Source organism: Colwellia sp. SU-HH01217 (assembly GCF_057543495.1).
Window position 1 is genome coordinate 1 of record NZ_BAAJLX010000012.1, and the last position, 115,343, is coordinate 115,343.

The following is a 115,343-nucleotide window of genomic DNA, read 5'->3' on the forward strand; positions in this document are numbered from 1 at the left end:
ACTCTTATAAAGAGGAGTTAACTGTTCTAAACGTTCGTTTGGGTTGCCCCTTGGAACTGGATGCGCATTCTAGACAGTTTTGATTTTTCGTCAACCCTTTTTTGTCATTAATTTGAAATAATTGTTTAAGCGTTCGAAATTAGTACAAAGTGAGCGTTAATTGAACTAAACAACCAAAAAAGACGATTTAAACTCGCCTTTTTTAATTTAATGCAACTTACAGCTACATACACAGGCCGCCATCTATTTCTATTACACGACCTGTAAAGAATTCATTTTCTAAAATATATTGAACAGTATGGGCAATTTCGTCAGCTTCACCTAAACGGCCAACAGGTTTCATTTTTTCTAAGCGATCTCGCATTTCTGGTTTCATCGCATCAGTCATTGCTGTGCGAATAACACCAGGAGCAATCGCGCCAACTCGAATTCCATGACGTCCCAGCTCTCTAGCCCAAGTAACTGTCATAGCTACTACACCTGCCTTTGATGCCGCATAATTCGTTTGCCCCATATTTCCACCTCTAGCAATAGAGGACATGTTAATAATGACACCTTTACGATTCTGATTAATCATATGCACCGCAGCTTCTCGACCACAAAGAAAAACTCCCGTCAAATTAACATCGATAACACTTTGAAATTGTGACAAAGGCATTTTTTTACTCACTACGCCATCTATAGCTTTCACCAACATACCATCACGTAAAATACCAGCATTATTAATTAAACCATCTAAACCATTAAAATCTTTATTAATTTGGTTAAATGTTTGTTCAACCTCTTCTTCATTAGTCACATTCGCTAAATAGTATTTAGCCGTAGAGCCTGCATGTTCAACTAATGCAACTGTTTCATTCAATTGCTCTTCATTTAAATCAATCAAAGCGAGCTTCGCACCATTTTTGGCAAGAGCAATAGCCATTGCCCGACCTAGTCCTTGACCACCACCTGTGATTACAATTGTTTTATCTTGTATATTCATAACAGTTCTACTTATTTATTCTGATTAAAAAGTGTAAAGATACTGGAAAAATCTTTTGTGCCATTACCTGATGCTGCATGCATAGCGTACAAGCTTCTAGCTAGTGCGCCCATAGGCGTAGATGATTGACTACTAACTGCTGTATCCATTGCTAATCCTAAATCTTTTGCCATTAAATCGACCATAAACCCACCTTGGTAATTATTTGAGGAAGGTACATTTTCCATTACCTCAGGACAAGGGTTATAAACATCTAAAGTCCAATTACTGCCTGAGCTTTTGCTCATTATATTTGATAGTACTGCTGGATCTAATCCGTTACTCATCCCTAATTGTAACGCTTCAGAGGTACCAATCATTAATACCGATAACAACATGTTGTTACATACCTTTGCCACTTGCCCGGCACCATGATGTCCTGCATGGAAAATATTTTTTCCCATGTTATCAAGTACAACTTTAGCGTTAGTAAAATCGACATCACTTCCACCTACCATAAAACTCAATGTACCAGCTGTTGCGCCACCAACGCCTCCAGAAACAGGCGCATCAATAAAATTAATCCCAGCAGTTAATAACGCTTGCCCAACTTTAATTGATGTTGCTGAATCTATAGTAGATGAATCAATTACTAACGCACCTTTATTAATATGATTAATTAAACCATTTTCGCCAAGATAAACTGACTCTACATGTTTCCCTGCTGGTAACATTGAAATTACAAATTCAGCGTCTTTAACGCAGTTACTTGCAAGTGACTGTGTTGTTGCGCCCTGAGCAACAACTTGCTCAACAGCTTGAGCGGATAAATCAAATACACACACTTGATGACCCGCTTTAACTAAATTGATGGCCATTGGGCCACCCATATTTCCTAATCCGATAAAGGCAACTTTTGCCATAGTACTCTCCAAATGAATAAACGGTGATGATGAATGCTGTTATAGACTTAATTCAAGCAGTGGATGTTCACTTTCCTGCCATTTTGATTCAAAAAACCAGTCAATAACCTTTGTTTCAACATCTGCAACTGATTGATACTTCCATTGAGGTGAATAGTCTTTATCGATCAATAAGGCTCTTACCCCTTCAACAAATTCACCATATTGCCCTGCTTTGACTGAAAGGCTCAGTTCGAGTTTAAAGCAATCAGCTAAACTCAATGTTTTGCCTTGTTGTAACTGACGGTAAACTATATGACCACTTAATGCGCTACCGTGTTTTAAAGATTTTTGTGCCTTATTAAACCATTTATCATCAACATCAACCGTCACAATAGCTTTTACTATATCGTTGATGTTATCGAAATTAGTCACCTTATCAATGAGCGACTTCTGCGCTCTGATATAAGAGACAGGTAAGCTCGCATTTGATCGCACTTCCAAATCTTTCATCACAGTAGATAACTTGTCGTGATTAAGGGCAATAGTATCTCCCCAATTTATGGCTTTAAGTGAATCGATTAACATACATTTTTTATCATTTAAAATGAAGAAGTCAGCAAGTCCAGTGTACTTAGCATCTGAAGCATTAATAGAAGCACCAGTTAACCCTAAAAATAAACCACAATTATCAGGCATCCGATTTAAAAACCACGTTCCTCCAACATCAGGGTAAAGGCCAATACTTATTTCCGGCATTGCTATTCGAGAGGTTTCTGTGACAACTCTATGGCTTGCGCCAACCATCATGCCTAGGCCTCCTCCCATTACTATTCCATTACCCCAGACAATAAAAGGTTTATTGAATGTATGAATGAGGAAATCTAGTTTGTATTCTTTCGTGAAATACTCTTCTATGGCAGGAGCAAATTCACCAACATTATTTTGCATTTCATTATATAAATGAACAATATCACCACCTGCACAAAAAGCTTTATCGCCTGCCCCTTGCAATATAACTACTGAAATTTCACTATCTTTATGCCATTCGAGTAATTTAGGGTATAAAGCATCAACCATTTCGCCACTTAGAGCGTTTAATGAACGCTCTGAATTTAATGTGGCAATACCCATTTTCTTTGTGTTGTCACACATTATTTCTTCAAAAATAACGACATTTGACATGATAATTCCTCTAATTCTTTTGTATTTACGAAGTTGTTTATAACTGGCGACAAAAACAGTTACTTATTCGACCAAACAGGTTGTCGTTTTTCTAAAAATGCCTGCACACCTTCACGTTGATCTTGTGTATCAAACAAATCGACAAAAGCTTGTCTCTCAAAAGGTAGTGCATCAGCAATAGGCATGCTTCTATTTTTTTGAATTAACTCCTTACAAGTTGCAACTGCAACAGGGCTTTGTTTAGCCACTTTACTTGCTAGCAGTACGCCTAACTCTTTCCCTTTGCCCCTTGCTACAACCTCTTCCACTAAACCAATTTTAAGTGCGAGTTCGCTATCAATTCGCTCACCACATAAAATCATTCGTTTCGTCCAGCCCTCTCCTACTAATAGTGCTAAGTTCTGGGTTCCGCCGGCACAAGGTAATAAACCAACACTTGTTTCAGGAAGTGCCATAACAGCATGCTCTTCGGCAATTCGAATATCACATGCAAGTGCCACTTCAAGTCCGCCTCCCATTGAGTATCCATTTATTGCTGCAATTGAAACTCCTCTATAGTTAGATAATGTTTCAAAGGCCTGACCGAAAATATTAGCCATATCAGTAGCTACTTTTTTATCTCCACTTGAAAAGACGTTTAAATCGGCTCCCGCAGAGAAAAACTTATCGCCACTGCCTGTAAGTACGATTGCATAGATATATTTATCGTCATTGAGTTTGATAACTAAATCGCGCAAGCTACTTAAACTTAAGTGCGTCCATGTATGAGCAGGCGGATTGTTAAAAGTTATTATCGCGGTATGTTCAATGACTTCAACAAGTAAGCCTTGATAATTAGTGTACGCTGACAGTTGAGAATCTTGTGACATGATTTGTTCCTAAAAACTGTGTTAAAACTTTGTCTTACTGATACATTATTTTCATAGTGAACTTATAAAAGTTGACCACTGCCTTCAGTAAGTAATCTTCTGGCAATAATAAGGCGCATAATCTCATTAGTGCCTTCAAGAATTTGATGAACTCGAACATCTCTAAAGTGACGCTCTAATGGGTATTCTTTTATGTAACCATACCCTCCATGGATTTGTAGTGCAGCATCACACACTTGAAACCCAATATCAGTAGCAAAACGTTTTGCCATCGCACAGTAAGCCGTTTTTTCTGGATCATCATTATCTAGTTTAAATGCAGCCAATCTAACAAGTTGACGAGCAGCAACGAGTTCAGTAGCCATATCTGCTAATTTAAATTGCAATCCTTGAAAAGCGGCAATGGGCTTACCAAATTGTTCTCGTTCTTTCATATACTCCATTGCAGTATTCAAGGCTTGTTGTGCAGTACCAATTGAGCAAGTTGCAATATTGATACGTCCTCCGTCTAACCCTTTCATTGCAATCGAAAAACCTTCCCCTTCATTACCTAATAAATTTTCCACTGGCACTTTTACGTTATCGAAAGTAATTTGACGAGTAGGTTGAGCATTCCAGCCTAATTTCTCTTCTGCTTTGCCATAAATTATACCTTCTAGATTTGCTGGGATAACTAACGAAGAAATACCTTTAGCGCCTAACTCACCAGTACGGACCATTACAACAAGTACTTGAGTATCTCCAGCGCCAGAAATAAAAACCTTGGATCCATTAACAAGGTAATGATCGCCTATTTTTTTCGCTGATGTTGTTAATGATGCTGCATCTGAACCAGCTCCTGGTTCGGTTAAGCAGTATGAAGCGAGCTTTTCTCCTGTAACCAAAGAGGGACACCAAGTATCTTTAATCGTTTGCGTGCCCCATGTAGCAATCATCCATGTAGCCATATTATGTATTGTCATCATGGCCGTTGTAGCTGTACAGCCCATAGAGAGTTGCTCAAAAATAATAGAGGAGTCTAGCCGACTCAGCGCTAAACCACCGACATCTTCAGGAGAGTACAATCCACAAAATCCTAATTCACCTGCTTTAGCAATCACGTCTTTTGGAAAAATATGGTCTTGATCCCACTTACTCGCTAAAGGAGAAAACTCAGCATCAGCAAATTGTTTGGCCGTATCAGCAAACATTTGCTGATCTTCAGTTAAATTAAAGTTCACTTAATATCCTTTACAGTTATTACATTACGATAAAATGGCTTATAACATTTCAACAGCTATTGCCGTTGCTTCTCCACCACCAATACATAAAGAAGCCACACCTTTCGATAAGCCTTTGTTTTTAAGTGCATGAATTAAAGTCACCATAATACGTGCACCACTTGCTCCTAACGGGTGACCTAAAGCACAAGCTCCACCATGAATATTAACTTTATTAATATCTAGTGCCATATGCTTAACAGCAAGCATTGTGACCATTGCAAACGCTTCATTTATTTCAAATAAGTCAACATCATCAGCATTCCAGCCTGCTTTATCTAAAACTTTAGTCATTGCACCAACAGGTGCTACTGTAAACTCTGCTGGTGCTTGGGCATGCGTAGCATGACTAACAATTTTACAAAGAGGTGTTAAACCACGCTTTTGTGCTTCAGAAAGCTTCATCATTACCAATGCAGCAGCACCATCAGAGATTGAACTAGAGTTTGCTGCAGTGATCGTACCGTCTTTTTTAAATGCGGCGCGCAAAGTTGGGATTTTTTCAGGACGTGCATTGCCAGGTTGCTCATCAAACTCAACGACTAAATCACCACGACGGCTATTAATAGTTACCGGCGTAACTTCATCGTTAAAAGCCCCTGATTTAATCGCTAAATTAGCACGTTCTAAAGAACGAATAGCGAAAGCATCCATGTCTTCACGTGTGAAACCTGTCTCATCTGCCGTATCTTGAGCAAAACAGCCCATAGATATACCATCATAAGCATTTTCAAGACCGTCTAGCATCATATGATCAATGACTTGACCATGTCCCATACGCATTCCACTTCTTGCCTTTGGTAGAATATAAGGTGCGTTACTCATACTTTCCATCCCACCAGCAACAGCAATATCAATCGTACCGGCAAACAATGCATCATGTGCTTGCATTGCGGCTTTCATACCTGAACCGCACACTTTATTGATAGTAGTACAAACCGTTGATAATGCTAAATCAGCTTCAAGTGCAGCTTGTCTTGCTGGAGCTTGTTTTAATCCCGCAGGTAAAACACAGCCCATAATCACTTCGTCTATGTGATCATTCTCAATTTTTGCTTGATGTACCGCAGCTCGTATCGCTGTTGCACCAAGAGTCGGTGAAGTAACCGCAGATAAAGAGCCCATAAAACCACCCATAGGTGTTCTTACAGCAGAAACAATAACAATAGGGTCTGAAGCAGACATAACATTCTCCAAAAATTAACATACCGTAAATAATATGTTGTACAGATTAACTCAATATGACGTTTACGCCAACGTAAAGCAAAAGAATAAACTAAGATAAAGGGAACTGACTGTAAGTATAATTGTGCACTATGGTGATAGTTTGTTATAGAAAACAGGCTAGGTGTCGTATAGCAGGGTGTTGACTTTAGCTAAACTTAAAATTGCTTACAGCCGAATAATAAGATTGATAGTTCATTAAAAGTCAAACTTTACGTTTACGTAAACTTCATGTATGGTATCGAGCAGTATAATATGTCCTGAGCTACTGATGAAAAAAGTTACCCAAAACACCTTTTCAATTGGCGATCTTGCCAAAGAGTTTGATATTACCACACGAAGCATTCGCTTCTATGAAGATCAAAACTTAATTGCCCCTACGCGCAAAGGGCAAACAAGAATTTATAACCAAAGAGACAGAGTTAGACTAAAGTTAATTCTACGAGGAAAACGATTAGGCTTTTCACTCGCTGAAACTGGTCGATTATTCGAGCTTTATGATGCTGACAAAAGTAGTGCAACGCAATTAGAAACCATAATGAATCTCATTGCACAGAAAAAATCAGATCTCAACCAACAACTTGAAGATATTCAAGCCGTATTAATAGAATTAAACGACTTAGAAAATAATTGTATTAAAACACTTGCTTCTATCGAAGATAAATCTTTGTAAAAACAGCACAGACAAACAAATAATTAATCATTAAAAAACATAAAAAATTTAAAAGACAAAAAGCTGTGATATCGACACAAAATATCGTGCGTTATCCTTGTCTTAGTAGTCTAAAACTCTATAAAGGATACCCCCATGATTTCAACATTTTCTTCATTGAATTTTAATTTAGGTGAAACGGTAGAGATGATCCGTGATCAAGTTAATGCTTTTTCTCGTGATGAAATCGCACCTCGTGCTGCTCAAATAGACATTGATAACGAATTCCCAAATGATTTATGGCGTAAATTTGGTGACATGGGATTACTCGGCATGACTGTTGACGAGCAATACGGTGGCTCTGGCTTAGGTTATATTGAACACATTGTGGCTATGCAAGAAATTAGTCGAGCGTCAGCATCAGTCGGGTTAAGTTACGGCGCAATGTCAAACTTATGTCTAAACCAATTAAACAAAAATGCTTCGCATGAACAAAAACTCAAATACTTACCTAAGCTTTGTACAGGCGAACATATAGGTGCATTAGCCATGAGTGAACCTAACGCGGGCTCTGACGTGGTCAGCATGAAACTATCAGCTAAAAAAGTTGGTGATAAATATATTTTAAATGGCAATAAAATGTGGATAACCAATGGCCCAGATGCCAATGTTTATGTAATTTACGCAAAAACTGACGTTAATGCTGGCTCAAAAGGTATTACCGCGTTTATCGTAGAGCGTGACTTCCCTGGATTTTCTCGCCACCAAAAACTAGACAAGCTAGGCATGAGGGGCTCGAATACCTGCGAACTTGTTTTTCAAGACTGTGAAGTACCAGCAGCTAATGTTTTAGGTGAAGAAGGCAAAGGCGTTCGTGTATTAATGAGCGGTTTAGATTATGAGCGCGTTGTTCTATCTGGCGGCTCTTTGGGCATTATGGATGCCTGTATGGATTTAGTTGTGCCTTATATTCATGATCGCAAACAATTTGGTCAATCGATTGGCGAATTTCAATTAGTTCAAGGTAAAGTTGCCGATATGTACGCACAAATGAACGCTGCTAAGTCATATGCCTATATGGTTGCACAAGCCTGTGATCGCGGAGAAACCACACGAAAAGACTCTGCTGCTGTTATTTTATACGCAGCCGAGCTCGCGACAAAAATGGCGCTTGATACGATTCAACTATTAGGTGGCAACGGCTACATAAATGAATTTCCTGCTGGTCGTTTATTACGTGATGCGAAATTATATGAAATTGGCGCAGGAACATCAGAAATACGCCGTATGCTAATTGGCCGAGAATTGTTTGCTGAATCTAAATAAAGAGAAGCTAAACAATAAAATTTGACGATAAAGTTAAATAATTTTTAACACCTCTTTGCTCCTTCCTCTGCTAGTTTCAGTATTAAGTAGGAGAATTCAAGCAACTAAGGTGTTGAAAATTTATAACTACTCTCTCAATCTATAACGACAGATACAAAGGTAAATACCGTGGCTAAAATCAACTCTAAGATAAATACACGCAGTCAAGACTTTATCGATAACTCAGCGCACATGCAGCATCAGGTTAATGATTTGAAAGAAAAACTTGATCAAATCAAGCTCGGTGGCGGAGAAGGAAGTCGCCAACGTCATTTAGCAAGAGGTAAATTATTACCCAGAGATCGTGTACTAGCTTTACTTGACGCAGGCTCTCCATTTTTAGAGTTATCACAATTTGCCGCTTTTAATGTTTACAAAGACAACGTCCCTTCTGCAGGTGTCATTACTGGCATTGGCCGCGTTGGTGGTCAAGAGTGCGTTATTGTTGCAAATGATGCTACCGTAAAAGGCGGCACTTATTACCCTTTAACAGTTAAAAAACACCTACGCGCGCAAACCATTGCACAGGAAAATAATTTACCTTGCATATACCTTGTTGATTCTGGCGGTGCGAACTTACCTAACCAAGATGAAGTTTTCCCCGATAAAGAACATTTTGGCCGTATATTTTTCAATCAAGCAAATATGTCTGCGCAAAATATTCCTCAAATAGCAGTTGTGATGGGCTCATGTACCGCAGGAGGGGCTTATGTGCCTGCCATGGCTGATGAATCTATTATAGTTAAAGAACAAGGCACTATATTTTTAGCAGGGCCTCCTTTAGTAAAAGCAGCCACAGGAGAAGTCGTCAGTGCCGAAGATTTAGGTGGTGCTGATGTGCACTGTCGTACCTCTGGCGTCACCGATCATTACGCACAAAATGACAATCACGCTTTATCACTTGCTCGAAGCGCAGTTACCAATTTAAATAGAGTAAAACCTGTACAGCTTGACATTAAACCAATTAATGAACCAGCCTATGATAGCAATGAAATTTACGGTGTAATTCCTAAAGATCCGCGCCAGCCTTACGATGTTAGAGAAGTCATTGCGCGCATTGTTGATGGCAGCGAGTTTGATGAATTTAAATCCTTATACGGAACAACACTTGTCTGCGGTTTTGCTCGTATTTATGGCTATCCTGTTGGTATTGTTGCAAATAACGGTGTGCTATTTGGTGAATCTGCGCAAAAAGGTGCACACTTTATTGAGCTCTGTGCACAACGTAAAATTCCTTTGGTTTTCCTACAAAACATCACAGGGTTTATGGTGGGTCAACAATATGAGTCTGGTGGTATTGCCAAACATGGAGCAAAAATGGTTACCGCAGTTGCTACTGCACAAGTGCCAAAGTTCACCGTATTAATTGGCGGTAGTTTTGGCGCTGGTAACTATGGAATGTGTGGCCGAGCTTATGATCCCCGATTTTTATTCATGTGGCCCAATGCTCGAATTTCAGTAATGGGAGGAGAGCAAGCAGCTGGCGTTATGGCACAAGTGACTCGAGACAAAAAAGAGCGAAATGGTGAAACCTGGTCTGAAGCTGATGAATACTCTTTTAAGCAACCAATCATGGATAACTACGAACATCAAGGTCATCCTTATTATGCCTCGGCACGCCTTTGGGATGATGGAATTATTGACCCAAGTGAAACTCGACAAGTGTTGGGTTTATCAATTTCAGCGTCTTTAAATAAATCCATTGAAGATACCAAATTTGGCATTTTTAGAATGTAGGCTCCGTTATGACTATGATTACCAATACAACGAAAAATGAAATGGTGTTATTTGAGGTAAATTCTCAAGGTGTTGCCACTGTTACCTTAAATAATCCAGATAAACATAACGCTTTTGACGATAAAATTATTGAAGCATTAACGGTGATATTTACAGACATCGCCGCTCGTGAAGACATAAAATTAATGGTGCTTGCTTCTAATGGGAAAAGCTTTTCTGCAGGTGCAGATCTCGCGTGGATGAAGCGCATGGCAAATTATTCTTTAGATGATAACTTAAAAGATGCAACGGCTTTAGCAAATATGCTCAAAGCGTTAAACTTTTTGCCTCAACCCACAATAGCTAAAATACAAGGTGCTGCATTTGGTGGAGCCGTCGGTTTAGCCAGTTGCTGTGACATTGTGATCGCCGTAAGTAAAGCTAGCTTTTGTTTAAGTGAAGTAAAGCTTGGCTTAATTCCAGCAACTATAGGACCGTATGTAGTCAATGCTATCGGTTTAAAAGCAGCCAGACGGTATTTTATTACAGCAGAGCGATTTTTTGCAGATAAAGCGCAACAAATAGGATTAGTCGATGAAGTAGTCGCGCTCGAAAAACTTAATGCTGAAGTTGACAAAATGGTCTCAACTTTACTTTTAAATGGTCCTCAAGCAATAAGAGCGGCAAAAAAACTAGCATTAGACGTCGCATTTCAACCTTTTAGCGACACACTTTTACAAGACACCAGCGAACGTATTGCTCACTTACGCGTATCAACTGAAGGTCAAGAAGGCTTAACTGCTTTCTTTGATAAACGCTCACCCGCTTGGCAAATAACCAAGGATAGCTAACATGAATACTAACAACACCACAGGTTTTACTAACACCAGTAAAATGTTCACTAAAATTTTAATCGCAAATCGCGGTGAAATTGCTTGTCGCATAATTAAAACAGCTCAAAAAATGGGTATTTTAACTGTTGCCGTATATTCTGACGCCGATGCTGATTCTTTACATGTTCAAATGGCTGACGAAGCGGTTTATTTAGGTCCATCACCTTCACGTGAAAGCTATCTTCTCGTAGATAAAGTAATCAACGCTGCAAAAATGACAGGAGCCCAAGCAATTCATCCTGGTTATGGTTTTTTATCTGAAAATGCAGATTTTTGCAGGCAATGTAGCCAAGAAAATATTACCTTTATTGGTCCTCCTGTTGGTGCAATTGAAGCGATGGGTTCAAAGTCCGCAGCAAAAAATATTATGGAGGCTGCCAATGTACCTTTAGTTCCTGGCTATCATGGAGATGATCAATCAGAATCTGTTTTGAAAAAAGCTGCGGATGATATGGGTTACCCCGTTTTGCTTAAAGCTACAGCTGGTGGTGGTGGCAAAGGCATGCGTCAAGTGTGGAGCGCTGATGAGTTTTCTGAAGGATTTTCTGCAGCTAAGCGTGAAGCTAATTCATCTTTTGGTGATGATCGTATGTTGGTTGAAAAGTATTTAACGCAACCTCGTCATGTAGAAATCCAAGTGTTTTGTGATAACCATGGACACGCTGTTTATTTATTCGAGCGCGACTGCTCTGTTCAACGTCGCCATCAAAAAGTTATCGAAGAAGCGCCAGCGTTTAGTATGAGTGAAACACTACGCGCTAAAATGGGTGAATCAGCCATTCAGTCTGCACAAGCAATTGGCTACCAAGGTGCTGGTACCGTTGAGTTTTTGCTTGATGTCGACGGTTCATTCTATTTCATGGAGATGAATACTCGTTTGCAAGTCGAACATCCCGTAACAGAAATGATCAGTGGGCAAGATCTTGTTGAATGGCAATTAAGAGTGGCCGCAGGAGAAAATTTACCTAAAACTCAAAACCAGTTAAAAATCAAAGGCCACGCGTTTGAAGCAAGAATATATGCGGAAGATCCAAACAATGACTTTTTACCAGCCACTGGCAACTTAGAGTTTTTACAAACTCCTATAGAAAGTGACAATGTCCGTATCGATACAGGTGTTCGTCAAGGTGATGATGTGAGTGTGTTTTACGATCCCATGATAGCAAAGCTAATCGTTTGGGACGAAAACCGTGAAAAAGCACTTCAACGGTTGGCTAAAGCATTAAGTGAATATCGAATTAACGGTGTTACCACTAATATCGAATTTCTCTACAACCTAGCAACTTGTAAACCTTTTGTTGAAGCTGATATAGATACTGGCTTTATTGAAAAACATAATGATCTAATTTTTCACACAAATGATCCAATATTAACGAATGAACTGCCAATGGCAGCTTTATATTTAATATTATCCCAAGAAAATATAGCCCAAAGTAGCGCCGCTAATAGTAATGACCCCTACTCTCCTTGGAATAGTACCAATGCTTGGCGTTTAAATGATGCACATACTCAGCAGTTAACTCTCTCTTTTAATGACGTTGAATATCATATCGAAGTCGAGCAAAAGCGTCAGGGGGCTAGTACTTACTTTTTAATAACTATTAATAATAGCACTACAGATAATCTCCCCCTTCATTGCCAAGGTAGTTTAAATGGTGATGTATTAACAGCTACTATCGATGGGTATAGAAGCCAAGCTACTATTGCTTATTTCAATAATCATCTGAGCTTGTATTGCAACAGAAATGGACAAAATGGCGTATTTAATTTCACCCAAGTTCTGCCTGATTGCGGCGATAGTTCTGCTGATGATGCACACGGTGGGCTGATTGCACCTATGAACGGTACCATGGTCAGCGTTTTGATTAATGCAGGTGATAAAGTCGAGAAAGATCAACCTTTAGTTATCATGGAAGCAATGAAAATGGAATACACAATTCGTGCACCAGAACACGGAGTAATTGAAGCTGTTTACTTTGCAGAAGGTGAAATGGTTGATGGTGGTGCCGCACTGTTGTCATTCGTTTGTGAGGAAAACCAATAATGACAACACTACAATACTCTCTTCCCACTTCAGTAAAAATTGTTGAGGTAGGTCCTCGAGATGGCTTGCAAAATGAAAAAAAGCCGGTCTCCGCTGAAGATAAAATAGAACTAATTAACCAATTATCAGCTGCTGGGGTGAACTACATTGAAAGTGGTAGCTTTGTTTCCCCTAAATGGGTGCCACAAATGGCAACATCATCAGAAGTCTTTCAAGGAATAAATAAAAAGAGCGGAGTAACATACGCAGCTTTAACACCAAATATGAAAGGTTTTGAAGGGGCATTAGCAGTGAATGCTGATGAAGTTGCTATATTTGGTGCTGCCTCAGAAGCCTTTAGCCAGAAAAATATCAACTGCTCAATTGAAGAAAGCCTGAACCGATTCGAACCTATTATGCAGGCTGCACAAGCGGCAGGCATCCCCGTAAGAGGGTATGTATCTTGTGTGGTTGGTTGTCCATATGATGGCTTTATTGAACCAGAGAAAGTAGCAAAAGTTGCTGAACAGCTTTTCAAAATGGGCTGCTATGAAATATCCCTAGGCGACACTATAGGTGTAGGTACGCCTGCTAGCGTACAAAAGATGTTACAGGCGGTAAGTGCACGTGTGCCGATGGCTAAGTTAGCTGTTCACTTTCATGATACTTATGGTCAAGCGTTAGCAAACATTTACGCCGCTATGCAAATGGGTGTAATGGTGGTCGATAGTGCTATTGCGGGACTTGGCGGCTGCCCTTATGCTAAAGGGGCTTCTGGTAATGTTGCAACAGAAGACGTAGTTTATATGCTTAACGGCTTAGGTATTGAGACCGGAATTAATTTTGACAAGCTGCTCAAAGCAGGTTGGTTTATCAGTGACAAATTAGAAAAATCGCCTGTGTCCAAAGTATCAAATGCTTACCGTGCACAGTGTTAATACACTCTATTGCGCACTTAATGAAAAATTAATGTGGCTAAATTAATAGTAACTAACAAATAGAAAGGAGTTTCAAATGGCAGGTTTTGACAAAGTAGTGTCAAGCTATGAAGAAGCCATGGCAGGATTAACTGACAATATGACAGTTATTGCTGGTGGTTTCGGTCTTTGCGGTATCCCAGAAAACTTAATCAACGAGATAAAAAGAAAAGGTACTAAAGGATTAACTTTGGTATCTAATAACTGTGGTGTTGATGATTTTGGTTTAGGTATTTTATTACCGGATCGCCAAATAAAAAAAATTATCGCTTCTTATGTTGGCGAAAATGCAGAATTCGAACGCCAAATGATGGCAGGAGAGTTAGAAGTTGAATTAACGCCCCAAGGTACATTAGCGGAAAAAATGCGTGCTGGCGGTGCTGGAATTCCTGCTTTTTATACTGCTACGGGTTATGGAACTCCTGTCGCTCAAGGGAAAGAAGAAAGAGAGTTTGACGGTCGACATTATATTTTAGAGCCTTCAATAACAGGTGATTTTGCCATTGTTAAAGCTTGGAAAGCTGACAGATACGGTAATCTTGTTTTTAGAAAAACCGCGCGTAACTTTAACCCATTAGCCGCAACAGCAGGTAAAATTACCGTTGTTGAAGTGGAAGAAATTGTAGAACCTGGTGAGCTAGATCCAGACCAGATACATACCCCTGGTATTTATGTTAATCGCCTTATCTTAGGCTCATTTGAAAAACGAATCGAACAACGTACTGTTCGCCAAGCTTAGGAGATTACCAATGGCTTTAACACGAGAACAAATAGCACAACGTGTTGCTCAAGAACTAGAAGATGGCTTTTATGTTAATTTAGGTATTGGTATTCCAACGCTAGTTGCTAACTACGTACCAGAGAATATAGAAGTCATGCTACAGTCTGAAAATGGTTTATTGGGTATGGGGCAATTCCCTACCGAAGAAGAGATAGATGCCGACTTAATTAATGCTGGTAAGCAAACCGTTACTATGGCTACAGGCGCTTCACTTTTCGACTCTGCAGAGTCTTTTGCCATGATCCGTGGCGGCCACGTAGATTTAACCGTATTAGGCGCTTTTGAAGTAGACATTCAAGGTAATATCGCCTCATACATGATCCCTGGAAAACTAATTAAAGGTATGGGTGGCGCAATGGATTTAGTTGCTGGCGCTGATAATATTATTGTCACTATGACACATGCCTCTAAACATGGTGTATCAAAGTTACTAAATAGCTGCTCATTACCATTAACAGGTAAAGGTTGTATTAAACGTGTATTAACAGATTTAGCCTTTTTAGAAATTAAAGAGGGAAAGTTTCATTTAATCGAACGCGCGCCAGGTGTTTCTGTTGATGAAATTATAAAACTAACCGAAGGTGAGCTAGTAGTGCCCGAAAATGTACCTGAAATGCAATTTTAATTGTAATAAAAATGAACATAAAATTAACAGGCTATTAATATAAAATATTAATTTTTTCGAACACATAAAACGGTATATTGTATAACTTGATTTTTAAACTACTGTTTAACAATGACAAAAAAATCAAAAGTACAAAAAACAACCAATAAAAGTAGCTGTAAAGTTGCAATTTGTAATGAATTTAGCAATACTGAAGGTGACAAAGAAAAGGCAAGACATGCGAAAACATGTTACGCAAAACCACCGGTCTAAGGGTTTTTATTTTTAGCAATAATTATAAAATCTATGACAGCGGAGTCACCTCGTTATTAGGTACATCCTGTGGTTTTTTCTTTTACTAACTAACTTAATTAATTAAAAGGTTAATAAAATGAAAAAATTATTACTAGCTTCTACCATTACTGCTTTATTATTGACGTCTGTTGTATCGACGCCGAAGGCACAAGCTTCAAACATCGCTCAAAGCGTTTGTGAATATGTGGCTGCCGACGACAAAAAACGCATGCGTTCTTTTTTAAAGACGAATAAATTAAAAATTCGTAGTATCTTCTCAGGTATTCAATGTAACGGTAAAAACTTGTTGGAATTTGCTGCTGCAAAAGGTTCTGTTAAAACAGGTACTTTGATGATTGCAAAATTACCAAAGAAAGTTGTTTCAGCGAACTTAGCACTTATTCAAAATGGATCGCAACCATTAATAGACGCAGCTAACGAACGCGTTAGCAGCTGAAAGTTATTTTCAAGTAGGTGTCAATGCTTAGCATCAATGTTTACTAGTTAATAATTCTATGTCGCTTCAAAAAGCCAGCTTTGCTGGCTTTTTTTTTTGAATAATTTTAATTATTTATGATGTTAATAATAAAAAAAATCCATACACTTAACTTATATCACCTAGCAGTACTTGAACATGGCAATAAAAAGAACATATAAAAATAGTAAAAATGCATTACTCCTCACTGGTGGTGGCGCTCGTGCGGCATATCAAGTAGGTGTATTATCAGCTATTGCAACATTTATTCCTCGCAATCACGGCATACCTTTTCCCATAGTCTGCGGGACATCTGCAGGAGCGATTAACTCGACTGCACTGTCATGCTATGCATCTTGTTTTCATCTAGGTGTTAAGAAATTAGAATGGATGTGGAAGTCTTTACATACACATAGTATTTATCATAGCGACCCAATCAGGGTTTTTAATAATATTACCCAAGGTGTTTTGGGTAGCTTTCAAGCAGATTACGCTAACCAATCATCTCGAAGTTTACTCAATAATGCCCCATTAAGAGCTCTACTAAACCAAGTTGTTGACTTTAGCCGTATTGATAAAAACATAGATAATGGTTATTTATCTGCGTTATCAATTACGGCTTCGAATTATTCTACAGGCAATTCTATTAGTTTTTTTCAATCTGAAGATGGTATTCAGCCATGGTTCAGGGCGAAACGCCGTGGCGAGCCATGTCAAATCAATAGTGAGCACTTAATGGCTTCTGCGGCAATTCCATTAGTGTTTCCTTCCATTAAAATAAAAAGCCAGCACTATGGTGATGGTTCAGTACATCAATTATCACCTTTAAGTCCTGCGATACATTTAGGAGCTGAGCGTATTTTAGTGATAGGCGTTGAGCAACCTAAAAATCCCCTCTTTGCCAATGAAAATAACCCTCATCCGCCTAGTACAGCAACCATTGCGGGCCATTTGCTTGACAGTGTTTTTTCAGATACCCTTAAAAGTGATATAGAACGGATGGATAGAGTTAATAGTACTTTATCTCTAATCTCCAAAGAAGCTAGAGATAAAGAGCAAGGTTTAAAGCATATTGACAGTTTGGTACTTAACCCTAGCGCAGACTTTAATCATATTGCGCTCAATCATTATCATGAACTGCCTTTATCTATACGTTTATTATTAAGATCAGTGGGTATCAGCAATGACTCTGAATCAAGTTTGATTAGTTACTTACTTTTTGAAAAGAACTATTGCCGAAAATTAATTAAACTAGGCTATAAAGATGCCCTAGAGAAAGAGACACAAATAAGAGATTTTTTATCTTTATAAAAACTCAGTTTGCGTTACTTTCTTATTTGTCGCCTTCGTTTAAATACCGCTCTGTGCGTTCAACTCTTCTAGGTTTACCTCGTAATATCAACGTATCTTGAGGTTTAAGTATGGTATTTTCATCAGGGTCTTCAATTTCTTGATCTTCTCTTCTAAGGGCAATAATACTCACCCTTCTACGTGCTAAATTCAACGATTGAATAGTGTGTCCAATAACAAAAGCACCATCGGTTAATAATATTGCATGAGCAAACTCTATCCTATCAATGGCCTCTGGTCCCATATCAGTATGTTCACCCTGAAAAAAACCGTGAAGGTGGTTGTAATGGTTTTTTCGCTCTTTTTGTACCCGACGGATAATTCTAGAAATTGGAACGCCTGATAAAGAAAGCACCTGAGAAACAAGCATTAAACTACCCTCCAAACTTTCAGGTACTACTTCATTTGCCCCAGCTTTTTGAAGAAGCGCTAATTGATCATCATTTCGAGTTCTTACCAATATAGGCACCTCAGGAGACAATGAACGTACTTTTTGTATGACTTCTACCGACTGCCTGTCTTCACCAAAAGCGATTACCACTAACTTAGCTGTTGATAAGTGGGCTGCTTGCAGTAATTCAGCTTGCCTTGAAGAGCCAAATAATATGTTCTCTCCTGCATCTCGTGCTTTACAGGTACGCAGCGGATCTATATCAATAGCAACAAACTTAATAGACTCTTGTTTCAAAAATCGGCTGACGGTTTGACCTACACGGCCAAACCCACAAATAATAACGTGATCATTTAAATTATCATTCTCCGGAAGTTGCTGTAAACGTTCTGTATCAAGTTGTTTATTTTGACTTAACCATACCCCCCATTGTCTTGCATTGTTAATAATGTATGGCGTTATAGCCATACTAATAACACCGGCACCCAGCATTAAAGATGCGATATCTAAAGGAAGAATTTCAACTTGTCTTGCTAGCGCGATTAATACAAAACCAAATTCTCCCATTTGACACAACATAAATCCAGCAGCCCAAGCGTCTTTAGACGCCTCACCAGCACGCACAGCAAGTAACCTGATCACAACAACCTTAATTGCCATAAATGAAAGCATAATAGCCAGAATGCTCCAAGGCGATGAAAGTAATACGGCAATATCGAGTTTCATCCCGACAGTAATAAAAAACAATCCAAGTAAAATATCTCGATAAGGCCTTATATCTGCTTCTAATTGATGTTTGTATTGACTTTCACCAAGCATCATCCCCGCAAGGAAGGCTCCTAAAGCCATTGATAAACCAAACCACTGCGTTAATGCTGAAGCAACCAAAGTCACCAACAATGTCGTTAACACAAAAAGCTCGTCAGTTCTAACCTGTGCAATAGTATTAAAGAGACGAGGCAATAACCATTTCCCCGCCAACATCAATACACTAACAACCACAACACCTTTAACTAGCGCCATAACCAACGCTAAAAACATTGAGTTATCACCACTCATTGCTAACATTGGGATGATAATTAAAAATGGGACTACAGCAACATCTTGAAATAACAGTACAGCCACAGATAATTGACCAGACTTACGCTTCATCGCGCCTGACTCACTCAATTGTCTAACAACAATTGCTGTAGATGACAGCGCTAAAATTCCACCAATAACAAATGCACTACTAAAAGTTTGTGCAAATATAAGGGCTAACAGAATAAAAATAACTAACGAAATACCAACCTGCAAACTTCCCACACGCAATACCAAATGGCGCATGGCTACTAATTTAGGTAAAGAAAACTCTAAGCCTAAGGTAAATAATAAAAAAACAATCCCCAACTCTGCAAAGTGATCATAATTCACATGACCTTGAGCCCAATCAAGACCATGCTCCCCTACTAACATTCCTGCGACTAGGTACGCCAAAATTGCTGGTAATTTTAAACGCCTAAAGAGCCATACAATAAAAACGGCGCTAGTTAAAATGGCTAAAATCTCTATATGTCCTGTCACAAAAAATCCTTAATAATAGAGTAGTTGATCTTTTAAGCGTGTTTATGAAGCGGTTTATTGACTATTTATACAAGGCAAAATATCACTCGTAAAGTTCGTATAACCAAAAGAAACATCTGTTTGCCATGCGGCAATTCTTTGCCGTCAAAAAAATAACATCGCATTTTTATTTGATTGTACACATTTTAAGTTAACTTTTACTTAATATTAATCAATGATTTATACTTACCTTAGAACTGCAAATTATTAGGCATAGAAATTGCTTAATACTAACTGTAATAACTAGGTTAGGGGCAGCTATGCAAACGTTAAATATACTCGACAATCACTTTTCAGAATTCAATGCATTAAGAGTAATGGATTCTGTGCATGTTGAAAACACTAAGCATGGATTAGCTTTACTCGAACAACTTCAAACCAGTCTTGAGTTGGAAAAAATACTCAATATGTTTGCAATGGAGGCAGCAAAGTTTGTCGACTTTTCCGGATTATATTTTAAAAATAGTCATCTAAGTCAGTCAATCAGAGGCAGCCGAAAAGCAAAATATGAACGACACTTTGAACTTAAAATTGCAGGAGAGCTTATAGGCATATTAACCTATGCTGTAAATTCTCCTATTAGCCTTACTAATTATAAGATACTAAACGAGTTACACCAGTATTTACTTTACCCTTTGAAAAATGCCATCCAGTACCATCAAGCAATTCAACTTGCTATGCAAGATTCTCTAACGGGTTTAGGTAATCGACGATATTTTGATGAGCAACTAAAACGTGCTATGCATCATGCTAATCGCCATCGTTCTCATGTAGGTTTAATTGTATGCGATTTAAATAAGTTTAAAAGTATAAATGATAATTATGGCCATCAAATTGGCGACCAAGTATTAATACATTTTGCCAATGCATTAAGAATAAGTGTGCGCGACTCCGACAGTATTTTCAGGTTCGGTGGTGACGAATTTAGTATTATTGTCGAGAGTGCGAGTAATCAATCTTTGGCAATTATTGAAAACAGAATCAACCATGCATTAACTCAAGATGCTTTACTAGCTAAATATCAAGTGACCTCTAGTTTGGGTATGACCTTCATGAACAGAGCTGATAGTGAACAAAGTTTCTTCGACCGAGCGGATAAATGTTTATACAAGAACAAACTAAGCTCATCTCAAAACTTAAGTAAAACACTGAGTGTTGTTTAGGATAATTATCGTCATTAAAAAAATATTAATGACTTTATCTAATTTTAATTAAACTCTTTTAAGCTTTGCTTTTGCTCGTTAGGTGTAGCCCCTAATAACAATCGGCAAAACCTAACAGCGTGAGCAAAGCGACCTACACCAACTTTGTCTAGGGCTGCCATTAATAATAATTTATTTAACGAATAAAGTTGGCAATAATGACTAATGGCTTCATCAAGGCTTGGGTAGTTGACTCCGTCGAATTCAAAACTGTTGTCCTCAAAACTGACAACAAGGTCAACACCATGAAAAGCAATAGGCCAACCAATAAAGTTAACTCGTGCTTGAGCTACCTCATACATAAACCATGCACTTTTTTGAAACCCCTCAAAACAACCCCCTTCGAACTCACTGTTTTTGAGTTCTTCTTGAGTCCAATTAACTCCGATTGCTAAATCTTTACGGTATCGTTTGAGTAAACAACGTTTGACAAACTCTTTAACAGCCCAAATTGAGTCTACGTCTGCTTGGCGAGCAAATTGATTGCATTCAGCACAGCTTGGCACTTTCAATCTTGGGTGTGAACATCCTAGAGCTCTGCTATGAAAAGCAAGTAAATTACCCGAATATTCAGGAGGGAACTCAAATTTATTAAATGAAGGCTCACCACAAAACCAACAATGATGCCTATGTTTAAAAGGTATCTCTACCGTATTTAAATCATTCTCTGGCATTAACTATACACTTACACTCATAGTGACGACTAATTCAATATTGTCTTAACGCTTTTTCACAATTTTAGAATTATACCGTTTGGTTGTTGAACTCTTTTTCTTTTTAGCTGAAGCGTTTTCTGACTTCTTCTTAGCAAGCGCTTGATTTTTTTCTTGTGTCGCGCGATAACGGCTTTTCTTTAAAGGTTTCTCAATCTCACCTTGATATTGAGCGGGTAATGGACGATCAATTTCATAACCTGGTGCGACGATACGCTCAAATTTTCGACCAATGAAGGCTTCAATATTTTCCAAAAATTGTTCATCTTTGGGACTAACTAACGAAATAGCAACACCTGATTTTCCTGCACGTCCAGTACGACCAATGCGGTGTACATAATCTTCAGCAAGAAATGGTAAATGAAAATTGACAACATAAGGCAAATCGTCGATATCTAAACCACGCGCTGCTACATCGGTTGCCACTAGCACTCTCACACTAGCATTGCTAAATTTTTCTAGCGCTTGGTTACGTGCGCCTTGAGACTTGTCGCCATGACAAATTGCTGTTTTTATACCATCAAGCTTTAATTCTTTCGCTAACAAGTTAGCACTTTCCTTTGTGCCTGCAAAAACTAAAACTTGCTGCCAATTATTCACACCAATAATTTCAGACAATAATTCTCGCTTACGTGTTTCTGATACCCAATAGACAGACTGCTTTACTTTACCCGATGTTGAGTTTTGTTTAGCAACTTCGATGGTCTTCGGTGTTGTTAATAGTTGTTTCGCTAACGTTTTTACTTTGTTAGAAAAAGTAGCTGAAAACATTAATGTTTGGTGACGTTGTTTAATTACATCAAATATACGCTCTATGTCTTTTAAAAACCCTAGATCTAACATGCGATCTGCTTCATCTAATACAACATATTTAACATGAGAAAGATCGACGTTTCTAAGAGAAACATGCTCTAACAAGCGTCCGGGTGTCGCAACTAATATATCAACACCAGACTTAAGCATCTTCGTTTGAGATGGCATTTTTCCACCACCAAAGACGACCCCAGAGGATAGTGGTAAAAACTGACTATACTCTTCAACATTTTGTGCAACTTGTGAGGCGAGCTCTCTAGTAGGCGTTAAAATAAGTGCCCGAATCGTTCTTTGGGAAGATGAATTATTGTCATTAGCATTTTTTGCTAACAGATCAAGTATCGGTAAGGTAAAGGCTGCTGTTTTTCCCGTTCCTGTTTGTGCGCTGGCTAAGACGTCAACACCTGATTTAATAACAGGAATAGCTTGCTGCTGAATTGGAGTTACACTGTGGTAACCACAAGCTTTAACAGCTCTTAGCAACCCTTCTGAAAACCCCATAGAATCAACACTCATTTATCACCAACATTATTTAAAGAAATTTAAGAACGCAAATTATAACAGCTTTCTATACAGAATTGCGAAGAACAATATTGACCATTACTGAAATAATTAATCACCTTAGGTAATAGTAGATCTTAACGTTAAGCGCAGAATAAAATGTTTAAATAAATTAAGTAGTATTTGTCTTACAATTAAAAATCCCCGTTAATAAACTTACTTAATATTAACGGGGTGAGGGAAAGTTCATTTTATAAATTGACTTAGAGCGTTCAAACCAAAAATAGGAAGGTTAAGTATGTCTTCTTTGCTGATAATAAATAATGTTTATTATTAACAGCGCTGAACTGACATGCTAGATAAACTGACAGACCAGGCTAATTTAATGTTAAACAAACACTCCTCAAGGAGAGAAACTAAACAAAGCTATGGGATAACAGCTATCACCAACAACTTAGATATATTGTATACTTTATATCAAATAAGATGCAAGGATGATGATTTAAAAATATATAACGCTTTCAATAATAAAATGACAAAAACGAATAAGAAGAAGTTAAGGGGGTGAATATTTTTCATAAAAAAACCGAAACTAAGTTTCGGCTTTATATCATTAAAATTCAGTGTAAAAGTGTTAAGTATTTTTAATTAGGCTTGGATAAAGATGTAACAAGCAACCTCTTCCTGCAAAAGTTAATGAGTAAGTGGGCTCATTTATGCCATCAACAATGGCATCGTTTTGCTCTAACAGACCTTTTTCAACTAAAAAATCTAACATCGCAATTGATAATTCACCTAACTTAGCTTTACCAATAATTTCCATCCGTGTAGCAACACCTTTAAAAGAATACATCGCACGAATCACATTAGCTTCACTTTCAGATATTTTAGGAATTGGGCCAGTGTAACTGGGAAACTGGTTTTCAGGAAATTTACCATAAACACTTTTATATGAAGCCTGAATTGCATTTATATCGCTTTCTTTATCACCTGTGACATCAAAAGAGTGAAAAACACCCGCCTCTTTTTTTCGATAATCTACTTTAGCGAGGAAAATCGGAATACCACAACCTTGAGCGACATGGTAAAAGCCTGTTTTCCATTTATTCACCCCTCCGCGCGTTCCTTCAGGCGTGAATAAAAAGAACACTCTTGCTGTTTTTTGACTATTAATGAACGCTTTAATTTGATTAACTTGCCCTAGCCCTTTTGATGAACGGTCAATCGGCATTGCGCCAAGCCACATGATCCACCTTCCCATTAAAGGGAGTCTGCACCAGCTGTCTTTAATAGAGAAATAAATTTTAACATCTTGTAAGATTGCTGCGCCTAGCGCATAAATAAAGTCCCAATTAGATGTATGAGGAGCAGCAATAGCAACCCCTGCGCCTTCTGGTCGAGATTTTGTCACTTCCCAGCCTGCAATTTTAAACCAGATATAAAAAAGGGATTTCAAAAAGTATTTAGTAAAAATACCATCAAATATTGTTTTTTCACGAATGCTGAGTTTTTCAGTATCATTTTTGGCCATAATAAAACTTAATTGCTACAAGGCTAATGTGGTAGGTGCTATGAAAACAATTATAACAGAAACATATTAAGCTAACTACAAAATGCTACTCTCTACAACGTGCTTAATTAAATAGCTCCTAATGACTGTTAGAGCTAAGTTAATTAAGCACGCTATTAATCAAACGTTAAGCGGCAAGTAATATAAACCTGAGTGTTAAAATGATTTTATAATTTGCTCTACCGAATCTTTAGCATCACCAAACAGCATTTGACTATTGTCTTTAAAGAACAATGGATTTTGAACCCCTGCATAGCCCGTACTCATTGATCGTTTAAAAACAATAACATTCTTAGCATGCCATACTTCTAAAACAGGCATACCAGCAATAGGGCTTGAGGGATCTTCAGCCGCTGCTGGATTAACCGTATCATTTGCACCTATAACTAACACTACGTCAGTTTCAGAAAAATCATCGTTAATTTCTTCCATTCCATAAACAATATCGTAAGGAACTTTAGCTTCAGCAAGTAATACGTTCATGTGGCCCGGTAACCTACCTGCTACAGGGTGAATAGCAAAACGAACGTCAATTCCTTTAGCTTTTAGCGCTCGTGTCATTTCATACACAGGGTACTGTGCTTGAGCAACAGCCATCCCATAACCCGGAGTAATAATTACCGACTTAGCCTGAGTTAATAGTTCGGCAACTGATTCAGCTTGCACTTCAACATGCTCGCCGTAATCTTTACCTTCATCAATCACAACATCGGTACCAAAACCACCAGCAATCACACTAATAAAAGAGCGATTCATTGCTTTACACATAATGTAAGAAAGAATAGCGCCTGATGAACCAACTAACGCCCCGGTAATAATTAGTAAATCGTTACTTAACATAAAACCAGCTGCGGCTGCCGCCCAACCTGAATACGAGTTCAACATTGAAACAACAACCGGCATATCGGCGCCACCAATAGAAGCGACTAAATGCCAACCAAAGACCAAAGCAATAATTGTCATTAAAAACAATGGAAAATTAGCGCCACCATTTTGCACAAAAATAATCATTAAAATAAATGAAACCACACCAGCAGCTAAATTCATTTTATGACGGTGTGGCAGCATCAATGCACTAGAGTTAATCACTCCTCTTAATTTAGCAAATGCCACTATTGACCCTGTAAAAGTCACAGCGCCAATGAAAACCCCAATAAAGACTTCACTTAAATGAATACTCATTGCCGTTTGCATATCCGACGTATTCATACCTAAATGCCCTAAATTACTCGCGAAAGCTTGTTGCATTTCAAAATAACTATTGAACCCGACAAGCACCGCAGCCAAGCCAACAAAACTATGTAATATTGCTACTAATTCTGGCATTTGAGTCATTTCAACTTTATTAGCCAGCTTCAAACCAATAACAGCACCTATTGCCATAGCAACAAAAATAACTAATACATTAGAAACGCGAGGATCGGCAAGCGTTGCAAGTAACGCAACAGCCATTCCAATCATGCCATATAAATTTCCGGTTTCTGCTGACTCTTGCTTACTCAATCCTGATAAACTAAAAATAAATAATAGTGCTGCGATAAGGTAGGCCGCAGTTATTAATCCTGATGAAAATTCCATGATATCCCCTACTATCTTCTGAACATTTTTAACATACGACTAGTAACTTTAAAGCCACCAACTATATTGATCGTGGCAATTAATACCGCAATTGCCGACAGTGACTGTATAAGCAAGTTATCTTGTCCAATTTGTAATAATGCTCCTACAATAATGATGCCTGAGATCGCATTAGTTACACTCATCAAAGGAGTATGCAGTGAATGACTAACATTCCACACTACGTTGTAACCAATAATGCAAGCTAAGGTAAACACAGTAAAATGGGTTAAAAAATCAGCAGGGGCAACATTTGCCACCCATGCAAACAATGCTATTCCAGCACCAATTAACAAATGTTTTTTAGTCTGATTTACAGGTTCAGGTTCAGTATTTTCAATTGGCTTCACCATTTCAGCTTTGGGTTGTACAGGGGCTGCACTTACTTGTATTGGCGGTGGTGGGAAGGTTATTTCATTGTCTTTAACCACGGTCATGTTTCGAATAACTTGGTCTTCAAAATCAATAGTAAACGTACCATCTTTGTCTTTACACAAAAGTTTGGCCAAGTTAGCAAGGTTATTCGCGTAAAGCCCTGAAGATTGGTTAGGCAAACGTGAAACCAAGTCAGTATAACCAATCACTTTAACGCCATTAACGTCTGTTATTTTCCCTGCAACCGTTAGTTCACAATTACCTCCTCCAGCGGCGGCTAAGTCGACAATAATTGAGCCTGTTTTCATTGAACGAACCATAGCTTCGGTAATTAACTTAGGTGCTGGTTTACCCGGTATCATTGCAGTGGTTATGATAATGTCAACATCCTTTGCTTGCGCGGCAAACAATGCCATTTCAGCATCAATAAAAGCTTTGCTCATTTCTTTAGCATAACCATCACCAGAGTCTGTTTCAGCTTCCTCTTCGTAATCGAGCTCTAGAAATTCAGCCCCCATACTTTCTATTTGCTCTTTAACCTCTGGACGAGTATCGAAAGCACGGACAATCGCGCCTAAACTTCCCGCTGTACCGATAGCAGCCAATCCAGCAACTCCTGCACCAATAATCATCACCTTCGCTGGCGGCATTTTACCGGCAGCCGTGATTTGCCCAGTTAAAAATCGTCCAAAATGATGAACAGCCTCTATAACGGCTCGGTAACCCGCAATATTTCCCATTGAGCTTAACGCATCGATAGATTGCGAGCGTGTCATTCTTGGCACCATTTCCATGGCAAGAGTAGTTATAGACTTAGCTTTAAGTGCAGATAAAATGTCAGGGTTTTGCGCGGGGGCTATAAAGCTAACTAAAAAACCTCCCTCTTTCATCAGTTCTATTTCATCTAATGTCGGCGGGTTAACTTTGTAAATAATATCGGATTGCCAGCACTTCTTTTTTGTAACGATCTCAGTATTAACCGCACTGAAATCCTCATCTGTAAAACTCGCTTTTACGCCAGCGCTCTTCTGCACTTGCACAGTAAAACCTAATTTTTGTAAAGCAATTATCGAACTTGGAGAGCACGCGACGCGATTTTCTCCTGTAAGAGATTCCTTAGGAATACCAATTATCATAAGACACCTTCAATAAGTCAGAGTTTAATTTTTCTTATAAGATTACGTCTGTGTGCTTTTGAGTTTAATTCACTACAAGATGGAAAATTTTTATGCAAGACTGTGATTTTTAATGAGGCTACCTCACATAAATAATCGGTAACGCAGTAAAATATAACTACAAAAAATAATAGACCTTAATGTTTTAACACTATTTGTGTAAAAATCACACAGACAATTTAATATCTCATAGTGGTTTATATTCTAAAATAGAACAGATTGAATAGTTTCTTATCTAAATAGTCACTATACAAATTTAAGTATTGCTATAGATTACAGCAATACTTAATAGTGGCTGGGCAAAGAAAAACATCTTTAAGTTGAAGAAGGTGAGGGTTTTCGACTAACAGACCATGTTTCAAAAAAAGCAGCACTAATAACCAGTGCACCACCAATGAGTGTTACTAAAGAAGGCTGTTCTGCCAATATAGCAAAGGCAAAGACGCAGCCATACAATGGCTGTAGGCAAGAAATTAAGCCCGCCGTAGTGGCTGAAAGGTTCTTTAAACTCGCGGCAAATAGTGAATGAGGTAATGCTGTAAAAACAACACCTACTAATAAAATAAGCCACCAATCGTTTATAGTTACTTGCATTGGCGGCACCTCAACAAACAAACATAACATTAAACTTGCTACAACTGTTTGATACATCATGGTTTGCCTGCCTGAGTATTGAGCAAAGTGCTTTTTATGAATGATATTCCGTAAAGCAAAAAAACAAGCTGAAACGACACCGGTAACAATGCCAAAAGTCACTTGATTGCCTAAGCTTGCTTCAGGCACTAATAAATAAATCCCTAACACCACCACCATTGCACTAATAATATCTTTTAATCGAGGGCGGGTTCTATTAATTAACGGCTCTAAAAATACCGTTATAACTGGGTAAGTAAAAAAAGCGATCATGCCAATGGTTATACCTGCCATTTGCATGCTAGCAAAGTAAGTTACCCAATGAATACCAACTAAAACACCTAATAAAATGGCGATTTTATAATCTTTTGCATTAGTTAACTTTATTGGTCTTTTAGTTAAAGCTAATAAAGTAAATAAGCACACCCCCGCGATAAATGTACGATAAACGGTAATATCTAAAGCTGATAAACCAATAAGTTTAGCAAATAAAGCTGTTCCACCAAAAAGTAAAACAGCGAAATGTAATTGAAACAAGCTTTGTTGATGAGTTGGCATAAGGAGGTACTTTAAGTTAAACAACTAAATAAAAATTAATCGAGATCATTTAACGGCCAGCTAACAATATAATCTTCAAATTGCTCAATACTAACTTGATCATCTTTCACTATTTTACCGCGGACTGACATACCCGCTTTATGCATTGCCGATTTTTTTCCTTTATGTAATAGCGGATGCCAAGAGGGGATCCCTCTTCCTTCTTGTAATCTACGGTATGTACAACTTGGCGGCATAAAAAAAACAGCATCAAGGTTATCTTGGGTTAATTGTACACAGTCAGGTACCAAAGTCGTTCTTTGTGCATATTTTGTGCATTGGCAACTTTTATCGTTCAATAAAAAACAAGCAATACTGGAATACACAACTTGTTCACCTTCATCAATATAATTGGTAGGAAGCAGTTCTGTTGCTTCATCAGTGCTTTCATCATCAATAAATTTATTTAAGCAGCACTTAGCACACCCATCACACAAAGACTCCCATTCATCGCGAGTCATTTCATTTAATGATTTAGTTTGCCAAAAAGGTTTAATTACGCTGCTATCAGTCATTGGATATCTTATTTATTAATTTAATTGTTTGTTATTAAGGAAAATACATGTTCTTTATTATTGTATCGGCGGAAATTTAATTCGATCAGATAAATGACCGACAGAACTCACAAAATAATAAGAAAGATTCCAATGCATTAAGCTTTTGTAATTGTCGTAAGCAAGATACACACGGCCATTTTCATCATCAGGAAAAATTAATGCCGCTTGAATATCGACATTAGGCAGATTAGTGCCATCACTACGGCGAACTCCTAATGCTTGCCATTGCGCTAACGTTTGCTCTTTGTCACTCCATGCCGCTAACCAATTCTTTCTGCTACCAGTATTTTTGGGTATTGCTAAAGACAGATCAAAACCTTGGGGTAGTTTAACCTGGCGTCCCCAGGTAATTTCATCATTCCAGCCCTCTCTTTTTAAATAATTGGCCATCGAAGAAAACACATCAGCTTGATTTGTCCAAATATCCTTTTTGCCATCACCGTCGCCATCAACCGCATAAGCAAGAAAAGAAGTAGGCATAAACTGATTCTGCCCCATCGCACCGGCCCATGAGCCTTTCATGTTTTCAATGGTTATATGGCCTTCTTGTAAAATAGTTAATGCAGCCCACAATTGCTTTTTAAAAAAAGCTTCTCGCCTTCCTTCATAAGCCATGGTCGACAGTGCAGACACAACATTGTAATTCCCCATAATGCGACCAAAGTTAGTTTCGAGCCCCCATAACGCCACAATAAATCGAGGCTGAACACCATACTTTTCACTAACTTCCAGCAACAACTCTTGATGTTCTTTATACATATCACGCGCTTTTTTAACTTTCCAGTCAGGCACGCGCTTAGGTAAGTAAGTATCTAATGTTTCTACTTTTTCAGGTTGGCTTCTATCAGCTTTAACGGCCCGTTGATGAAATTTAACTTTAGCAAAACTACTCGCAATTAAATCAGGTTCAAAGCCTTTGCTAATCGCTTCTTCTTTAAGAGAAATAATATAGTCATCAAAACTCACCTTTTGACTTTGCTCTGCGCTAACCCAATGGCTTGTTAATGAAATAATAGAGATTAGGACAAGTCCCAATTTAGGTAACTTCAACATACAAACAACGTCCTTATTAAGATAATTTTGATTTTTCTTGTTTCGCCTTCAGCATCGCTTTGTGCTCATCAAGTAGATTCTCTTGAGGCGGAGGCAACTGTAAATAATAACCCTGTTCAAGTAAGCTCGTTTTTACTTTTTCTAAATCAGCAAAGCCGAGCTTAGCTTTTGAGGCTAAATTGAGCACAGTAACTAATATAGGCGTACCAAAAGTACTTTTAAGTGCGTCAGGCACATCTGAAAAGTCGTCACGCACTTTAATAAAAAGATAAGTATCAGCCTTTTTAGGGCTTTTATAAACAGTACACAGCATAATGCAGACCTATGTTTTAAGTTTTATGAATAATGGCTATTATTCATGTCAGAGTTTATTGGTAAAAATGATAGCGCTTAAATTAGTCATTCGTCGCTGCTAACGTTTGAATTTGTTTTCAGCAAATTTTTGTAATTTTTCACCGAAAACGGTTAACCGCCAGCCTTGTAAAACTTCGATATTTTCTGGATTTAAGTCGCTATTATTAAATTTCAAAAAACAGGTTAAAAATTGATTGATTTGTTTCTTAGAAGCCAAGTTCTCAACAGCAAGTCCACACAATTCAGCTTCTTCAAGAACAAAATTCTTCACACTTTTAAAAATTTGCTTATAACCTGGGTATTCATCTAAACGAACAATTTTTTCTGGATAGTGGCTCGGCTCCACCGCATTCGCTTTTTTAAGCACTGTTAGCATCGCCTTACCTTGATGGCGAATATCTAGAACTTCGGCTCCTTCAAGACCTGCCATTACGCCCACATTAACAGGATTCGCTTTGGCGACAGCTATTAAAGTGTGATCTTTAACAACAAATCCTAAAGGTAAGTCTCGTTGTTTTGCCCGCTGATAACGCCAAGTTGCTAGGTATTTCAATGCATTTAACTGCTTAGTATTCAACTTCCAGCTCATTTTAACTTGTTGATATAAATTCCCTTCATCGATTGGAGTGAATTTTTTATCAATCATTAATTGAGTATCTTGCCGAGCGGCTTCAAGCCAGTTCGTTTTGTCGAGAAGCGCTAATATTTTAGGGAAAACTTGAATTAAATACTCAACATCAGCTTCAGCATAACTTAATTGTTTTGCTGTTAATGGACGTTTAGTCCAATCGGTTCTTGATTCTGATTTATCTAATTCAACACCGGTAAAGTGCTGAATCATCGCGGCATAACCCATTGATAAACCATGACCTAAAAACGACATCATAATTTGACTATCAATAAGATTGACAGGCTTACAATTACCCGATGTTAGAAAAACTTCTAAATCTTCTGAGCAAGCATGTAAAACTTTACAGATATTCTCATTAGTGAGTAATTGCCAAAAAGGACTTAAATCATCTACAGCAAGTGGATCTATCAAAGCTAAGTGCTGACCATCACTTACTTGAAGCAAGCCTAGCTTAGGGTACAAGGTACGAGTACGTACAAACTCAGTATCAATAGCGAGCACTTTAGCTTCAGCCAATATTTGACACAGTTCTATTAACGCCTGTTGATCTTGTACATAACTTTTAATCAATGTTATTCCAAAAATTTTATAAAAAAGAAGCAGAGTATCTGTTAAAAAAACTACCTACGTCTGCGTGTTGCTTGTTTATTGCGTTGTTGATGCTTTTTAACCGAACGACGTATACGACGAGCTTTTGCATTATCCATAGCTTTTTCATCGACTTTGACTTTGCTTTTTACTTCTGGCGGCAAATCAACAAGTTTTCGATAGTAATTCACATCTTGCAAATTAAGCTCTGTCCAGCCACCTAATGGGAGTTGACGTTTCATTTCTAAATCGCCGTAACGAACACGTATCAATCGACTTACTTGAACATTTTGGCTTTCCCATAAGCGGCGAACTTCACGATTCCGTCCTTCAGAAAGTACCACATGAAACCAATGATTTCTGCCTTCACCACCACGATAAGTGATTTTTTCAAATTTTGCAGGACCATCTTCAAGCTTCACTCCAGCACGTAAGGTTTGTAACATCGCTTCATTAACTTCACCAAATACACGTACAGCATATTCTCGCTCTACTTTTCGAGAAGGATGCATTAAACGGCTAGCCAATTCACCATCAGTAGTAAATAACAGCATGCCTGAGGTGTTAATATCTAAACGCCCAACGGCAACCCAGCGTTCACTCTCAAGTATTGGTAGGCGATCAAATACGGTTGGCCGACCTTCAGGATCTTTACGTGTACACATTTCACCTTCAGGTTTGTTGTACATTAAAACGCGACAAATCTCTTCGTCTTTCGCTTTTAATGTAACTTGATGACCGTCAACACGAATTTGTTCATTGCCTTCAACGCGATCACCTAAATAGGCAGTTTTACCATCAACGCTAACTCTGCCAGCACTGATCACAGTTTCCATTTCTCTTCGTGATCCTTTACCCGCGCGGGCTAATACTTTCTGTAATTTTTCAGACATTTGTCTAAGCTCTCGTTCGTCAGTAGCTTGGCATTTTATTATTAAATTTTTTATTTACCGTTAATAATAAAATACGACACTGCTGTCTCGGTGGTTTAATTACTCACCAAAATACATTGGTAAGTAATGGTTAAATTATAAGTAAATCAATACATTTGCATTAATTTAAGTGGTTAACTCTTCGCTTGCTGTTAACGCCATTAGCTCAGGTAAATCAGTGAGTGATTCCATAGAAAAATAATCTAAAAAACCATCTGTCGTTGCATAGATAGCAGGCTTTCCAGGAACTTCTTTTTGTCCAACAACCTTTATCCAATCTCGTTCGGTTAAAGTCTTCATAATATGGCTACTCACAGCCACACCACGAATTTGTTCTATTTCGCCACGAGTTATTGGCTGTTTATAAGCAATTAACGATAATGTTTCTAATAACGCACGTGAATATCGCGGTGCTTTTTCTTTAAATAAAGCGGCTAAGTCTTCACTCAGTTGATTAGCAGTTTGAAATCGATAACCTGAGGAAACTTTAACAAGTTCTATTCCTCTGTTTTGATAATCACTTTGTAAAACTTCTATAGCGCTAATTATACGTTTTTTTGTCACTTTGTAATCAGCTAATAATACTTGTTTTATATTTTGTGGCGACAAAGGCTTTTCAGCAACAAAGATTGCCGCTTCAATTAGCTGTTTTAACGAGGATTCTGTAATGGTTTTCATTCAGTGATAACCTTTAGCTTAACATGTAGTTGACCATAAACTTGACTTTGGAAACATTCAATAAGTGACTCTTTAATAAGCTCTAATATGGCTAAAAAAGTTACAACAACTCCCGACTTCCCTTCGTGAACACTAAATAGTTGGCTAAACTCAATAAAAGATTTACCTTTAGTTGTTTGATTTAATTGCGATAAAATCATAGCCATACGTTCTCTTGTAGAAAGCACTTCCTTTTGTATATGGTGGTGCTCAAAGGCAGCATTACGTTTGATAATATCGTTAACAGCACTGACTAGTTCAGATAAATTAACATCAGCTAATAACGTGCGCGGCGTAAAATTTTTAGCAAGAGCCACATCAACAAGATGCGCATCACGCTCTAAGCGAGGCACTTCGTCTAATTGCTGTGCTGCATTTTTAATGACTTCATATTCTTGTAAACGGCGCACTAATTCTGCACGAGGATCTTCTTCTTCATCTTCGACTACTTGTTTGGGTAAAAGTAATCTGGATTTAATTTCAGCTAAAATAGCTGCCATCACTAAATATTCAGCTGCAAGTTCTAATTTTACATCCTTCATTAATTCAACATACTCCATATACTGATCAGTAATTGGAGCAATCGGTAAATCTAAAATATCAAATTTTTGTTTTTTAATTAAATACAATAATAAATCAAGCGGCCCTTCAAATTGCTCTAAGATGATTGCGAGTGCATCAGGTGGAATAAATAAATCTTTAGGTTGTTCAACAAAAGCTTCACCACGAATCATCGCTAATGGAAGCACTTGTTGAATCATATCTCGTGATGACTCGTTTTCAATCACTTTATTGTTCATGTAAAATAGCTTTATTCAAAAGGCGTTGGATCGCCTTCACCTACTCTTATTACATCAACATTCCCTTCTGAAAAATCAATCACTGTGGTTGGCTTTTCTCCTAAATACCCCCCATTGAGTATTAAATCGACACGGTGCTCTAAAATATCTCGAATATGTTCAGGATCAAATTCCGTGGTATCTTCGCCAGGTAAAATTAAACTGGTCGACATTAAAGGCTCTTTTAATTCGGCTAATAATGCTTGTGCGATCAAGTTATCAGGCACTCGGATACCAATGGTTTTCTTTTTAGGGTTGAGTAAACGCTTAGGGACTTCTTTTGAACCTTTAAAAATAAAAGTATAAGCACCTGGGGTGTTATTTTTTAATAGTCGATAAGCAACGTTATCAACTCGGGTATATTCAGATAATTGTGATAAATCACTACATAAAAGCGTAAAGTTATGATTTTTATCAATATCCCTAATTTGGCATATGCGCTCTAATGCTTTTTTATCGCCCATATGACAACCTAAGGCATAACCAGAATCAGTCGGATAAACAACAACAGCTCCTTCATGAATCATAGCAGCAGCTTGTTTCATTAAACGTCCTTGCGGGTTGTCTGGATGTACATAGAAAAATTGACTCATATTTTACCCCTTAAAATAAGGAATGATTACCAATGTAACCAAACAGGTGTTACCTCTTCAGGCATTGTTAAATTTCGGCCTAGATCGCTCCACTTACTTGGGTAGTGAAAATCTGAGCCCATTGAGGCTTTTAAATCATATTCTAAACAAAAGCTTAGCATTAATTTACGTTGTTCGTTGCCCATTTGTGGTAAAACAACCTCTAAAGCGTCACCACTTTCTTCTTTAAAGTGGACTACTAAGCGTCGTAACCATTTTGTTGAAAGTTTATATCGAACCGGATGCGCCATCACCGCACTTCCGCCTGCTGCATGTATTACTTCAACAGCTTGACTAATACTACACCAATTAGGTTTTACATAAGCTCGTTGACCTTTACCTATGTATTTATCAAATGCTTTTTGCATGGTTGAGACATGCCCTTGGCGAAACAGTACTTTAGCAAAGTGTGCCCGTGTAATAGAGCCTTCACCAGCGAGTGCTTTTGCTTGTGAGTAAATATCTTCAAAACCACACTTTTTAAGTTTTTCCCCCATCATTAACGCCCGCTCTTCTCTTGCTTGTTGCTGAGACTGAATTAATGCATTGAGCGCAGGAGCATTCTGATCAATATTTAAACCCACAATGTGAATTTCAAAACCATGCCAAGCGGTTGATATTTCTATACCATTGACTAATTTAAGTGGAATGTTTTGATCTAAAATATAATCATTAGCAATATCAAGTGCTGCTACCGTATCGTGATCTGTAATGGCTAAAATGTCTAACTGAAAATTAACCGCCCTATCTATCAGCTCTTGCGGCAATAAGCCACCGTCTGAGCATTTTGTGTGGCTATGTAAATCTAGTCGAGTTCCCTTAGGTAAATTTGACCAAGTAACTAAATCTTCTGTTGACATCAAGCTCATATTCGGGTCTTCTATAGGGGATTTAAAATTTTCACAACTTATTAAACGTAATTTTACGTTGGTGACAACAATAATGATACAAACAAAACAAACTATTTCATTAATTTGGTGGTGGCATAACTCTACATAAGTGGGTTGTGATGTTTATTTGTAGGTAAAATTTATACAAAAACATATTTTCAAAAGCCCGCTTAATTTAAGCGGGCTTTTTCGTTAATAAAAACTAACTCAAGGTATTGAACAATGACAAAAGTAAAAACATGGTTTATTTGGTGGCTATTACCAAAATATGCAGGATGACGACACTATTATTGATTATATAGACTAAGGTAAACCCATGAGTACAACTACAGAGAATATTCAAAGCCATTTTTCAGTCAATACTTTTACTGAAAATGCCGCTTATCAAAGCGACCCCTTAAACGTTTATCGTTTATTGTGTAAAGATAAAGACCATAACATTTTATTAGAATCTGCTGAGATTGATAAAAAACATTTACTGAAAAGCTTGTTACTAACCGATGCAGCCGTAAAAATTGTCTGTCACGGCAATAAAGTGACTTTCAGCCCATTATCCAAAAACGGGATAACTGCTGTTGCTTATGCCGCACTTAAATTAGCGCCACATGCTGAGCTGAGCTATAGTGAATGTCAATTTACTTCATTTTCTGCGCAAGCACTGACCGCTTCATTTCCACAAGTTGCCCAAGAATTAGATGAAAAGTCCCGTTTAATGGCAGTTAATCCTTTTGAAAGCCTTCGACTTTTTAATCAACTAGCGATAACAAACACACACCCTTTCGCTATATTTTTAGGTGGTGCATTTGCCTTTGACATGATTGCTGTAAGCGAGCAACTTCCCGACGTTAAGGAAGGTGAGAATACCTGTCCTGATTTTGTCTACTATTTGGCAGAAACCATGGTGATTATCGATCATGAGTTACAATCGACTCAGATTGTTGCCAATGTATTTAATAACCAAAATGCAAATGATGCTAACCATGACTGTACTTTATCAATACAATCGCGAGTAGATTCATTTAAACAGTTGCTAAATAAAGATATTACCTGTGAAAACGATAAACCTTCTATAAACACTTCCCCGATAACAACTGATATTACTACCGATAAATCAGATGAAGAATTTTGTGAGATTGTTGAACAGCTAAAGGAGAACATTAGAGCAGGTGATATTTTTCAAGTTGTTCCTTCTCGTACTTTTAGCTTACCTTGTAAAGACAGCGCATTAGCCTACCAAGAATTAAAATTAAGCAATCCTAGTCCTTACATGTTTTATTTAAAAGACAGCGATTTTTGTATTTTTGGTGCATCGCCAGAATCTGCCATAAAATATCAACAACATAACAGGCAAGTAGAAATTTATCCTATTGCTGGTACACGGCCAAGAGGTTTAAACAAAGACGGTAGTATTTGTTTAGATTTAGATAGTCGTATCGAACTAGAGCTTAGGCTCGACAAAAAAGAATTAGCTGAACATATTATGTTAGTAGATTTAGCACGAAATGATATTGCCCGTGTTAGCCAAGCAGGCACACGACATGTTGCTGATTTACTTAAAGTTGACCGTTATTCTCATGTAATGCATTTAGTGTCGCGTGTTTGCGGTACATTGTCACTTGATCTTGATGCACTACATGCTTATCAAGCCTGTATGAATATGGGAACATTATCAGGCGCGCCTAAAGTAAAAGCCACAGAACTTATTCGTAAAGTTGAAGGTAAGCGCCGAGGTAGCTATGGCGGTGCTGTTGGTTATATTACAGGTACTGGAGAAATGGATACTTGTATTGTTATTCGCTCTGCTTTTGTAAAAAATGACATTGCCCAAATTCAAGCAGGCGCAGGCGTTGTTTACGACTCAGATCCCCAATCTGAAACCAATGAAACTCGTCAAAAAGCGCAAGCGGTCTTAAGTGCCATTGCTTTGGCTAATAGTAAAACTCAAGGAGGAGAATCATAATGAGCAATCAACTAACCCCAAGTAACACTAAAATAGTAATGCTGGATAATTTAGATTCTTTTACTTATAACCTTGTTGATGAATTTCAGTCATTAGGTTTTGAGCCAATAGTTTATCGCAATACCTTAAGTGCAGATTTTATTTTAAGTAAAATTGAGCAAATCAAACAATCAAGCACTGAGCAAAACAACAAACAACAAGTGTTACTTGTGTTGTCGCCAGGTCCAGGAGATCCTAGTCATGCCGGTTGCTTAATGGATCTGATAGAAAAATCGGTAGGGAAAACACCTATGCTAGGTATTTGTTTAGGTCACCAAGCGCTGATTCAGTATTTTGGTGGAGAAATAAGCAGAGCACCTGAAATTGTTCACGGTAAATCGTCCCCTGTCATTCATAATGAAAAAGGAGCGTTTGCCAATATTGTTAACCCATTACCTGTTGCTCGATATCATTCATTAGTCGCCGAGAAAATGCCTAAAGAGTTAACGCTTACTGCACATTTCACTACCGATAACGATGTGATGCTTCCTATGGCAATAGAGCACGAACAACACGCTATTGTTGGTTTTCAGTTTCATCCAGAGTCTATTTTAACGACTTACGGTAGTAATTTATTAGCCCAAAGCATTAACCAGCTTATTTCATTAAACAACAATAGCACTTCAATGAATGAACAAGGAAACTCGCATGTCTAATTTATTAACACAACTGGTTGAAGGGCAAAGTTTATCGCAAGTACAATCTGAACAATTCTTCAGTGAGATGATTAAAGGTGATATTGAGCCTGTGCAACTAGCTTCAGTATTAACTGCCCTAAAAATAAAAGGGGAAACTCCCGAAGAAATCGCAGGCGCTGCTGTGGCGATTAGACAGTCGGCAACGGCATTTCCTGCTCAAGAAAGCGCAGTTGCTGACTGTGTAGGCACAGGTGGCGATGGTGCAAATACCATTAACATTTCAACCACAGCTGCCATACTAGCTGCTGCTTGCGGCTTAAAAATGGCAAAACATGGAAACAGAAGTGTTTCTAGTATGTCAGGCTCTGCAGATTTACTGGAAGCTTTAGGGGTTAATTTAACTATGACACCTCAAACTGCCAGCCAATGTTTAGCACAAGCTAACCTTTGCTTTTTATATGCTCCAGCATATCATCCAGGCTTTAAACATGCTGCACCTGTAAGAAAAGCTATGGGAATTCGCACATTATTTAATATTCTCGGCCCACTTGTTAACCCAGCAAAACCTAGCGTAATGCTCCTAGGGGTTTATATTCCCGAGTTAATAGATACTATAGCTAAAGCATTAACTTTAACAGGTGTTAAGCGAGCGTGGGTTGTACATGGCAATGGCTTAGATGAAATTGCTTTACATGGCACCACCGTCTTAACAGAAATAAATAACGGTAAACTCACTGAGAAAACAATCACACCTGAAGATTTTGGTCTACCTGTTTATTCTCTTGATGCCATTAAAGGAGGCACACCAGCTGAAAATGCCGAATATATCAAAGCTATTTTATCTGGCAACGGTGAAGCAGCACATAATGCTGCGGTCGTGATCAACTGCGCAGCCCTGCTTTACTTACACAACAAAGCAGACAACTTAAAAGAAGCTGCTAGTATTGCTGCTGAAGTTTTAGCTTCAGGTAAAGCCAGTGACACGCTTGCAACACTTGTAAATGTATCTAATCAAGAAGACTAAAAAATGACAAAGCAAACGACAAAAAATGATCTCCCTAATGTATTAGAAAAGATCGTAATTGATAAGCGTGATGCAGTAACTGCATTAAAAGAAAAACTGCCATTAGACAGTTTTATTAACACGCTTGTGCCAACAAAAAAAGATATGTACGCAGCACTGCGTCGTACACCTGAAAAACCACATGCAGGTTTTATTCTTGAATGTAAAAAAGCCTCTCCGTCAAAGGGCTTAATTCGAGCTGACTTTGATGTAAAAAGCATTTGCCAAACTTATGACAAATACGCGGCTGCCATTTCAGTACTAACCGATGAGAAGTATTTTCAAGGTAATTACGACTACCTAAAAATTGTCACCGACACAGTCAGCTGCCCAGTATTAAACAAGGATTTTTTTATTGACACTTATCAAGTCCATCTAGCCCGTTATTATGGCGCTGATGCGATATTATTGATGTTGAGTGTGTTAAATGACGAAGAATATCAAGCACTAGCAGCAGTGGCTGAACATTATAATTTAGCAATTCTTACCGAAATTTCGACCGAAGAAGAACGCGATAGAGCTATAACATTAGGCGCCAAGCTTATCGGTATTAATAACAGAAATTTACGAGACTTATCAACCGATATTGCTCGCACTTTTGATTTTGCTCCTTCTTTGCCCGACGACCGTATTTTAATTTCAGAATCAGGCATTTATAACAACAATCAAGTAAGAGAGCTTGCGCCTGCCGTTGACGGATTTTTAGTTGGTAGCTCAGTAATGGCTGAAGATGATATTGATTTAGCTTGTCGACAATTAATTTTTGGTCATAATAAAATCTGCGGTTTAACACAAGCTGAACATGCACTAGCAGCAAGTCAAGCAGGCGCCGAATTTGGCGGATTAATTTTTGCTAAAAAATCACCTAGATACCTAACACAAGCGCAAGCAAAAGTTATAGTTAATACTGTTTCTAACCTTCGATATGTAGGCGTTTTTGTTGACCACGATTTAGACGAAGTCGTCTCGTTTGCTTCTTCATTATCGTTAAGTGCCGTACAATTACACGGACAAGAAAGCCAAGACTATATTAACCAGCTATCCCAAAAACTGCCAAGCGGCTGTCAAGTTTGGAAAGCTATCTCTGTTGAAAACAGCATGCCCAATTTAGCACCAGCCGCTCAGCTTTACGTGCTTGATGGAAAAAATGCAGGTAGCGGTGAGCCTTTTAGTTGGCAATTGTTAGCCCAGAGCCAACAAGATTTATCTGCTTGTTTTTTAGCCGGCGGACTCAATAAAGAAAATATAGCGAACGCCATAGAGCACATGACCGCTCAAGATTTATTTGGTTTAGACATCAATTCAGGTGTCGAAACTAGTCCAGGCGTTAAATGCAGCGAAAAAATGAATAATGTTTTCGCCACCATAAGAAATTATTAGCGACACAACTATTAGCGACGAAATTATGAAAACAACTAACACAACAAAGAATACCAATGCATCTAAGGCAACATTACCCGCCTATTTTGGTGAGTTTGGCGGCATGTTTGTCGGTGAACTTTTAGTTCCTGCTCTAGAGCAATTAGAACAAGCCTTTATCGAGTCACAATCTGATGAAGATTTTTTAACCGAGTTTAATAGCCTGCTAACAAACTATGCAGGCAGACCTACACCTCTGACACTTTGTCGAAATATCGTTAAAAACCCTTTAGCCAAAATATACCTTAAACGTGAGGACTTGCTTCACGGTGGAGCGCACAAAACCAACCAAGTACTAGGTCAAGCGCTACTCGCTAAACGTATGGGAAAAACAGAAATCATTGCCGAAACGGGTGCAGGACAACATGGTGTTGCTACAGCAATTGCCTGTTCATTACTTGGGTTAAAATGTCGAGTATATATGGGCGCAGTTGATTGCGAGCGCCAGCAACCTAATGTATTTCGTATGAAACTAATGGGAGCAACCGTTATTCCGGTAACTGCTGGCTCTGGGACATTAAAAGATGCGGTGAATGAAGCATTACGTGACTGGTCCGCTAATTATGATAACGCTCATTACTTATTAGGCACAGCAGCTGGCCCTCACCCTTTCCCGACTATTGTCCGTGATTTTCAAAAAATGATCGGTGAAGAAGCTAAAGCCCAACTACTGAAAGAAGAAGGTCGCCTACCAGATTACGTTATCGCTTGTGTTGGTGGCGGATCAAATGCAATTGGTATGTTTAACGACTTTATTAAAGAAGAAGGCGTTAAACTAATTGGTGTAGAAGCTGGAGGTAAAGGCGTTGATACCAACCAACACGGTGCAACACTGGTAGCAGGATCTAAGGGAATGTTGCATGGTAATTACACTTACATTATGCAAGATAAATACGGACAAATTGAAGAGTCATATTCGGTGTCAGCTGGTCTTGACTATCCTGCTGTTGGCCCGCAACATGCTCAATTAAAAGACTTAGGCCGTGCTCAATATGTTCCTATTAATGATGATGAAGCCTTAGCTGCTTTTCAAGCATTAGCAATGAATGAAGGAATTATTCCCGCCCTTGAATCTTCTCATGCTCTTGCTCAAGCACTTAAAATGGCAAACGAAGTTAAAGAAGAAACTATTTTTTTAGTTAACTTATCAGGCAGAGGCGATAAAGATTTAGCTCATGTTCATACTATTTTAGAGCCATCAGCTAAAGGAGAAGTATAATGACTCATTCACACAATCACTCATCTGCAGGGTATAGATACGATCAAGCCTTTGCTAGTTTAGCTGACAAAAATGAAGGCGCATTTATCCCTTTCGTTACTATAGGTGATCCAAATGCCGAACAATCATTTGAGTTAATCAAAACATTGATTGATGCTGGTGCAGATGCCTTAGAGCTTGGTATTCCTTTCTCAGATCCCAGTGCCGATGGTGTGACCATTCAAATGGCAGCACTTAGAGCGATAAACTCTGGTATTAATACTGATATTTGTATCGATATTTTGGCGAAAGTTCGTGAGTATGCGCCAAATATCCCGATTGGTTTATTACTTTATGGTAATTTAGTTTTTGCACGCGGGCTTGATAACTTTTACCGTGATATGGCCGCTGTAGGAGTTGATTCCGTATTAATTGCTGATTTGCCGATTCGTGAGAGCCAGCCTTTTAGAGAAGCAGCATTAAAGCATGGCATCGCACCAATTTTTATTGCTCCGCCAAATGCAAGTGATGAAACTTTACGTGAAGTTGCCTCATTTGGTAGAGGTTATACCTATGTGTTAAGTCGTGCAGGTGTTACTGGTGCTGAAACTCAAGCTGAAATGCCAGGAACACATTTAATCGATACATTAAACGCTTACCATGCAGCGCCTTCAGTATTAGGTTTTGGTATTTCACAACCAGCGCAGGTGAGTGAAGCAATGGCTGCTGGTGCAAAAGGTGCGATTAGTGGCTCTGCAGTGGTAAAAATTATTGAACAACATTTAGATGATAATACAGCGATGATTGAAGCGTTACGTGTCTTTATTTCATCAATGAAAGCTGCAACTAAATAACGCAACTTTTAACAGGTAATCTTAAGTGTTTTAACCAATAAGGCTTACTTTGGTAAGCCTTATTTACATAGATAAGCTCAATTTAAAACTGACAGTCAGAGAAAGAAAATTAGATACAATGATTATCTTTGAGCAGTTTATCGCTCGATTTTATATAAGCACTCGCATAATCGGATCTCAGTTCATTACCCATTTCTACGGCTTCTTTTGCTAACTTAATTTGCTCTCTAATATAATCGCAATATTGTTGATCTTCTTCACTTAATACTTTTTTATTACTTTTGGCGGGACTACCATTGTTTGAAACTTGAGAAATATCAGATAACTCAAACTCGCTTTTAATGGCCGAGTTACTAACCGTCTCTTTAACATTAACGGCTACGGCGTTATTATTTTTAGCTTGATCAGCATAATGAACCACTCCATTGTCGTCTACCCAACGAAAAATTTGACTATTTTCTTGCGCATCGCTAAACGGAATGAAACTAACAATTAACATAAAAATTAATACATCTATTTGTTTCAAAGGTTCCACCTATAATAAATTTACTTTTAATAAACGTAGCAAATGCAAATTATTTAAACAAACTTTATTGGAGTTTTTTTCAAATTAACAACAATTAACGACAAATAACAACTAACTTGCCGAATTTTCGTTAAATTACACTTAATAAACGAAAAGTCACCCAAAAAATGGCACCCGTTAGGCCAATAAAAACCACACTAAAAGCAAGGTATAACCCTCGATACATTTTGCGCTTAACTCGAGCAATCATTGACATCTTTTCAGTCGATATTTGAGGGCTATTTTGAATAAGGGTTAATAAGAGGTATAACAATAAAGACCATAACAAAGCTAAAAAATTAGGTAATGCGAACTTATTTTGTTGGCTTGGCTCAAGACATACAAAGCTATAAACAACTAATGAGACAAATAAAGCCGCTAATAACAAAAGTAACTTCCGGTATGGAAGTAATTTATTCGCTAAATTGAGCCATTTATTATTATCCATATGTTCCTCTTCATGTTCAGGCTGTTAACGCTTAGCTAATTCATATCAAGCAATTGTCTTAAATAAAAAGACGTGTTGATAACACGTCTTTAAAAGTGAGTGCTGCCCGTAATGACTTAAGTGACACAAATAACAACACAATTAACATAGAAAATACAATGAGGTTAATTTAACACAGGCAACAAACCATAATCGTTAGAGTATTCAAGCATTTGCTCTTGAAAGTTATTAGGGTAACTAATAGTTACGTCAATTATCTTGCCGTTAGAATTTCCATCTTGATAAATAGCCTCAAGTTTAGGGTTAATAAAACCAGAATAAGGCGCAAGGTTAAGCTTCTCATAACGGTTAAGGACTTCTTGATGAAGTTTAGCATCAACTTTTACTGCATAGTTTTCAATTAAAGCTTGCCCTGCAGCAAAATCACCCTCTGACTTTATACGCTGTAACTCACGTAATAAATCCCCAAATAGAGTACGTAATTTATTATAATCGTTAATCACAAAATAGGTTTTTCCATTGCGAGTGCGCTTTTCAATAACCTTATCTTCAGCGCCTTTTTCATATACCCAAGTGGCAATTAATTGTCGATTGCGCATGTGCGCTTCTTCAATATTTTCACCTATTTTCAACCGACGAAGTTGTAGCATCATACCATTGCGAATATAACTGTCGTAACTGGCTTTCCCGACTTCTAGGCTTGGCATTATGCCCATGTCCACGAGTTTATCATCCAGTAAATAGTACAGAGCAACTAAATCTGCCCGCCCTTCTTCAAGTGCTGAAGCATATTGCTTTAAAGTTTCTTTGGGCGTGCCTACACCGTTATTAATTTGGCCAGACGCATGGCCGACAACTTCATGTAAATCGGTATGTAAATGCGAAGCCAAAGGCCCAAAAGCTTTACCTCTTTTAAGTTCAGCATCGTCCCAAACAAACTCAGCCAATGAGCCGCCTTTCACGTTATCATAGGCATTAACAATATTAGTTAAACTCACAGATTTCGAGCCATGTTCGGCGCGGATCCAATTAGCATTTGGCAGGTTAATGCCAATAGGGGTTGCAGGTGATGCATCACCTGACTCAATGACCACTGTGATGGCTTTTCCTGTTATCCCTTTAACCACTTTCTTTTTGTGAGATTCAATTAATGGCGAATTATCTTCAAACCATTGTGCCTGCTCAGCAATTGCAGAAATAACTTTCGTGGTTTCATGATCTTTTACTGATACTACTGATTCGAAAGAGCCACGATATCCTAACGGATCGTCATACACTTCAATAAAACCATTAACAACGTCAACATCAGAATTGGTATCTTTAACCCATTCAATAGAGTAGTCGTCAAAATCTTTTAAATTACCACTTCGATAATACTTAGCTAACAATATTAACGCTTTATGTTGCTGTTCATTTTCTGCCACGGTTGCCGCTTTATCTAACCAGCGAACAATCTCACTGATCGATTTATCGTACATCCCGCCCACTTTCCACACTTGTTCACTAATAACGCCATCTTTTTTAACGAGTTTAGAATTTAATCCCCACGAGACAGGACGTTTATCATCTACATTTTTTTTAGTTTTATAAAAATCAATAACTTCTTGTTCTGTTATATTTTCATAATAATTCACTGAAGAGGCAACTACATTGTCGATATCCGCAGACTGATCAACCATTTTACGTGCGATTCTGCTATCAAATAATATTGGCGTTAATTCTGCAACTAATTGTTTCGCTGTTTGATTTTCTCCCAAAGGTAGGTTGCCTTTTTCTGCAACATCAACAACATAATCGGTAAAGCTTTGTACTAAAAATTCAGGCATAATTTTACCTGACATATAATGGTGGTGAATTCCGTTGGAAAACCACACTCGCTTGGTATATTCATTAAACTTTTTAAATTCATCCGTACTTCTATCACCCGAATAATCACGAATAACGGCCTCTAGAGTCTGACGAATAATTAAATTAAATTTATAGTTTTGATCCCAAGTAATATCTCGACCTGACAAAGCTGCTTTGTATAAATAAAATAGCAGTTCTTTGGTTTTTAAAGGTAACTCTTCAAAACCTGGAACTTGATAGCGCAATACTCGAATATCAGCGAATCGTTCAGCTTGCCATTGAAATGACTCTGTTGCTTTAGTCGAACTTACAGAAGTAGTAGCAGACGCTTGTTCTTTTTGTTGAATAGGCGCTGACTGGCGTTTTTCTACCTGACTCTCTTGTTCTGAACATGCATTCATTAGCAGTACAGCACCAATAATTGCTGATACTTTAGTTAATTTCATTGTTATTATTCCGCATTAGATTAAACATTGTGTTAGGGCTTTCGTGCTTTGTTTTTTTGATATTCGTGACAAATAAAAGATGACTATTGCAACAAAGGTTAACTGTTTAACAAGTTTTAACTAAAACCTAACGAAAACCTTAAACAAAGCCTTTAATTGACAATTTAATTATCGACTTAAATTAAAGATAAAAGCCTAACACCTTGAAATCATAATGTGTATAACTTGCCATCAATAAAAAATATAACCGGTATAATACAAGTCTCATTAACTATGTGATTATTTATGCTGGTTAAAATAACGCAATAGTTGGTTCTTTTTCTGCGTATTAAAGTAGAACACCTATTAATGAAATTGGCTTAATACTTTTTATTCATGAAGTTATCATGATTCTGCAGGTAAGTTTTAAGAGTTAATCGCTATAGCAACAATCTTGTATAAATGCTGATCCACCTCATGTTTGTTGGTAGTTTTGCTATCAAAAATATGGGCTTGCTATTCTCCTTATGTTATAGTGCCGCCAGTTTTTTTAAGGCAAAGATTGTAGTGTTATAATGCTATCAGAAAATATTGAATTAATTGAGGCTGTTGGCCTAAATTTATTTTTTGCTTTTATCTTTATTTTCATTGGGTTATCTATCCATGATGTAATGAAAACCAATAACGTACCTAAAATGGGACGTTATGTTGTTTATTTTGTATTATTTCTAGGATGTTTTGGTTTTATTGCCAAAGGCGTTATTCAATTTTTCTGGGAAAGTCAGGGGATTGGATAGGTGTTAATGAGTAGATAACATGGCAAAAGAAATTAGTGATTTAACCACTATTGATTTATTTAGTGATGAAAAGCGGCCGGGGCGTCCAAAAACGAATCCTCATCCGCGGAATGTACAAATTAAAATAAATAAACGTAACCAAGTTAAACGTGACAAAAATAACGGGTTAAAGCGGGTTGAGTTTAAAATTCACCACAGTTTATTTCAGCAATTAGAAGCGTTAGCCAAAGAGCAAAATGTTAGCCGTGGCGAATTAATAGAGTCGTTATTAAAGGCACAGTTAACGGCGAAGTAAAGTTTAAATTTAAAGTAATAAGGTTAGAATTTCATGGCAATTGTAGGTTTATTTTTCGGAAGTGACACCGGTAATACTGAAGCAGTAAGTAAAATGATCCAGAAAAAACTGGGTAAGAAACTGATTGAAGTAAAAGATATCGCAAAAAGCACCAAAGAAGAAATCGCTGAGTTTGATATGCTTATTTTAGGCATTCCTACTTGGTATTATGGTGAGAACCAATGTGATTGGGACGATTTTTTACCTGAATTAGAAGAGATTGACTTCACGGATAAATTAGTTGCTATATTTGGTCTGGGTGACCAAGAAGATTATGCAGAATACTTTTGTGATGCTATGGGGCCTTTACGCGATATTGCTGAATCGAAAGGCGCGATTATTGTAGGTAACTGGCCAACAGAAGGTTATGAGTTTGAAGCCTCTAAAGGTTTAGTTGATGATAATACTTTTATCGGTTTGTGTATCGATGAAGACAGACAACCAGAACTAACAGAAGAACGTGTTACTCAATGGGTTGAACAAATTAACGATGAAATGTGTTTAGCAGAGTTTGCTTAAATCACTAAACAGACTCACATACATCGTCGAACACGAAAAAGCCATATTGCACGTCAATATGGCTTTTTTCATTTAGGAGTTGTTGCTCTTTCACGGTTGAATTTTGTTCAAGATAAAAGCGCTTTAAACGCGACAAGTAGTGTACAACCTAGTCATTCTAAAAAAATATTACTCACAGCTTCCGAATCCAACTCTCGCTAAGTACCTAAATTCATATAGGCACAATGAGTAAACGTTTCTATCTAAGTCTTTCGGACAACATTTGTTGAATACTTTTACTGCGTTATCGCCTTTTTATGCGAAAACACCATATCAAATTATTGTAATGACAGCCCCTTTAGCAGCGTTATTCATATCTAAAAATTTATACTCATTAGTCAGCACTATTGTAAAATAGCTAATATAGCTTGCTCAAGCTTAGGGTTGTTTGGATCAGAATTATTCGATACCCAACGAATTTCGCCTGACTTATCAATAAAAAAAGTCGTAGGTGTTCCTTTTACTTGATACTGCGTTGCAACCTTATCGCCATCAATCACCGTAGTAAAATGCATTCCTCTTTCTAACAACGAGGCTTGCGGTGATGCTCCTTCGTCTTCTTGAAAACTAATGGCAAGCATTTCCAACCCTTGCTTTTTATATTGTAAATAAAGTTTATCTAAACCAGGTTGTAATTTTTTACAATAAGGGCACCAAGTCGCCCAGAAGTGAATAATCAAGGGCTTTCCTTGATAATCATCTAACGAGATAACTTGCCCTGATACTGTAGAAAGAGCAAAATCAGGTGCTTGCTTAGCAAAAACTTGCCCTGTAGAGGTTAGCATTAATACAACTAAGGTTAATAATTTTATAAAATATGACATGACAAGCTTAATGTTAATTAATGATAGTTAATTTGACCCGAAGAGTTTGATTAAAATTTCATCTTATAATTGCACCTTTTCAACTTTAGCTTACATCACACCTTTATTTATCCTCGTTAAGCCGTTAAAGGTATTAATTAATTAAAACAATGCTGTTATCTGAACCAATAACCCCCTATAATTTTGATATTAAAAACAACAGGAGAATTATTTGTATGTCAGCACAAAATGAAGAATTAAAAAGAGCTGGATTGAAAATCACCTTACCACGGATAAAGATCCTAATTATTCTTCAAGATCCTGCGAATCAACATATCAGCGCGGAAGATGTGTATAAAATATTGTTAGAGCAAAATGAAGAAATTGGCTTAGCTACTGTATATCGTGTATTAAACCAATTCGATGATGCAGGTATTGTGACTCGTCATCATTTTGAAGGGGGTAAATCAGTTTTTGAATTAGCCCACAAAAAGCATCATGATCATTTAGTTTGTTTAAAATGTGGTAAAGTCGTTGAGTTTGAAGACGACGTTATTGAAAAGCGCCAAGAAGATATCGCCAAAAAACATAAAATCACCCTAACTAACCATAGTTTATATTTATACGGTGAATGTGAAGATTTTGATGCCTGTGAAACTTACCGTAAAGCTCATTTAAATTAAGCACAACAATTACCAATAACAACACATAGAAAAAGGAGCCTAGGCTCCTTTTTTGTTGCTCAATAAAACGTTATTAAGATTGTTATTTCGCTGTTTTTTCCCAAGTATCACGTAAACCAACAGTACGGTTAAATATTAACTTTCCTGCTACTTTATCTTTATTATCTAAACAAAAGTAACCTTGGCGTTCAAATTGAAATGCAGCTTCTGGCTCTGCTTGTGCAAGACTCGGTTCAACTTTTGCTGAATTAATAACAACAAGTGATTCAGGGTTTATTACTGAATGAAAGTCTTCCGCTGCTGCAGGGTTTGCCACAGTAAATAAACGATCATATAAACGTACTTCTGCATCAAGTGATTCAGCCGCACTCACCCAATGAATAACACCTTTAGGTTTAGTACCATCAGTTGGATTCTTACCTAAAGTATCGCTGTTATAATCACAATAAACAGTAACAACCTTACCGTTATCGTCTTTATCACAACGAGTAGCAGTAATAACATAAGCGCCACGTAAACGAACCGCTTTGTCTAAAACAAGACGTTTGTATTTCTTATTGGCTTCTTCTCGAAAATCTTCAGCTTCAATATACAGTTCGCGGCTAAATGGCACAGTTCGCGAACCTTGTTCCTCATCACTTGGATGATTTTTTACTGTCAATTGCTCAGTTTGCCCTTCAGGATAGTTTTCAATCACTAATTTAATTGGATCAAGAACAGCCATTGCTCTAGGGGCGTTATCATTTAAATCTTCACGAATACACGCTTCTAAAACACCCATTTCGATAGTATTTTCCATTTTGGTAACGCCAATACGTTTAGAAAATTCACGCAAAGATGCAGGGGTATATCCACGACGCCTAAAAGCTGAGATAGTCGGCATTCTAGGATCATCCCAACCGGTCACTAAATTTTCTTCAACTAAGTTCAGTAACTTGCGCTTACTCATTAATGTATATTCAAGATTTAAACGAGAAAACTCATATTGATGCGGCGTTGTTTCAACTGATACATTGTTAATAACCCAATCATATAATCGACGGTTATCTTGAAACTCTAATGTACAAATTGAATGGGTAATCCCTTCAATAGCATCAGATAAACAATGAGTAAAATCGTACATTGGGTAAATGCACCATTTATCTCCTGTTTGATGATGATCAGCAAATTTAATACGATAAATAATCGGATCGCGCATACACATAAAACTCGATGACATATCAATTTTTGCACGTAATGAACATTTGCCTTCTGGGTATTCACCATTTTTCATTTTTGTAAAATGATCAAGGTTTTCTGCCACAGACGTATCACGGTAAGGGCTATTTTTACCTGGCTTATTTAACGTTCCTCGGTATTCACGAGTTTCTTCACCGTTTAAAAAACAAACGTACGCTAACCCTTTTTCAATCAGCTCTACAGCAAAGCCATGTAACTGATCAAAATAGTCAGACGAGTAATGAATCTCCCCTGCCCAATCAAAACCTAACCATTTAACATCTTTTTGGATAGCGTTAACATAATCGATGTCTTCTTTTTCTGGATTAGTATCATCAAAACGAAGGTTACATAACCCTTTATAATCTTGTGCAAGACCAAAGTTTAAACATATAGATTTAGCATGACCAATGTGCAAATAACCATTTGGCTCAGGCGGAAAGCGTGTTTGTACGCTATTGTGTTTTCCACTGGCTAAGTCTGCATCAATAATTTGGCGTATAAAATTGGTAGGACGGTTTTCTGTATCCGACATTGGGTAACCTTAAATGTTTAACGAACTTGATAATTGTGCACATTATAGCAAGTGTTATAACACGAGAATAGCGGCTTTTTAGGGCAATATTCAATTTTATCTTACTTGGCTAATCTACTTTTAAATTAATAGCCTTGATTTAAATTAACACAAATAGGTAGCTGCCCCGTTTTACGGTATTTTTTAATTGAATCTGCCACTATTGCACTGGCTGATTTTATATGAGTAGGTGCAGAAATATGCGGAAGTATCGTTATATTATTATGCTGCCATAAAGGGCTATTACTTGATAAGGGTTCTTGATCAAATACATCCAATACTGCATGTGCGAGCATTTTATTATTAAGGGCATTGAGTAAATCTGGTGTATTGATAACGCCACCGCGAGCGAAGTTAATTAAGCAGGTATCCTTTGCAAGCTGTTGTAAAAAGTTTTCGTTAATTAAAGAACGTGTACTCGGCGTTAGAGGTAATAAACAAACGACAATATCGCTTTTTACAGCCAACTCAGCTAACCCTTGTTCGCCACTGATACAATGAACACCATTAATATGCTTCTCATTTCGGCTCCAACCGATAACATTAAAACCATTATCAATAAGGCGAAGTGCACTAGACTGCCCTAATTCCCCTAAACCTAAAATGCCAACTGTACGCTCGCTCGCCAATTTATAATCAATTTGATGCCAAACCGCATTATTTTGCTGCTGTTGATACAAGTGCATATCTCGATGAAAATAGAGCACCCAAGTTAATACCGCTTCACTCATGGTTTGAGCAAGTTGAGGATCAATCAACCGAGAGAGTTTAAAATTTATGTTGTCATCGAGCTCTTGCTGGGAATGTTTAAATGCCGCAAGTAAACTGTCTACTCCAGCCCAAAGGCTTTGACACCATTTTAAATGAGTAAACTGTTTGACCACACTTGGATCGGGGTTGGCAACAATAGCTATCTCGCATTGCTGCTTTTGTTCTTGTGTTAACACATTAGCTAAAACAATATTCTCATCAGGAAGTAACTCTGACAATTGACGAACCCAGTTTTCTTGCTCTGTTAAGGCAAGCTGAGAAATAAAAGCAATGATCCGGTTATTCATTTCAATTAACTCATTTTATCTAATTAGGTTTGAGCCTAGCTCAATACTTTTTTATTAATAGACGCTAACGTTTTAAAAACTTCTTGATTAGGAAAACCATCAGCAATTAAATCGTACTCTAATTGAAATAATCGGATCGCTTTTCTACTTTTAGGTCCCCAAATTCCATCGGGCTTACCTGTGTCAAACCCTAACACGTTAAGGCTTTCTTGCAGTGATTTCATTTGGCTAACGCTATAAGCACTTTCCGCTTTTTCCTGCTCATTATTTTTAAACGCTTGAATACCTTCAGCACCCATTAATTTATTGGCTAATACACCGACAGACAGCGCATAACTTTTTGATAAATTCCACTTCATGATGACGTTAAAGTTTGGATATAATAAAAAGGCGGGTCCTTGATGGCCTGCTGGTAGATACAATTCTGCGTTAATGTCGTAATCAGGTAAACCTTGTTTATTCGTTTTTTTAACGCCCAAACGTTGAAAGTCAGCAAGCGGATAATATTGATCAAACTCGACTTTCGAAAAATCAAAATTATCAGGCAAAATCACTTCCCTTCCCCAACGTTCTTTAGTTTGCCAACCAATTTGAGTGAGATAATTAGCAGCTGAAGTTAGTGCATCACTTTCACTTTGCCAAATATCAACTTTACCGTCGCCATCTCCATCTATGGCATACTTTAAAAAAGCGGAAGGCATAAATTGCATATGCCCCATTGCACCAGCCCAAGAACCTTGTAATTGTTCAACATTAACTTTTTCGCTGTCGATGAGAGTAAATAAATTTATTAACTCTTGGGTGAAAAATTCACTGCGGCGTTGATCGCACGCTAATGTTGCTAGTGAATTTAATACTGACATTTTGCCTTTATGTTTACCATAAACGGTTTCTAACCCCCAAAATGACACCAAATACTGTCTGGGAATACTATATTTTTTTTCCAAACGATCAAACAACACTTTATGTTGTTGTAATTTTTGACGGCCATTTCTTACATGATAATCGGTGACACGTTTATTGACATATTGTTCAAATGTTTGAGTGAATTCTGGTTGTCGCTTGTCTAAGACCACCACACGTTTAATTTCTGATAAATTATCAATCACATCGGCAGTAATAACGGATGTAAAACCTTCAGCTATTGCTCTTTGCTTTAATTGTGCTTTACATACCGAAAAGTCTTCATTGGCAATAGCGCTATGTGCAGATACTGATGTTAGAGAGACAAGTGATAATAAAGAGACTTTAGTTAATTGTGGAAATATAGAAGTGAAATTCAAACGCATTTTTAATCGACGAGCTATAAACATTGCTGCGTGTTTCCTTTTGAAAAGTTAGAAAGCTAAAAATATTTAATGAAAAATCATCATCGCTAAAAACGTGAACAATAACAATTGCTAGTTACAATTTATTGACAACTAGTGATGATAGAAGGTCTTTATTCAAGAATAACCTACCTCCTAAATAAATAGAAAAACCATTACTTTATACGTTGGCTCAATTACAATAAATAGTATCTTGAACTTTTAAAATTATTTAATAAAAATATTATGTCCGTTTCTCATTGCATACATTGTCAACACACCGTGAATGGCGTAAGTCGAATTTGTCCGATGTGTGGCGCAGGGATGAAACAAGAAATTGAAAATAACAAACGTCATTGCCCTCGCTGTAAAGACTCTCTCGTGGTATTCCAGTTTAATCATTATCAACTAGATAGATGCACCCGTTGTGAAGGCTTGTGGTTAGAGCCTGAAAAATTTAAGGTATTAACCAGTGAGTTTGATGTTTATCGCGACGACTCGTCTGATCCTAATTTCATTAAAAAACCGACACCCAAAGCAGAAAGCTATTTACCTTGTGCCTGTTGCAATAAACTAATGACTCGTCAAAATTTTAAAAATATTTCCGGTGTTATTATTGATCTTTGTATTGGGTGCGGCATTTGGCTGGATAAAGGTGAGCTAAAACAAATACGTAGCTTTATTGCCAGTGGCGGCCTAGATCAGTCTCAAGATAGACAACTCGAGTCTCAATCTCAACAAATTCAAGCACTTGATGATCGTTTATCCGATGTTGAGTTAATGGAAAAAATGCTCAATAAATTCAGTATAAAGCGCATATTTTTTAGAGGGTTTTAATTTTTATCGTGATTTTTGTTCAGTAAATACCAATAGGTATTTCTTTTAAAATGACAAAAAGTTACTGTAGTTTATTGTGCTCGAGCGAATTTATTCTCTTAACTTAAATATGTGGTTAACGTATTTGTTTACACTTCGATCGAGTGGTGCACATTTATCAATTAATTTGCTAGTGAAAATTTAATGAAAACAATGAACAAACTAAATTCGATCCTATGGTTTCTTTTTGTGCTCTTAAACCTGTTCACAACGTTCTCTAGCACAAGTAAAGAAATAACAGTGGTCACTGAATATTTAGCTCCCTACCAAATAAAAAATAACGATGGTTCTTTAGGAGGTTTCTCTGTAGAAGTGATAGAAGCGTTATTTAAAATAACTGGAGACACTCCTTCAATACAAGTTTTACCATGGGCAAGAGCATATACCACCGCTAAAAATCAAAGAAACACACTTATTTTTTCTATAGCCAAAACCGATAGCCGATTAGATAAATTTCAATGGGTGGGCGATTTATTACATGAGCAATATTATTTCTGGGCATTGGCGACTAACCTACAATTAAAAGGTTTATCGCTTGAGCAGTTAAAACCCTTCAGGGTGGCTACTTCTCGACATTCTAATGAAAATGAATTCTTAATAGCTCATAACTTTAATAGTATTTATCTCGTAACCAGTGAAACACAGCGCACTAGAATGCTCTACATCGATAGAACCGATCTTATTATCGAAACAGAGTTAACGTTAAAAGAAAACACTAAAAAGCTTAAATTAGATTTTACCAAATTAGCTAAGTTAAATTTTGTTGATGATCTTGAAACTACGCTGAGTATTGCCTTTAACCTTAATAGCGATAAAACATTAGTAGCAAGATATCAACAAGCCTTTATGCAACTCAAAAAATCGGGTCAATTATTGCAACTTCAACAAAAGTGGCAAATACCTGTTCATCATTTAAAATAATTGCTTACATCGCCCAATAAGCTTGTTCAAGAGAGTCTTCGCGCTCTGGCAAACCTTTAGATAGACGAGGCGAGTGTTGTACTAATACCTCATAACTTACTCGATTGGCATACTTACTAATTTGTGAAAGTGACGAATAAGTTAATGCTGGCTGTAAGTGTTTACTCGAGCTTTCAACATTACGTTGATGATAGACATTCGCACTTAAATCATGCAATACCGCAGCAAGTGCGCCATCGCCAGCACCATTAGTATTTTTAATTTTGTCAGGACCGCCCATGTAAGGTGCAGTGTGGGTATAAATTTTTACAGGTTCAACACAATCTTTCAAACGCATAGGTCGTGAGTATTCGTATTGATTAAAACAGTTGATAGCTCCCGGTAATAACGGATATTCAGTTTCTCGTTTAAATTTATCATCTACATAACCTGCAAGAAATAAGCCCTGGCAGCCAGCAGTACAAATAACTAAATCAACCCAATCTAAACATTTATCAGCAGCCTTAAGCGGATCTTCAATACCTGTAATAGCAAGAGCTTCTTCTTCATTCATCGCTAATATATCAACATGATCTTTGACAAAATCTCGCCAAAAATCGGGTTCTTTCTCAATAAGAAACTTGGTACCTAAGGTTAAAACAACAGGAACTCCTGCAGCATTTGCACACTTTACTGCTTTTATTGTTGCTTGTGTCATTGTGTCGTCAGCTTCGGTACGCATTAAATACGAACTAATCACTAAAGCAGAAGCGTTATTAATTAATGTTTCATCAACAGACTCAGGTGCTAGCTTATTAATTAAACCAGCATTTATTGCAAACGTTCGCTCACCAGTATCGTCAATAAGGGTAAAACATCGACCAATAGGTCCATCGACAGGTTGTAAGTAATTTAAATCGACCCGCGAAGAGGTATTGCTAACAAAACGATATGCATATCCACCTATTTTCATGTTTTCAGACATTACGCCAAGTAATACTGAACGATCGTCAGCGAGTACCGAATAATTGTGCATGGTATTACCAATGGTGCCTCCAGCAAACTCGTAGTCAACTAAGTTTTCGTCTTTTAAACGTTGATATAGCCTATGAGTGACTTCATCGGTTATTACTTGAGACATGCCTCGCTTTAAATCAAATTCAGCTAAAAACTCATCATCAATTTTGGCTTCTATATCCACTAACACTTGGTCAATGCCAACAATATAACATTGCGCTAATGGCGCATTATCGACAATTTTATCAGTGAGAGGATTTTTATTTTCCACAGGAAAATAATGTTTATGTTGACGACGGCCGGGGAACTTCATAACACAAAGAGTCTTTTATATTGCTGGCAAATATGTAGCGAAGGATTATATATTATCTTCCCCCTTAATGACTATTAAAGAGTAAGTATTCTTTTACTATTTGGAAAAATAGTAAGCTTAATATCGCTGGAAATACTATTAGAAATAGATACTTACTATAAAGCAGCGGCAACACAATACTTATTGCAATTAATAACCCATAAAGGATTATCCTCTTTTTATTCACCTTAGCGAAAGAAAAGGCAATAACAAAGTTACTAACAACACCAATATTTTTAATTCTCGATATGATGCAAGGCAAAATACCTATCACTAATGTTAAACAAGCAAAAAACCATGCAAGTAATAGATTAGTCCAGTAGAAGTGGCGACTAAAATCAGCTTTATCATGTGTATTAATATTAAAGGCTTTGGCTAAAAATGAACTTTGATCAACATATATACTATAAACTGCAATCGCATCCGTCATCCAAATTAGAAAACAAACAACTTGCACTACTACCACCAAGCCTAAATTGGCGACAAAAGCAGAAAAGTGAAACAGAGTTTTAGTCTCGTTTTGATTAAAAGCAAGCGGATGAAGTACTAGAGTAATTAATGGAATAAATAAAATAAACCCAGCACAAAAAGATACAAATATTGAACTTAACTCATAAGTTATTAAAGTTGCTCTGATAACCTCCGCAATAAAAAAAATCATTAAGGTAAATAAAAACAGCAAACCGTAACACATAATCTTAGTGTTAATTTTAGTATTTTTTTTCGCTTTGTCAGACACGTGTATTATCACCTCGTTTGATTTATGTTTTAGTTTACCTTTTTAAGTATAGCTAATATTGATGTACAACAATGTAACCTTAAAAAGCCAGTGATATGATCTTGTCATTTATTAATGCTATATACTTTCCTTGGCTTAAAACAATTTAAATTGTTAAGGCAATAAAATGAGCAATTATGCCGAATAATGCTAACAATAATACACTGGGTATTTTCCCTGTCAGTTGGGGTGAAAGTCGTGCGGGTAGAATTCCGGGCAATATCCCTATTTGGGTTGGAATACTCTCCGAGCTCACAGAGTTTGGCATATTCTTTGTTGCTTATTTTGTCGCAAAAATTTATCACCCAGAAGTATTCGCTGAAGGGCCAAAACAACTCAATACATTTATTGGCGTTACAAACACACTTGTTTTATTAACGAGCAGTTATTTTATGGCAAAAGCGGTGAACTACATTAAAGTTAATCAGCTAAAAATGTGCGAGCGATTTTTATGGTTAACTTTTATGTGTGCGTGTACTTATTTATGCTTGAAAACATGGGAATTTTACTGGAATAGCGACCATAGTATTCATACCAATACCAGTCAGTTTTTTACTGTTTATTATTATATGACTTTCAACCACTTCTTACATGTTGGTTGGGCGGCTTGTGCTATTTTATGGGTGATATTTCGGTTAAGAAATAGTGCATATAATGCTGAAGAACACTCAGGATTAGAAGCGCTTGCCGTTTATTGGCATATGATTGATTTGATGTGGATCCTTATTTTTCCATTATTGTATGTGTTGCGATAAGAGTGAATGATGAAAAGTAAATTAGTTAAGCTAAGCAAGCTGAATAAAATAAACAAGCTAGAGGCACTTTGGCTAATGTTGATTGCTATCACGCTATTTAATGCTAGCTTAGGTGAGAATATCAGTTCCACATTTATAGTGAGTATGATAATTGCGCTAACAACCATGTTTAAAGGCATGATGATCATTGATCATTTTATGGAGTTAAAACACGGTAATAAAATATTAAGATGGTTAATGCGAGGCTACTTTATTGTTTTTCCGATGTTAATTATTATCACGATCTTTTTATAAACATATGTTGATTTTAGCTTTATCAACCGAGCTTTTGATCATTATTGATGAATTTGAAAAGTTATCGAGTCTTTCAACCTGCTTGGCGTCGAGGTGGCGACGGCACAGAAAGGGGAACGACCGCTCCCCTTTCCAATCACCAGAGCGCCCTGCACAGCAAAACACTCAACTGAATTTAGGCAGAATGTTTATTCCTGCCGAAAATTGTCCCTTCAAACGACAGTCTACCTCATCTCGGTAACTGCTCCTGCGTTACTCTACTTCCTGCATCCATGCAGTCACGCTTCGATAAACATCACACTTTATCTAAATTCAGTTTCCATTGCTGAGAAGGATATAGCGTTTGTTGATCTCTATGTGTTTAAAAATAACATTCAAAACACTTTTTAACTTTTATACACAACAGATGAACCAGACACCAAGTCTGCTTCAATAAACGCCGGAATACTGATCAATATTCACGTATCACTAGCATGGATGCCAGTGAAAGCGGTGTAGTGCATGGATGCACGTTCAGCGCTGTTACGTCGAGAATATTGAATAGTATGTAGGAAGTACGTTTAATGCAGCAGCGCCGAGGCGACTGTATGGATGCGGGAGGTAGAGCAATGCAGGAGCAATTGCCGAGAGTCCAGAGGGAGGTCGGCAGCAGCCTCCCTTTGGGTGCAGTCGGCACTCCGACGCAAGACAATAAAATAAACTCCAAACCATAGATATATTTAAAGTATAAACTACAATCTTGTTTGGAGTTTCCAACCTGCTTGGCGTCGCGGTGGCGACGGCACAGAAAGGGGAACGACCGCTCCGCTCCCCTTTCCAATCCCCAGTGCCCCCTGCACAGTAAACACTCCAACTCAATTTAGGCGATAAGTCTATCCCTGCTGAAAATCGTCCCTTCACACAGCAGTCTGCGCCATCCATGGCTCCGATAGACTTACCACTTATCTAAATTAAGTTTACGTTACTGAGAAGGGATATAGCGTTTGTCGTTCTCGATGTGTTTAATAATGAAATTCAAACCACTTTTTAACTTTTATACACAACAGATGAACCAAACACCAAGCCTGCTTCATTAAACGCCGGAATGCTGATCAATATTCACGTATCACTGGCATGGATGCCAGTGAAAGCGCTGTAGTGCATGGATGCACGTTCAGCGCTGTTACGTCGAGAATATTGGACAGCATGGAGGAAACGCGTTTAGTGCAGCAGCGCCGAGAGAGTCCAGAGGGAGGTCGGCGGCAGCCTCCCTTTGGGTGTAGTCGGCACCCCGACGCTAAAAAGCCAAACAATTACCAAGCCAATAACATTCACATTGTATAGTCATCAACCTCTAATTTCCTTGTGTTCAACCCAATAAGCTACAACTGTCTATATTCTCAGTATTAACAAAAAAGCTGAATTATGACAATATCTTATAAATGAATATTTAAAATGTGTGAACTTACTAATGGAAGAAGTAAATAAGCTTGAGCTTCATTATTACTTTAATGATGAAAGTCATAATATCGATGCCATAACAAGGAACAAATGCGAAGCTGAGATATTAGCAATAATAAGTGAAGTTACACTATTACTTGATGTAGATGCAAAGCTTATATCAGAAATACCACTAGAAGGTGGATTTAGAGATATATGGAAAGCGATGGGTGATAATTCGCCACAACTTCAAGTAGTGTTAATGGCCGTTGGTCTGCTTACTACGTTCTACTTTACATTTGATCCTGAGGGCGATTCTAGAGCTAAAGAGTTAGAGCTATTACAAATCCAAGAACTAAAGATTAAACTGAAAGAAATGAAATCATCGACAGATGCGGAAGAAATAGCTCAAATTGCTGTCAAAAAAATAGCTAAAAACCTGAAGATTACAAAGCGTAAATCAAATTTCTATACTTATTTAAATAACGATCCAAAAATAGAAAGCATTAGTATTAACACTATTAATGGTAAAAACTTGCCGATCACTCGAGAACAAAAAATAGATAGAAGAACATTCAAAGAATTTATTTTAAACACAAACAAGTTAAGAGCAGAAGAAGATGATAATGCTCAAATTGAGCTTATATCTCCAGTATTAAAAGATGGTAATTATAAATGGAAAGGAATATATAAAGATCAAATCATAAGCTTTAATATGTATGATCAAAAATTTAAAGAATCTATATTTATCGACGGGCTAAACTTTCATGCGGGTACAAGTATAAATTGCCTCTTGAGAATTAACCGTGAAATTGATGAAGTGGGTGAAATAAAAATAAAAGGATACTCTGTAACAACTGTAATAGAAGTATTAGACGGTGAATCTCCCCATGAAACACCTCAAGGTAAAACTCATAGACACGCAAAATCTATGTACGATAAACAATCTGATTTATTTATATAAAAAAAAACCCGCTAAAGCGGGTTTTTATTAAGAAAAATTAGCTGTAAGCGTTAGCCTACCAACCCGTTTTCTCTTTAAGTGCAGCGCCAATTTCAGCTAAAGAACGAACTGTTTTAACACCAGCCGCTTCTAATGCTGCAAATTTCTCATCAGCCGTACCTTTACCACCAGCGATAATTGCGCCAGCATGACCCATACGCTTACCTTCTGGTGCAGTAACACCAGCAATGTAAGATACTACAGGTTTAGTAACGTTAGCTTTGATGTATTCCGCAGCTTCTTCTTCAGCAGTACCACCAATTTCACCAATCATTACGATTGCTTCAGTTTGAGGATCGTTTTGGAACATTTCTAAAACGTCGATGAAGTTAGTACCAGGGATAGGGTCACCACCAATACCTACACAAGTAGATTGGCCAAAACCTGCATCAGTTGTTTGTTTAACGGCTTCGTACGTAAGCGTACCAGAACGTGAAACAATACCTACTTTACCAGGTAAATGAATGTGACCAGGCATGATACCAATCTTAGTTTCACCAGGAGTAATAACACCTGGACAGTTAGGACCGATCATACGAACGCCAGATTCGTTAAGCTTAGCTTTAACGTCAACCATGTCTAAAGTTGGAATACCTTCAGTGATAGTAACGATTAGTTCGATACCAGCATCGATTGCTTCTAAAATAGCATCTTTACAGAAAGGAGCAGGAACGTAGATAACTGTTGCTGTTGCGCCAGTTGCTTCTACTGCATCACGTACTGTGTTGAATACTGGTAAACCAAGGTGCGTTTGACCGCCTTTACCTGGGCTTACGCCACCAACCATTTGTGTACCGTATTCAAGAGCTTGCTCTGAGTGGAATGTACCTTGACCACCAGTGAAACCTTGACAGATAACTTTAGTATCTTTATTAATTAATACAGACATTATTTGCCCTCCGCAGCTGCTACAACTTTAGTTGCTGCATCACTTAATGACTCAGCAGCAATGATGTCTAAGCCAGAATTTTTAAGAACTTCACGACCTAATTCAGCATTAGTACCCTCTAAACGTACTACAACAGGAACTTGAACGCCTACTTCTTTAACCGCGCCAATAATACCTTCTGCAATCATGTCACAACGAACGATGCCACCAAAGATGTTAACTAAAACAGCTTTAACGTTGTCGTCGCTAAGAATGATTTTAAATGCTTCAGAAACACGTTCTTTTGTCGCTCCGCCGCCAACATCTAGGAAGTTAGCTGGCTTGCCACCGTGCAAGTTAACAATATCCATAGTACCCATTGCTAGGCCTGCACCGTTAACCATACAACCAACGTTACCGTCTAAAGCTACGTAGTTTAATTCGTATCTTGCCGCATGCGCTTCACGCTCATCTTCTTGAGATGGATCGTGGAAATCACGCATTTTAGGTTGACGGTATAATGCATTACCATCGATACCAATTTTGCCATCTAAACAATGAAGGTTACCTTCGTCAGTAATAACTAACGGGTTGATTTCTAATAGGGCGAAATCGAAATCTTCAAACATTTTTGCAAGACCTAAAAAGATCTTAACAAATTGCTTCATTTGAGTCGGGTTTAAGTCTAATTTAAAGCCTAATTCACGAGCTTGGTAAGGTTGAGCACCAACAAGTGGGTCAATCTCTGCTTGATGAATTAATTCAGGAGTTTCTTCAGCAATTTTCTCAATGTCAACACCGCCTTCGGTAGATGCCATGAAAACAATACGTTGAGAAGCTCTGTCTACAACAGCGCCAAGATATAACTCGTTAGCAATGTCTGTGCAGCTTTCAACTAAAATTTTAGCAACTGGCTGACCATTTTCGTCTGTTTGATAAGTAACTAAGTTCTTACCTAACCAGTTTTGAGCGAAATCTTTGATTTCTTGCTTAGACTTAACTAGCTTAACACCGCCAGCTTTACCACGTCCGCCTGCGTGTACTTGAGTTTTAACAACCCACATATCGCCGCCAATTTTGTCAGCAGCTTCGGCAGCTTCTTGAGCGGTATCGCAAGCGAAACCTTCAGAAACTGGTAAACCATATTCAGCGAATAATTGTTTCGCTTGATACTCATGCAAATTCATGGTGTTTTATCCATTTATCTGTAAATGAAAGCCATCGTATTTTTGATTATTTATGCAATAAACAACAAAATTAACAAGGGCCAATGAAAAGTCGACAAATTATAGTACAAAAGCTCTAGTGACGGTAGTCAAAAGAGCTAATACTATAGTGTAAGTCGTTATACTTATATTTTAGATCAGCAATATTTATGCAATTAACTTAATGTTCTTTTAAACATCAAGTAATAAACGTGCTGGATCTTCTAACAACTCTTTAATCGTTACTAAGAAACCAACAGACTCTTTGCCGTCAATTAAGCGATGATCATAAGATAATGCTAAATACATCATAGGTAAGATTTCAACCTTACCATTTACTGCCATTGGACGATCTTGGATTTTATGCATACCCAAAATTGCCGCTTGCGGAAGATTAAGAATTGGTGTTGATAATAAAGAACCAAAAACACCACCATTGGTAATGGTAAAGTTTCCGCCTGTCATATCAGCAATTGAAAGTTTACCATCGCGGCCTTTAATCGCTAAATCACGAATGCCATTTTCTACACCAGCCATGCTTAATTGATCAGTATCTCTTAATACAGGTGTAACTAAACCACGTGGAGTAGAAACAGCAATCGAGATATCAAAGAAGTTATGGTAAACAAGATCATCACCATCAATTGAAGCATTTACAGCAGGAAAACGTTTTAAAGCTTCAGTAACGGCCTTAACGTAGAAAGACATAAAGCCTAAACGCGTGTCATGTGTTTTCTCGAAAATGTCTTTATACTGTTTACGCATATCCATTATCGGCTTCATGTTTACTTCGTTAAACGTCGTTAACATGGCAGTAGAGTTTTTCGCTTCTAATAAACGTGTTGCGATAGTTTTACGTAAACGCGTCATAGGAACACGTTTTTGACTGCGCTCGCCTAATGCTTCAGCCGGAGCTACAGGTGCAGGAGTTTTTGTTGCAGGAGCAGGTGAAGAGTTTTTATTTGCTAGTGCAGCTTCAACATCTTCTTTTGAAATGCGTCCACCTTTACCAGAGCCTTTAACATCAGCAGCTGATAAACCTTTTTCTGTCATTAAGCGACGCACTGAAGGGCTAGCAAGTTCATCACCGCTAATTGCGTCTTCTTGAGACGCAGCAGGTGCCGCTGAAGTACCGCCAGCATTAAGCTCACCAATTTTTTGATCGCCTAATACTGTATCACCTTCACCGTGGATAATCTTACCAATTACACCATTGTCTTGTGCAACAACTTCTAGCACGACTTTATCTGTTTCAATATCAACTAAGTTTTGATCAACAGAGACTGTGTCACCTTCAGCTACATGCCATGAGGCAACAGTAGCATCGGCAACAGACTCAGGTAAAACAGGTACAACAATATCAATTACTTTAGTTTCAGAAGATGATGCCTCTTGAGGAGCGCTTTCTTTCTTAGTTTCGCTAGCACCTGCACTTGCTTTATCGTCTAGTGTTGCAATAACTTGCTCACCTAGTACGGTAGCACCTTCTTCTTGGCTAATTTCAGTGATAACACCGTCAGATGTTGCTACCACTTCTAAAACCACTTTATCTGTTTCTATATCGACTAAGTTTTGATCACGGCTAACTTTATCGCCAACTTTTACATGCCAAGTAGCAACGGTTGCGTCTGCAACTGACTCTGGTAAAACTGGAACCTTAATTTCGGTTGTCATTTATTTATTCCTTACTCACAATCTTAAACGCTAGGCTTAATTAGTTAGCCTAGCTTAAACGTAGTTAATCAACACTTAGCGCTTCATTAACTAACGCTTGTTGTTCTTTAACATGAACTGACATATAACCTACAGCAGGTGCTGCAGAAGCTTTGCGGCCTGCATATGTCAAATTAGTACCTTCAGGGATTGCCGCTCTAAAATGATGCTGAGAGCAATACCAAGCACCTTGATTTTGCGGTTCTTCCTGACACCAAACAAATTGCTTCACATGTTGGAAGTCTACCAACGCCTCTTGAAGTTCTTTCTCTGGGAATGGATATAACTGCTCGATGCGAATGATAGCGATATTATTTTGCTCATTCTTGCGACGTTGCTCAAGTAATTCGTAGTAAACTTTACCACTACAAAATACAACACGATCAACCGCTTTTGCATCTAACTCGTCAATTTCACCAATCACACTTTTAAATTCACCCGTTGATAATTCTTCTAATGAAGAAACCGCTAAAGGATGACGTAATAATGATTTAGGCGACATAACAACAAGAGGACGACGCATTGGACGTACAACTTGTCTGCGTAGCATATTAAATACTTGCGCAGGCGTTGTTGGTACACACACTTGCATGTTGTGATCAGCACAAAGCTGTAAAAATCGCTCTAATCGAGCAGATGAATGTTCAGGGCCTTGACCTTCATAACCGTGAGGTAGCAACATAGTTAAACCACAAAGACGGCCCCACTTTTGCTCACCAGAACTAATAAATTGGTCAAAAACTACTTGTGCACAGTTAGCAAAATCACCAAATTGTGCTTCCCAAATAGTCAAACCTGACGGCTCTGCCGTTGTGTAACCATATTCAAAAGCGAGTACAGAAACTTCAGACAATACTGAGTCATGCACATTAAATGGACCTTGGCCTTCACGAATATGTTGTAATGGCAAGAACGTACTCGCGTCAGTTTGATTATGAATAACCGCATGACGATGGAAAAAAGTACCACGACCAGAATCTTGTCCGGTAATACGTACACGTTCGCCTCGGTCAACAATAGAAGCGTAAGCTAAGTTTTCAGCCATACCCCAATCAAGTAATTTTTCACCCGTAGCCATTTTTACGCGATCATCGTAAATCTTTTTAACGCGACTTTGAATAGGACTATTTTCTGGATAAACAGAAACTTTGTTCGCAAGCTCTTTCAGTTTTTCAACCGAAATTTCTTTATCGTAATCATCATCCCAGTTATGGCCTAAATATGGAGACCAGTCAACGGAATGCTCCGTCATTGGACGCCATTGTTTTACTGTACATTGGCCTTCATCAAGAAGTTTACGATAATAAGCTGTCAGTTCATCATTCTTCGCTTGAGTTAATGAACCTTCGTCAATTAATTGCTCTGCATATAGCTGGCGAGGTGTAGAATGCTTTTTAACCTTTTGGTACATCAAAGGTTGTGTTGCGTTTGGCTCATCCGCTTCGTTATGACCATGACGTCGATAACAAACAAGATCGATAACTACATCACGTTTAAATTTATTTCGGTAATCAAGCGCGATTTGTGTAACTAGAATCACTGCTTCAGGATCATCACCATTAACATGTAAAATAGGTGCCTGAACCATTTTAGCAATATCAGTACAATACTCACCACTGCGAGTGTCTTCTTGTCTAGATGTAGTAAAACCTACTTGATTATTAACCACAACTCGAATGGTACCGCCAACTTTAAAGGCATCTACTTGAGACATATTAAAGGTTTCTTGTACCACCCCTTGACCTGCAATAGCAGAGTCACCATGAATGGTAATAGGTAAAACTAGATCACCTAAGTCATCACCACGGCGGTCTAAACGGGCACGTACAGAACCGATAACCACAGGGTTAACAATCTCTAAATGAGATGGGTTAAAAGCTAACGCTAGATGAACATTGCCGCCTGGTGTAACAAAGTCAGATGAATACCCTTGATGGTATTTAACATCACCAGAACTTAAAATTTCATCATGTTTACCAGCGAACTCATCAAATAATTTTGATGGATTTTTCCCCATCACATTAACAAGTACATTTAAACGGCCACGATGAGCCATGCCGATAACAACTTCTTTACTGCCCTGAGTACCCGCACGAGTGATTAACTCTTTTAGCATAGGAACTAATGCATCTCCGCCTTCTAAAGAAAAGCGTTTAGCGCCAGGGAATTTTGCACCTAGGTATTTTTCTAATCCATCAGCAGCAATCAATCCATTAAGAAGTTCAATCTTTTCATCGCTAGATAGTTTAGCTTGAGACTGTACTGACTCTAATCGCTGTTGAAGCCAACGCTTTTCATCAGTATCTGTAATGTGCATATATTCAGCACCAATTGAGCCACAATAAGTCGCTTTTAGTGCTTTATAAATACTACCTAGATTCATTGAATCTTGCCCTACGGCAAATGAACCTACGTTATATTCTTTATCAAAATCGTTTTCAGAAAGATCATGGTGGGATAATTGCAAATCGCGAATTTTTTCACGTTGCCAAATGCCAAGGGGATCTAAATCTGCGTTTTGATGGCCTCTAAATCGAAAAGCATTAATTAATTGTAATACTTTGACTTGCTTAGCATCACTGCCACCTGAGGTGACAACATGTCTGTAAGGCTGCTTTGCAAGTGCTCTAAATTCATCACGTATAGCACTGTGATGATATTCAACTGAAGCACCTTCAATTTTAGGCAGTTGTTGAAATAATTCACGCCACTCTGTAGACACAGATTGCGCATTATCAAGATATGATTCGTACAATTCTTCAATATAAACGATGTTTGCACCGTTTAAATGGGAAGACTCTAGCCAAGCCTTCATTACACCTTCTGGCATCGCCTTGTTCCTTTGCTGGGTATAGCAAAAAAATAAATGTAACTTTAAAGCTAAGTATAAGGATACTTTGCTAAACAGTTACCCTCTAAAAAATAGATATACATGCTACATTTAGTTTTGTAGCTAAAATTGATAGCAAGACCATTTTAAGCAATGTTAATTGCTCTAATCAACCTTACTATCAATTTAATTTACCACTTTTGGTTATACAGATCGTGATAACAACATCGATTTAATATGACCAATAGCTTTGGTTGGGTTTAGTCCTTTAGGACAAACATCAACACAATTCATGATGCCATGACAGCGGAATACGCTGTAAGCATCTTGTAAACCATCTAAACGCTCTTCTGTTGCAGTATCACGAGTATCAATTAAAAAGCGATACGCATGTAATAAGCCTGCTGGACCAATAAATTTATCAGGGTTCCACCAGAAAGACGGACAAGATGTTGAACAACATGCACATAGAATACACTCGTATAAACCGTCTAATTTTTCACGGTCTTCAACTGATTGTAAATGTTCACGTGCAGGCTGGTCTTTACCATCATTAATCAAGTACGGCTTGATTTTTTCATATTGATTATAAAACTGAGTCATATCAATAATTAAATCACGCACTACAGGCAAACCTGGTAACGGGCGTAATACAATGGTTTTTGCTTTTAAATCAGACAATGGCGTAATACATGCTAAACCATTTTTACCATTCATGTTTAAACCATCAGAGCCACAAACTCCTTCACGACATGAACGACGGAACGATAAAGTAGAGTCTTGTTCTTTTAATAAGATCAAAGCATCTAATACCATCATGTCTGAACCTTCAGGAATCTCTAGTTCATAGTTTTTCATGTAAGGGGCATTATCAACATCTGGATTATAACGATAAATCGAAAATATTTGTTTCATCATAGTGCTCCTTAGTAAACACGAGCTTTCGGAGGGAAAGCGTCACGGTGAATAGGACTCATATTAACTGAGCGTTTAGCCATTTCTTCTGTTTCAGGCGTATATATAGAATGGCATAACCAATTCTCGTCATCTCGCTCTGTAAAATCTTGACGGGCATGTGCACCACGAGATTCAGTACGGAAGTTAGCTGCTTTAGCTGAACAAAAAGCTGTTTCCATTAGATTATCAAGCTCTAAACATTCAATACGCTGAGTATTAAATTCTGAAGACTTGTCATCCAATTTAGCATTTTGAAGGCGCTCACGAATTTCAGTTAACTCTTTCATACCTTGAGCCATAGCTTCACCTTCGCGGAATACCGAGAAGTTTAATTGCATACATTGCTGTAAATCTTTACGAATTTGAACAGGATCTTCACCAGTCGTTGACGATTCCCAACGATTAGTTCGTGCTAAAGAAGCTTCTAAATCAGACTCTGATGCTTCTTTACCAAATTCAGTATCGGCTAAGTATTCACCTAAGAATTTACCTGCTGCACGACCAAATACAACTAAATCAAGTAATGAGTTACCGCCTAAGCGGTTTGCACCATGTACTGATACACAAGCGATCTCGCCTACGGCAAATAAACCTTCAACGATACTTTCTGTTCCATCAGCTGCTACGTTAATTGCTTGGCCATTAACGTTACAAGGCACACCACCCATTTGGTAATGACAAGTAGGGATAACAGGGATAGGTTCTTCAGCTGGATCAACGTGCGCGAATGTCTTAGATAAATCACAAACACCCGGTAAACGTTTTTCTAACGTTTCACGACCTAAGTGATCAAGCTTAAGCTTAATATGAGGACCCCAAGGACCATCACAACCACGACCTTCACGAATCTCTGTCATCATTGAACGAGCAACAACATCACGACCCGCTAAATCTTTAGCATTAGGCGCATAACGTTCCATGAAACGTTCGCCGTCTTTGTTAAGTAAATAACCACCTTCACCACGACAACCTTCAGTTACAAGTACACCAGCACCTGCGATCCCCGTAGGGTGGAACTGCCACATTTCCATGTCTTGCATTTGAATGCCAGCACGAAGTGACATACCAACACCGTCACCGGTATTGATGTGCGCATTAGTTGTTGAGGCGAAAATACGACCTGCACCACCCGTAGCAAGTACAGTCGCACGTGCTTTGAAATAAACAACTTCACCGGTTTCAATACAAATAGCCGTAGTACCAACAACAGCACCATCGCTATTTTTAACTAAATCTAAAGCATACCACTCACTATAAACGTTGGTTTTATTCTTAACGTTTTGTTGATACAAACAATGAAGTAGTGCATGGCCTGTACGGTCAGCTGCAGCTGCAGTACGAGCGGCTTGTTCACCACCAAAGTTTTTAGATTGTCCACCAAATGGGCGTTGGTACACTTTACCGTTTTCAAAGCGAGAAAACGGTAATCCCATTTTTTCTAATTCAATAATAGATTCTGGGCCAGTTTTACACATATATTCAATAGCATCTTGGTCACCGATATAATCGCTGCCTTTAACCGTATCGTACATGTGCTGTTCCCAATGATCTTCATGAGCATTACCTAGCGCAACGGTGATACCACCTTGCGCAGATACTGTATGAGAACGAGTAGGGAAAACTTTAGAAATCAAGGCACAAGATTTGCCTGACTCAGAAATAGATAAGGCAGCGCGCATTCCCGCACCACCAGCGCCAATTACAATGGCGTCAAATTCACGAACTGGAACGTTGTTCACTTACACACCCCACACAGTAATAAAACCTGCAGCAAGATATGCTAACAAGGTAACAGAGAATAAAAATTGTAACGACCCACGTAAAAAAGTAGGTTTAATATAATCAGACAATACTTGCCAAACACCTATCCAAGCATGGACAACTAATGACAATAAAGCTAATAGTGTAAAAATTTTAACAGACATTTGTGCGAAGAAAGCTTGCCAAATATCAAACGTTACATTTGATGTGGTGATAAAAAAGCTGGCTAAAAATAAAGTATATAATACCAATATAATTGCACTAGCTCTTACTAGAATAAAATCGTGTACGCCATTACGGCCTACTGTTGCTACATTGCCTACCATAACCAAACTCCTACTACAGCAGAAATTACCAGCCAAAGTGCTATAACTAATTTAGCACTCGCATTACCAGAAGCTAACTCTTCAAAGTGACCTAAATCCATAAACAAGTGACGGACACCTGCTAATACATGGTAGGTCAATGCTGAAAGACAGCCAAAGATAATAAATTTAAAGAATAAACCATCAAGAAGTGCTTTGATTTGGTTAAATTCTTCAGCAGAAGAGAGAGATAACGAAAGGGTCCACAATAGAATTCCGATTGCAAAAACCATTATAACACCCGACACTCGGTGTAAAATAGAAGCTGTTGCAGCAGGGTGCATTTTAATTGTAGATAGATCTAGGTTTACAGGACGTTGTTTTTTCACAATTGTTGCCTAACAGAGCTCTAAGAGCCTTCAACTTTTATTATTGTTACTTATAAATTATTCACTCGTGACGCTATTATTTCTTAACGTTCATGGTAAATAATCCCCAAACGTACATAACCCGTTTTCTAAATAGCCGCTTTATCACGAGATTCAATAATAAAGACACGGTTGATAACAAAATCAAATGCATTACAAAAGAAAACACATTGGATTACGCAAAACGGTTATGAACTGCTAGATTATATAATTGATATGATGAAAATACAATTTTCGTTCCACACTAATAACTTGCGCTGCTTTTTTAACCACTAAGCAAAATATTGTTGATCTAAATCTAATAGACAAATATTTGGATTAGCTTTTTTACTCTAATTTGAAGTAGAATACCCGCAGATTTTTATTCATAAAAACTGATTATGTTTTCATTATTAATCGGCTAACAAATTGATAGGGGATAAAACATATGGCTGAATCTAAGGCCACGCTAAGTATCGACGGTAAAGTAATTACAGACTTACCTATTCTAAAAGGCACCGCTGGTTTCGATGTAATTGATATCAGAACATTAGGTAGCCATGGCTACTTTACCTACGACCCAGGCTTTATGGCTACGGCATCATGTGAGTCATCAATTACTTACATTGATGGTGGAAAAGGTGTACTACAACATAGAGGCTATGCCATTGATGATCTTGCTAAAAAAGCAGATTATTTAGAGGTTTGTTATCTACTACTTAACGGTAGTGCGCCAACAAAAGCTCAGTACGAAGACTTTAAAAAAATTATCACTAATCACACGATGGTTAATGAAAAAATCGCTAGCTTCTTCCATGGTTTCTTACCTGATGCTCACCCGATGGCTATGGTTTGTGCCGTTGTTGGCGCATTGTCATCTTTCTATCACAGTGATTTAGATATTGATGATGCAGAACAGCGTATGCGTAGTGCTCATCGCTTAATTGCTAAGATGCCTACTATTGCTGCGATGGCTTATAAATACAGCATTGGACAACCATTCGTTTACCCAAGCAACAAATTAAGCTATGCAGAAAACTTCCTTCATATGATGTTCTCTGTACCTGCTGAAGAGTATAATGTTAGCCCTACTATTGCTAACGCTATGGATAGAATTTTTACCCTTCACGCGGATCACGAGCAAAACGCATCAACGTCAACTGTACGTCTTGCTGGTTCTTCTGGCGCTAACCCATACGCATGTATAGCAGCGGGTGTAGCTTCTTTATGGGGACCTGCTCATGGTGGTGCTAATGAAGCATGTTTAACTATGCTAGAAGAGATTGGCTCGCTTGATCGTGTTGATGAATTCGTTGCTAGAGCAAAAGATAAGAATGATTCTTTCCGTCTTATGGGCTTTGGGCACCGTGTTTATAAAAACTTTGACCCACGCGCTACTGTAATGCGTGAAACCTGTCATGAAGTTTTAAAAGAGCTAGGCGTTACTGATCCTTTATTAGACGTAGCAATGGCTTTAGAAAAAGTTGCATTAGAAGACCCATACTTTATTGAAAAGAAACTTTACCCTAACGTAGATTTCTACTCAGGTATCATCTTAAAAGCTATTGGTATCCCAACCAGTATGTTTACAGTAATTTTTGCAATGTCACGTACTGTCGGCTGGATTTCACACTGGGATGAAATGTTAAGCCAACCGGGACAAAAAATTGGTCGTCCTCGTCAAAAGTACACCGGTGAAATTAACCGTGAATTTACGCCATTAAAAGATAAATAATTTTTTATATTTAGCTTAATTCATAGTTAAAAAAGACAGCAAAAAGCTGTCTTTTTTTATCCCTACCCCATTAAAATATACTTTATACATTATATTAGGATGGATTTTTATTCACTTTTGCCCTGTATTTTTATTATTAAGCTAGCAATAAAATTAAAATAATCCCAAAAAACACATGCTTTTTATTTATTATAAATATAACAACTATTCACAAACTAAATATTAATCACCATATATTAATTAAATATTTACAAAAAAATAACTTTATTATGTGAATTTTTCTCTATAATTTTTAGGGGTCAGACCAGTAAAGCGCTTAAATAACTGTCTAAAACTACCAATATCTTCATATCCCACCGACCAAATTATATTGTTTATCGGTTCAGTGGTTTTTTCTAGCTGATTTTTTGCTTGTTCAATACGCACTCTTTGTAAATAATTAATCGGATTTTCGTCTGTTGCTTGCTTAAATCTTCTTTTAAAAGTGCGAGATCCTAAGCCTACTTTCTCAGCCAATGCTTCTAAAGAAATATCATTCTTATAGTGTCTCTCTAACCAGTCTTGAGCTTTTAATATCGCTTGATCATCATGGTTTTTTTGAGTGGTAAAAGTGATGTAAGGAGACTGTTTTTGTCTAACGGGATCAAAAACCAATAATTTAGCGCAATCTGAAGCTATATCTTTACCTGCAATTTTATCGATTAGATATAGCGAAAGATCAATATAAGACATTGAGCCTCCCGAACAAATAATATCTTTATTATCAATAATTAACTGGTCACAATCTAACTTAACAAAAGGAAATAATCGCCTAAACAGCTCAGCGCTACGCCAATGCGTCGTTGCTGTTTTCCCGTTTAATAAACCTGCAGACGCTAAAAGAAAACTTCCTGTACAAAAACTCGTAATCAAAGTTCCCGCTTTATAACAATCTCTTAACCATTTTTCGATATCAGATAATTGGTTTACTTTTATACTATCGCCACAACAATCTATAACCATAGTCACGGAGGCAGAGACGATAATGACATCAGGACATTGTTGAAAATCAATTGCTTGGGTTGGAGCAACTTGGATACCGTTATAACCGGTAACGGGCTTACGGTCTATTGTCACAATTTGGCAATCAATAGAATTCTTTTCATTTGTGCCATACCTTTGTTCTTGGCAGTAGTTTGCGGCATAGAAAACATCTAACACACCATAAATACTAGAAACCATGCAATCACTAGTCGCTAAAACAGCTACTTTCATACATTTAACTCCTCACAATAAAATGTCACTTTTACCATTAATTGTGTCAAATATGCCACCTTATTTATTACCTAGCAAGCGTTATTATGACTACAATAAAAAGGAGCGCAATCATGAAAAACATTTTAATTATTTCTAAACTCATCCATAAAATCAGCATACTTGTTTTGTTAATATCGATCGCTGTTATTCCACTGATGATCGAGGTCGACTTAACGGTGATGTTTGTTTTACTACCTCTTGTTCTAGTTATTAGTTTTTCAACATCATTAATGATTGAACACCAACTCATCAAATTAACGTCAAGTTTAGCGAAGAAGCATAAGCAAAAACCGATCAATAATAGCAAGTGCGTCATTAAAAAAGGCTTTCATTGTTTGCATAACTGTTTACATAGCTAAGGATAATCTAGGTATAATACGACTAATTTATTAGATTAGTTAGTTGTTACTCATGTCAGATTACTCTTTAAGGTTTGGTGGAATTGCGCGTCTTTACGGTGTTAAAGGTGCGCAAGTTTTAAAAAATGCACATTTTTGTGTAGTCGGTATAGGCGGTGTAGGTTCGTGGGTCGCTGAAGCTTTAGCCCGAAATGGTATAGGCAATATCACCTTAATTGATCTCGATGATATTTGTACTACCAATATAAATCGTCAAATTCATGCGTTAACATCGACTATCGGCAAAGATAAAGTCGACGTCATGGCACAGCGCATTCAAGATATTAATCCTGAATGCGTCATTCATAAAGTTGATGATTTTGTTACGGAAGACAATTTAGTTGAGTTAATGTCGTCTAACTTCGATTACGTAATTGATGCAATCGACTCTGTGAATATAAAAACGAAAATTATTGCTCATTGTAAACGAAACAAGCAACCAATTATTACTATAGGTGGCGCCGGTGGTCAGATTGACCCTAGCAAGATTCAAATTACGGATTTAAGTAAAACCTATCAAGATCCACTATTAGCGAAAGTTAAAAACCAATTGCGACGTGAACATAACTTTCCCAGAGATACGGAAAAAAAGCAAAGTAAACGAAAATTCTCCATTGAGGCAGTATTTTCAACAGAGCAGCTTATTTATCCTGATCTTGAAGGGGGCGTTTGCTATGCCAAGCAGTCACAAGAAGGTGCTATGCGTTTAGATTGCAGCGGTGGTTTTGGTGCGGCTACTCATGTAACGGCAAGTTTTGCTTTTTTCGCGGTTGGCCGAGCTATTGAAAAACTTTTGACAAAAAAATTAAAAGCTTAAGCATATTTACTCATTAAGCCTTAAAAGCCATCGTTTTAATTTTTTCAACGATGGCTTTTACACCATTCCCGCGTGAAGGACTTAAATGCTGCATTAAACCCAACTTATTAAAGTAACTATCTAAATCAAATTGTTGAATTTGCTGACTTTGCTTGTTTTCATATGCAGCTAATATAATAACTAACAAACCTCTTATCACCTTCGCATCACTGTATGCTTGAAATGAATAACGTCCTTGCTCATTTTTAGAACAACTTAGCCAAGCTAAGCTCTCACATCCCTTTATCAATGTTTGCTCATTTCTTTGATTTTCTGGCATAGCATTAAGATTTTTACTTAATAGCATTATTTGTCGGTGTCGAGAGTCCCAACCTTTTACTTGGCTAAATAAGTCTATAATCGACTGTGTTTCATCAACTAAATATACATTATTCGAAGTTTGAACAAGCTGAGGATTGCCTGACTTTTCAGAATTATCTGCCGTTAACTTAACAGAGTCTTTCGCTAAAATGCTCTTTAATTGTTCAATAAAGTAATCAATTTCTTTAATGGTATTATAAGGTGCAAGTGATACTCGCAAACAACCTGTTATGGATAAATATTCCATTAATGGCATTGCACAATGGTGACCCGTTCGAACAGCAATACCCACGCTATCTAATGCTGTAGCAACATCATGGTTATGATGGTTTACTAAAATAAATGAAACTACTGGGATATCTGGTTTGCCTTTAACAATAAATTTAACTTCACTCACTTCAGATAACTGAGTCATTAAATAGTCAATTAACATAGCTTCATGCTTAATTAACAGGTTATTAAAATTAACATTAAGAAATTCAACCGCTTTAGCGAAGGCAATCACACCAGCAATATTAGGAGTCCCAGCTTCAAATTTAAACGGTAATTGATTAAAGCGCGTACCTGACTCAAAACTTACTTGACTGATCATCTCTCCACCGGCTTGATAAGGTGGCATTTTATCGAGTAAATCCTCTTTGCCATATAAAACTCCCACGCCAGTAGGACCATACATTTTATGTGCAGAGTAGACATAAAAATCGCAACCCAGGGATTGAACATCTACAGGTAAATGCGCAATGGCTTGAGCACCATCAATTAGGGTAATTGCGCCAACTAATTTTGCTTGTGCAATGATTTCGTTAACGGGATTAATGCGACCCAATACATTAGAGATATGAGCAAAACTGACTATCTTAGTACGTTCATTTATTACTTGGGATAATTGCGAAACCTCTATGCGCCCAGTATCATCCAAGGGTAATACTTTAATAATAGCCCCTGTTTGCTGAGCAACCAATTGCCAAGGTACAATGTTAGCGTGATGTTCACTTTGACTGAGTACAATTTCATCCCCTGCTTGTAACGTCGTCCTTCCATAGCTCTGTGCAACAAGGTTTATACTTTCAGTTGTTCCTTTCGTCCAAATAATTTCATGTAACTTGTTAGCATTAATTAACTGTTGAGCCAATTGCCTAGCTTGCTCAAAATCAGCAGTCGCTTTAGCGCTAAGGTAATGTGAGGAGCGATGAACATTTGCATTATTTTGGCTATAAAATTGATTATAACTATCAATAACCGTTTGCGGTTTTTGGGTAGTAGCGCCATTGTCAAAATACACTAAAGGAAGTTTTTTCTCTCCGGCTTCATCCAAGGTAATACTTAATAGTGGGAAGTATTGACGAAAAACTAACGGTTCAAATAAATTCATGTTAAGTAACTGACATAAAAGCATAATAAAATTGTCTTAATTATACCTTATTCTCACGGTATAAATTAATTAATAAATTCTTATTTTTCTCTACGTAATAACAAGAGTTTTTAGTCAAAATACGCTATAACTAGTGAGTGAATAAAATTAAATGGAGGTAATATGGCTCTTTATTCATGGTTCAATCAAAATAGAGCGACTCGTAGAACATCGAACGAAGATGAGTTATCTCATATAGAGTATTCAGAGCATAACGTATCAAGTCGATTTAATTCTGCATGGCCCGTAGCTAGCAACGAAAAAAAACAAAGTTCAAATACTATTGTTCAAACTAAAATACCCATCGCATTAAAGTGAAGGGACTAAGAACCAAGTTTCATCAATAGACTTACCAATAATGCTAGAATTGACCACGTAACACTTTTGCTTTTCTAGCATTATTATTCTCTAGTTCTGCTGCCTTTAATAACCAGTATTTCCCTTCAAGTAACTGATCTTTTCTTATCAAAGCCATTGCAAGGTTGTAATGAAAACTGGGCATTAAAAATGCGTCAGGTTTTTGTGATAAAAAATTAAGATATTCTTTAGGAAAATCGACTTCATAATATAAAAGCTGTGTACGTTGTTTTAAAGGTTTAAAAGCCGCTATTTCTCCATTATCACAAGTGCTCGCACTAAAAACGCCAAGGTATTTCTCAAAGTTATTAGGTGTTCCTAACAACCACAATGATTCACTTACATCATCTTTTTTATTTTGATTATTAATATCGTTAGTCTTAGTTAAAATAGGTGTCGATGCTTTTATATCACTCCCCCAAGGTATCTGAGCTAATATTTTCGAACGAATTTCCGCCCTGTCACCTTGGTATACCTTTTTTAGAACAGCTATATTATGAGATAACAGAGATGCTTGTTCTTTTTGACAAGTCGCATGCTTTTTCGGTAGCGGGTATTCGTCAATAAATCCGAGTAAATGGCTAATTTCATGAGCAAGTATATTAAGATCATCTTTGCGATCAATATAAAGCATCCCAAGATGCACATTAGCACCACCAAATGGATGCATAACCGCAAGATAGCGGCTATTAATATCTTTAGCATATAAACGCCACACACTTTCATCACATTGAATAGCCGACTTACTGTTATGTGAACAATTAAGTTTATTAACCGATATGTAGCGCGGAGACTCTAAACAAATATAACGGCTGATAGGCAGTTGTTCATACTGTTGTTTAAGGTGGGATATTTTTTCTAAATCGGCCAAAGAGGTAGCAAAAAATTGCAAACTATTTGAACACGACTGAGTGCTAGACATTTCAGTATTTATTAATGCTGTTGTATCTAAATAATTGAACTGGCTTAATGATAAATTAATAGGAAATATTTGGTAATGAGCAATTTTTGCTAATAATTTTTGACCAGAGCGCAGTTTAGAAAGTTTATTAATATATTGTTCAATAGCCTTTTCATCACCTAAGGCAATAGCAACCTTTAAGGCTAATAAGATAAAATCTGTCGACATATTTGGGCGATTTACCAGTAACTCTTGCGCTTTTGCTAACCGATTTGTTTCAACATAGTATTGTGCCAACTCCATAACCGCAGGTTGATAGCCTAATTTTATTGCATGGCGATACCAATAAAGTCCCTTTTGCGTTTCTTTACTTTTCAAATAAAATTTTGCAAGGCTAACACTCATCCCACCATCTTTTTTGGCAATTTTTTGCGCATACTTTAACCAAATAAAACTCCCCTGCTCCGTTCTTTTAAGTTTTTCATGATAAGCCGAGATAAGATTTACACTTAACGCATAATCAAGTTCATTATCTGAAATAGTATTATTGTCTATCTTATCAGTTAAATTTTGCGGTAAAAAAAATGAGCCTGACGATAGTAAAATCGATAGACTCATTAATATAAATAACTTAATTGCCATAAATGTAAACTATGGCTCTACACGGCCTTTAATTGCATCGCGCATTAAATCAAGCTCCAACTTGGCATATCTGTGCTCAACAAATTCATAAACATTCGTACTCAACGCTAACTTAAAAAAGTTGGCGGCTACGCTTGGTTTACCATGCAATTGGTTATATTTACCTAAATAAAAGTATGCCTCACATAACCTATCGGTAAGCTCTTTATTTGACTTAACATTATCGGTTAGATGATGAATAAACTCGCCTTGACTGATATCGCCCAAATACAGCTTAATGACTTGCTTTGCCCAAGTGTTGTCGTGGACATTGTTAACACGCTCTTTTAACGCATTATCCGCCGCTTCACGATCAACATTATATTCTGCTAAATAAAGCCAAAGTACTCGGTAAGGATCATCTTTTTGTTGGCGATGAAAATTAGTAAAGTCGTCTAACGCTAATTCGGGGCGTCCGCCGTAATACAGCGCAATGCCTCTATTTAAATATGCGTATTCATGATCAGGGGCTAAATCGATTGCAGAATCGAATGCATCATAAGCCTGCATAAACTCTTGCATTTGCGTGTAATGAATACCAATAAAGTTATACGCATTTACTAAATCAGGTTTTAAGCGAAGTCCGCGATTAAAATCAAGTCGCGCTAAAGAGCGTAAACCAACGCTATCGTAAATAACGCCACGATCATAATACAGTTGTGCTCTTTGTTCATCGGTAACTTCTGCGCGCAGAATTACTTCAGACAAACGAGCAATAGCGATCTCACTTTTGTAGCTAACTTGTAACGGCTCGGCAATGACTAACTGACTCATTGCTGCTGAGTCACCAGACGCTTTATTAATAGAAGAACACCCTTGTGCGAATAACACAACGCTTAGCGTAATAATGGGTGAAACAAGTTTAAAGAGTGAACTCACCAAAACACCTTAGATTTAATATTGATATTGGTTTGGCAGTATATAAAAAAAGGAGCCTATTGGCTCCCTTTTATTTCAGATAACGATTATCAAATTGTTACCTATTATGAATTACTCTATATCAGAATAAATTTACTCTGAAGCTTCAGGAGCAGCTGATTCAGCAGGCTTTTCCATTGCTTCTTTAATACTTAAACGTACACGGCCTTGACGATCAACTTCTAGTACCTTAACTTTCACTTCTTGACCTTCTTTAAGTACGTCGCTAACGTTGTTAACACGCTCTTCTGAAATTTGTGAAATATGTACTAAACCATCTTTACCAGGCAATACATTAACGAAAGCACCAAAATCAACGATACGTACAACTTTACCTGTATAAAGCGTACCTACTTCAATTTCAGCTGTTAAAGATTTAATGCGGTTAATGGCATCTTCAGCTTGTTCGCCATTAGTTGCGGCAATTTTAACAGTACCATCGTCATCAATTTCGATAGTTGTACCTGTTTCTTCAGTAAGTTGACGAATTGTTGCGCCGCCCTTACCAATGATGTCACGAATTTTATCTTGGCTTACTTTAATCGTATGAATACGCGGTGCAAATTGTGATATTTCTTCACGGTGCCCACTTATTGCTTCATCCATTACTGATAAAATATGAGTACGAGCTGCTTTTGCTTGGTTTAAAGCAATTTGCATGATTTCTTGCGTGATACCTTCAATTTTAATGTCCATTTGAAGTGCAGTAATACCACCTGTAGTACCCGCTACTTTAAAGTCCATATCACCTAAGTGATCTTCATCACCTAAAATGTCAGAAAGAACAACGAATTTTTCGCCTTCTTTTACTAGACCCATCGCGATACCAGCAACTGAAGCTTTAATTGGTACACCAGCATCCATTAATGCTAAAGAAGCACCACATACAGAAGCCATTGAAGAAGAACCATTTGATTCAGTGATTTCCGATACTACACGTACAGCATAAGGAAATTCTTCGATAGTTGGCATAACAGCTAACATACCACGTTTTGCTAAACGGCCATGGCCGATTTCACGACGCTTAGGACTACCAACAAAACCAGTTTCACCTACACAGTATGGAGGGAAGTTGTAATGAAGCATAAATGCATCAGTTTTCTCGCCCATGATTGTATCAAGACGTTGTGCATCACGTTGAGTACCTAAAGTAGCAGTAACAAGTGATTGGGTTTCGCCACGCGTAAATACCGCACTACCGTGAGTTCTTGGTAATACGCCTGTCATTACGTCTAGCGCACGAATCATCTCAGGATCACGACCATCAATACGTGGTGAACCTTGAGTAATACGGCCACGAACAACAGTTTTTTCTAAGTCATGGAATAAATCTTTAGCATCTTGAACGTTAAGCTCTTCGTCTTCAGCAAGCAAAGATTCAACAACAGAATTACGAATTTCAGCAATTTTTTCATAACGAACTGCTTTTTCTGTAATTTGGTAAGCTTCGTTTACTTGACCTTCTGAAAGCTCTGCAATTTTTGCAATTAATTCAGCATTTTTAACTGGTGCAACCCAATCCCATTTAGGATTGTTGACTTCAGTCGCCATTTCAGTAATTGCTGTAATAGCGCCTTGCATTTGATCATGACCAAACATTACCGCGCCAAGCATTACTTCTTCAGATAATACATCAGCTTCTGACTCAACCATTAATACTGCTGAATCTGTACCTGAAACAACTAAATCTAGTTGAGACGTTTCTAACTCTGATTGCAGAGGGTTAAGAATATATTGGCCATCAGTATAACCAACACGCGCTGCACCAACAGGTCCACTAAATGGCATACCTGAAATTGCAAGTGCTGCTGACGTACCGATTAACGAGATAATGTCAGGTGAAATCTCAGGGTTAACTGAAACAACAGTAATAATTACTTGTACTTCGTTAGTAAACCCTTCAGGGAATAACGGACGAATTGGACGGTCAATTAAACGTGCGATTAATGTTTCTTCTTCAGAAGGACGACCTTCACGTTTGAAGAAACTACCTGGAATTTTACCAGCAGCGTAAGTACGCTCTTGATAGTTAACTGTTAATGGGAAGAAATCTTGCCCTGGCTTAGCTTCTTTTTTACCAACCACTGACACTAATACTGACGTGTCGTCCATGCTTGCCATAACAGCACAGGTTGCTTGACGAGCAATAGTGCCCGTTTCTAACGTTACGGTATGCTTACCGAATTGAAATTTCTTAGTAACTGGATTGAACATAAAGTGTCCTTTATCTTTTTAAGTATTATTTATTAATTTTAATCAATCTGTACAATTATTTATTCACTCTCGATTTCTAAATGAAAACCTTATAAATCAAAGGCGAGTTGAACAAAAAATTATACAGTTTGATTGATTAGTGTAAAAAACTCTCCCCTTTAAAAAGGGAATGAAAATTTTCACGCACATTATACTAACTCAACAGGCGAATGCCACCGTCAATGCACGATTGTTTACGATTAATAACAAAAAAGGAGCCTAAGGCTCCTTTTTTAAAATATTTTGCGACTAGATTTGTCGAGATTAACGACGTAAACCTAGTTTAGCGATTAGCGCAGAATAACGCTCAACGTTTTTACCGTTTAAGTAATCAAGTAATTTACGACGTTGTGCAACCATGCGTAATAAACCACGACGTGAGTGATGATCATGGATGTGCTCTTTGAAGTGACCTTGTAAGTGGTTGATTTGCGTAGTTAACAAAGCAACTTGTACTTCTGGTGAACCTGTATCACCTTCTTTTTGAGCGTATTCAGCAACGATTGCTGCTTTTTCTTGTGCGTTTAAAGACATAATAAATCCTTAGTGTTTAAGCTATATTCAATAGCAGATATATGCACCAAGCCAAACACTAATTCAGCCTTGGTGACAAAAGAGCGCGTATTCTATCAGTACAAGAGCTAATTGCAACCGATATATACAGCTATTTATAATATTAAAATTTTAACAGTAGTCGCAAGCCTAAAGAGTTCTTAAAATTTCATCTCGAACAACTATCCGTTTTGGCGCAACTAATCCATTGTCATCGATATGACCGACACCAATAAATTCGCCTTCTTCATTATCACCAATGAAAACTTGCACTAAACCGTCGCTTGGCGCATTAGACGCTTGAACAGGATTACCATGACGTAAATAGTTAGCTGACATATCGTCAATAAACACTGCAGGAATGCCGTCACATGCTGTTGTCATAGGTAATAATAATGGATCTAATAACTCAGACGGCGCTATTTCCTGTTCAACTGCTTGTGCTAATAACTCTTCAAGTTGAGCAAGCGTTACCATTTTATCTGTCGGGTAATTTCCGACTGCACTACGACGCAAATCAGCGACATGGGCGCCACAACCAAGTAACTCACCTAAATCATCAATAATAGTACGTATGTATGTGCCTTTAGAAACATGAATATCTAACTCAACTTCATCATGCTCAAAGCGTAATAAATCGAGACGAAAAACGGTAATATCCCGTGACTCTCTTGGCACCTCTATGCCTTCTCTAGCGTATTTATATAAAGGCTGACCTTGATATTTTAACGCCGAGTACATTGATGGAATTTGTTGTGTTGTGCCGCGAAATGAATCGAGCGCCTTAGCTAGTTGCTCATTCGAAACATCAACGTTTTTTTCTGAAACTATTTCTCCATCCGCATCACTAGTCGTTGTACGAACACCTAGTTTCGCAGTGACTTGATAAGTTTTATCCGTATCAAGTAAGAATTGTGAAAACTTTGTTCCTTCGCCTAAACAAATAGGTAGCATTCCGGTGGCAAGAGGATCTAGCGCACCAGTGTGACCTGCCTTTTGGGCAAAATAAATACGTTTAACTTTTTGCAAAGCACTGTTAGATGACATTTCATAAGGTTTATCAAGTAATAAAACGCCGTTAATTGCACGGCCCTTTCTTCGCTTTGCCATTGACTAACTTTCCTCTGAAGATGACGAGTCATCAAGATCTTTATCGCTATCGACTACCTGTTTGTTATCACTGGCAATAGCATCATCAACAAGGGAAGACATACGAACACCTTCAACCATTGATTTATCATAAACAAAACGTAAATGCGGCATAATACGCGCACGCAATCTTTTGGCTAATAATGAGCGGATATAGCCTTCAGCTTCCGTTAGTACTTCAATGGATGCGTCAATCTCTTCTTGCTCACTGGTAAAGAATGTCACAAATATTTTGGCGTAAGCTAAATCACGTGTCACTTCAACAGCAGAGACTGTTGTCATTGCTAAACGTGGATCTTTGATTTCGCGCATCAAGATAATCGCGATTTCTTTTTGAATTTGCTGACCAACACGATCAGTACGGGCATATTCTCTTGCCATGAGTAACTCCAAATAAATTTTTAAATCGTGGAATTCTTCGAAAACTAAAACGGAGGCTAAGCCCCCGTTTTAACTATCACATTAATAAATTTAATTATTACAGTGAGCGTTGAACTTCAACAACTTCAAAGACTTCGATTTGATCGCCGACTCTTACATCGTTGTAGTTCTTAACACCGATACCACATTCAGTGCCATTACGTACTTCTTGTACGTCGTCTTTAAAGCGACGTAAAGATTCTAGTTCACCTTCGTAAATTACTACGTTTTCGCGTAATACACGGATTGGTTGATTACGTTTGATAATACCTTCAGTTACCATACAACCGGCAATAGCACCAATTTTTGGCGACTTAAATACGTCACGAACTTGAGCAAGACCAATGATTTCTTGTTTAAACTCAGGCGCTAGCATACCGCTCATCGCTTGCTTAACTTCATCAATTAAGCTGTATATAACACTGTAGTAGCGTAAATCAATATTTTCAGTTTCAATCACTTTACGCGCAGAAACATCAGCACGAACGTTAAAGCCAACAATAATTGCGTTTGAAGCAGCCGCTAATGTCGCATCTGTTTCAGTAATAGCACCCACACCACTACCAATTATTTTCACTTTAACTTCATCTGTAGAAAGCTTAGATAGTGAATCAGAGATAGCCTCTAGAGAACCTTGTACATCAGACTTAAGTACAACATTAACTTCAGATATTTCACCCTCAGCCATATTTGCAAACATATTTTCAAGCTTAGCTTTTTGCTGACGTGCAAGTTTAACATCGCGGAATTTACCTTGACGATATAAAGCAACTTCACGCGCTTTTTTCTCATCTTTAACCACTGTTGCTTCGTCACCTGATTGTGGAACACCACTTAAACCTAGAATTTCAACAGGAATTGAAGGGCCAGCAGAGTCTATGCTGCGTCCATTCTCATCACGCATTGCACGAACACGACCGTACTCTAAACCACAAAGTACAATATCACCTTGTTTAAGCGTACCTTCTTGTACTAGTACTGTCGCTACTGGGCCTCGGCCTTTGTCTAGTTTAGATTCAACAACCACCCCACTTGCCATTTGATCAACAACTGCTGTTAGCTCTAATACTTCAGATTGAAGCAAAATAGCATCGAGTAATTCATCAATACCTAAACCTGTTTTTGCTGATACATGAACGAATTGAACGTCACCGCCCCACTCTTCTGAAAGCACGTCATGTTGAGATAATTCACTTTTAACACGATCTGGGTCAGCAGCTTCTTTATCCATTTTGTTAACAGCGATAATAATAGGTGCTTCTGATGCTTTTGCATGTTGAATAGCTTCAATCGTTTGTGGCATAACACCATCATCTGCCGCCACAACAATAATAACGATATCAGTTGCTTTAGCACCACGAGAACGCATTGCAGTAAACGCGGCGTGACCTGGAGTATCAAGGAATGTAATCATTCCGTGACCCGTTTCAACATGATAAGCACCAATATGCTGTGTAATACCACCAGCTTCGGCGTCAGCTACTTTCGCTTCACGAATATGATCAAGTAATGATGTTTTACCATGGTCGACGTGACCCATAATAGTTACAACAGGAGCACGAGTAATTGCTTCACCAGAATCACCTCGATCAGCTAATACGGCATCTTCAAGTGCATTTTCTTTGACTAAAACAACATTAAAGCCCATTTCTTCAGCAACAAGTGCTGCTGTCTCTTGGTCAATTACTTGGTTAATGGTTGCCATAGCCCCCATTTTAAACATTGCTTTAACAACTTCAGCACCTTTTTTCGCCATTTTATTAGCAAGTTCAGCAACAGAAATTGTTTCACCAATGCGAATATCTTGTACTTTGGTTTCTACAGGCTTAGTAAAACCATGCTTCAAGCTTTCAGGTGAGTTTAAAGATAATTTGCCTTTTCCTTTACCTTTTCCACCACGATGTGGCTTATCTGCTGCCGCTTTTTTCTTACGACGACGACGGCCACCACTTTCTTCAGCAGAGTCACTTTTGTCTTCAGCTTCTTGAGCATATTTAGATGAAGTTAAATGAACAACTTCTTGCTCTTTAGCTTTACGCTCTGCTTCTTGTATTTTCCAACGCTCTTCATTTTCTTCAGCAAGTTTGCGCGCTGCTTCTGCCGCTTCAGCAGCTTCAGCTTCAACTTTCGCCGCTAATTCTTTTTCTTGTTGAATTCGAAGTGCTTTTGCTTCTTCAGTTTCAACAGTTTTAACAACTTCTTTAACTTCTTTGACTTCTTTCGCTTTAGCAGCAGATGCTTGCTTAGCTTTTTCAGCAGCTTCCGCTCTTGCTTTAGCAGCAGCTTCAGCTGCTACTTCTGCTTTCGCTGCAGCAGCAGCTTTGGCATTTTCAGCTTCTTTGGCGTCAGCAATTGCTTTTGCTTGCGCTTCTGCTTCTGCTTTTGCTGCAGCTTCTTCTGCTGCTTTTGCTTCAGCTTCTGCCATTTGCTGTAATTCAATATCACTACGTTTTACATATGTACGCTTTTTACGTACTTCAACTTGTACCGATTTGGCTTTGCTGCCATGACCAAGCACTAACGTAGATTTAGTTTTACGGTTTAGTGTCATTTTGCTTGGGTTTGAAGAAGAGTCGTCACCATGTTGCTTTTTCAAGTGCTCCAACAAGGCTTCTTTTTCTTCTTGTGTTACCGAATCTTTTACCGTTTTATTCACGCCTGAATCAGCTAACTGGCTAATCAAACGATCCGCCGGTGTGCCGATTTCTTTAGCTAGATCTTCAACTGTTACGTTTGACATCTATGATTTTCTCCCGGGAATTTATTCTTCGTTAAACCAACAAATATTACGTGCGGCCATAATCAGCTCACCCGCTTTGGTTTCATTTAATTCTTCAATATCAGCAAGTTCATCTATACCTTGCTCTGCAAGATCTTCAAGTGTAATAACACCGCGACTTGCTAAAACATACGCTAGGTGACGCTCTAAACCTTCAAGGGCAAGTAAATCTGCCGCAGGCTCTGCGCCTTCTAATGTCTCTTCGCTAGCTAATGCTTGAGTAGTAATTGCTTCTTTAGCTCGTTCTCTCAACGCTTCAACGATATCTTCATCTAGTCCGTCGATTTCTAACAATTCAGCCACTGGCACAAAAGCAATTTCTTCTAATGAAGTAAAGCCTTCTTCAGCTAACATGGTGGCAAAATCATCATCAATATCTAATTTTTCGGTAAATAAATTGATTACCTTATCGTTTTCAGCTTGATGTTTTTCATTCATGTCGCTAACAGTCATTACGTTCAGTTCCCAACCAGTTAACTGGCTAGCTAAACGTATATTTTGACCGCTGCGACCAATGGCCATGGCTAAATTGCTTTCTTCAACAGCAATATCCATAGTGCCTTTATCTTCATCAACAATGATGGAAGCAACTTCAGCTGGTGACATTGCATTGATAACATATTGTGCAGGGTTATCATCATACAATACGATATCAACACGCTCACCACCTAACTCTCCAGATACAGCTTGTACACGAGAACCTCGCATACCGACACATGCACCAACAGGGTCAAGACGCTTATCGTTACTTTTAACTGAAATTTTAGCACGAGAACCAGGGTCACGAGCAGCCCCTTTAATCTCTAGCATTTCTTCGCCAATTTCAGGTACTTCAATGCTGAAAAGTTCAATCAGCATTTCAGGTTTAGTGCGACTAACAAATAGTTGCGCACCACGAGCTTCTGGTTTTATCTCGTACAATAAACCGCGTACGCGATCTCCTGGACGAAAATTTTCGCGAGGTAACATATCGTCTCGATAGATGATAGCTTCAGCGTTATTACCTAAATCAAGAATAACACTGTCACGACTTGCTTTTTTAACAACACCAGTAACTAACTCACCAATTTGTTCTTGGTAAGCATCAACAATTAACCCGCGTTCAGCTTCACGAATTTTTTGAACAATGACTTGCTTAGCTGTTTGAGTAGTAACACGATCAAAGGTAACTGACTCAATTTGCTCTTCAATATAATCGCCTAATTTAATCTCGCTATCATCAAATTGAGCAGCAGATAAAGTTATTTCAGCGTATGAATTTTCCATTTCCTGATCGTCAGCAATTACTAACCAACGGCGAAATGTGTCAAACTCGCCAGATGTACGATCGATACATACACGAACAGCGATATCGCCATCGTATTTTTTCTTAGTGGCAGTTTCTAAAGCAGTTTCCATTGCTTCAAAAATACTCTCACGTGGTAATGCTTTTTCGTTAGAAACAGCATCTACAACCAGTAATATTTCCTTACTCATGCTACTTTGCCTTTATCTGTAATTATTTTTCAATATTAATTCAATGAGTTATTTTTCAAAATTGTAAACAAGGTTAGCCTTGTCCACATTACTAAAAATAAGTTCGTATTCTTCGCCATCAAGTGCAACAATTAATGTGTCGTTCTCAATTGCAGTTAATTTTCCTTTAAACTTACGACGCCCATTTAATGGCATCGATAACCTAAGGTTAATCGTTTCGCCAATCACCGCTTGAAAATGAGACATTTCAAATAACGGGCGATCTAAACCTGGCGATGACACTTCTAGGTTATATTCAGTACTTATCGGGTCTTCAACATCTAAAATTGCACCAACTTGACGGCTTACTTCGGCACAGTCGTCAACTTCAATGCCATTTTCATGATCAATAAACAATCGCAAAACTGAATGATTTCCGGCACTAATAAATTCACATCCGAGTAACTCTTTACCTACTTCTTCTACAGCAGGTCTAAGCATATCAGTCAATTTTTGTTCAAATTTAGCCAATCGTATTCTCCAATGGGTGGTCTTTATTTATAAAAGCCCAAAAACAAAAAAAGGGCTTAAAGCCCAGAAACAACATCGCAATCATTGTAATAAGGAATGAATCTAGAAAATAAAACTTGCTAGATAAAACTCCACATACAAAAAAGCCCCTGTCACTAGGGGCTTTAATCACTGAAACCCTATGTGTATCAATTATCAGTATATAAACTCAATAATCGACGTTATATAACAAGAGTAAAATTATCCAGCTAAGTTGCTTTTAAATTCCTCAGTGTGCTCTTGCTATATTTAAGCTAGGTGAATTATATAGAGACTCCCTGTTAAGCGCAAGGATAATTGCCAAATAACTCTTTTTTTCATTGATAATTTTTACGTTCAGAGTTAGCAATAACAAACTATTTTACAATTTAGAATAGTTTATGCTTTACAAGCAGTTAGTATAATAAGAACATTCATGCTATAAATAGTGGTAGGAAGTTTTAAATGTATTCTTTAGGGCCGATTATTTAATTATGTACACATTTTCTCAATTATTAATAAGAAATATTTTTTTAGGTATTATTTTTAGTATCACAGCTACAATAATATCTTTAATGATGTTAGGTAATCACTTTCAAGATAAAACCATAAAGCAGCAGCAAGTTATTACCGCTATAGCCCAAAGTAATGCGTCAACAAACGATGCAAAATCGCTTGGCGCAATATTACGCGATGTATCGCCTTATGCCAAACTTACAATTAAAAACAATTCCAGTGAAGATACTTACTCGTATACGAAGCCAGATCAAAGTTCATCAATTCCTTTAATCACCCCCGGTATAAAAAAGTTTTCCAATAATACGCTAGGTTTAACAATTTCTTATCAGTTAGATTTCTCTCAGCCTATAATGGTAATTATCAAACTAATTGGCACACTTTTTTTAGTTTCAAATATTTTTATCATTTTAGGTTCATGGTTAAGTATTAGAAAGCATAAAAATTTCTTCCTCGCGATTAGCCAACAAATAAAAAATGACTTATCTAATATTAACAATGTCGAACAAGCGCCAACTGAAGCTGATAATAACGATCTTTTTGATATTCCAGAGTTAAAAGAAGGAATTAATGAAATTAAAGACTTAATGAGTCATCAAATAAATAACTCTTCAGCACTAGAAAAAGAAGCTTATTTAGACTCTTTAACCTCTCTTCAAAATAGAGGACGTTTTGTTCAGTATTATGAAAATGAAGTTATTCAAGAAAAAAGTTCACTTAATTTTGGTGTATTATTAATTACACGATGTTCTGAACTACAAACAATTAATCAAATACATGGCTATCGCGAAGGTGATAACTACATAGTGACGATCGCGGAGATTTACCAAAAGGCACTAATTAGTTATCCCACGGCTAAATTGTTTAGACTAAACAGTTCAGATTTTGCTTGTATTATGCCTAATACGCAGTTAAAAGATGCAGAAGAGTTTGCACAAGATTTAACGAGAAAATTTAATGAGTATCAACAAGCTGCAGAACTTGAATCTATTGCTTATACGGGCTTAGTTTACTTTGATAAGTCTAAACCTCTTGGAGAGTTACTTGCACTCGCTGATACTGGTGTGAGCGTTGCTCAAACACAAAACATGAATGCTTGGTACTCACAAAAAGATACTGACATTCTACAAAATAACACTGTTAATTATGGTCATCAAAACTGGCGACAAGAAATCGATAGTGTCATAGATAATCAGCGTATTTCTTTATTACTGCAACCTATTCAGCCCAACAGCCCCAATAGCAAAGTGTATGGAGAGGTGTTAGCCCGCTTTCTCAACACTAATGACGAAATGTTACCTACCGCATCTTTTATTGCCATGGCCGAAAAACTAGATAAAATTGTCGCGCTTGATCGTTTAATTATTGAGACAGCAATAACAGAAATACAAGAGAAAAACCTTAATGACCAAAGCTTTGGCATAAATATAAGTGCCAGATCAATTAACGATGAACACTTCCTTATTTGGTTAGAGCGACGATTATTAAGAGAGGCCTCTGTTGCTTCTCGGTTAATCTTTGAAATTACAGAAAATGGTTTACAACATAACATTAAAACCAGTAAACGCTTTATTGATATGATTCATCGCGTAGGCTCAAGAGTCACTGTTGAAAGGTTTGGTGTTGGGTTAACTTCATTTAAATTCTTTAGAGATTTAAAGCCCGACTTTATAAAAATGGACAGTACATACACTCGTGACATCGATGAAGATAAAAATAATCAATATTTTTTACGCTTAATGGTCGACTTAGCACACAGGCTCAGTATTAGCGTACTCGCAGAGAGTGTCGAAAGCCAAGAAGAAAAACATGCTTTGAGCAAACTATTTATTGATGGCTGCCAAGGCTTTTATATTGGTAAGCCAAATCCTTTATAGTTTAAATATCTTAAAAAGTATTTCACAAACGCCATTTATGAAAATAACTGGCGTTTTTTTGTTGTTAATCAAAAAACTCATAATACCCCTACAACTAACCTGTTGTTTATTGATTAATAAAGACGGATAATAACGCTAATTTGATATGATTTTATAAAAAAAATGACTGATTATTTACTGTTACTTATTGGTACTGTACTAGTTAACAACTTCGTTTTAGTACAGTTTCTAGGCCTATGTCCTTTTATGGGGGTTTCATCTCGTACTGAAACTGCTATTGGTATGTCGTTTGCGACAACTTTTGTTATGACATTGGCCTCGTTGCTCAGTTACCTAATCAGCCATTATATTCTTATCCCTCTATCCCTTGAATATTTAACAACCATGACGTTTATTTTAGTTATCGCGGTTGTTGTGCAATTTACAGAAATGGTCGTGCATAAAACTAGCGCTAACTTATATCGTTTACTTGGCATATTTTTACCCTTAATTACCACTAATTGTGCCGTATTAGGCGTTGCGTTGCTTAATATAAAACAGCAACATAATTTCTTTGAGTCAATAATTTATGGATTTGGTGCAGCAGCTGGCTTTTCATTAGTATTAATTATGTTTTCAGCTATGCGCGAAAAGCTTGCCAATGCAGATGTACCAACCCCTTTTAAAGGTCCAGCTATTGCTATGATAACTGCAGGTTTAATGTCATTAGCCTTTATGGGCTTTTCAGGGTTGGTGAAGTTTTAATGGAAACGTTAATTGCAATTATAGTGCTTGGGATCATGGCCGCTTTATTTGGCGCACTTTTAGGGTTCGCTTCTATTAAGTTTAAAGTGGAAGGCGATCCTCTTGCCGAGCAAATTGATAATATTTTGCCGCAAACTCAGTGTGGTCAATGTGGTTACCCAGGATGTAAGCCATACGCTAATGCCGTTGCTAACGGCGAAGCTATTAACAAGTGTGCCCCTGGTGGTGATGATACTATCAAAAAAATAGCCGATTTAATGGGTGTAGAAGTACAACCTCTCGATGAAAACCACAATCAAGACAATAGTCCTAAAGTAGCTTTTATTATTGAAGAAGACTGTATCGGTTGTACCAAGTGTATTCAAGCATGTCCAGTTGATGCAATTTTAGGTGCTGCTAAGCAAATGCACACCATTATCACTGACGAGTGTACAGGCTGTGACCTTTGCGTTGCACCATGTCCTGTTGATTGCATTGAAATGCGCCCTATTGCAACAACCATTCAAAACTGGCAATGGGATTTAAATACCATTCCTGTTACCCAGCTTGATTAAGTGAGAAAACAGTGAAGTCAATTATCGAGCGGATCAAAAAAGGTCAATTCTGGAAATTTCATGGCGGCATTACCCCTCCTGAGCAAAAGTTTCTAACAAATGATAAACCAATCAGAACCATAGAACTCCCACCCGAGCTTATTGTTCCTTTGCAACAGCATATTGGGCAAGTTGGTGAGTTATTAGTAAAAACAGGTGATAAGGTATTAAAAGGGCAAGCGTTAACCGAACACGCCAACCATATGTGTGTGCCCATTCATGCACCAACTAGCGGCACAGTAAACGCAATTAAACAATCAACCATTGCTCATCCTTCAGGTTTAACAGGACTTTGTGTATTTATCACCCCTGATGGTGATGATAAATGGGTTGACCGTACAAGCTGCGAAGATTATCTAGAATTATCGCGACCAACTATTATGAGTAAAATTGCCAATGCGGGAATTGCAGGCATGGGTGGCGCTGGCTTTCCGACTCATATCAAACTACAAACACAATCTGCGATTAATTTCCTAATTATTAATGCCGCTGAGTGTGAGCCTTACATCACTGCTGATGATTTATTAATTCGAGAACAAAGCAGTACGATTGTTGATGGCATTAAAATTTTAGATTATTTATTACAGCCTAAACAGATTTTAATTGGGATTGAAGATAATAAACCCGATGCAATTAAAGCACTAAAATTTGCTACCAAAGAACTAGAAAATGTCACCGTTTGTGTGTTGCCAACCAAATACCCTACCGGTGGAGAAAAGCAACTCATTAAGGTGTTAACAGGCTTAGAAGTGCCCAGTGGTAAATTGCCATTACAATTGGGTATTGTCATGCATAATATTGCTACCTGTTTTGCAATTGCTGATGCCGTTATTAATGACACACCATTAATCCGACGAGTGGTTACCGTAAGTGGTCAAGCCTTAGATAAGCCTCAAAACCTCTGGGCTTTATTAGGTACTCCTATTAATTATTTATTAACTCAATGTGGTCTTCAACAAACCGGTAAAAAGCATTTGATCATGGGCGGTCCAATGATGGGGTTTAGCTTAGCCAATGACAATGTGCCTGTTTCAAAGACAACAAACTGTATTTTAGCACCGAGTGAACAAGAAATATCTTCACAAGATCAAGAGGTTGATTGTATTCGTTGCGGCCAATGTGCCGATGTATGCCCTAGCCAACTATTGCCTCAAGAGCTACAATGGAGTGCTAAAGCAAAAGATAATAATCAGCTATTAAAATTAAATTTATTTGATTGTATTGATTGTGGAGCTTGTGCTTACGTATGCCCTAGTAAAATCCCTTTAGTTCAATACTACCGAGTCGCTAAAGCTGAAATTCGTCAACAACAGATGCTTGACGTACAGGCTGATAAAGCCAAAATTCGTTTTGAAGCTCGTAAACATAGACTAGAACAAGACAAACTAGCGCGAGAAGAAAAACATAAAAAAGCAGCGGAAGCACGTAAAGCGGCAATGGACAGCAAAACTGAATCAGGTAAAAGCGCCACATCAGCTGTTGCTGCTGCGCTTGCTCGTGTAAAGGCTAAAAAATCTGCGCAAACGACGAATGAAAGCGCGAAAGAAGATATTACCGAAACTGCTAACAAAAACCCTAAATCACCTGACAATAACTCTCCAGAGAAAGCGCAGGTAGCCGCGGCTATTGCAAGAGCAAAAGCCAAGAAAAAAGCAGCTAAAGACGCATTATCAAACACGGTTCAAGAAAAATCTACAACTGAGCAAGATGTAATTGATAACAATGAAGAAAACAAGGAAAAAATATCAACGACAAACAATGACAGTAAAAAGGAAAAGATAGCCGCAGCAGTAGCAAAAGCTAAGTTAAAATCTAAAGAGCGAAAAACGACTAATACAAAATCAGCTACAGATGAGCCTATAAAAAGTAAGCCTGCTAAAGAAAAAAGTACTGAACAAACTAAAAGCGCTAAAGGCAAAAAAACCGCTACAGAAAAAACATCTAAGACTAGTGTAAGCGCCAAAGAGAAAGCAGCTAAAAGCAAACCGATTAAAAACACTACCGGTAAAAAAAATACCGACGAAGAAAAACCAGCGAAAGAGAAAGCCGTTAACACATCAAACTCTATGGAAGATGAAAAGAAAAGAAAAATTGCCGCTGCGGTTGCTAAGGCAAAAGCAAAAAAACAACTAAAAAAAGAGACTAAATAATACTATGGCCTTTTGGATAGCAAGTTCACCGCACAGTCACATTAAAAAGGAAACATCGGGCCTGATGCGGTTAGTGATTTACGCCACTATTCCTGGCATTTTTGCTCAGTGGTACTTTTTTGGCTCTGGTAATTTAATTCATATTGCTTTAGCGATAACAACTGCGTTAATTGCTGAATTTTCAATCCTTTCACTACGTAGCAAAAAAATCAGTGCGGAATTATTTGATGGTAGTGCTATTCTGACAGCCGTGTTACTTGGCATTAGTATACCTTCACTAGCACCATGGTGGATTTCTGTACTTGGCGCTTTATTTGCTATCGTTATTGTTAAGCAACTCTACGGTGGATTAGGCCATAACCCTTTTAACCCTGCGATGGCAGCTTATGTCATGCTGCTTATTTCATTTCCTGTTCAAATGACATTATGGCAACCTCCCTTACATCTAATGTCGTTTGATTTAAACTTTACTAACACCCTATCGACCATATTTACAGGCTTTACACTAGATGGATTTTCAACAGAACAGTTACGTACTCATATTGACGGCTATACATTAGCAACCCCACTAGACACTTTAAAAACTAATTTAACGCTTGGGCTAACAGTTTCAGAAAGCTTCCAAAATCCGGTATTTGGTCAACATTTTGGTGTTGGTTGGGAATGGGTCAATGCAGGATTTTTAGTGGGCGGCATATTTTTAATCGCTAAAAAAGCCATCGACTGGGTAACGCCTGTTAGCTTTTTAACAAGCTTATTTATTTGCTCATTAATCGCTTTTATGATCGCCCCTGATACAAGTGCTTCTACAATGTTTCATTGGTTTAGTGGTGCTACCATGTTAGGCGCGTTTTTCATCTTAACAGATCCTGTGTCAGGAGCTACCAGTACTAAGGGCCGCATAATATTTGCTGCGCTTGCAGGGTTATTAGTTTACTTAATTAGAAAGTTTGGCGGTTACCCAGACGCTATTGCTTTTACAGTGCTACTCTGCAATATGAGCGCACCACTGATTGATCAATACACTCGACCACGAACTTACGGTCATCAAAGCGAGAAAGAATAATGCCGATGTCGGTTGCTATCAGCAAAAACAGTAAAATTTTAGCGCTTTTCGCCATTGCTTGTACCGCTATGGTCGGTTTAGTGAACGAGCTAACAAAAGAGCAAATTTATATTCAACATCAAAAGCAATTACTATCCACTTTAAACAGCATTATAGAGCCTGAACGTTATAACAATGAGCTTACTCTTGACTGCATTAAAGTAACCGATGATGCACTAGGCTCTGATGAACTACAAACGGTTTACCTTGCTCGTTTAAACTCTAGCCCTGTTGCAGGAGCTTTAACCTTTATTGCGCCCGATGGTTACAATGGTAAAATTGAACTTATTGTTGCGGTAAATATAGATGGTAGTATAAATGGGGTTCGTACCTTATCTCATCAAGAAACTCCCGGCTTAGGGGATAAAGTAGAACTTGTTAAAAGTGACTGGATTAACAGCTTCTCTGGTAAACAATTAAATAGTGACAATGACAGTCGATGGGCAGTAGTGAAAGATGGCGGGATGTTTGATCAATTTACAGGTGCAACCATTACCCCAAGAGCTGTAGTAAAAGCAGTAAAAAAAGCGACTAATTATTTTAATCAACATCATAAAGAGCTGTTTACTCAAACGAATGACTGTCAAATAGAGCAGCCTTTAATTGATGAAGCTCCAAAGACTGACAGAGACACGAATGAAGATTAACGAAGAATACAAAGAAATAGCTTGGCAAGGCATATGGAAAAATAATCCTGGTTTAGTGCAATTGCTTGGTCTTTGTCCTTTATTAGCAGTAACATCAACTATTACCAATGCGTTAGGTTTAGGCATAGCTACATTACTGGTACTTGTTTGCTCCAATGCAACGGTATCAGCGGTACGCCAATGGGTTCCTAAAGAGGTCCGCATTCCTATTTTTGTATTAATTATTGCCTCTTTCGTAAGTTGTGTGCAGTTAATCATGCAAGCTTATACATTCGAGCTGTATAAAGCCTTAGGCATATTCCTGCCATTAATTGTCACTAATTGTGCCATTATAGGTCGTGCAGAAGCATACGCCTCAAAAAATCCATTAAAACAAGCGTCTTTTGATGGGTTAATGATGGGAATAGGTTTTGCCTTAGTTTTATTAGCACTTGGTGCTATTAGGGAAGTTTTAGGCCAAGGAACCTTATTTGATGGCGCTCACTTACTGTTAGGTGACTGGGCATTAACATTACGTGTTGAAGTTCTCCAATTAGATAATCAATTTCTCTTAGCTATTTTACCTCCTGGTGCATTTATTGTGATGGGGCTTTTAATTGCTGCAAAAAATGCTTTTGATGTGAAAATCGCTCAAAAAACACCAAAAGTAGAACAAGAAAGTATTGAAAGAGTACGAGTTAATTTTGACGCACAATAAATAAGTAGCACTGTTGTAACGCCTAAAAATGTTTTCCACTGCTAAAGGCTAAGTTATCAGCTGATCCTGACAAAAATCAAAATAAATAGAAAATTATGAATAAAAATAAACGATTAGAGATTTTGACTCGATTAAGGGATAACAACCCAGAGCCAACGACTGAATTAAACTTTTCTTCACCTTTTGAACTACTCATTGCGGTACTTTTATCCGCGCAGGCAACAGATGTAAGTGTCAATAAAGCAACTGATAAGCTTTACCCTATCGCCAATACTCCTCAAGCGATATTAGATTTAGGCTTAGATGGTTTAAAATCTTATATAAAAACCATAGGCTTATTTAATACTAAAGCAGTAAACACCTTGAAAACCTGTCAAATGTTAATCGACCTACATCAAGGAGAAGTACCAGAAAACCGTGCAGCATTAGAAGCACTTCCAGGGGTAGGTAGAAAAACAGCGAATGTAGTGTTAAATACCGCTTTTGGCTGGCCTGTAATAGCTGTGGATACACATATATTCCGTGTATCTAATCGTACTAAACTCGCCATGGGTAAAGATGTAGTCGCTGTAGAACAAAAGCTTGAAAAGGTTGTCCCTAAAGAATTTAAAGTAGACGTACACCACTGGCTAATACTACACGGGCGTTATACCTGCGTTGCACGTAAACCTAAGTGCGGCAGCTGTATTATTGAAGACTTGTGTGAGTTTAAAGACAAGACTGAATAACTCTTCTGCTATGCGTGAAGTTTTGACATAGGGTCAAAACATCAAACTGCACAGTAAAGTGGACTAATTAGTACTAAAAGTTGCACTTTAACCATTTAGAAAAGCTAGTTGATTAAATAACTATTTCAAATTTTTTATAATAGTCATTCCAGTTTCTCTAAGTAGCCCGGCAGCCTCAGGAAAGCTAGTGTTGGTCACAATGGATATAGCGATATTAAGGTCTAAAAAAACAATTATCCAATTCTGTGTACCTTCTAACCCACCATGGTGTATATAATAATTTCCTAAACTTTCGTCCTCTGAAGCGATCCATGAATAAGCTATATAATCATTACCACTAACATGAAATAATTTTTTATGTGATTCTTTAATGACTTTACTTTCTTCTTTTAGTTGCCACTTCATATATTTTACAAGATCTGACATAGTAGTCTTTATGTAGCCACTCCCACCCCATAGTACTTCAGGAGTAAGGTGAGCTTTTGCTATCTCACCTTTCTCATTATAACCATATGCAACGTCCTTAAGCTGCTCTTGAGCCAAGTTCACTTTCGTATCTTTCATATTAGTTTCTGATGACAATACTTGCTGTAATAAATTATCGAATGGCATTTGGTAAACAGTTTCTAATATATATGATAAAAGCTCTATTCCCGCACTTGAGTAATGGTATTTACCTTTATTTTCTGAAGGGTTTACATTATTTAATGCCTTTAAAAACGATGTTTTGGATAATGTTTCAGCCCTTAAACCTAAATCTACATAACCTCTTGGTAATCCTGAACTGTGAGTCAAAAGCTGTCGAACGGTCACAGGATTTTTTTCAGTACTTAATTTGTCTAGTTTATTATTAATATACTTATTGATGTTATCGTTCAAAGATAGCTTTCCATCTTTCACAGCATAAGCGGTAATCAACCCCGTCATGGTTTTACTTACAGACCCTATTTCATAAATTGTGTTATCTGTCGGGGTATTTCCTTTATGCCTTGTGAGTTCACCAAAATGTAAAATAACTGAATCCGTTTCCGTAACGACCCCTATAGATGTAGAAACAAAACGAGAGTCCTGCAAGAGTTGATTAGCGTGCATTGTTACAATGTTTGAAATGTCTTTATTGGAGATTATATCGCTATTTTTAGCTTGCACCTGCCCAAAAAAAGTAAGAAATAAAATGAAAGCTAACGTAATTTTTTTATACATAAAACACCTATTATTTGATTCGCATTAATGTTTTTTATCAAAGCAGTTTTGATTTGATAATAGGGATATTAGTAAGGTTCAAGATTGATTTCGACCGACTATAAAAGTCGGACGTCTTATATATAAAGGGTTTGCGCTAGAAGATATAAATTTAATCGTTTAATCGTTCTTTTCTATATTGGGATGGAGTCACTGTTAAATGCTTTTTAAAAGCAGTGTTAAAAGACGATTTTGAATTAAAACCAACTTCTAACAATATCTCTAAAATCGCTTTTTGTTTATTGCTTTTTAAAGAAAGGATATTTGCAGCTTCATTAACTCGATAACTATTTATGAAATCAAAAAAGTGTTGCCCAAGGTGATGATTGAGTACGGTTGAAATTTCTAAGGCAGGTATATTTAATTGCTTTGCCAACGTGTCAATGTTTAGTGATGGATTCAGATAAGGTTTATTAAGCGACATATGGCACTTAATTGTGGATAACACTCTCTGTGCTTCATTAGCATCAACAATTACATCTTCACTTGGGTTCTGTGGAAGTTTTTTTGGTTCAAGTGATTCAACTTTTGAGCTAATACCTTGAAATATTGCAGGTTTATGAAGTGCTTGCCATAATATCCAACAAACAAAAAATAGTGTGACTGTCATCATTAAAGGAGTTAATAAGTTCAATAGTCCTTGTAACTCGGTAAATTTGATAATATTACGCGCTAAAACAATAGTGTGAATCAATTAAAAAAGCCATCATAAAATTGTTTAACCATTGCTTATTGAGTATTTCAATATTTGAATAGTTATTTAAAACAGTTAATTTATAACGGTTTAATTTCTTAAAAATCAATGCTAGATAGAAGAACATTTGCAAGTAGAGCACTACATGAACAAACAACACTTCAAATAAAGGTTCATGGTTGTTATAAAAGGACATTTTTGCAATGTCATCTGCAAGGTGAAAGCGGGGAATAAAGATTAAACAAATAATAATAAACGGAATAGCATGCAGCAGGTCTTTCGTTTTGAGCTTTAAATCACTATAAATAATAGACTTTACGTAAAAATAAAGTGTAGGCGCTAGCAAAGTCGAAAAGTTAGCACGAAACATATCTAGATTTAAATGATCACCATAAAAGCCAGAAAATATAAAGTTACTGATATCAAGCGCAGTGATTAATAAAAAAACAGCTAAAATTTTATTACTTAATTGATTGCCAGAATGAATATTTAGGAGGAAGACCGCAACTAATAAATGAGTGAAAAAAACTAATAATGCAATACTCTCGGTCATTTTAGTTAGTTATTTTAGGGAAATTGTTGAATCATACATGATAAATGACAATCAGACTATGCTCCAAACCAAGTAATATCAGAGCTATAAATAGGGAGTAAAAATAGGCATAGTTATGCGCTCACTCAATTTAATTAACAAGTTTGCTACTTTAGAAAACAATCAAATTTGCCTTATACAGTTAATACTAAAACATACTATTTACGAAATTTCGCTCTAAAATGAACACACCATCTAGTTTACTTATAATTCGGCTGGCCAACAATAGCGGTAGACACCCATATTGACCGCGTATCAAACCGCACTAAGTTCGCCATAGGTAAAAACGTGGTGGAAGTTGAACAGAAGCTGCTTAAAGTTGTTCCTGCTGAATTCAAAGTTGACGTGCACCACTGGCTTATACTTCATGGCCGTTATACCTGCGTTGCCCGTAAACCGAAATGTGGTTCGTGTATTATTGAAGACTTGTGTGAGTTTAAGGATAAAACCGAGTAACAAAAGACAGCTAAGAGCGAACAACGGACCGTGGTTTTAATATTTTGATGACTTCTATTATCCAAAAGCAGACATTAGCATTGAATTTTTTAGTCTCCTATGTGCCAAAAACGGAAGTTGACTACCCAATATTAAAAGACGGCTTTGATACGAAAACTGACGTTAGTTTTGGCTTATCTAACGACAAGTGCTCCAACACTGCGGACATTAACCTGTGAGGGCTTATAGTTGATTCGGATTGGAAATCGTATCGGTAATGCCCTGTTAATGGCTTTCAATTGAAATAAAAAATTAAAATTAAGGGTTTAATTTACAGCATACTAAATGAGTAACGTATTTTATAGTACAGATGTAGCGACCGATCATTAATTCCTTTATTGATTATGAGTTCCATACTTTCCACCTAATAAGCTGATTAATCCGTCACTGGGCTAATAACACCTTATTATTAATCACCGCCTTGCTCTTGTTAGTTTTTACTTCGCAAGTATTGGTCACTTACTTATGCGAAATGGTATTATGAATTATCCCCTCATATGGTGCGTAAAGCTGAACAGAAAACACCAACAATAGATTATCAAGCATATTACATTTTCCAATGTAAAAAGCAGATAACTATTAAATTATCTGCTTCTGTTTTAAGCCTACTTATTAAATTGAATAAAAAACTTAATCTATCAGTTCAAAGTCACTTGGTTTCCATGTTCTATCAAACCAAGCCTGCAATGGACCATATAGGCGCAGTACAGTAAACCACGCTTTGTTAGGTACGGTTTCAGTCCAGTTAGCTTTTAGTTTACCTTTAGGTGGAGTAGGACCAAAATATAAGTCAACACTACCGTCTTTGTTATAAACAAGTTTGTCTCGTTTGTTGTTTTTACTTGGGTAATCTGCACCGCCTGGTATTTGTAGTTCTGAGCGTGTTTGTGGGTCATAAACCACCACTGACCAAAAATCTTTAGCGGGAACGTTCGCGGGGATATTCACTTTATAGCTATTACTGCCATTAAACATTTTACCGTTTTTATCTTCCGTAGCAAAAGCATAATTAGAGCCAACGCCCGGAATTTCTAGCGCCATCGCAGGTGTGTTTACTGTTGCAGAATAAAAAAATAACGTACGCGCATCTAAATTACGTCCGCCCATTCCTTTGTCTTTCAACCATTGGTAATCTCCACCAATAAAACCGGTATACCATTTTCTGTCATCAAAGAAGTAAGCGGTTTTATCACGAGGTTTTAACCAAATTGCACGTGCTGTCGCATTACCTACTTTAATAGATTCTTGTAATATAGCTTTCATTCGTGCGTCAGGGTTAAAAGGTTTACCCTTTTCAATACCAATAGCGGCAGCTTGACCACGCAGTTCAGGATCTAAAAATGAAATTGGCTCTTTTTGTAGTACCGGCCATAACTCTTCATAAAATTTATAGGTATTAGCATGAATAGTATTGAAAAATTTACCACTACCGTTAATGAATGCCATTTCCTTTGGATTTTTCGCATTAGCTAATGGATATATTTTTAAACCAGTGCGCCACATTTTAGAAGAAAAGTCAGTTTTTCCGTCTTTTAAGAAACCGCGTAATGCCACCCAGTTATGGTAACTAGTCGATTGAGCAATCCACACTTTAGTTTCTTTATCGCCAACCATCACTGTTGCACGGGTATCTTTACCACGGTATTGCAAACCATTTAACGTTGGTTTTAAATCACCTTTGTAATCAGGTGGTAAAATAACATAAGTACCACCTTTCATGGCATCAGGTCCTGGTGCGCCCATGTCTACGACAAAACGGAAGAAAGCATCATTGATAGTTCCTGGTCCAGCACCAGCAGGAATTTCAATTACTGTTACACCGTCTTTTTCTAAATCAAGCATTGCTAACGCATAAACCGTATCAGTATTACCCGTCAAAAATAATGGGTTTGAATCCAATAAGTCATCAAAAATGAGAACTTCATTATAGTCATCCGCGCCCATTTCTTTCATACCTAAGCGAATACCTTCAATAGAAGTTGCAGGAATAAAATTTAAGAACACTTCTACACCACGATAAAAATCTAGGTTGTCATAAACCTTGGTAATGGTTTCGTCTGTTGGGATACCGTCAAAAAAGTTCAAATCACCAATACGTGTTTCAACTTTATCAGGTGTCATAATTTCGTCAGGTATTTTGTGGTTAAAACCTGGTGTTGCTGTTTCGGTAACTGCAAACGCGCTTTGTATACTTGCTATTAAAATTGTAGCACTGGCTAATGCAATTACTATTTGAGGAAGTTTGTTCATTAATTGGTCTCCATACTTTAGAATTAATGAGATTTTAAAAAATCATATCATTATTGCTACTATGCTACTATAAGTCATTGGAAATAGCTGTAATTTTACACCTGCCCTGCAGCTTGTAGTGGTTTTTGGTTAAAATTGTCCCTAATATGTTCATAACTTCACAAAAGCTAATGTCAGCTTAGGCTAGTTGCTGCCGTTATAATCTTAATAGCATACGTCCGTTGCTCGCTCAAAGCTGACATTATTTAAGTCAACTTGAAATGTCAGCTAACGTATCATTGCAGTCTTAATCGTTAAGTCCCTTAAAGATCTGCTTTTGGCACAATGCAACCTAAGACAATCGAACTATTTATTATCTATCTATATTACCTTTTGTTTGGCCCACTATCTCCATCCCCCCACATTGACCGAGTATCAATTTGCACAAAATTCGCCATGGGTAAAACGTGATTGAAATGGAACAAAAGCTTTAAAAGTTGTTCCTGCCGAGTTTAAAGTAGACATCCATCACTGACTATTCCCCACGGCCGTTATACCTGTGTTGCTCGTAAGCCTAAATGCGGTTCGTGTATTATTGAAGATTTGTGTGAATTTAAAGATATAACCGAGTAGAAAAATCAGCGTATAAACGAAGTAGGTATATAATGAACAACTAAGATTGATATAACGGAAATATTGTTCAGCTTTATTTATTACAATTGCTCTTTTAGCCAAACTAGTGCATCAGTTATCTCTTTAAAGCTCTGATAAACGAGACCTGTATTTCTATAACAGTCATCGAATTTATGTTTCATCAGGCTAGCGCCTTCAACTCCATCTTCTAAAACAAATGCTGTTGCAACTGCTATTGCTGTAGCGTCTTCCTGTTTGAGGCCTATTAAGTATTCTTGTAGTTCCGCAAGTGCTCCATCTAAAGCCATACAGGAATGTTCGAACACTACGAGTTCCCCCCAACGTTTAAATTTTTGTTTATAGGATTTTAAAAGGTTAGCTTCAATAACTTGTAATGCAGCAATGAGTTCTTGGTTAAATGGGCCTTCTGCACGGTAAAGAATAATGCCAGATTCATAAATAGAAATAGATATTCTTCCATGTGGTCGAAATTTCAACGGTTCCACGTCATCAGTACTTATATTAATCATCACTAGACACCGTTTAATTTGATCAAATTACATTAAAATAACCTTAGCATAACTAGCTATTTTAACAGAATATTAAATGTGCGTAATTTTCTTATTGTAGACAAGCCTATTATAAAATACGAATTCATCCTCCTTACTAAGCAGCCTATAGGTATTACCTTTTGCTATCTACTTTAATTATCATTAGGCTAGCCAACAATAGCCACCGTAGCCCCCCCACATTGACCGCGTTTCAAACGGCACTGAGTTTACCATGGGTAAACGTTGTTTCAGTTGAGTATAAACTTTTAATGTAAGTAAAAAAGAAAACAAAATAAACTGCCATGCGCGACCGCTTTCCATAAAGTTTAATCACTTCAAAAAAGAAACATTTATAAAGACTCTGAAAAATTGATATATTAAAAGCATAACCGTATTTAAATAACTTCATATTAGTAAAAACCCTTTAATATCTTATGCTTTCTGCTTTTTCACATCTAAAACAAACAATAGAAAACTATCACCCAATATCTTCTGATACGTGGGGTATCGTTAAGCAATGCTTAACGTCAAAATATGTCAAAAAAGGTGAAACTCTTTACGCTGTGGGACAGCAACCGACAAGTTTCGCATTTATCCATAAAGGCTTAACCCGAGCATACGTAGCTGATGCTGAAGGCAATGAGTTCAACAAAAATTTCTTTTATGAAGGACGTTTTCCCGGCTCTATGAGTGCTCTAATAAAATCAGAAACTAGTTTTTTAGGAATAGAGGCCCTTGAAGATTGTGAAATTGTTGAAATCGACTTTAAAAAATTTAGAAGCGCATTATTTACTAATTCAGAATTAATGAGCTTTCACATTCGATATCTTGAAACACACTGGTTATTAGAAAAAGAAACCAAAGAAATAGGCTATTTGCAGTTTGAAGCGAAACAACGCTACCTTCGGTTTTTAGACAATTATAAAATAATTTTACCACGGCTGGCTCAATACCATATCGCCAGTTATTTAGGGATCACACCAACTCAGTTAAGTCGGATAAAAAAAGTCATTAAAAATAAAGCTTATCAACATATGTAAAGGAATACTGTAAATAACCTCATTACACTAAGTGCATTAAATCAAACAGAGAAATAGTTTATGGATTTTATTAATGCACTTAATTGGCGATATGCCACTAATCAGTTTTCAAATAAAAAGTTAAATGGTGAGCAAATCAATGGCTTAATTGAAAGCGTGCGCTTAAGTGCAAGCGCATATGGATTACAGCCTTACAAATTATTTGTGATTAAAACAGATAAGACAAAACATAACTTGCTGCCATTTAGTTACGGGCAAAATAAAGTTATCGATAACTCTCACCTTTTAGTTCTTGCTCATAAAACACAATTAACACAAGACGACATATCTTCATTTATTTCAGGGTTAGCCTGTAGTCAAAACAAAGATACTCTAACATTAATTGATTATGAAAAAATTATACGTAATGACCTACTAGCAAAGACAAGCAACGAACAAAATGCATGGGCAGCACAGCAGTGCTACATAGCACTTGGAAAATTATTGAGTTATGCAGCCGTAAATAAAATTGATGCATGTCCAATGACAGGTTTTGACAGTCAAGAAGTGAATAAGGTACTTGGTTTAAATGAACAAGGGTTAAATGCCGAAATCTTATGCCCCGTAGGTTTTAGAAGTTCATTAGATAAAAGTGCACATAGATTAAAATATAGGATACCTACTAAGGAATTGGTAACAGTATTATGACAATATTGTGGCTTTTAGCATTATTAACTGGGTGCTGCATTGCATTACAAGCAGCCATGAATGCAAGATTAGGCCAGCTATTAAATAGCACCTTGTTAGCCACGGGTTATGCATTTTTCACCAGTTTCTTATTAGTGTTACTAGTGTCGTTATTGTTGAATATAAAAAGTGTTAGCGCTGACTTACAACAAATCCCTTTTGACATTATTCCATGGTATTTATGGTTATCGTGCGTATTAAGTGTGATTGGAGTTGGTAGTATGTATTGGCTTATCCCTAAAATGGGAGCAGGCTCAGTGATGAGCTACGCATTAACAGGGCAACTATTACTCGCAATGTTAATTAGTCATTGGGGTCTATTTGAAAGCCCACAAAAATTAATAACAGGAACAAAGTTAGTTGGCTGCTTGCTATTAATAATAGGTCTTATTTTACTTAATAAGGAATAACAATGACTATAAAATTAAAAGATAACTTAACAAACCTTAATTTATTTTGGCAGGCGCTTTCGGTAAAAAAGAGTGGAGATGAAATAAACTTACATCTGGGTTGGCCAAATAAAGTTTGGCGTAGTGACTTTAAAAGAATTGCTCGTGAAAAATGGAACGAAAACACTCACGTCACACTAGTAAAACCTGAACCACAAGAGAATGTAGGTATTAAAACTCAACTAACTGCAATGCATTTAGTCTTAGATAAAGCTGTAGGGTGTGAACACGAGCACACTTCATTAATCAATTCTATTGATGATCTTAAAAAGTGGTGTCTGGTGTGCGAGAAAGCATTTGATTATAAAATTGATAGTCGCTCACTTGCTCCACTGCTAGATGACAAAAATGCAACAATATTAGCTTTCAATGCTAATGAACAGCTCGCCGGCACTGCAATATTATATCAATCAAACAATAATATGGGCATACATCAAGTAGGTGTATTACCGCAATTTCAAGGACAAGGTATTGGTAAAGCACTATTACTTCACGCCATAGCAATTTCAAAAAACAAATCATGTAAAACAATGACATTGCAAGCATCTCAGGCGGGTAGCATGATGTATTTAAACTCAGGGTTCTCGACAATCACTGAGTTATATCACCTTGAATCTTTAAGTAATCATGAGATTAAAAACTAGCCTAAAGTATTCAAATAGTCCGTGTTATCTAGTGTAAAATTTACAGTTATTCCTTATTCTCAGGAAAAAGCTGTTCAAGTCGTGCTAGCGACTATTAAAAACAAATCGAATAAAAGATCTTTATGGCCAGTTTACATCTCAGTTTTAGGAAGGTATATGTGAGTAAAATGATTAACGAGATATTAATTAAAAACACTCAATTGGGATAGACATTATATCAACCTGTGTTTATTATTTTAATTAACGCAGGGAAATTGGTAGCTTAACATGACAACATCACTACCTTTTATTGCTATAAAAGCTAAAGCTAGACACCATTCACTCTTTTTAATTTTACTTGCCCTAGCTCTTTTTGTTTTCACCTTTATCATTAGTCAGTTTTATTGGCAGAGTCATCGACTGCATTTAATTTTTATTTACCTAATTACAATAGTGATATTGTTTACAGGGCTATTAAAGCGATCAGAGCCTAGCAACAGCTTTCAAATAACACCCAAAGGCATTTGGCATTATCATCGTCATGGAAGTTGGCGGTTAACTTGGCAACAAATACAAACCATTAATAGTATTAGAGAAGTTATTGGTATAACCACAATAGCGCTACCATATATTGGAATTAAGCTTAAAAACATCGAAGTTTTAGCGGATCAAATATCACCTAGACTTGCCAATAGACTTATTCACGAACAGCGACCTATCGTAGCATTTGCAATAAAGCAGCAATTACTTTCTTTTGAAGAAGCTCAACTTAACTTTACTCCCTTTGTTTTAACATCTGGCGGTGTAATTAAAGGACCATTAGCCGCCTTTCTACATCACAGTAAAATGCTGCACAATGCACTGGGATATCACCTGTATATCGATGAGCCTAGTACAGACAGAGAGCTCGACGACTTTTGCCTGCTACTAAAACAGTGTCAACGATATTGTAATAATTATCAGTAGCTCATATTGCAACTCCTTTAGCAGCTAATACTGACATTAACCTTTGAATATGAGCATGATAAGATAACCCTTCGCTCAGCACCTAGCAGAACAAAAAAACGTACAAAATTAAATAAAGTTAATCAAAGGACATTTAATGAAATTTTTACACTCTATGGTTCGAGTTTCAAATATCGAACAATCTTTAGCATTTTATATCGACGCATTAGGTCTAGTTGAAACCAAGCGAGTAGATGTGCCAGCAGGTAAGTTTACGCTTATATACCTTGCAACTGAGCCTGGAGAGCCAGAAGTTGAGCTTACTTATAACTGGGAAGGTGAAGAGCAATACACCGGCGGCAGAAATTTTGGTCACTTAGCATTTGAAGTAGATAATATTTATCAACTTTGTCAAAAGCTCTCAGACGCAGGAGTTATTATCAATCGTCCCCCTCGATGTGGTCATATGGCTTTTGTTAAATCGCCAGAAGGGATTTCAATCGAGTTATTGCAAAAAGGCGAAAGCTTGGCACCACAAGAACCTTGGTTAAGCATGGAAAACTCAGGTACTTGGTAAATTAAAATAAGCAATCAAGTAACAGCTTGATTGCTTTTTTCAGTCCACAACTTTGCGCTTTTATTTAAGCACAGAGAGCAAGTTGCTGTAATCATCAGTCCAAACCACTGAATCTTCAGAATTTATCGGCCATCGGCTTTCATAAAGTTTTACCATAGCACTATTAATAAACTGTTGATTATTAGTAAGTAACACCCATTCAGCTTCATTTGTATTCCCCTGCCCTTTAGCCGTTTTAAAGTACAAAGCTTGTTGGTTAAAGGCTGTAGCAAGGCCTTTTGTTAACTTGGTTAAATCTAAATGGCTATTGGATATATGAATTGCTAACACACCCTCATATTTTAATTGTTGAAAATAAAGTGTTAGCGCTTCTTCTGTTAATAAATGCACAGGAATAGAATCGCCAGAGAATGCATCAACGACTAACACATCAAAGTTATTTGGCGATTCTTCTGTCAGTGATACTCGACCGTCCCCGACCACAATGTTGACATCCGCTTTTGCTTGCGACAAGTAACTAAAGTATTGATTAGCCATATGAACAACGTCAGGGTTAAGTTCATAAAATGTATATTTATCGCCTGAATGACTATACGCAGCAAGAGTACCTGCACCTAAACCGATCACCCCAACTTTTAACGGTCTCCCTTGTCGAGATTGTTCAAGTGCGATAGCTACTCCAGTATTTTTTCGGTAATAACTTCTAGGTGTATTATCCATGTTAAGCGTATTTTCTGAATTACCGCTTTGACTGTTAACGAATCTTTGCGTACCATGAGAGGTATTACCGTCAATTAATCTTCGCTCAATTTCATTATTTACCGACACATCTTTAACACTTAAAATGCCATAAAAATTACGGCTACTTACAACATTTGTATTGGCAAATAAATAATTTAAATAACTAAATAAAATCAACAGAGTAATACCAAGAACCACGCTTGATCTAATAATTAACTTATTAGCTAACTGTGATTTTATCGACAAGTTTCCAAGGCTGTCCTTGTGGGTAAGACTCATGCACAACAACACATATACAGCCAAAATGCCAAGAGGAAACTCTAAAAATTGCGTAAAAATATTTTGCGCGACAAACGCTACAAACACACTTCCTAAAAAGCCTCCTAACGACATATTTAAATAAAAAAGAGTTAAGTGTTCCACCTTAGGTTTTAACCTAACAAGCTCGCCATGACAAAGCATACACGCAGAAAACAATATCACGCTATAAATAATGATCTGAGAAATAATGTCAAACCCAGAGCCAATAAAAAACATTAATATTGCGGCAAAAGAGCTAATAGCAAAAAGTACAAACCAATACCAACGCACATACCAACGCGGGCTATGAAAATTAATAATAAACGTTAGTAAATAAATACAAAGTGGCAATATCCACAGAAATGGCATAGGAGGAATGTTCTGCGTCATTGCATTGGTAGTCGATACTAATAAAACAACGCCTGTTGCTGATAACAAAAGCCATAATGCAATAGTTTTAACACTGCATTTTGAGTCTACTTTTTCCATTAGGCTTATATTAAGTTCCGTTAACGGCTGTTTAGCCAACAACAAACCGAGTCGAATAAAAGCAAGTGAAAAAATGACATAACCCACCGACCATACAAGTAACTGGCTAGATAAAGCTAACTGAGGCTCAAATATAAAAGGATAACTAAGTAAAGCAAGTAACGATGCAGTATTTGATAACGAATACAATTTATAAGGCAGCTTTGAGCTGTCTTGATAGCTCAACCAACGCTGCACCAATGGCCCCGTTGAAGAGAGTAATAAATAAGGTAACCCAATAGAAAATACCAATAGATAAATAATATCAAGTAATGGCGAACTTTCTTTAAATACAGCTACATTCAAAGCGCTATTGTTTAATGATAACGGCATAACTAGCAAGCTTAACACTAAGAAAAACAAGTGAATAAGTACTTGTTTTTTCAACGAGCTGACTTTAGTTAAATAATGTGCGTATAAATAACCGAGCAATAAAAATGCTTGAAAAAACAGTAAACAAGCCGTCCAAATCGCCGCTCCACCACCAAATAATGGCAAAATAAGCTTGGCAATTAATGGCTGTACTTGAAATAATAAAAACGCGCCAATAAAAATAATAAATAAATACAGCATTCTCTCTAGCATCCTAAGGTAATTTAGCCAGAGAATAATAACTGATAGTAGGCAGTTTTAATAGAATATCTACAGAATAGAAGACGGGGTAAATAACAACGTATTGCTAACTAGGTTAGCTATAAAAAGAAATATAAATTGAGTCACTAACTTAAAATAGAAAAAATAAAGCGGTCATTATTAAGTTACGTAAGCTCACCTATTAATAATGCCGCTCTTATTAGCTTTCCATGTAAAATATAAGCTTCCTGCTTTTATTTTTGCTAATCGTTTTTCCTAAAACGCTCATCCATGGTTGTTCGACTTCCTGTCGAAACTACACTCCTTGTCACACATTTAGCGATGACTAAACGCTAACATCCTTATTCTATTACTTCCTGTAATGACTTTAATCATCAACATCCATTTACAGCTTAATTATCCTTACCAAGCATTGATTAACGTCTGTTTACAATCCTTTGCTTGTCTTGTAGACAATTAAATAATAGCGAATAATTTAGACTCTAACGGGTAGTTTTTGACAAATAAAATAGCTACTTCACATAAAAAAAATTACCGGAGTAAAAATATCATTTAAAAATCATGTAATTAAAGAAAAACTGTAAGCTTTTATCAAGCAACTCATTAATAATTTCTTACTTGTATGCAAGACATGTCTTACACAAACAACCAATTAACGCTGCATTTTATTATTAACTAGCCTCTAAATATTATTTAATTTTGCTAATCTCCCTGACAAATAAAAGCAATATAGTGTAATCTTGCTTCAAAATATTAGGAGGTCGTGTGCAGTTATTTAAGTCGCTTTTTTGTGTAAATGGGTTTGACAACCGAAGTCGTTTTTTAATGATCAGTATTGCTACTTACATCATTTTTTTCATTATTCATGCTATTTTTTCCAATCATCAAATATTTACAATTACTCTTTTATTCATTTTAGTAACAATAAATATTTTTACCGCTTTAAGACGCCTTAATGATGCTCTACTAAATAGAAAGTGGTGTTTAGGCGCTGGCCTTGGTTTCTTAATTACCGGTTTGATCATCATTTTTACAGGTCATAACAGCGTTAATTGGTTACTATTGTTGCCTTTTTCTGTATCGGCTATTTTACTGACCTACCCGAGTAAGTCAGATCGGCCGTACATATTAGGCTACTCAGGGCCTGTCGATTTAAGTGAGTTTGACAAAACTAAAACAACACAGCGACGCCAAAGTATACGTATAGAACCAACGTTAGCTTCAAATCAACCAATTCAAAACGCCAATAGTGAAGTTTATACCACCGACCGAGCGTTTGATGTTGAAAGTAATGAGGTATATCGTCATGCGAGTGATACTAATAATCGTGCTAGAACATCGACTAACGAAAGTGATATTGGCGAAACAATCCGCCTAAAACTTTTTAGCGGGAAAAATGCCAAGTTAACCTTAGTAATCTTGGCAACCGTTATACTATCAGCAATACTAATATCGTTTGTTATATCTTTATTAAACAATGAGGAACAACAATCAGCTCCTGTAACTCAATCTGAAGTAAAGTCTGTTAGAACTTCTCAAGTGACCTTTCCAGATAACTTTTCACTGTGGTTATCTCAACATAAGGGGCTAATTGTTAACTGGCAAGCGGATACAACAAGCAAAGAGCAATTATGGAGCTTATCAACCGCCGAAGGGGAAAATAGCTGTCAAGAGATCGCTTTTAATAACGGGAATACTATTCGCACAACCGAAGTTTTAGTAGAAAATAAAGAAAATTATTTTGCCAGCTTTTCTCCACTTGATACAGAGAAGCTACTACAAGAAATTGCTTTTAGAGGTAATTTTACATTATGTGGTTATAAGTTTTCATTAAAAGGTAGCCAGGCAATATTAGGCAAACATGCTGACTATGCAAGTATGATCAGTTATTAATGCAGAATCATTCATCTGATACCAATTTTATTAATTAGGTGATCTACTTTATACGCAGGAAAAATGATCAAATTCATCTAATAATCAGTAATATAAACAGGTAGACATAAAAAATGCGGCTCAATTGAGCCGCATCTCTTTATATAGCTTTGTGCATCCTGCACACATTCAGTGTTCCCGTTTCATCCTTAAAAGGCCATCCCTAGTATATCCTAATGAATCCTGTCATTGAACTTAGCCCCGTCCTAGGTAATACATCATCCTAATGTACTCACATACATGTGAAAGCTATCCTTTTTGTCATCCTGACACCAAACATCCGTGCTTGGCTCACATCCTTTTGATATATTCCTTGTATAAGCATCCTGCTTATTAAAGTTTTATCCTTAAAACCATCCCTGATAGAGATTCCTTCTCTATGTCTTCCTGACAGGATTAATAGTACGCCGATTCCTAACTTTAAAAAGAACCCTAACATTAATATTTAACTTTCATATAAATGTAACTTTTATGTTAACAGAACATAACCATTTAATATCAATAACTTAAGAAACAAAACTGTAATCAAACTGTTACTTTTAAGCATTATATCTCACAGTTACGTGAGATATGTCTTACACGCTTTACATATAAAGTGGAAAATGGCTGTACAAAACCTATGCAACAATTTGATTAAAGCCAGAATTATTATCCAGAATGACTACCTAAACGTGTTAAAACACGTAACATGAAAGTGAATATTGTCGCTAGTGCCATAATATTAATTTAAATAACCGTATTATCGCAGTCACATTATTATTAATTGATGAGAATAAAGATTATGTATAAAACCAAATTACTCTTGAAAACAATATTATTACTCTTAAGTGTTAACGCTATAGCAAAACCTTTAACTGTAGAGGAAGAGCGCCTTGAAAAAGCAACGTTAGCAATGCCGGAAGTTATAAAGGTATTTTCAGCAAGAATTAATCAGTTTGGCCAGGCATACAAAGCTGTAAAAAACTACCAAGAGGCAAAAGAGGTCATTCTCACCCACGGCCAGCAACTGTGGTTAATGGCCAAAATTAATACGCAAACTTCATTAATTCTTGATGATCGTCCTTTATATTGGGCACGCTTGAGTGGAAGTAAAATTATCCGAGAAGGTTCTTTGAAGTTTTCCCCTACAAAACTTCAATTAAGTGCTTTAATCACCCTATTTGAAAAAGGCACTAGAGGCCAGCTCGATTTAGAGTTTACAAAATCAACGAACAAAAAAATATTACTCACCGGCTTTGATCCCTTCCTACTAGACAAAAATATTAACCAAAGTAATCCTTCAGGCATAGCTGCGTTAAAGCTTGATGGCCAAGTAATTTCTTATAAAGGTGTAACAGCAGAAATTAACACCGTTATGATCCCTGTTCGTTACAAAGACTTTGACGATGGAATAATTGAGTCATTACTAGCACCTTATTACGCACTAAATAACGTTGATATGATAGTAACTGTGAGTATGGGACGTGAAGAATTTGATTTAGAGCGTTTCCCTGGAAAACGAAGAAGTGTAACCGCACCAGATAACTTAAATATACTTTCTGGAGGAACTAATGAAAAACCTATTGTATCAAAACTGTATAACCAGCCATTACCAGGTAATGAATTTGTATTATTTAGCCTGCCAGTAAAGCAGATGCAAACGGTAAAGGGCCCCTATAAAGTTATTGATAATCACAAAGTAACCAGTATTGATGAATCACTCACGCCCAAAAAAGTTGAACCTCATACCCTATCGCAGCTTGATGGCCATATAGCTGTTAGTGGCTCTGGCGGTGGGTATTTATCAAATGAAATTTCCTACCGTAGTATCAGGTTAAGAAACCAATTAAATTCAAACATTCCCACAGGGCATATTCACACACCTAGAATTGAACAGTTTGAACCTAAAATAGAAGAAAAAATAGTACGCCAAATTAAAGCAATGCTAGAACGGTCGTTAGTTGCCATTTAGCTAAAAAACGCGTGAAAATAATCAGTGTGGTTAAAACTAGCTTGCCACACTGATTTCTTTATAAATTAATCTTGTTTTGATTCCGTTTTATTACCGGCTTTTTTAGCAGGATCGTACTTGGCAAACCACCCCATAATATTATCTGTTTTAGCAATTAATCGGCTAGGGCGCGACGCAATATAATGCGGCGCATTAGGCACATGAATAAGCGCCGTATCAACATTTAACATTTTCAGTGCAGTATAAAATTGTTCAGCTTCCCATGGAGG

General features: G+C 37.3%; 104 protein-coding genes, 2 pseudogenes and 1 riboswitch (1 of these 107 running past the window's edge). Of the genes and pseudogenes, 48 read left to right on the forward strand and 58 right to left on the reverse strand.

Going from position 1 to position 115,343, the window contains the following annotated elements:
• Positions 1-223: 223 nt before the first annotated feature.
• From AC27G3_RS13725 to AC27G3_RS13750, 6 genes are all read right to left on the reverse strand, one after another.
• The gene (locus AC27G3_RS13725; protein ID WP_487122455.1) at positions 224-985 is read right to left on the reverse strand and encodes an SDR family oxidoreductase; all 762 of its coding nucleotides are present in this window, start codon (positions 983-985) and stop codon (positions 224-226) included.
• A gap of 11 nt (positions 986-996) precedes the next feature.
• On the reverse strand, positions 997-1,887 hold the full coding sequence (gene mmsB / locus AC27G3_RS13730) for a 3-hydroxyisobutyrate dehydrogenase (protein WP_487122457.1): 891 nt from the start codon (positions 1,885-1,887) through the stop codon (positions 997-999).
• Positions 1,888-1,926: 39 nt separating this feature from the next.
• Positions 1,927-3,051 carry an enoyl-CoA hydratase/isomerase family protein gene (locus AC27G3_RS13735; RefSeq protein ID WP_487122459.1) on the reverse strand — a complete coding sequence of 375 codons (1,125 nt, stop codon included), beginning with the start codon at positions 3,049-3,051 and terminating at the stop codon, positions 1,927-1,929.
• 59 nt (positions 3,052-3,110) lie between these two features.
• Positions 3,111-3,920 (reverse strand): enoyl-CoA hydratase, encoded by an 810-nt coding sequence (locus AC27G3_RS13740; protein ID WP_487122461.1) that lies wholly within the window; start codon positions 3,918-3,920, stop codon positions 3,111-3,113.
• A 62-nt stretch (positions 3,921-3,982) separates the two neighbouring features.
• Positions 3,983-5,140 (reverse strand): acyl-CoA dehydrogenase family protein, encoded by a 1,158-nt coding sequence (locus tag AC27G3_RS13745; protein WP_487122463.1) that lies wholly within the window; start codon positions 5,138-5,140, stop codon positions 3,983-3,985.
• 39 nt (positions 5,141-5,179) lie between these two features.
• Positions 5,180-6,364: an acetyl-CoA C-acyltransferase gene (locus tag AC27G3_RS13750; protein WP_487122465.1), complete on the reverse strand. Its 1,185-nt coding sequence runs from the start codon at positions 6,362-6,364 to the stop codon at positions 5,180-5,182.
• A 310-nt stretch (positions 6,365-6,674) separates the two neighbouring features.
• On the opposite strand from AC27G3_RS13750, the gene AC27G3_RS13755 reads away from it, so the two are divergent.
• From AC27G3_RS13755 to AC27G3_RS13800, 10 genes are all read left to right on the forward strand, one after another.
• Positions 6,675-7,076, forward strand: a complete 402-nt coding sequence (locus AC27G3_RS13755) for a MerR family transcriptional regulator (protein ID WP_487122467.1) — start codon at positions 6,675-6,677, stop codon at positions 7,074-7,076.
• A 135-nt stretch (positions 7,077-7,211) separates the two neighbouring features.
• Complete coding sequence (locus AC27G3_RS13760) at positions 7,212-8,381, forward strand: isovaleryl-CoA dehydrogenase (RefSeq protein ID WP_487122469.1); 1,170 nt, start codon at positions 7,212-7,214, stop codon at positions 8,379-8,381.
• Positions 8,382-8,549: 168 nt separating this feature from the next.
• A complete protein-coding gene (locus AC27G3_RS13765; RefSeq protein WP_487122471.1) occupies positions 8,550-10,157 on the forward strand; it encodes a carboxyl transferase domain-containing protein in 1,608 nt (535 codons plus the stop codon).
• A gap of 8 nt (positions 10,158-10,165) precedes the next feature.
• A complete protein-coding gene (locus AC27G3_RS13770; RefSeq protein ID WP_487122472.1) occupies positions 10,166-10,987 on the forward strand; it encodes an enoyl-CoA hydratase/isomerase family protein in 822 nt (273 codons plus the stop codon).
• 43 nt (positions 10,988-11,030) lie between these two features.
• Positions 11,031-13,073: an acetyl/propionyl/methylcrotonyl-CoA carboxylase subunit alpha gene (locus AC27G3_RS13775; RefSeq protein ID WP_487122679.1), complete on the forward strand. Its 2,043-nt coding sequence runs from the start codon at positions 11,031-11,033 to the stop codon at positions 13,071-13,073.
• A complete protein-coding gene (locus AC27G3_RS13780) occupies positions 13,073-13,990 on the forward strand; it encodes a hydroxymethylglutaryl-CoA lyase (RefSeq protein ID WP_487122474.1) in 918 nt (305 codons plus the stop codon). The genes AC27G3_RS13775 and AC27G3_RS13780 overlap by 1 nt, the downstream gene beginning before the upstream one ends.
• Positions 13,991-14,066: 76 nt before the next feature.
• Complete coding sequence (locus tag AC27G3_RS13785; RefSeq protein ID WP_487122476.1) at positions 14,067-14,768, forward strand: CoA transferase subunit A; 702 nt, start codon at positions 14,067-14,069, stop codon at positions 14,766-14,768.
• 10 nt (positions 14,769-14,778) lie between these two features.
• A complete protein-coding gene (locus tag AC27G3_RS13790; RefSeq protein WP_487122478.1) occupies positions 14,779-15,435 on the forward strand; it encodes a 3-oxoacid CoA-transferase subunit B in 657 nt (218 codons plus the stop codon).
• Between the two features lie 199 nt (positions 15,436-15,634).
• Positions 15,635-15,740: riboswitch (cyclic di-GMP riboswitch) on the forward strand.
• A 65-nt stretch (positions 15,741-15,805) separates the two neighbouring features.
• A complete protein-coding gene (locus tag AC27G3_RS13795; RefSeq protein WP_487122480.1) occupies positions 15,806-16,165 on the forward strand; it encodes a DUF3718 domain-containing protein in 360 nt (119 codons plus the stop codon).
• A 177-nt stretch (positions 16,166-16,342) separates the two neighbouring features.
• Positions 16,343-17,494 (forward strand): patatin-like phospholipase family protein, encoded by a 1,152-nt coding sequence (locus AC27G3_RS13800; protein WP_487122482.1) that lies wholly within the window; start codon positions 16,343-16,345, stop codon positions 17,492-17,494.
• Between the two features lie 22 nt (positions 17,495-17,516).
• Here the strand turns inward: AC27G3_RS13800 and AC27G3_RS13805 are convergent, their stop codons facing one another.
• The gene (locus tag AC27G3_RS13805; RefSeq protein WP_487122484.1) at positions 17,517-19,487 is read right to left on the reverse strand and encodes a monovalent cation:proton antiporter family protein; all 1,971 of its coding nucleotides are present in this window, start codon (positions 19,485-19,487) and stop codon (positions 17,517-17,519) included.
• Between the two features lie 299 nt (positions 19,488-19,786).
• Here AC27G3_RS13805 and AC27G3_RS13810 point away from each other — a divergent pair, with 299 nt between their 5' ends.
• Positions 19,787-20,689: a GGDEF domain-containing protein gene (locus AC27G3_RS13810; RefSeq protein WP_487122486.1), complete on the forward strand. Its 903-nt coding sequence runs from the start codon at positions 19,787-19,789 to the stop codon at positions 20,687-20,689.
• Positions 20,690-20,733: 44 nt separating this feature from the next.
• Here the strand turns inward: AC27G3_RS13810 and AC27G3_RS13815 are convergent, their stop codons facing one another.
• The 15 genes from AC27G3_RS13815 to rnm all read right to left on the reverse strand — a co-directional run bounded on the left by AC27G3_RS13815 (position 20,734) and on the right by rnm (position 35,894).
• Positions 20,734-21,402, reverse strand: a complete 669-nt coding sequence (locus AC27G3_RS13815; protein ID WP_487122488.1) for a hypothetical protein — start codon at positions 21,400-21,402, stop codon at positions 20,734-20,736.
• 45 nt (positions 21,403-21,447) lie between these two features.
• Positions 21,448-22,770, reverse strand: coding sequence for a DEAD/DEAH box helicase (locus tag AC27G3_RS13820; protein ID WP_487122490.1), 1,323 nt, complete (start codon positions 22,768-22,770; stop codon positions 21,448-21,450).
• A 619-nt stretch (positions 22,771-23,389) separates the two neighbouring features.
• A complete protein-coding gene (locus tag AC27G3_RS13825; protein ID WP_487122492.1) occupies positions 23,390-24,286 on the reverse strand; it encodes a 1-acyl-sn-glycerol-3-phosphate acyltransferase in 897 nt (298 codons plus the stop codon).
• 195 nt (positions 24,287-24,481) lie between these two features.
• A complete protein-coding gene (pntB, locus tag AC27G3_RS13830; RefSeq protein WP_487122494.1) occupies positions 24,482-25,903 on the reverse strand; it encodes a Re/Si-specific NAD(P)(+) transhydrogenase subunit beta in 1,422 nt (473 codons plus the stop codon).
• 11 nt (positions 25,904-25,914) lie between these two features.
• Positions 25,915-27,453: a Re/Si-specific NAD(P)(+) transhydrogenase subunit alpha gene (locus AC27G3_RS13835; protein WP_487122496.1), complete on the reverse strand. Its 1,539-nt coding sequence runs from the start codon at positions 27,451-27,453 to the stop codon at positions 25,915-25,917.
• A gap of 354 nt (positions 27,454-27,807) precedes the next feature.
• Entirely contained in the window at positions 27,808-28,683 is an 876-nt protein-coding gene (locus AC27G3_RS13840; RefSeq protein WP_487122498.1) for a DMT family transporter, read from the reverse strand.
• 35 nt (positions 28,684-28,718) lie between these two features.
• Complete coding sequence (locus AC27G3_RS13845) at positions 28,719-29,237, reverse strand: YcgN family cysteine cluster protein (protein ID WP_487122500.1); 519 nt, start codon at positions 29,235-29,237, stop codon at positions 28,719-28,721.
• A 57-nt stretch (positions 29,238-29,294) separates the two neighbouring features.
• Positions 29,295-30,332: a lytic murein transglycosylase gene (locus AC27G3_RS13850; protein WP_487122502.1), complete on the reverse strand. Its 1,038-nt coding sequence runs from the start codon at positions 30,330-30,332 to the stop codon at positions 29,295-29,297.
• Between the two features lie 16 nt (positions 30,333-30,348).
• On the reverse strand, positions 30,349-30,645 hold the full coding sequence (locus AC27G3_RS13855; RefSeq protein ID WP_487122504.1) for a YcgL domain-containing protein: 297 nt from the start codon (positions 30,643-30,645) through the stop codon (positions 30,349-30,351).
• Between the two features lie 99 nt (positions 30,646-30,744).
• The gene (rnd, locus tag AC27G3_RS13860; RefSeq protein WP_487122506.1) at positions 30,745-31,887 is read right to left on the reverse strand and encodes a ribonuclease D; all 1,143 of its coding nucleotides are present in this window, start codon (positions 31,885-31,887) and stop codon (positions 30,745-30,747) included.
• Between the two features lie 50 nt (positions 31,888-31,937).
• Complete coding sequence (gene rluB, locus AC27G3_RS13865; protein WP_487122508.1) at positions 31,938-32,798, reverse strand: 23S rRNA pseudouridine(2605) synthase RluB; 861 nt, start codon at positions 32,796-32,798, stop codon at positions 31,938-31,940.
• Between the two features lie 165 nt (positions 32,799-32,963).
• A complete protein-coding gene (gene scpB, locus AC27G3_RS13870) occupies positions 32,964-33,515 on the reverse strand; it encodes an SMC-Scp complex subunit ScpB (protein ID WP_487122510.1) in 552 nt (183 codons plus the stop codon).
• Positions 33,512-34,354: a segregation and condensation protein A gene (locus AC27G3_RS13875; RefSeq protein WP_487122512.1), complete on the reverse strand. Its 843-nt coding sequence runs from the start codon at positions 34,352-34,354 to the stop codon at positions 33,512-33,514. Before AC27G3_RS13875 ends, scpB begins: the two co-directional genes overlap by 4 nt.
• An 11-nt stretch (positions 34,355-34,365) precedes the next feature.
• Positions 34,366-34,986 carry an L-threonylcarbamoyladenylate synthase gene (locus AC27G3_RS13880; RefSeq protein ID WP_487122514.1) on the reverse strand — a complete coding sequence of 207 codons (621 nt, stop codon included), beginning with the start codon at positions 34,984-34,986 and terminating at the stop codon, positions 34,366-34,368.
• A gap of 26 nt (positions 34,987-35,012) precedes the next feature.
• Entirely contained in the window at positions 35,013-35,894 is an 882-nt protein-coding gene (gene rnm, locus AC27G3_RS13885; RefSeq protein WP_487122516.1) for an RNase RNM, read from the reverse strand.
• A gap of 337 nt (positions 35,895-36,231) precedes the next feature.
• On the opposite strand from rnm, the gene AC27G3_RS13890 reads away from it, so the two are divergent.
• Genes AC27G3_RS13890 through trpA form a run of 6 tightly spaced genes read left to right on the forward strand, consistent with a single transcriptional unit; the run spans position 36,232 to position 43,086 of the window.
• Positions 36,232-37,875 (forward strand): anthranilate synthase component 1, encoded by a 1,644-nt coding sequence (locus AC27G3_RS13890; protein WP_487122518.1) that lies wholly within the window; start codon positions 36,232-36,234, stop codon positions 37,873-37,875.
• Entirely contained in the window at positions 37,875-38,570 is a 696-nt protein-coding gene (locus tag AC27G3_RS13895) for an aminodeoxychorismate/anthranilate synthase component II (protein ID WP_487122520.1), read from the forward strand. Before AC27G3_RS13890 ends, AC27G3_RS13895 begins: the two co-directional genes overlap by 1 nt.
• Entirely contained in the window at positions 38,563-39,576 is a 1,014-nt protein-coding gene (gene trpD, locus AC27G3_RS13900) for an anthranilate phosphoribosyltransferase (protein ID WP_487122522.1), read from the forward strand. The genes AC27G3_RS13895 and trpD overlap by 8 nt, the downstream gene beginning before the upstream one ends.
• Before the next feature lie 3 nt (positions 39,577-39,579).
• Positions 39,580-40,995 carry a bifunctional indole-3-glycerol-phosphate synthase TrpC/phosphoribosylanthranilate isomerase TrpF gene (gene trpCF / locus AC27G3_RS13905; protein ID WP_487122524.1) on the forward strand — a complete coding sequence of 472 codons (1,416 nt, stop codon included), beginning with the start codon at positions 39,580-39,582 and terminating at the stop codon, positions 40,993-40,995.
• A gap of 25 nt (positions 40,996-41,020) precedes the next feature.
• Positions 41,021-42,253 carry a tryptophan synthase subunit beta gene (gene trpB / locus AC27G3_RS13910; RefSeq protein ID WP_487122526.1) on the forward strand — a complete coding sequence of 411 codons (1,233 nt, stop codon included), beginning with the start codon at positions 41,021-41,023 and terminating at the stop codon, positions 42,251-42,253.
• Complete coding sequence (gene trpA, locus AC27G3_RS13915; RefSeq protein WP_487122528.1) at positions 42,253-43,086, forward strand: tryptophan synthase subunit alpha; 834 nt, start codon at positions 42,253-42,255, stop codon at positions 43,084-43,086. The genes trpB and trpA overlap by 1 nt, the downstream gene beginning before the upstream one ends.
• 109 nt (positions 43,087-43,195) lie before the next feature.
• On the opposite strand, the gene AC27G3_RS13920 is transcribed toward trpA, so the two are convergent.
• From AC27G3_RS13920 to AC27G3_RS13930, 3 genes are all read right to left on the reverse strand, one after another.
• On the reverse strand, positions 43,196-43,612 hold the full coding sequence (locus AC27G3_RS13920; protein ID WP_487122530.1) for a DUF4124 domain-containing protein: 417 nt from the start codon (positions 43,610-43,612) through the stop codon (positions 43,196-43,198).
• A 130-nt stretch (positions 43,613-43,742) separates the two neighbouring features.
• Complete coding sequence (locus AC27G3_RS13925; protein WP_487122532.1) at positions 43,743-44,099, reverse strand: hypothetical protein; 357 nt, start codon at positions 44,097-44,099, stop codon at positions 43,743-43,745.
• Between the two features lie 164 nt (positions 44,100-44,263).
• Positions 44,264-46,393, reverse strand: a complete 2,130-nt coding sequence (locus tag AC27G3_RS13930) for a dipeptidyl-peptidase 3 family protein (protein WP_487122533.1) — start codon at positions 46,391-46,393, stop codon at positions 44,264-44,266.
• 554 nt (positions 46,394-46,947) lie between these two features.
• Here AC27G3_RS13930 and AC27G3_RS13935 point away from each other — a divergent pair.
• The 3 genes from AC27G3_RS13935 to fldA are packed head-to-tail and all read left to right on the forward strand — an operon-like array spanning position 46,948 to position 48,022.
• On the forward strand, positions 46,948-47,169 hold the full coding sequence (locus AC27G3_RS13935; protein ID WP_487122535.1) for a DUF2788 domain-containing protein: 222 nt from the start codon (positions 46,948-46,950) through the stop codon (positions 47,167-47,169).
• A gap of 19 nt (positions 47,170-47,188) precedes the next feature.
• Positions 47,189-47,464 carry a LexA regulated protein gene (gene ybfE / locus AC27G3_RS13940; RefSeq protein ID WP_487122537.1) on the forward strand — a complete coding sequence of 92 codons (276 nt, stop codon included), beginning with the start codon at positions 47,189-47,191 and terminating at the stop codon, positions 47,462-47,464.
• A 33-nt stretch (positions 47,465-47,497) separates the two neighbouring features.
• Complete coding sequence (fldA, locus tag AC27G3_RS13945) at positions 47,498-48,022, forward strand: flavodoxin FldA (RefSeq protein ID WP_487122539.1); 525 nt, start codon at positions 47,498-47,500, stop codon at positions 48,020-48,022.
• 383 nt (positions 48,023-48,405) lie between these two features.
• On the opposite strand, the gene AC27G3_RS13950 is transcribed toward fldA, so the two are convergent.
• Positions 48,406-48,885: a peroxiredoxin family protein gene (locus AC27G3_RS13950; protein WP_487122541.1), complete on the reverse strand. Its 480-nt coding sequence runs from the start codon at positions 48,883-48,885 to the stop codon at positions 48,406-48,408.
• A gap of 215 nt (positions 48,886-49,100) precedes the next feature.
• Here AC27G3_RS13950 and fur point away from each other — a divergent pair, with 215 nt between their 5' ends.
• Entirely contained in the window at positions 49,101-49,547 is a 447-nt protein-coding gene (gene fur, locus AC27G3_RS13955) for a ferric iron uptake transcriptional regulator (protein WP_487122542.1), read from the forward strand.
• Between the two features lie 82 nt (positions 49,548-49,629).
• On the opposite strand, the gene glnS is transcribed toward fur, so the two are convergent.
• From glnS to AC27G3_RS13970, 3 genes are all read right to left on the reverse strand, one after another.
• Positions 49,630-51,300: a glutamine--tRNA ligase gene (gene glnS, locus AC27G3_RS13960; RefSeq protein ID WP_487122544.1), complete on the reverse strand. Its 1,671-nt coding sequence runs from the start codon at positions 51,298-51,300 to the stop codon at positions 49,630-49,632.
• Between the two features lie 125 nt (positions 51,301-51,425).
• A complete protein-coding gene (locus AC27G3_RS13965; protein ID WP_487122546.1) occupies positions 51,426-52,397 on the reverse strand; it encodes a 2-hydroxyacid dehydrogenase in 972 nt (323 codons plus the stop codon).
• Between the two features lie 35 nt (positions 52,398-52,432).
• The gene (locus AC27G3_RS13970; protein ID WP_487122547.1) at positions 52,433-53,710 is read right to left on the reverse strand and encodes a lytic murein transglycosylase; all 1,278 of its coding nucleotides are present in this window, start codon (positions 53,708-53,710) and stop codon (positions 52,433-52,435) included.
• Positions 53,711-53,950: 240 nt separating this feature from the next.
• Here AC27G3_RS13970 and AC27G3_RS13975 point away from each other — a divergent pair, with 240 nt between their 5' ends.
• Together AC27G3_RS13975 and AC27G3_RS13980 are read left to right on the forward strand one after the other, a co-directional pair.
• Positions 53,951-54,541 (forward strand): TFIIB-type zinc ribbon-containing protein, encoded by a 591-nt coding sequence (locus tag AC27G3_RS13975; RefSeq protein ID WP_487122549.1) that lies wholly within the window; start codon positions 53,951-53,953, stop codon positions 54,539-54,541.
• 279 nt (positions 54,542-54,820) lie between these two features.
• Entirely contained in the window at positions 54,821-55,501 is a 681-nt protein-coding gene (locus tag AC27G3_RS13980) for a substrate-binding periplasmic protein (protein ID WP_487122551.1), read from the forward strand.
• Between the two features lie 4 nt (positions 55,502-55,505).
• Here AC27G3_RS13980 and AC27G3_RS13985 read toward each other — a convergent pair whose 3' ends face one another.
• Entirely contained in the window at positions 55,506-56,810 is a 1,305-nt protein-coding gene (locus tag AC27G3_RS13985) for an inosine/guanosine kinase (RefSeq protein ID WP_487122553.1), read from the reverse strand.
• Between the two features lie 64 nt (positions 56,811-56,874).
• On the reverse strand, positions 56,875-57,510 hold the full coding sequence (locus tag AC27G3_RS13990) for a hypothetical protein (RefSeq protein ID WP_487122555.1): 636 nt from the start codon (positions 57,508-57,510) through the stop codon (positions 56,875-56,877).
• Between the two features lie 254 nt (positions 57,511-57,764).
• On the opposite strand from AC27G3_RS13990, the gene AC27G3_RS13995 reads away from it, so the two are divergent.
• The 3 genes from AC27G3_RS13995 (at position 57,765) to AC27G3_RS14005 (ending at position 61,059) form a co-directional block, all read left to right on the forward strand.
• Entirely contained in the window at positions 57,765-58,382 is a 618-nt protein-coding gene (locus tag AC27G3_RS13995) for a cytochrome c oxidase subunit 3 family protein (protein ID WP_487122557.1), read from the forward strand.
• Between the two features lie 9 nt (positions 58,383-58,391).
• On the forward strand, positions 58,392-58,676 hold the full coding sequence (locus tag AC27G3_RS14000) for a cytochrome C oxidase subunit IV family protein (protein ID WP_487122559.1): 285 nt from the start codon (positions 58,392-58,394) through the stop codon (positions 58,674-58,676).
• A 1,450-nt stretch (positions 58,677-60,126) separates the two neighbouring features.
• Positions 60,127-61,059 (forward strand): hypothetical protein, encoded by a 933-nt coding sequence (locus AC27G3_RS14005; protein WP_487122561.1) that lies wholly within the window; start codon positions 60,127-60,129, stop codon positions 61,057-61,059.
• 55 nt (positions 61,060-61,114) lie between these two features.
• On the opposite strand, the gene sucD is transcribed toward AC27G3_RS14005, so the two are convergent.
• The 8 genes from sucD to sdhC form a co-directional block, all read right to left on the reverse strand.
• Positions 61,115-61,987: a succinate--CoA ligase subunit alpha gene (gene sucD, locus AC27G3_RS14010; RefSeq protein ID WP_487122563.1), complete on the reverse strand. Its 873-nt coding sequence runs from the start codon at positions 61,985-61,987 to the stop codon at positions 61,115-61,117.
• Positions 61,987-63,153: an ADP-forming succinate--CoA ligase subunit beta gene (gene sucC, locus AC27G3_RS14015; protein ID WP_487122565.1), complete on the reverse strand. Its 1,167-nt coding sequence runs from the start codon at positions 63,151-63,153 to the stop codon at positions 61,987-61,989. Before sucC ends, sucD begins: the two co-directional genes overlap by 1 nt.
• Positions 63,154-63,363: 210 nt before the next feature.
• The gene (odhB, locus tag AC27G3_RS14020; RefSeq protein WP_487122567.1) at positions 63,364-64,845 is read right to left on the reverse strand and encodes a 2-oxoglutarate dehydrogenase complex dihydrolipoyllysine-residue succinyltransferase; all 1,482 of its coding nucleotides are present in this window, start codon (positions 64,843-64,845) and stop codon (positions 63,364-63,366) included.
• Positions 64,846-64,909: 64 nt separating this feature from the next.
• A complete protein-coding gene (gene sucA / locus AC27G3_RS14025; RefSeq protein ID WP_487122569.1) occupies positions 64,910-67,714 on the reverse strand; it encodes a 2-oxoglutarate dehydrogenase E1 component in 2,805 nt (934 codons plus the stop codon).
• A gap of 204 nt (positions 67,715-67,918) precedes the next feature.
• Entirely contained in the window at positions 67,919-68,629 is a 711-nt protein-coding gene (locus AC27G3_RS14030) for a succinate dehydrogenase iron-sulfur subunit (protein ID WP_487122681.1), read from the reverse strand.
• Between the two features lie 11 nt (positions 68,630-68,640).
• Complete coding sequence (sdhA, locus tag AC27G3_RS14035) at positions 68,641-70,410, reverse strand: succinate dehydrogenase flavoprotein subunit (RefSeq protein WP_487122571.1); 1,770 nt, start codon at positions 70,408-70,410, stop codon at positions 68,641-68,643.
• On the reverse strand, positions 70,411-70,758 hold the full coding sequence (sdhD, locus tag AC27G3_RS14040) for a succinate dehydrogenase, hydrophobic membrane anchor protein (protein WP_487122573.1): 348 nt from the start codon (positions 70,756-70,758) through the stop codon (positions 70,411-70,413).
• Positions 70,752-71,126, reverse strand: a complete 375-nt coding sequence (sdhC, locus tag AC27G3_RS14045) for a succinate dehydrogenase, cytochrome b556 subunit (RefSeq protein WP_487122574.1) — start codon at positions 71,124-71,126, stop codon at positions 70,752-70,754. The genes sdhD and sdhC overlap by 7 nt, the downstream gene beginning before the upstream one ends.
• Positions 71,127-71,592: 466 nt before the next feature.
• Here sdhC and AC27G3_RS14050 point away from each other — a divergent pair, with 466 nt between their 5' ends.
• Complete coding sequence (locus tag AC27G3_RS14050) at positions 71,593-72,879, forward strand: citrate synthase (RefSeq protein ID WP_487122575.1); 1,287 nt, start codon at positions 71,593-71,595, stop codon at positions 72,877-72,879.
• Between the two features lie 267 nt (positions 72,880-73,146).
• On the opposite strand, the gene AC27G3_RS14055 is transcribed toward AC27G3_RS14050, so the two are convergent.
• Positions 73,147-74,133, reverse strand: coding sequence for a GlxA family transcriptional regulator (locus AC27G3_RS14055; RefSeq protein WP_487122577.1), 987 nt, complete (start codon positions 74,131-74,133; stop codon positions 73,147-73,149).
• A 113-nt stretch (positions 74,134-74,246) separates the two neighbouring features.
• Here AC27G3_RS14055 and AC27G3_RS14060 point away from each other — a divergent pair, with 113 nt between their 5' ends.
• Together AC27G3_RS14060 and tcdA are read left to right on the forward strand one after the other, a co-directional pair.
• A complete protein-coding gene (locus AC27G3_RS14060) occupies positions 74,247-74,534 on the forward strand; it encodes a hypothetical protein (protein WP_487122578.1) in 288 nt (95 codons plus the stop codon).
• Between the two features lie 52 nt (positions 74,535-74,586).
• Entirely contained in the window at positions 74,587-75,390 is an 804-nt protein-coding gene (gene tcdA, locus AC27G3_RS14065) for a tRNA cyclic N6-threonylcarbamoyladenosine(37) synthase TcdA (protein ID WP_487122580.1), read from the forward strand.
• Between the two features lie 13 nt (positions 75,391-75,403).
• On the opposite strand, the gene AC27G3_RS14070 is transcribed toward tcdA, so the two are convergent.
• Complete coding sequence (locus AC27G3_RS14070; RefSeq protein ID WP_487122582.1) at positions 75,404-77,122, reverse strand: SufS family cysteine desulfurase; 1,719 nt, start codon at positions 77,120-77,122, stop codon at positions 75,404-75,406.
• Between the two features lie 162 nt (positions 77,123-77,284).
• Here AC27G3_RS14070 and AC27G3_RS14075 point away from each other — a divergent pair, with 162 nt between their 5' ends.
• Positions 77,285-77,479: a hypothetical protein gene (locus tag AC27G3_RS14075; protein WP_487122584.1), complete on the forward strand. Its 195-nt coding sequence runs from the start codon at positions 77,285-77,287 to the stop codon at positions 77,477-77,479.
• A 43-nt stretch (positions 77,480-77,522) separates the two neighbouring features.
• On the opposite strand, the gene AC27G3_RS14080 is transcribed toward AC27G3_RS14075, so the two are convergent.
• From AC27G3_RS14080 to rimP, 9 genes are all read right to left on the reverse strand, one after another.
• Positions 77,523-79,037: a tetratricopeptide repeat protein gene (locus AC27G3_RS14080; RefSeq protein WP_487122586.1), complete on the reverse strand. Its 1,515-nt coding sequence runs from the start codon at positions 79,035-79,037 to the stop codon at positions 77,523-77,525.
• A gap of 33 nt (positions 79,038-79,070) precedes the next feature.
• The gene (nlpI, locus tag AC27G3_RS14085) at positions 79,071-79,979 is read right to left on the reverse strand and encodes a lipoprotein NlpI (protein WP_487122588.1); all 909 of its coding nucleotides are present in this window, start codon (positions 79,977-79,979) and stop codon (positions 79,071-79,073) included.
• Between the two features lie 132 nt (positions 79,980-80,111).
• Positions 80,112-82,232 (reverse strand): polyribonucleotide nucleotidyltransferase, encoded by a 2,121-nt coding sequence (gene pnp / locus AC27G3_RS14090; RefSeq protein ID WP_487122590.1) that lies wholly within the window; start codon positions 82,230-82,232, stop codon positions 80,112-80,114.
• A 303-nt stretch (positions 82,233-82,535) separates the two neighbouring features.
• Positions 82,536-82,805 carry a 30S ribosomal protein S15 gene (gene rpsO, locus AC27G3_RS14095; protein WP_487122592.1) on the reverse strand — a complete coding sequence of 90 codons (270 nt, stop codon included), beginning with the start codon at positions 82,803-82,805 and terminating at the stop codon, positions 82,536-82,538.
• A gap of 168 nt (positions 82,806-82,973) precedes the next feature.
• The gene (gene truB / locus AC27G3_RS14100; RefSeq protein ID WP_487122594.1) at positions 82,974-83,933 is read right to left on the reverse strand and encodes a tRNA pseudouridine(55) synthase TruB; all 960 of its coding nucleotides are present in this window, start codon (positions 83,931-83,933) and stop codon (positions 82,974-82,976) included.
• A gap of 3 nt (positions 83,934-83,936) precedes the next feature.
• The gene (gene rbfA, locus AC27G3_RS14105; RefSeq protein WP_487122595.1) at positions 83,937-84,353 is read right to left on the reverse strand and encodes a 30S ribosome-binding factor RbfA; all 417 of its coding nucleotides are present in this window, start codon (positions 84,351-84,353) and stop codon (positions 83,937-83,939) included.
• A gap of 97 nt (positions 84,354-84,450) precedes the next feature.
• Positions 84,451-87,132: a translation initiation factor IF-2 gene (gene infB, locus AC27G3_RS14110; protein WP_487122596.1), complete on the reverse strand. Its 2,682-nt coding sequence runs from the start codon at positions 87,130-87,132 to the stop codon at positions 84,451-84,453.
• Positions 87,133-87,153: 21 nt separating this feature from the next.
• Positions 87,154-88,647 carry a transcription termination factor NusA gene (gene nusA, locus AC27G3_RS14115; protein ID WP_487122597.1) on the reverse strand — a complete coding sequence of 498 codons (1,494 nt, stop codon included), beginning with the start codon at positions 88,645-88,647 and terminating at the stop codon, positions 87,154-87,156.
• 48 nt (positions 88,648-88,695) lie between these two features.
• The gene (gene rimP, locus AC27G3_RS14120) at positions 88,696-89,157 is read right to left on the reverse strand and encodes a ribosome maturation factor RimP (protein ID WP_487122599.1); all 462 of its coding nucleotides are present in this window, start codon (positions 89,155-89,157) and stop codon (positions 88,696-88,698) included.
• 593 nt (positions 89,158-89,750) lie between these two features.
• On the opposite strand from rimP, the gene AC27G3_RS14125 reads away from it, so the two are divergent.
• From AC27G3_RS14125 to nth, 8 genes are all read left to right on the forward strand, one after another.
• A complete protein-coding gene (locus AC27G3_RS14125) occupies positions 89,751-91,568 on the forward strand; it encodes an EAL domain-containing protein (protein ID WP_487122601.1) in 1,818 nt (605 codons plus the stop codon).
• Positions 91,569-91,730: 162 nt separating this feature from the next.
• Positions 91,731-92,312, forward strand: a complete 582-nt coding sequence (gene rsxA, locus AC27G3_RS14130; RefSeq protein ID WP_487122603.1) for an electron transport complex subunit RsxA — start codon at positions 91,731-91,733, stop codon at positions 92,310-92,312.
• Positions 92,312-92,866, forward strand: a complete 555-nt coding sequence (gene rsxB / locus AC27G3_RS14135) for an electron transport complex subunit RsxB (RefSeq protein WP_487122605.1) — start codon at positions 92,312-92,314, stop codon at positions 92,864-92,866. Before rsxA ends, rsxB begins: the two co-directional genes overlap by 1 nt.
• A gap of 11 nt (positions 92,867-92,877) precedes the next feature.
• Positions 92,878-95,055: an electron transport complex subunit RsxC gene (gene rsxC, locus AC27G3_RS14140; RefSeq protein ID WP_487122606.1), complete on the forward strand. Its 2,178-nt coding sequence runs from the start codon at positions 92,878-92,880 to the stop codon at positions 95,053-95,055.
• Between the two features lie 4 nt (positions 95,056-95,059).
• On the forward strand, positions 95,060-96,121 hold the full coding sequence (gene rsxD, locus AC27G3_RS14145) for an electron transport complex subunit RsxD (RefSeq protein WP_487122608.1): 1,062 nt from the start codon (positions 95,060-95,062) through the stop codon (positions 96,119-96,121).
• Between the two features lie 5 nt (positions 96,122-96,126).
• Positions 96,127-96,807: an electron transport complex subunit RsxG gene (gene rsxG, locus AC27G3_RS14150; protein WP_487122610.1), complete on the forward strand. Its 681-nt coding sequence runs from the start codon at positions 96,127-96,129 to the stop codon at positions 96,805-96,807.
• Positions 96,797-97,504, forward strand: a complete 708-nt coding sequence (locus tag AC27G3_RS14155) for an electron transport complex subunit E (protein ID WP_487122611.1) — start codon at positions 96,797-96,799, stop codon at positions 97,502-97,504. Before rsxG ends, AC27G3_RS14155 begins: the two co-directional genes overlap by 11 nt.
• Before the next feature lie 95 nt (positions 97,505-97,599).
• Positions 97,600-98,232, forward strand: a complete 633-nt coding sequence (gene nth, locus AC27G3_RS14160) for an endonuclease III (protein ID WP_487122613.1) — start codon at positions 97,600-97,602, stop codon at positions 98,230-98,232.
• Between the two features lie 120 nt (positions 98,233-98,352).
• On the opposite strand, the gene AC27G3_RS14165 is transcribed toward nth, so the two are convergent.
• From AC27G3_RS14165 to AC27G3_RS14175, 3 genes are all read right to left on the reverse strand, one after another.
• A complete protein-coding gene (locus AC27G3_RS14165; RefSeq protein WP_341617714.1) occupies positions 98,353-99,435 on the reverse strand; it encodes a serine hydrolase domain-containing protein in 1,083 nt (360 codons plus the stop codon).
• A 151-nt stretch (positions 99,436-99,586) separates the two neighbouring features.
• Complete coding sequence (locus AC27G3_RS14170; protein WP_487122616.1) at positions 99,587-100,168, reverse strand: helix-turn-helix domain-containing protein; 582 nt, start codon at positions 100,166-100,168, stop codon at positions 99,587-99,589.
• The gene (locus AC27G3_RS14175) at positions 100,140-100,721 is read right to left on the reverse strand and encodes a hypothetical protein (protein ID WP_487122618.1); all 582 of its coding nucleotides are present in this window, start codon (positions 100,719-100,721) and stop codon (positions 100,140-100,142) included. Before AC27G3_RS14175 ends, AC27G3_RS14170 begins: the two co-directional genes overlap by 29 nt.
• A gap of 249 nt (positions 100,722-100,970) precedes the next feature.
• Between AC27G3_RS14175 and AC27G3_RS14180 the strand changes: the two are divergent.
• Positions 100,971-101,216 (forward strand): annotated as a pseudogene (locus AC27G3_RS14180) (endonuclease III); the annotation flags it as partial.
• A 669-nt stretch (positions 101,217-101,885) separates the two neighbouring features.
• Here the strand turns inward: AC27G3_RS14180 and AC27G3_RS14185 are convergent.
• Positions 101,886-103,505: a DUF1254 domain-containing protein gene (locus tag AC27G3_RS14185; RefSeq protein WP_487122620.1), complete on the reverse strand. Its 1,620-nt coding sequence runs from the start codon at positions 103,503-103,505 to the stop codon at positions 101,886-101,888.
• Between the two features lie 371 nt (positions 103,506-103,876).
• Between AC27G3_RS14185 and AC27G3_RS14190 the strand changes: the two are divergent.
• Positions 103,877-104,117: pseudogene (locus tag AC27G3_RS14190) on the forward strand (endonuclease III); the annotation flags it as partial.
• Between the two features lie 80 nt (positions 104,118-104,197).
• On the opposite strand, the gene AC27G3_RS14195 reads toward AC27G3_RS14190, so the two are convergent.
• Both AC27G3_RS14195 and AC27G3_RS14200 read right to left on the reverse strand, forming a co-directional pair.
• Positions 104,198-104,647, reverse strand: a complete 450-nt coding sequence (locus AC27G3_RS14195; RefSeq protein WP_487122622.1) for a hypothetical protein — start codon at positions 104,645-104,647, stop codon at positions 104,198-104,200.
• A gap of 183 nt (positions 104,648-104,830) precedes the next feature.
• Positions 104,831-104,989: a hypothetical protein gene (locus tag AC27G3_RS14200; RefSeq protein ID WP_487122624.1), complete on the reverse strand. Its 159-nt coding sequence runs from the start codon at positions 104,987-104,989 to the stop codon at positions 104,831-104,833.
• A gap of 113 nt (positions 104,990-105,102) precedes the next feature.
• Between AC27G3_RS14200 and AC27G3_RS14205 the strand changes: the two genes are divergently transcribed.
• The 6 genes from AC27G3_RS14205 to AC27G3_RS14230 all read left to right on the forward strand — a co-directional run bounded on the left by AC27G3_RS14205 (position 105,103) and on the right by AC27G3_RS14230 (position 109,028).
• Entirely contained in the window at positions 105,103-105,708 is a 606-nt protein-coding gene (locus AC27G3_RS14205; RefSeq protein WP_487122626.1) for a Crp/Fnr family transcriptional regulator, read from the forward strand.
• Positions 105,709-105,768: 60 nt separating this feature from the next.
• Positions 105,769-106,395 (forward strand): nitroreductase family protein, encoded by a 627-nt coding sequence (locus AC27G3_RS14210; RefSeq protein ID WP_487122628.1) that lies wholly within the window; start codon positions 105,769-105,771, stop codon positions 106,393-106,395.
• A complete protein-coding gene (locus AC27G3_RS14215) occupies positions 106,392-106,844 on the forward strand; it encodes a DMT family transporter (protein WP_487122630.1) in 453 nt (150 codons plus the stop codon). The genes AC27G3_RS14210 and AC27G3_RS14215 overlap by 4 nt, the downstream gene beginning before the upstream one ends.
• A 2-nt stretch (positions 106,845-106,846) precedes the next feature.
• Positions 106,847-107,527, forward strand: a complete 681-nt coding sequence (locus AC27G3_RS14220; RefSeq protein ID WP_487122632.1) for a GNAT family N-acetyltransferase — start codon at positions 106,847-106,849, stop codon at positions 107,525-107,527.
• A gap of 267 nt (positions 107,528-107,794) precedes the next feature.
• Positions 107,795-108,472 (forward strand): DUF2982 domain-containing protein, encoded by a 678-nt coding sequence (locus tag AC27G3_RS14225; RefSeq protein WP_487122634.1) that lies wholly within the window; start codon positions 107,795-107,797, stop codon positions 108,470-108,472.
• A gap of 136 nt (positions 108,473-108,608) precedes the next feature.
• A complete protein-coding gene (locus AC27G3_RS14230; protein ID WP_487122636.1) occupies positions 108,609-109,028 on the forward strand; it encodes a VOC family protein in 420 nt (139 codons plus the stop codon).
• A 60-nt stretch (positions 109,029-109,088) separates the two neighbouring features.
• Here AC27G3_RS14230 and AC27G3_RS14235 read toward each other — a convergent pair whose 3' ends face one another.
• On the reverse strand, positions 109,089-111,170 hold the full coding sequence (locus AC27G3_RS14235; protein ID WP_487122638.1) for a spermidine synthase: 2,082 nt from the start codon (positions 111,168-111,170) through the stop codon (positions 109,089-109,091).
• A 786-nt stretch (positions 111,171-111,956) separates the two neighbouring features.
• On the opposite strand from AC27G3_RS14235, the gene AC27G3_RS14240 reads away from it, so the two are divergent.
• Both AC27G3_RS14240 and AC27G3_RS14245 read left to right on the forward strand, forming a co-directional pair.
• Entirely contained in the window at positions 111,957-113,084 is a 1,128-nt protein-coding gene (locus tag AC27G3_RS14240; RefSeq protein WP_487122640.1) for a hypothetical protein, read from the forward strand.
• Positions 113,085-113,904: 820 nt separating this feature from the next.
• On the forward strand, positions 113,905-115,074 hold the full coding sequence (locus AC27G3_RS14245; RefSeq protein ID WP_487122642.1) for a hypothetical protein: 1,170 nt from the start codon (positions 113,905-113,907) through the stop codon (positions 115,072-115,074).
• 65 nt (positions 115,075-115,139) lie between these two features.
• On the opposite strand, the gene AC27G3_RS14250 is transcribed toward AC27G3_RS14245, so the two are convergent.
• On the reverse strand, positions 115,140-115,343 hold the 3' end of the coding sequence (locus AC27G3_RS14250) for a prolyl oligopeptidase family serine peptidase (protein ID WP_487122644.1). Its footprint extends 1,884 nt past the window's final position; only the last 204 of its 2,088 coding nucleotides appear in the window; its start codon lies beyond the right edge, outside the window — the gene reads right to left on this strand; the stop codon is at positions 115,140-115,142.

Excerpts from the sequence above, each read along its gene's own strand:
- trpD (WP_487122522.1), top strand. The coding sequence starts at position 38,563 with ATGTCTAATTTATTAACACAACTGGTTGAAGGGCAAAGTTTATCGCAA.
- rsxD (WP_487122608.1), top strand. The coding sequence starts at position 95,060 with ATGGCCTTTTGGATAGCAAGTTCACCGCACAGTCACATTAAAAAGGAA.
- AC27G3_RS14030 (WP_487122681.1), bottom strand. The coding sequence starts at position 68,629 with ATGAAACAAATATTTTCGATTTATCGTTATAATCCAGATGTTGATAAT.
- AC27G3_RS13780 (WP_487122474.1), top strand. The coding sequence starts at position 13,073 with ATGACAACACTACAATACTCTCTTCCCACTTCAGTAAAAATTGTTGAG.
- AC27G3_RS14060 (WP_487122578.1), top strand. The coding sequence starts at position 74,247 with ATGAAAAACATTTTAATTATTTCTAAACTCATCCATAAAATCAGCATA.
- AC27G3_RS13775 (WP_487122679.1), top strand. The coding sequence starts at position 11,031 with ATGTTCACTAAAATTTTAATCGCAAATCGCGGTGAAATTGCTTGTCGC.
- AC27G3_RS14215 (WP_487122630.1), top strand. The coding sequence starts at position 106,392 with ATGACAATATTGTGGCTTTTAGCATTATTAACTGGGTGCTGCATTGCA.
- AC27G3_RS13820 (WP_487122490.1), bottom strand. The coding sequence starts at position 22,770 with ATGAGTGTTGATTCTATGGGGTTTTCAGAAGGGTTGCTAAGAGCTGTT.
- mmsB (WP_487122457.1), bottom strand. The coding sequence starts at position 1,887 with ATGGCAAAAGTTGCCTTTATCGGATTAGGAAATATGGGTGGCCCAATG.
- rbfA (WP_487122595.1), bottom strand. The coding sequence starts at position 84,353 with ATGGCAAGAGAATATGCCCGTACTGATCGTGTTGGTCAGCAAATTCAA.
- AC27G3_RS13790 (WP_487122478.1), top strand. The coding sequence starts at position 14,779 with ATGGCTTTAACACGAGAACAAATAGCACAACGTGTTGCTCAAGAACTA.
- sucC (WP_487122565.1), bottom strand. The coding sequence starts at position 63,153 with ATGAATTTGCATGAGTATCAAGCGAAACAATTATTCGCTGAATATGGT.
- AC27G3_RS13840 (WP_487122498.1), bottom strand. The coding sequence starts at position 28,683 with ATGCCAACTCATCAACAAAGCTTGTTTCAATTACATTTCGCTGTTTTA.
- AC27G3_RS13935 (WP_487122535.1), top strand. The coding sequence starts at position 46,948 with ATGCTATCAGAAAATATTGAATTAATTGAGGCTGTTGGCCTAAATTTA.
- AC27G3_RS13760 (WP_487122469.1), top strand. The coding sequence starts at position 7,212 with ATGATTTCAACATTTTCTTCATTGAATTTTAATTTAGGTGAAACGGTA.
- AC27G3_RS14080 (WP_487122586.1), bottom strand. The coding sequence starts at position 79,037 with ATGAGTCTATCGATTTTACTATCGTCAGGCTCATTTTTTTTACCGCAA.
- AC27G3_RS13875 (WP_487122512.1), bottom strand. The coding sequence starts at position 34,354 with ATGAACAATAAAGTGATTGAAAACGAGTCATCACGAGATATGATTCAA.
- AC27G3_RS13970 (WP_487122547.1), bottom strand. The coding sequence starts at position 53,710 with ATGTTTATAGCTCGTCGATTAAAAATGCGTTTGAATTTCACTTCTATA.
- AC27G3_RS13975 (WP_487122549.1), top strand. The coding sequence starts at position 53,951 with ATGTCCGTTTCTCATTGCATACATTGTCAACACACCGTGAATGGCGTA.
- AC27G3_RS14245 (WP_487122642.1), top strand. The coding sequence starts at position 113,905 with ATGTATAAAACCAAATTACTCTTGAAAACAATATTATTACTCTTAAGT.
- ybfE (WP_487122537.1), top strand. The coding sequence starts at position 47,189 with ATGGCAAAAGAAATTAGTGATTTAACCACTATTGATTTATTTAGTGAT.
- AC27G3_RS13770 (WP_487122472.1), top strand. The coding sequence starts at position 10,166 with ATGACTATGATTACCAATACAACGAAAAATGAAATGGTGTTATTTGAG.
- AC27G3_RS13895 (WP_487122520.1), top strand. The coding sequence starts at position 37,875 with ATGAGCAATCAACTAACCCCAAGTAACACTAAAATAGTAATGCTGGAT.
- rluB (WP_487122508.1), bottom strand. The coding sequence starts at position 32,798 with ATGTCTGAAAAATTACAGAAAGTATTAGCCCGCGCGGGTAAAGGATCA.
- AC27G3_RS13985 (WP_487122553.1), bottom strand. The coding sequence starts at position 56,810 with ATGAAGTTCCCCGGCCGTCGTCAACATAAACATTATTTTCCTGTGGAA.
- AC27G3_RS13850 (WP_487122502.1), bottom strand. The coding sequence starts at position 30,332 with ATGTTGAAGTTACCTAAATTGGGACTTGTCCTAATCTCTATTATTTCA.
- AC27G3_RS14165 (WP_341617714.1), bottom strand. The coding sequence starts at position 99,435 with ATGTATAAAAAAATTACGTTAGCTTTCATTTTATTTCTTACTTTTTTT.
- AC27G3_RS14125 (WP_487122601.1), top strand. The coding sequence starts at position 89,751 with ATGATGTTAGGTAATCACTTTCAAGATAAAACCATAAAGCAGCAGCAA.
- AC27G3_RS14055 (WP_487122577.1), bottom strand. The coding sequence starts at position 74,133 with ATGAAAGTAGCTGTTTTAGCGACTAGTGATTGCATGGTTTCTAGTATT.
- AC27G3_RS13995 (WP_487122557.1), top strand. The coding sequence starts at position 57,765 with ATGCCGAATAATGCTAACAATAATACACTGGGTATTTTCCCTGTCAGT.
- AC27G3_RS13990 (WP_487122555.1), bottom strand. The coding sequence starts at position 57,510 with ATGATTTTTTTTATTGCGGAGGTTATCAGAGCAACTTTAATAACTTAT.
- tcdA (WP_487122580.1), top strand. The coding sequence starts at position 74,587 with ATGTCAGATTACTCTTTAAGGTTTGGTGGAATTGCGCGTCTTTACGGT.
- AC27G3_RS14050 (WP_487122575.1), top strand. The coding sequence starts at position 71,593 with ATGGCTGAATCTAAGGCCACGCTAAGTATCGACGGTAAAGTAATTACA.
- trpCF (WP_487122524.1), top strand. The coding sequence starts at position 39,580 with ATGACAAAGCAAACGACAAAAAATGATCTCCCTAATGTATTAGAAAAG.
- AC27G3_RS14195 (WP_487122622.1), bottom strand. The coding sequence starts at position 104,647 with ATGATTAATATAAGTACTGATGACGTGGAACCGTTGAAATTTCGACCA.
- AC27G3_RS13925 (WP_487122532.1), bottom strand. The coding sequence starts at position 44,099 with ATGGATAATAATAAATGGCTCAATTTAGCGAATAAATTACTTCCATAC.
- trpB (WP_487122526.1), top strand. The coding sequence starts at position 41,021 with ATGAAAACAACTAACACAACAAAGAATACCAATGCATCTAAGGCAACA.
- sucA (WP_487122569.1), bottom strand. The coding sequence starts at position 67,714 with ATGCCAGAAGGTGTAATGAAGGCTTGGCTAGAGTCTTCCCATTTAAAC.
- AC27G3_RS13800 (WP_487122482.1), top strand. The coding sequence starts at position 16,343 with ATGGCAATAAAAAGAACATATAAAAATAGTAAAAATGCATTACTCCTC.
- AC27G3_RS13825 (WP_487122492.1), bottom strand. The coding sequence starts at position 24,286 with ATGGCCAAAAATGATACTGAAAAACTCAGCATTCGTGAAAAAACAATA.
- AC27G3_RS13725 (WP_487122455.1), bottom strand. The coding sequence starts at position 985 with ATGAATATACAAGATAAAACAATTGTAATCACAGGTGGTGGTCAAGGA.
- AC27G3_RS13810 (WP_487122486.1), top strand. The coding sequence starts at position 19,787 with ATGCAAACGTTAAATATACTCGACAATCACTTTTCAGAATTCAATGCA.
- infB (WP_487122596.1), bottom strand. The coding sequence starts at position 87,132 with ATGTCAAACGTAACAGTTGAAGATCTAGCTAAAGAAATCGGCACACCG.
- fldA (WP_487122539.1), top strand. The coding sequence starts at position 47,498 with ATGGCAATTGTAGGTTTATTTTTCGGAAGTGACACCGGTAATACTGAA.
- AC27G3_RS14210 (WP_487122628.1), top strand. The coding sequence starts at position 105,769 with ATGGATTTTATTAATGCACTTAATTGGCGATATGCCACTAATCAGTTT.
- AC27G3_RS14220 (WP_487122632.1), top strand. The coding sequence starts at position 106,847 with ATGACTATAAAATTAAAAGATAACTTAACAAACCTTAATTTATTTTGG.
- AC27G3_RS14200 (WP_487122624.1), bottom strand. The coding sequence starts at position 104,989 with ATGGAAAGCGGTCGCGCATGGCAGTTTATTTTGTTTTCTTTTTTACTT.
- AC27G3_RS14185 (WP_487122620.1), bottom strand. The coding sequence starts at position 103,505 with ATGAACAAACTTCCTCAAATAGTAATTGCATTAGCCAGTGCTACAATT.
- AC27G3_RS14070 (WP_487122582.1), bottom strand. The coding sequence starts at position 77,122 with ATGAATTTATTTGAACCGTTAGTTTTTCGTCAATACTTCCCACTATTA.
- AC27G3_RS14235 (WP_487122638.1), bottom strand. The coding sequence starts at position 111,170 with ATGCTGTATTTATTTATTATTTTTATTGGCGCGTTTTTATTATTTCAA.
- AC27G3_RS13930 (WP_487122533.1), bottom strand. The coding sequence starts at position 46,393 with ATGAAATTAACTAAAGTATCAGCAATTATTGGTGCTGTACTGCTAATG.
- AC27G3_RS14205 (WP_487122626.1), top strand. The coding sequence starts at position 105,103 with ATGCTTTCTGCTTTTTCACATCTAAAACAAACAATAGAAAACTATCAC.
- sdhD (WP_487122573.1), bottom strand. The coding sequence starts at position 70,758 with ATGGTAGGCAATGTAGCAACAGTAGGCCGTAATGGCGTACACGATTTT.
- rsxB (WP_487122605.1), top strand. The coding sequence starts at position 92,312 with ATGGAAACGTTAATTGCAATTATAGTGCTTGGGATCATGGCCGCTTTA.
- AC27G3_RS14075 (WP_487122584.1), top strand. The coding sequence starts at position 77,285 with ATGGCTCTTTATTCATGGTTCAATCAAAATAGAGCGACTCGTAGAACA.
- truB (WP_487122594.1), bottom strand. The coding sequence starts at position 83,933 with ATGGCAAAGCGAAGAAAGGGCCGTGCAATTAACGGCGTTTTATTACTT.
- AC27G3_RS14000 (WP_487122559.1), top strand. The coding sequence starts at position 58,392 with ATGAAAAGTAAATTAGTTAAGCTAAGCAAGCTGAATAAAATAAACAAG.
- AC27G3_RS13855 (WP_487122504.1), bottom strand. The coding sequence starts at position 30,645 with ATGCTGTGTACTGTTTATAAAAGCCCTAAAAAGGCTGATACTTATCTT.
- scpB (WP_487122510.1), bottom strand. The coding sequence starts at position 33,515 with ATGAAAACCATTACAGAATCCTCGTTAAAACAGCTAATTGAAGCGGCA.
- AC27G3_RS13835 (WP_487122496.1), bottom strand. The coding sequence starts at position 27,453 with ATGATAATTGGTATTCCTAAGGAATCTCTTACAGGAGAAAATCGCGTC.
- odhB (WP_487122567.1), bottom strand. The coding sequence starts at position 64,845 with ATGACAACCGAAATTAAGGTTCCAGTTTTACCAGAGTCAGTTGCAGAC.
- rsxG (WP_487122610.1), top strand. The coding sequence starts at position 96,127 with ATGTCGGTTGCTATCAGCAAAAACAGTAAAATTTTAGCGCTTTTCGCC.
- AC27G3_RS13965 (WP_487122546.1), bottom strand. The coding sequence starts at position 52,397 with ATGAATAACCGGATCATTGCTTTTATTTCTCAGCTTGCCTTAACAGAG.
- AC27G3_RS14005 (WP_487122561.1), top strand. The coding sequence starts at position 60,127 with ATGGAAGAAGTAAATAAGCTTGAGCTTCATTATTACTTTAATGATGAA.
- AC27G3_RS13735 (WP_487122459.1), bottom strand. The coding sequence starts at position 3,051 with ATGTCAAATGTCGTTATTTTTGAAGAAATAATGTGTGACAACACAAAG.
- nth (WP_487122613.1), top strand. The coding sequence starts at position 97,600 with ATGAATAAAAATAAACGATTAGAGATTTTGACTCGATTAAGGGATAAC.
- pntB (WP_487122494.1), bottom strand. The coding sequence starts at position 25,903 with ATGGAATTTTCATCAGGATTAATAACTGCGGCCTACCTTATCGCAGCA.
- AC27G3_RS13950 (WP_487122541.1), bottom strand. The coding sequence starts at position 48,885 with ATGTCATATTTTATAAAATTATTAACCTTAGTTGTATTAATGCTAACC.
- nusA (WP_487122597.1), bottom strand. The coding sequence starts at position 88,647 with ATGAGTAAGGAAATATTACTGGTTGTAGATGCTGTTTCTAACGAAAAA.
- glnS (WP_487122544.1), bottom strand. The coding sequence starts at position 51,300 with ATGTCGGATACAGAAAACCGTCCTACCAATTTTATACGCCAAATTATT.
- rpsO (WP_487122592.1), bottom strand. The coding sequence starts at position 82,805 with ATGTCTTTAAACGCACAAGAAAAAGCAGCAATCGTTGCTGAATACGCT.
- AC27G3_RS13890 (WP_487122518.1), top strand. The coding sequence starts at position 36,232 with ATGAGTACAACTACAGAGAATATTCAAAGCCATTTTTCAGTCAATACT.
- AC27G3_RS13845 (WP_487122500.1), bottom strand. The coding sequence starts at position 29,237 with ATGACTGATAGCAGCGTAATTAAACCTTTTTGGCAAACTAAATCATTA.
- AC27G3_RS13755 (WP_487122467.1), top strand. The coding sequence starts at position 6,675 with ATGAAAAAAGTTACCCAAAACACCTTTTCAATTGGCGATCTTGCCAAA.
- AC27G3_RS14155 (WP_487122611.1), top strand. The coding sequence starts at position 96,797 with ATGAAGATTAACGAAGAATACAAAGAAATAGCTTGGCAAGGCATATGG.
- AC27G3_RS13750 (WP_487122465.1), bottom strand. The coding sequence starts at position 6,364 with ATGTCTGCTTCAGACCCTATTGTTATTGTTTCTGCTGTAAGAACACCT.
- AC27G3_RS14175 (WP_487122618.1), bottom strand. The coding sequence starts at position 100,721 with ATGACCGAGAGTATTGCATTATTAGTTTTTTTCACTCATTTATTAGTT.
- AC27G3_RS13740 (WP_487122461.1), bottom strand. The coding sequence starts at position 3,920 with ATGTCACAAGATTCTCAACTGTCAGCGTACACTAATTATCAAGGCTTA.
- fur (WP_487122542.1), top strand. The coding sequence starts at position 49,101 with ATGTCAGCACAAAATGAAGAATTAAAAAGAGCTGGATTGAAAATCACC.
- pnp (WP_487122590.1), bottom strand. The coding sequence starts at position 82,232 with ATGTTCAATCCAGTTACTAAGAAATTTCAATTCGGTAAGCATACCGTA.
- AC27G3_RS13795 (WP_487122480.1), top strand. The coding sequence starts at position 15,806 with ATGAAAAAATTATTACTAGCTTCTACCATTACTGCTTTATTATTGACG.
- AC27G3_RS14230 (WP_487122636.1), top strand. The coding sequence starts at position 108,609 with ATGAAATTTTTACACTCTATGGTTCGAGTTTCAAATATCGAACAATCT.
- AC27G3_RS13880 (WP_487122514.1), bottom strand. The coding sequence starts at position 34,986 with ATGAGTCAATTTTTCTATGTACATCCAGACAACCCGCAAGGACGTTTA.
- AC27G3_RS13785 (WP_487122476.1), top strand. The coding sequence starts at position 14,067 with ATGGCAGGTTTTGACAAAGTAGTGTCAAGCTATGAAGAAGCCATGGCA.
- AC27G3_RS14225 (WP_487122634.1), top strand. The coding sequence starts at position 107,795 with ATGACAACATCACTACCTTTTATTGCTATAAAAGCTAAAGCTAGACAC.
- sucD (WP_487122563.1), bottom strand. The coding sequence starts at position 61,987 with ATGTCTGTATTAATTAATAAAGATACTAAAGTTATCTGTCAAGGTTTC.
- AC27G3_RS13815 (WP_487122488.1), bottom strand. The coding sequence starts at position 21,402 with ATGCCAGAGAATGATTTAAATACGGTAGAGATACCTTTTAAACATAGG.
- rnm (WP_487122516.1), bottom strand. The coding sequence starts at position 35,894 with ATGAGCTTGATGTCAACAGAAGATTTAGTTACTTGGTCAAATTTACCT.
- rsxA (WP_487122603.1), top strand. The coding sequence starts at position 91,731 with ATGACTGATTATTTACTGTTACTTATTGGTACTGTACTAGTTAACAAC.
- trpA (WP_487122528.1), top strand. The coding sequence starts at position 42,253 with ATGACTCATTCACACAATCACTCATCTGCAGGGTATAGATACGATCAA.